The following is a 115343-nucleotide window of genomic DNA, read 5'->3' on the forward strand; positions in this document are numbered from 1 at the left end:
CCGCGCTTGCTTTTATTAAAGAAGTGCAAAGACGTCATCCTAATGTAGAATTTTTATATATCGGAACAGAAAACGGGCTGGAGAAAAAAATTGTTGAGCGGGAGAATATACCGTTTCGATCAATTGAAATTACAGGATTTAAAAGAAAGCTGTCATTTGAAAACGTCAAGACTGTGATGCGTTTTCTAAAGGGCGTCAAAAAGAGCAAATCGTATTTAGCGGAATTTAAGCCCGATGCTGTGATTGGAACGGGCGGTTATGTATGCGGGCCGGTGGTCTATGCCGCTGCGAAAATGGGAATTCCGACTATTGTCCATGAGCAAAACAGCCTGCCGGGCATCACAAATAAGTTTCTTTCAAAATATGTTAATAAGGTAGCGATTTGTTTTGAAGAAGCAAAATCACATTTTCCTAACGAGAAAGTTGTATTTACGGGAAACCCGAGAGCTTCTGAAGTCGTCTCAATAAAGACGGGCCGATCAATGGCTGAATTTGGGCTTTCTGAAGAGAAAAAAACCGTTTTAATCTTTGGCGGAAGCAGGGGCGCAGCACCGATTAACCGCGCTGTCATTGAGATGCAGGATGAGTTGAAAACAAGAGACTACCAAGTGCTGTATATCACCGGTGAAGTTCACTATGAAAAAGTAATGAATGAGCTGAAAAGCAAGGGTGCAGCTGATAATATGGTCACAAAGCCGTTTCTTCATCAAATGCCGGAGTATTTAAAGGCCATTGATGTCATTGTGGCCAGAGCCGGTGCGACTACGATTGCCGAAATTACTGCTCTTGGAATTCCAAGTGTTCTGATCCCGAGTCCATACGTGACAGCGAACCACCAGGAGGTCAATGCGAGATCTCTCGGCCAGCATGATGCGGCGATTGTACTGAAAGAAACAGAGCTCAGCGGGGAGAAGCTGATTGAAGCGCTAGACCGGATTGTACTGAATGAGCAAACGTTAAAGGAAATGAGCGAACGAACAAAGTCACTCGGTGTTCCTGACGCGGCTGCCCGTCTATACAGCGTACTCGAGGAATTGAAAAAATAATAGAAAAGCAAATGGAATGCGGAGGTTTACGATGGAGAAAGTGATACAGGAATTAAAAGAACGCGAAGTCGGCAAGGTTCTTGCAAATGAACCGCTCGCGAATCATACAACAATGAAAATCGGCGGACCTGCGGATGTATTGGTCATTCCAAGCAGTGTAGATGCTGTTAAAGACATCATGGACGTGATTAAAAAATATGATGTGAAGTGGACAGTCATCGGACGCGGATCAAATCTTCTTGTTTTAGACGAAGGAATAAGAGGCGTAGTGATTAAGCTGGGTGCGGGTCTTGATCACTTGGAGCTTGAAGGGGAACAAGTAACCGTCGGAGGCGGTTATTCAGTGGTCCGCCTTGCTACATCATTGAGCAAAAAAGGCCTGTCCGGTTTGGAATTTGCTGCCGGTATTCCAGGATCAGTCGGCGGCGCGGTTTATATGAATGCCGGCGCTCACGGTTCTGATATGAGCGAGATCCTCGTCAAAGCGCACATATTATTTGAAGACGGTACGATTGAGTGGCTGACAAATGAACAGATGGATTTCAGCTACAGGACATCTGTATTGCAAAAGAAACGCCCGGGCGTTTGCCTTGAAGCTGTTTTGAAGCTGGAGCAGAAAGATAAGGAATCAATCGTTCAGCAAATGCAAAGCAATAAAGACTATAGAAAAAATACACAGCCGTATTCAAGCCCATGTGCGGGAAGCATCTTTAGAAATCCGCTTCCGAATCATGCCGGGAACCTTGTTGAAAAAGCAGGCTTGAAAGGATATCAAATCGGCGGTGCAAAGATATCGGAGATGCACGGAAACTTTATCGTCAATGCGGGGGGAGCATCAGCAAAAGATGTACTTGATCTTATTGACCATGTGAAAAAGACAATCCGTGAAAAATACGAGATTGATATGCACACAGAGGTTGAAATCATCGGCGGAAATCGCTGATTCAAGTTCTGACTGAAGCTGTTCATATGATATACTGTAAGCAAACGACAAACGGCATCATAGTATGCCGTTTGTTTTGGAATAGACAGACTTTTAACAGCTGTTTCATTTGAATGAGGTGAACAGGCAATGAACCCGGGTCAAGACCGAGAAAAAATCGTTAACATTGAAGAGCGTATCCCTAAAATTAAAGAGCAGAGGAAACAGAAGGCAAACCGCCGTCTCATTTCATTTATTATGCTCTTTTTTATTATGGTGCTGGTCATTGTGTACCTGCAAACGCCAATCAGTAAAGTATCAACAATCTCTGTTACTGGGAATGAAAATGTATCTAAAAAGGAAATTATCGACCTTTCCGATATTAACAGCGGAGATACTGAGTTCTGGAGTTTGGACAAGCAAAAAACAGAAAAGAAGATTCAGCAAAATAAATTAGTGAAAAAAGCGGAGATCAGCAAATCGCTTCCTAATAAAATCAACATTGCAATCGAAGAATATAAAGCCATTGCTTATTTAGAAAAAGACGATGTGTACTATGAAGTGCTTGAAAACGGCTCAGTTCTGCCAAATGAAGTAACACCGGATGATGCCGGGCCGATTTTGGTGAATTGGACAAACGCGAAGAAACGCTCTCAAATGGCCAAGCAGCTTGATGAGCTGTCAAATTCGCTAAAACAGTCGATTTCAGAAATTTATTATACGCCTGTAAAAATGGATGAAAACCGTATTAAGTTGTACATGAACGACGGTTATGTTGTCACCGCGTCTATTAAAACCTTTGCAGACCGAATGAAGACGTATCCTTCTATCATTTCACAGCTTAGCAGCAATAAAAAAGGAATTATTCATTTAGAAGTTGCCACCTATTTTGAAGAGTTCGGAAAAAACGATAAAGCTGCCAAAAAGGAAGATGAAAATTGAGGGGCAAATCAGCAGTCCTTCTTTCCTTGATTATGCTTATTGCAGGCTTTTTGATTTCATTTTCTTTTCAAATGACAAAAGAAAACAACAAAAGCGCGGCTGAGACGGAAGAGTGGAAAAAAGAATATGCACTGAGAGATGAACTTCTGAAACAAGAGAAAGAAAATAGGAAGCTTGAAAAAGAATTATATCAAAAGCAAAACAAAGTCCGCCAGGCGGAAAATAAGCTGAAGAAAGAGAAGACGGAATACTATAACGTCCTCGAAGATACAGAAAAATACAGGATGTATATTGGGGAAGTCGGTGTGCAGGGAGAGGGCGTTGAGGTGACATTGGAAGATGCGTCATACATACCGGAAGGGGAGAATGTGAACAGTTATATCGTTCACGAAAGCCATATCTTCCAAGTGGTAAACGAACTGTATATCTCGGGAGCAGCTGCCGTCGCCGTAAATGGACAGCGGTTGACGCATGATTCTTATATCAAGTGCAATGGTCCTGTTGTAACGGTAGACGGGGTGCAGCATCCCGCTCCGTTTACGATATCTGCTATTGGAGATCCGGATGTCCTGCTGCCTTCGTTAAATATCGCAGGAGGCCTGATCGATCAGCTGTCACTGGATCATATTTCTGTTTCGGCAGAAAAAGAGAAAAACGTACAAATGAAACCGATTCTGAAAACGAAGGAATGACTGAAAAAGCGGGTGAAACAGATTGAAAATAAAGCGTTCCTTCATAAGCATCAGTGTGCTTATGGTCATCTTCGGCCTGATGATTTCTGTTCAGTTTAATTCATTAAAACACCCTCAAGTCCGGGATACAAGAGATATGTGGGACATTAGGGAAGAGCTGACATCAGAGCAGAAGAAGCAGGAAAAGCTGCTGGCTGAAATAAACAAATATGATAAACTGCTGAATAGCTATTCGCAAACGAAAGAAATGACAAAAGAAACCGCGCTCAATAATACCTTGCAAACCTTAAAAAAAACAGCCGGCATGACCGATATAACAGGTAGCGGAATTGTCATCACTATTTCCCCGCTTTTTTCTGAAAGCTTAACAGGAGAGGCGATCGAAAATCCGCCTCCGGATTTGCTGAAAAAGCTGATGAATGAACTCAACTTCTTCGGTGCAGAGCATATCTCAATTAACGAGCGAAGAGTTGTGAATCATACAGTCATCAGAGATATCAACGGCACAACAAAAATAGACGGGTACGCTCTTGACGATTATCCTTTAACAGTAAAAGTGCTTGCCAAAGATCCGGACATGTTGTACAGCAGAGTGAAGGGGTCAGGCCTTGAGGATCTTTTTGCATCTGAAAATTTAGCATTAAAAGCCGGTAAATCTGAAAGCAAACTAACATTAAAAGCATATGACAGACCATTGGACGTACAACAGCTGAAACTGCTTAAAGACTGAAAAGGAGGAGAATTGTCATGTGGCTGCCCGTGTTGGGACTGGTGCTCGGAATAGCGATTGGACTGATGACAAACTTAACGATACCGAGTGAATACTCAAACTATTTATCGCTTGCGGTGCTTGCCGCACTTGATACATTAATCGGCGGAATCAGGGCGCATTTACAAGGTACATATGATGAAATGGTATTTGTTTCCGGTTTCTTTTTTAATATTATATTGGCAATAAGTTTAGCTTTTCTGGGAGTCCATCTTGGTGTAGACTTGTATTTAGCAGGTATATTCGCTTTTGGAGTCAGATTATTTCAGAATATAGCCGTTATCAGAAGAAATCTACTAACAAAGTGGACTCTTTCTAAAAAAAATAAAAAAAATGTGATATAAAAGAGGATATACATAGGATATAACGAATATTTTCAATAAACATAAAATGTGAATAGCACATAAAAATATTCTGTTGTTATTTTTTGTTACACACTTGTAAAGCCACATTCATTGTATTGTTGTTCCGCAAATAATAGAATAGAAATGATCGAAATGTGAGGAGGTGCCATAGAATGAACAACAATGAACTTTACGTCAGTCTTGACATCGGTACGTCCAATACAAAAGTGATCGTCGGAGAAATGACAGATGATTCCCTTAATATTATCGGTGTGGGAAATGTACCGTCTGAAGGGTTGAAAAAAGGCTCAATCGTTGATATAGATGAGACCGTTCATTCTATAAGAAAAGCGTTTGACCAAGCTGAAAGAATGGTAGGTTTTCCGCTTAGAAAAGCTATTGTCGGCGTTAATGGAAATTATATCAATATTCAAGATACAAACGGCGTTGTAGCAGTTTCCAGTGAAAATAAAGAAATTCAGGTTGAAGATGTACGCCGTGTCATGGAGGCGGCACAGGTTGTTTCAGTACCGCACGAACAGCTGATTGTCGACGTCATTCCTAAACAGTTTATCGTAGATGGAAGAGATGAAATCACCGACCCGAAAAAAATGTTGGGTGTGCGTTTAGAAGTAGAGGGCACCTTGATCACCGGTTCAAAAACAATCTTACATAATTTACTCCGCTGTGTTGAAAGAGCTGGTATTGAAATAACTGATATTTGTCTTCAGCCGCTGGCAGCCGGTTCTGCTGCATTATCAAAGGACGAGAAAAACCTTGGTGTGGCTCTCATTGATATAGGGGGAGGGTCAACAACCATTGCCGTATTCCAGAACGGACATCTCACTTCTACCCGTGTCATTCCTCTCGGAGGCGAAAATATCACCAAAGATATCTCCATCGGATTGAGAACGTCAACAGAAGAAGCAGAACGCGTGAAAAAACAATTTGGACATGCCTACTATGACGAAGCCTCGGAGGATGAAGTATTTGAGGTAACCGTTATAGGCACCAATCAAAAACAAACATTTACACAGCAAGAAGCAGCGAATATCATTGAAGCGAGAGTAGAAGAAATTCTTGAAATTGTTTCAGAAGAGCTTCGCAGTATGGGAATTACCGATCTGCCGGGAGGCTTCGTGCTGACAGGAGGACAAGCGGCAATGCCGGGTGTCATGTCTTTGGCACAGGATGTGCTGCAAAATAACGTCAGGGTGGCAAGCCCGAATTATATCGGTGTAAGAGATCCTCAATACATGACGGGAGTGGGCCTGATCCAATTCGCCTGCCGGAATGCAAGAATCCAAGGCAGAAAAATAGGCTTTAAGATGCCTGAAGAAGCGATACAGGAAATCGCAGTCTCATCATCTGAGGAACAAGAGCAGCATCATCATCAAAATGAGGTGCAGCAGCGGCCAAAAGGAAAACAAAAAACACAAGCCGAACATAATAAACAGAGCAAAATGAAAAAACTATTAAGCATGTTTTGGGAATAGATAGATAGTCATTCGGCAGATTAGGAGGATTTAGCATGTTGGAGTTCGAAACAAACATAGACGGCTTAGCATCAATTAAAGTAATCGGAGTAGGAGGCGGCGGTAACAACGCCGTTAACCGAATGATTGAAAATGAAGTGCAAGGAGTAGAGTACATCGCGGTAAATACGGACGCTCAAGCTCTTAACCTGTCAAAAGCAGAAGTGAAAATGCAAATCGGCGCAAAGCTGACTAGAGGATTGGGAGCAGGTGCGAATCCGGAAGTCGGAAAAAAAGCCGCTGAAGAAAGCAAAGAGCAGATTGAAGAAGCGTTAAAAGGAGCTGACATGGTATTCGTGACAGCTGGTATGGGCGGCGGAACAGGAACAGGTGCCGCACCGGTTATCGCACAAATCGCGAAAGACTTAGGCGCATTAACAGTCGGAGTTGTAACAAGACCGTTTACCTTCGAAGGACGCAAAAGACAGCTTCAGGCTGCAGGCGGAATCTCGGCAATGAAAGAAGCGGTGGATACACTGATTGTGATCCCGAACGACCGTATCCTTGAAATTGTTGATAAGAACACACCGATGCTTGAAGCATTCCGTGAAGCGGATAACGTACTCCGCCAAGGGGTCCAAGGTATTTCTGACTTGATTGCTACACCTGGTCTTATCAACCTTGACTTTGCTGATGTGAAAACGATCATGTCAAACAAAGGATCTGCTTTGATGGGTATCGGTATTGCTACCGGGGAAAACCGTGCGGCAGAGGCAGCGAAAAAAGCCATTTCCAGCCCGCTTCTTGAAGCGGCCATTGACGGTGCGCAAGGCGTTCTCATGAACATCACTGGGGGAACAAACCTCAGCCTATATGAAGTTCAGGAAGCAGCAGACATTGTCGCTTCGGCGTCTGATCAAGACGTAAACATGATTTTCGGTTCTGTTATTAATGAAAATCTAAAAGATGAGATTGTGGTGACAGTGATTGCAACGGGCTTTATTGAACAAGAAAAGGACGTGACGAAGCCTCAGCGCCCAGGCTTAAATCAAAGCATTAAAACACACAATCAAAGTGTTCCAAAGCGTGAGCCAAAACGTGAGGAGCCTCAGCAGCAGAACACAGTAAGCCGTCATACTTCACAGCCGGCTGATGATACGCTTGACATCCCGACATTCTTAAGAAACCGTAATAAACGCGGCTAATGTAAAGGACAAAATCGTTTTCGATTTTGTCCTTTTTGTTTTTCTCATCAAACTTTCTTCTTATATAGCCTTTTTCCCTATTACCTCCTTCGTTTAGTAATGAAATAGATGAATAGACCCATTTATTTTCGTGACAATTTTATCGTTTTCATATATATGGAAATTAACTGACATGAAACGACAATATCTGTAATTTAGATTGTCTACAGTTAACATACAGCGATGTTCTGACAAACCATTCATTTTTAAAAGGAGGGACGACATATTTTTTACAAAGCATGTTGAAAAAGGGGGATGAAAATGAGGAAAAAAACGAAAAACAGACTCATCAGCTCTGTTTTAAGTACGGTTGTCATTAGTTCACTGCTGTTTCCGGGAGCAGCCGGGGCAAGCAGCAAAGTCACCTCAGCTTCTGTTAAAAAGGAGCTTCAATCTGCGGAATCCATTCAAAACAAGATCTCGAGTTCATTAAAGAAAAGCTTTAAAAAGAAAGACAAAACGACCTTTCTGATTAAATTTAAAGATCAGGCCGACACAGAAAAAGCGGCAAAAGCGGCTGTTAAAAAAGCGAAATCGAAGAAGCTGTCTGCCGCTAAAACGGAATATCAAAAGCGTTCTGCCGTTGTGTCATCTTTAAAAGTCACAGCCGATGAATCCCAGCAAGACGTCCTAACATACTTGAACACCCAGAAAGATAAAGGAAATGCAGACCAGATTCATTCTTATTATGTGGTGAATGGGATTGCTGTTCATGCCTCAAAAGAGGTTATGGAAAAAGTGGCGCAGTTTCCTGAAGTGGAAAAAGTGCTTCCTAATGAGAAACGGCAGCTTTTTAAGTCATCCTCCCCATTTAATATGAAAAAAGCGCAAAAAGCAGTTAAAGCAACTGACGGTGTGGAATGGAATGTCGACCAAATCGATGCTCCAAAAGCATGGGCGCTTGGATACGATGGAACTGGTACAGTTGTTGCCTCTATTGATACCGGTGTGGAATGGAACCATCCGGCATTAAAAGAGAAATATCGCGGATATAACCCTGAAAATCCCGATGAGCCTGAAAATGAAATGAACTGGTATGATGCTGTAGGAGGCGGGGCAAGCCCTTATGATGATTTGGCTCACGGAACCCATGTGACAGGTACGATGGTGGGATCTGAACCTGATGGAACAAATCAAATTGGTGTAGCGCCTGGCGCAAAATGGATCGCTGTTAAAGCGTTCTCGGAAGATGGCGGCACTGATGCTGACATTTTGGATGCTGGTGAATGGGTTTTAGCACCAAAGGACGCAGAGGGCAACCCTCACCCGGAAATGGCTCCTGATGTTGTCAATAACTCATGGGGCGGAGGCTCAGGACTTGATGAATGGTATAGAGACATGGTCAATGCCTGGCGTGCGGCCGATATTTTCCCTGAGTTTTCTGCGGGGAATACAGACCTCTTTATTCCTGGCGGGCCTGGATCTATCGCAAACCCTGCAAACTATCCGGAATCGTTTGCAACTGGAGCGACTGATATCAATAAAAAGCTCGCTGACTTTTCTCTTCAAGGGCCATCTCCATATGATGAAATAAAGCCGGAAATATCTGCACCGGGCGTAAATATTCGTTCATCCGTTCCCGGTCAGACATATGAGGACGGATGGGACGGCACATCAATGGCAGGGCCGCATGTATCGGCTGTTGCTGCACTGTTGAAACAGGCGGATGCCTCACTTTCTGTCGATGAGATGGAGGATATATTAACCAGCACGGCTGAACCGCTGACAGATTCAACATTCCCTGATTCTCCGAATAACGGATATGGCCATGGTTTGGTGAACGCTTTTGATGCTGTATCCGCTGTCACAGATGGGTTAGGCAAAGCAGAAGGCCAAGTCTCTGTAGAGGGGGATGATCAAGAGCCTCCTGTCTTCCAGCATGAGAAAGTGACAGAAGCGTATGAAGGTGGCAGCCTGCCGCTGACTATAACAGCTGAAGACAATGTGAGTGTGACATCTGTAAAACTGTCCTACAAGCTTGATCAAGGTGAATGGACAGAAGTAACGGCTAAACGAATCAGTGGTGATCATCTAAAAGGAACGTATCAGGCAGAGATTCCAGACATCAAAGGAACTAAGCTAAGCTATAAGTGGATCATTCAGGATTTTGGCGGACATATGGTTTCGTCTGATATATATGATATAACAGTGAAACCAAGTATTACGGTGGGATATAAGCAGGATTTTGAAACTGCAGCCGGCGGCTGGCTTGCAAGCGGAACAAATAATAACTGGGAATGGGGCGTTCCGTCAACTGGCCCAAATACAGCAGCATCCGGAGAAAAAGTATATGGAACAAATCTGGCGGGGAATTATGCCAACTCGGCAAACATGAACCTTGTTATGCCTCCTGTTAAAGTGCCTGATTCAGGAAATCTGTTTCTTCAATTTAAAAGCTGGCACAATTTAGAGGATGACTTTGATTACGGCTACGTTTTTGTTCTGCCTGAGGGAGAAAAGAATTGGGAGCAGGCCGGTGTTTATAATGGAAAGACATCAAGCTGGACGGATGAAGAAATTGATTTATCGGCTTATAAAGGCCAAAACATTCAAGTGATGTTTAACCTACAATCAGATGAAAGTATTAACAAAGAGGGCTGGTACATTGATGATGTAGCGCTTTCTGACAAATCAGCCGGAAAAACAGCCAAAAAGAATAAGCTGGGCGTCGAAAAGCCGTCTGGAAAACAAAAGAAAAAGGTAGTAAATCCGAAAAAAGCAAAGCCATCTCAAAATACAGCTTTAAAAACCGAGAGTAAAGCTATACAGCCTCAAGTTTTGCCGCTCAGGGCACAAGTCAGTGTAGCAGAAACAGGAAAATCAACATATTCCGATCAATCCACAGGGCGGTACACGCTGACGCACAAAGCGGGAGACTATACGCTTATCGCAGAAGCATACGGTTATCAATCGAAAACACAAAAAGTGTCTTTGCAGGCGGACCAGACGACACAAGCTAATTTTACGTTAGAAGAAATGAAGAAGGGCACATTAAAAGGTACGGTTATCAATAAAACGACAAAAGAGCCGGTAAAAGGCGCTTCCATTTATGTTGTAGAGGATGCTGCGGTTGAACCGGCTACGACGAACGACAAAGGTGAATATACGCTCGAGGCCTATGAAGGCGCTTATACGATTAAAGTCGCTGCACCGGGTTATTACAGCGATGAATTTTCCGTTGAGTTAAAAGGTAATGTTACAAAAGAAACTGCATTGAAGCCTTTCGTTGGTTATCCAGGTGAAATTGCATATGATGACGGGACAGCCGAGAATGCCAATTCTTATTTTGCTGCCGGGAACGGATGGGCGGTAAAAATGACGCTGGCTGACGGCAAGGACAAAGGCATGCTTACAGGAGGGCTGTTTAGATTTTGGGATACAGAGTTCCCAGATCCAGGCGGTACAGAGTTTAAGGTTGAGGTATACGATGCTACAGGAAAAGACGGAGCACCGGGCAAGAAAATTGCCGGGCCATTTAACGCTGAAGCTCTTCGCAATGGCGAGTGGACTAAGGTAGATCTCAGTTCAAAAGGGATTATGGTCGATAAAGACTTTTATCTCGTATATATCCAGTCGAAACCTGACCCGTATTCACCTGGACTGGCAATGGATGAAACCGGCAAGAATTCCGGCCGCAACTGGCAGTATATAGGTGGAAAATGGGAGCCGGGTGACGAAGCAGACGGCAACTATATGATTCGCGCATTAGTTGATTACGAAGCTGCTGTGCCTGAGATTACTTCACCGACAGACAAGTCATACACAAATAAGGAGAACGTCACTGTAAAAGGAAAAGCTTCACCTGGTACAACGGTACACATTTATAATGAAGAGAAAGAAGCAGGAGAAACAAAAACTGCTGCGGACGGCACGTTCCAGACAGGCATCACACTCAGCAAGGGCGAAAATAAGCTGACAGCAACTGCATCAACAGATAACGGAGCAACGGATGCCTCCAGCCCAATCACGGTCACGCTTGATCAAGAAAAGCCTGAATTAACACTGGACAATCCAAAGGATGGCGAGAAAACAAATAAAGAAACGCTGACTGTCAAAGGGGCTGTATCCGATGACAATCTGAAAGACGTCAAGGTGAATGGCAAAAAAGCAACAGTAGCTGATGGTTCATACTCAGCCCGTATTCTTTTGGATAATGGAAGAAATGAAATCAAGGTGATTGCTACAGACCTTGCAGGCAACAAAACGACGAAAAAGACAGTCATTGATGTCAACTTTGACAAGCCTGTCATTTCTGGCTTGATTCCGGGAGAGGATAAAAACTTAAAAGCCGGTGAATCTGTGAAAATCGCTTTCTCAAGCGCTGAGGATTTGGATGCAACGTTTATCATTCGTATGCCGCTGACAAATGCAAGAGCGAGTGTGCAAAACGCCACCGAGCTCCCGTTAAGAGAAATTTCTCCGGGGAGATATGAAGGCTATTGGACAGCCACTTCTTCTATTAAAGCAACCGGAGCAAAAGTAGAAGTGATCGTACGAGATGATTATGGAAATGAAACGAGAAAAACTGCGAATGGAAAACTTAATATCAACACAGAAAATTAAGTAGAAAAAAGCTGCCGTCACTGGCAGCTTTTTTTATATCCTCTCATTACACTTCCTCGACAAATTAAGCAGATTTCCCTGAAAAATTGTATTTTCCTCTCAACATTAATTGACAGACTTTCCCACAGAGCTTGCTTTATACTTATGGAGCAAGAAGAGGAACAGCGTGAGGCAAGAAAGAAAGGAGTCAGATGTGAAAATCTATTTAGATGTCATTTGGCTGTTAAACTTTTGTTTTGATGCACTTTTGCTTTTGCTCACGGCATTTATTTTAAAACGGCATGTGAAAAAAAGAAGACTGATAGGCGGGGCGTTCATCGGTTCGAGTATTGTCCTTTTGATGTTTACTCCTTTTTCGCCGATTGTTGACCATCCGGCTGGGAAGCTAGCTTTTTCAGTTGTGATTGTACTGGTGACATTTGGCTTTAAAAGATTTCGCTTTTTCTTTCAAAATTTGTTTTCCTTTTATTTTGCCACTTTTTTAATGGGGGGAGGAATTATCGGAGCTCATTCTTTGCTGCAGTCAAATTCTATTGTTCGAAACGGTGTCATGATTACCAATCAAACAGGGTTTGGAGACCCGATCAGCTGGTTGTTTATTGTTGCTGGCTTTCCAGCATTATGGTTTTTTTCTAAAAGAAGAATCGAAGATATTGAAACAAAAAACATTCAATATGAGGAACGAGTCAGCGTGCAGGCCGATTTGGGCAACCAAACACTTCATGTCAGAGGCCTGATTGATTCGGGCAATCAGCTGTACGATCCTCTTACAAAAACACCGGTTATGATCATTTACGTTGATAAATTGGAGTCGATTTTCGGAGCAGCCGAAACGATGATCATTCGAAACACAGACCCGCTGGAAGCCATCGAACAGCTTGATGATTCATTTCGCTTTTTAGATAAAATGAGGTTGATTCCATACAGGGGAGTTGGTCAGCAAAATCAATTTTTATTATGCGTTAAACCAGATCACGTAACGATTATGACAAAAGAAGAAATGATTTGTGCAGATAAATGCTTAATCGGTATCAGCACAACAAAGCTGTCGGCAGATGGCGAGTTTGATGCTATTATTCATCCGAAAATGCTTTCGGGCAAGGCTGTCAAACACGTTTCATAAAGTTCGCAAATGTCCGTTACTTATCATACTCAAACGGCGGTACATTTAGAAGGGAGAGGAAGATGAAAAAACTAAAATTACGGTTGACGCACCTCTGGTATAAGCTGCTGATGAAACTTGGGCTGAAAAGTGATGAAGTCTACTACATAGGTGGGAGTGAAGCCCTGCCGCCTCCATTGTCTAAAGATGAGGAGCAGGTGTTGTTAATGAAGCTCCCAAACGGCGATCAGGCGGCACGTGCCATTTTAATTGAACGCAATTTGCGCCTGGTCGTTTATATCGCCCGTAAATTTGAAAATACGGGAATTAACATAGAGGATTTAATCAGCATCGGTACCATCGGATTGATCAAAGCTGTGAATACATTCAATCCAGAAAAGAAAATTAAGCTGGCGACCTATGCTTCCCGCTGTATAGAAAATGAAATTCTGATGTATCTGAGGAGAAACAACAAAATCCGTTCAGAGGTTTCCTTTGATGAACCGCTTAATATTGATTGGGACGGCAATGAGCTTTTGCTTTCTGATGTGCTCGGCACAGACGATGACATCATCACTAAAGACATAGAAGCTAACGTAGATAAAAAGCTTTTGAAAAAAGCGCTTGAACAGCTTAATGAGAGGGAAAAGCAAATTATGGAGCTGCGGTTTGGGCTTGTCGGTGAAGAAGAAAAAACCCAAAAGGATGTAGCGGATATGATGGGGATTTCACAGTCCTATATTTCACGGCTTGAGAAACGAATTATAAAAAGATTGAGAAAAGAGTTCAACAAAATGGTGTAAAAAATTTTATGGATAGAACCCCTTGATTTTACAGGGGTTTCCTGATTCCGACAGTTTTTCGGCCTGATTGCAGTGCATATTTTTCCCACCCAAGGAGATACTTAACGGTGTACAGCAGCTCCTGTAGGGAGGGAAAAAAGTGTCGAGAAATAAAGTCGAAATCTGCGGGGTGGATACCTCCAAATTACCAGTACTCAAGAATGAAGAGATGAGAAAGCTGTTTAGGCAGCTGCAGGATGAAGGCGATGATTCAGCAAGAGAAAAGCTTGTAAATGGGAACTTGCGTCTTGTCTTAAGTGTCATTCAACGATTTAATAACAGAGGGGAGTATGTTGATGACTTATTTCAAGTCGGCTGCATCGGACTAATGAAATCCATTGATAATTTTGACCTAAGCCACAATGTTAAGTTTTCAACATACGCTGTACCTATGATTATCGGAGAGATCCGCAGGTATTTACGCGATAATAACCCGATCCGTGTCTCAAGATCACTCCGGGACATCGCTTACAAGGCGCTTCAGGTAAGAGAGCGGTTAATCAGTGAGACAAGCAAGGAGCCGACTGCAGAAGACATCGCAAAAGTTCTTGAAGTACCGCATGAGGAAATTGTATTTGCGCTTGATGCCATTCAGGATCCGGTTTCTCTATTTGAACCGATCTATAACGACGGCGGAGACCCGATTTATGTGATGGACCAAATCAGTGATGAGCGCAATACAGATACACAATGGATTGAAGAGCTGGCTTTAAAAGAGGGCATGAGAAGGCTGAACGATAGGGAAAAAATGATTTTGAGAAAACGATTCTTCCAAGGAAAAACCCAAATGGAAGTCGCCGAGGAAATCGGAATATCCCAAGCACAGGTGTCCAGACTTGAAAAAGCGGCTATCAAACAAATGAATAAAAATATTCATCAATAATGAAAAGCCTTTAAAACGATTTTGTTTTAAAGGCTTTTCTATTGTTTGCCGACGGTTTACGTTTTGGAAAAAATAAGGTATCCTAGTTTGTACGAAGTTTTAAGAAAATTAAAACAATTACAAAAGGCAATCAAGAGGAGGACCACGATGATTTTGCAGCTTGACAATGTCTCATTAAAACGGAATGGGAAATGGATATTGAGGGATATTCATTGGAAGGTGGAAGAAAAGGAAAATTGGGTGCTTTACGGCCTAAATGGCGCCGGGAAGACAGCACTGTTAAATATGCTTTGCTCTTATTATTTTCCAACATCAGGCGAGATGCAGGTGCTTGGCCATGAATTTGGCAAAACAGAGCTTGGGGAAAAACTCAGACGTAAAATTGGCCTCGTCTCAGCAGCTCTTCAGCAAAAATTGTACCCGGCAGATTCAGCCTTTGAAATTGCTTTGAGCGGAGCTTACGCTTCAATTGGGTTATATGAAACGCCAAGTAAGGAAACCAGGGAAAAAGCGATTGGTTTGTTAGAGGACTTGGGAGCAATTGAATATGCCGACCGTCGCTATGAAACCCTTTCTCAAGGGGAAAAACAAAGAGCATTGATTGCAAGAGCACTAATGGCCGATCCGGAGCTGCTGATACTGGATGAACCAGTCACAGGGCTGGATTTTATTGCCCGGGAAAAGCTGTTAGATACGATTACATACATTGCAAACAAAGAAAATGCACCATCTATCCTTTATGTGACTCATCATGCTGAGGAAATTTTGCCTGTCTTTGATAAAGCTCTTTTATTAAAGCAGGGAGAGGTCTTTGGAGCCGGAGAAATAAAGGAAATGCTTACTGATCAAATACTTTCCGCTTTTTTTGATACGCCAATCCATGTATTATGGAATCAAGATCGGCCGTTTTTAACAAGAGCTGAGCCGATAACGAATGCCTGACAAACACATAGATTCATCCTAGGGGTGCTTTGCGAAGCTGAGAGAGACTTTGTCTCAACCCTTTTGACCTGATCTGGATCATGCCAGCGGAGGGAAGCGGTGAATAAACAGAGTGCATAGGACTCTGTTTGTTTTTATTGAGCCGTTTCATAACTTGAAGCGGCTTTTTATTTTTGAAGAATAGGAGCGGATTAGATTGGATCAACAAATAGACTCTTTGCTCAAAAAAGTGGAAGAACAAAAGGAGGAGCTTATTCAGCTGGCAAAAGCGCTGATTTCTTATCAAACACCTGCTCCGCCTGCAAGAAATACAGAGGGGATTCAGTCATGGATTTCGGGATTTTTAAATGAATTAGGATTTTCGATCGACAAATGGGATGTGTACCCTGGAGACCCCAATGTTGTAGGCCAGCTAAAGGGAACAGGTTCAGCAGATTATCATAGCCTGATCATCAATGGCCATGTAGATGTGGCAGAGGTAAAAGAGGATGAGGAATGGGAGCACGATCCATTTCATCCAATTGAAAAAAACGGTCTCTTAATCGGGCGAGGCGCTTCCGATATGAAGGGCGGAATGGCATGTGTGCTGTTTGCTGTCAAATTAATTCGTGAAGCAGGCATTGAACTTCCCGGTGATCTGATTCTGCAATCGGTTATCGGGGAGGAAGTTGGAGAAGCCGGCACGCTTGAATGCTGCAAGAGGGGCTACCACGCTGATTTTGCAATTGTCGCGGATACGAGCGATATGCATATTCAAGGCCAAGGCGGTGTCATTACAGGCTGGATCGAAATCAAAAGCAGTCAAACATTTCATGATGGAACGAGACGAAATATGATTCACGCAGGCGGAGGAACATTCGGAGCAAGCGCAATTGAAAAAATGGCGAAAATCATTGCGGGGCTCGGTGAGCTTGAGCGCCACTGGTCCATTATGAAACGTTATCCCGGCTTTAAACCTGGAACAAATACAATTAACCCGGCTGTTATAGAAGGCGGCAGACATGCGGCTTTTATAGCGGACGAATGCCGGCTGTGGATCACAGTCCATTTTTATCCGAATGAAACCCATGACCAAGTGGCAGCGGAAATAGAAGATTACGTCAATCGGCTGAGTGACAGTGATATTTGGCTTAGGGAAAACCGCCCCGTATTTAAGTGGGGAGGCTCATCGATGATTGAAGACAGAGGAGAAATTTTTCCGGCATTGGAAGTTGACCCTGGCCACCCAGGCGTCTTAGCGCTTACTGCCTCTCATGAGAAAGTGAAGCGGGAGAGTCCAATTATTGACGTTTCTCAATCGGTTACAGATGGTGGGTGGCTGTATGATGCCGGTATTCCATGCGTGATATACGGTCCTGGCGATCTGCACAATGCACACTCCGTGAATGAGAAGGTATCGATTGAGCAGCTAGTAGAGTATACAAAAATTATCCTCGATTTTATTATCAGCTGGTGCAGCCGGAAAAAAGAACAGTGACATGAAAATTTCTTCTTGCTGACAAGGTTCAGCCTGCCCGTTCATATACTTGAACAAAAGGATGGAAAAAGGACGTGATGGAATGATCAGCATTTCAGAATTTCAGGTGAAGGATGTCGTCAATGTCTCAAACGGAAAAAAGCTGGGGAGTATTGGTGATATTGATATCAATGTGACCACTGGTAAAATTCAGGCGATCATACTAGGAGGAAATGGGAAAGTGCTCGGATTTTTCGGAAAAGAAGAGGAATTGGTCATTCCATGGCGAAATATAGTAAAAATCGGGGAAGATGTAATCTTGGTCCGATTAAGTGAACCGCATGCATAAACCTGCTTTTCTGCCGCGGATTGGCAAATGCCGGAAGTCTCGTTTCTTCCGGCACATTTCATTTAGAAATATGCAAATCGGCGCTCAACGAATGCAGAAAGATGTGGTAAAATAAGTGGGAAATTCCGCTTTTTTAAATGTTTGTCGAAAGGTTGGATCATCATGAATACATATCACCCATTTAGTCTTACCACACCCTCGACACTCATGATACAAGACTGGGCTCAAACGAATCAAAACAACAAAAAAGTCATTGCCGGATTTACGACGAAAAACGGCGGTGTCAGCCAAAAGCCTTTTGAATCGTTAAATACAGGATTGCACGTTCATGACAAAGATGCAGATGTAGTTAAAAATCGTGAATATATTGCCGATATGTTTAATACTGATTTGCAGTCTTGGGTATTCGCTGATCAGACACATGATAATCGCGTTCAGAAAGTGACGCAGAGGGATAGGGGAAAAGGCGCCCGTGAGTATCACACAGCGCTAAAAGCAACGGACGGGCTCTATACCAACGAAAAGAATGTATTTTTAGCATTATGCTTTGCTGATTGTGTGCCTCTTTTCTTTTATGATCCGGTTAAATCACTTGTCGGAGTTGCCCATGCCGGGTGGAAAGGCACTGTCAAACAGATTGGCAGAGAAATGGTGAAGCAATGGACTGAGAAGGAAGGTTCAAATCCTTCAGATATTCAGGCTGTTATTGGCCCATCTATCAGCGGAGCATGCTATACGGTAGATGACCGTGTCATGGATGCTGTCCGCGCATTGCCGGTTTCAGCAGACCGTGCCGTTAATCAGACGGCAATGGCACAATATCAGCTTGATTTGAAAGAGCTGAACCGCCTCATACTGATAGACAGCGGTTTGGCAAATGAACAGATTTCTGTCAGCGGTTTATGCACGGAAAGCGAGCCGTCTCTTTTCTATTCTCACCGCCGCGATCAGGGGAAAACTGGACGGATGATGTCCTTTATCGGAATGAAGGAGGCATAAAGATCTTGCGTGTTGTTGATAATTTACGACATATAAACGAACGAATAAACGAAGCATGTAACAGATCGGGCCGCAGCTCCGATGAAGTTACGGTTATTGCAGTCACAAAATATGTATCACCTGAAAGAGCACAGGAGGCAGTAGATGCTGGCATCACCTGCCTCGGAGAGAATCGGGATGCGGAACTGCTCCGCAAACAGGAATTGATGAAAGGGAATCCGGAATGGCATTTTATCGGCAGTCTGCAATCAAGAAAAGCAAAATCTGTCGTCAATGCGGTTTCTTATATCCATTCCCTAGACCGGCTCTCATTAGCGAAAGAAATTGAAAAACGGGCTGAAGGTACTGTCCGATGCTTTGTGCAGGTCAATACCTCTCTTGAGCCTTCTAAACACGGCATGAAAAAAGAAGAAGTCATTCCATTCATACAGGAGCTTTCCGGTTTCGAACATATCCAAGTGGCCGGACTGATGACAATGGCTCCGCTGACTGATGATCAAGATCAGATCAGAAGCTGTTTCAGGTCGCTGAGAGAACTCCGTGACCAGGTTCAGAAACTGAAGCAGCCGAACGCTCCGTGTACTGAACTGTCGATGGGCATGTCAAATGATTTTGAAATTGCAATTGAAGAAGGGGCTACTTATATTAGAATCGGCTCATCGTTAGTCGGAAATGAAACAGGGGGTGTACAGCAATGAGTATGAAAAATAAACTGAAAAACTTTTTCTCGATGGAAGATGAAGAATATGAATATGAATATATTGAGACAGAGCGGGAATCGCATGAGGAGCATGAGCAAAAAGAAAAGCCGGCTTATACCGGGAATAAACCTGCGGGCAAACAGAATGTAGTGAGCTTGCAAAGTGTTCAGAAATCCTCTAAAGTGGTGTTGAGTGAGCCGCGCGTTTATGCGGAGGCGCAGGAAATAGCCGACCATTTGAAGAACCGGCGGGCAGTTGTCGTCAATCTTCAGCGGATACAGCATGACCAGGCGAAGCGGATTGTTGACTTTTTAAGCGGAACCGTCTATGCCATCGGCGGAGATATTCAAAGAATCGGCTCAGATATCTTTCTCTGCACGCCTGATAACGTAGATGTATCAGGCACAATTTCTGAGCTCATATCTGAAGACGAACATCAGAGGTGGTAAAGCGAGATGATCCTTTATCAAGTTTTTTCGGTTTTAAGCTTATTAATCACAATATACTCATTTGCCCTGATCATATACATTTTTATGTCATGGGTGCCGAGTACGAGGGAAACAGCAGTCGGGCGTTTTTTAGCATCGATTTGTGAACCATATCTCGAACCATTCAGAAAAATCATCCCTCCGATTGCAATGCTGGATATTTCACCAATCGTAGCAATCCTTGTGCTTCGATTTGCGACTACTGGCTTGTGGGGACTTTACCGCATGATTGCGTTTTAATGTGACAGTTTGATAGGGGCTTGGCAGCAGCCAAGCCTCTTTACATAGAAGGGAAAGACGATGAGCGATATCTATCAGCACTTCAGAAAAGACGAGCGGGCCTTTATTGATCAGGCGCTCGAATGGAAAAGAATTGTCCAGGAGCAGTACAGAATGAAGCTGACCGACTTTTTAGACCCTCGAGAGCAGGTCATCCTCACTGCTGTTACGGGACAGACAGACGTCGGGCTTGCTTTTTCCGGCGGCTATGACAGAGCGGAGCGGAAACGGGCGATTCTGTATCCAGAATACATTACTCCAGAAGAATCGGATTTTGAACTGCAGGCGTTTCATGTCCGTTATGCTGACAAGTTTGTCTCAGTAGATCACCGTTCTCTGCTTGGTGCATTAATGGGCATAGGATTAAAGCGGCAAAAATTCGGTGACATCGTGTTTTCTGAATCAGCTGTGCAATTGATTGTATCAGCCGATACCGCTGATTTTGTGGCCGCACAGCTGACTCAAGCAGGCAAAGCGACGGTCAGCCTTGAGAAAATTGGCTTGTCAGACCTTAACATTCCGGCTATTGATGTCGAAATAAGAGATGACACGGTTTCTTCTTTAAGGCTTGACGCTGTCTGTGCCTCTATGAGCAGGCAATCCCGCCAGAAATCACAGACACTTGTGAAAAACGGGCTCGTAAAAGTGAACTGGAAGGTAGTTGAAGATCCTTCCTACATAGTGGCAGAAGGGGACATGCTGTCTATCAGAGGCTTTGGCCGCTGCAGTTTATCCAAAATCGAAGGAAAAACCAAAAAAGACAAATGGAGAGTTACGTTTGAACGACAAAAATAGTCGGTTTTTCAGTTTTTTTCTCCATCTGTGCGAAATTTGTTTTATAATGTGAACTAGATAACCGTACTGAAATGTAAAAATGGAGGTGGCATCATGCCATTAACGCCAAATGATATTCACAACAAGACGTTTACAAAAAGTTTTCGCGGATATGATGAAGATGAAGTAAATGAATTTCTAGCGCAAGTCAGAAAAGATTACGAAATTGTTCTCCGGAAGAAAACGGAACTAGAAGCGAAAGTCAATGAGCTAGATGAAAGAATCGGACACTTTGCCAATATTGAAGAAACATTGAATAAATCGATTTTAGTTGCCCAAGAAGCAGCTGAAGACGTAAAACGCAATTCTCAAAAAGAGGCAAAGCTGATCGTACGGGAAGCGGAGAAAAATGCTGATCGCATTATCAACGAATCGTTATCAAAATCAAGAAAAATCGCCATGGAAATCGAAGAGCTGAAAAAACAGTCTAAAGTGTTCAGAACACGTTTCCAAATGCTGATTGAGGCTCAGCTCGATCTTCTGAAAAATGACGATTGGGATCATCTCCTTGAGTATGAAGTCGACGCTGTATTTGAGGAAAAGGAATAAATTCTCTGATTGTCTTGACATTTTCTTAGCTTGTCGAATATAATACGTTCATAAATTCAGATGAAAAAACGGTTGAAAGGGACAGTCATGTTTCCTTCAGGCCTTCATAGCGACCCGGAGATGGTGAGAGTCCGGGATGGCCGGAATCATGTAGATCAGCCCTTAAGTTTCCTTTCTGAACTCACAGTAGGTTAGGACGTTCATCACGTTACGATGCTCAAGAGGAAAAAGCGTATGCTGGCTTTTTCTAAAAGGGTGGTACCGCGAGATAAGCTTTCTCGTCCCTTATGGGATGAGAGGGCTTTTTTTATTTTCTGAAAAAATGCAGTGGAGGAATGAAAATGGATTTTAAAGACACGCTCTTAATGCCAAAAACAGATTTCCCGATGCGTGGAAATTTGCCAAACCGTGAGCCTGACATTCAAAAGAAATGGGAGGAAGAGGATATCTATCGTCTTGTGCAGGAACGGACGAAAGACCGCCCGAAATTTGTTTTACATGACGGACCTCCGTATGCTAACGGCGACATTCATATGGGCCACGCGCTTAACAAGATTTTGAAGGATTTCATTGTCCGCTTTAAATCAATGAGCGGCTACAACGCACCGTATGTACCAGGCTGGGATACACACGGATTGCCAATTGAAACAGCTCTGACAAAAAACAAAAAAGTCAACCGCAAAGAAATGTCAGTAGCTGAATTCCGCAAACTGTGCGAAGAGTACGCTTGGAAGCAAATCGAGGGACAGCGTGAGCAATTTAAACGTCTTGGTGTCCGCGGCGATTGGGAAAACCCATATGTGACATTAAAACCGGAATACGAAGCGCAGCAAATCCGCGTATTTGGTGAAATGGCAAAACGAGGCTACATTTACAAAGGTCTTAAACCGGTTAACTGGTCACCTTCAAGTGAGTCTGCTTTGGCTGAAGCCGAGATCGAATATCAAGACAAACGTTCAGCATCTATTTATGTCGCTTTTGGTGTAAAAGACGGAAAAGGCGTTCTTGAAAATGGTGAACGTATCATCATCTGGACAACAACACCTTGGACAATTCCGGCGAACCTCGGAATCTCAGTGCATCCTGATCTTGAGTACAGCGTGATTGCAGTAGGCGAAGACCGCTTTGTCGTAGCAAGTGCTTTAGTCGAAAATGTTGCGTCTGCATGCGGATTTGATCAGTATGAAGTAACAAGAACGGTCAAAGGGAAGGACCTTGAGAACATTATCGCTGAACACCCGCTATATGGCAGGGATTCTCTCGTTATGCTAGGTGAACACGTAACAACTGATGCCGGAACGGGCTGTGTTCATACAGCGCCAGGGCATGGGGAAGATGACTTTATCATCGGCCAAAAATACGGCTTAGACGTGCTTTGCCCAGTTGATGCAAAAGGTGTCATGACAAGCGAAGCTCCTGGCTTTGAAGGCATGTTCTATGATGATGCAAACAAAGCGATCACACAGCAGCTTGATGAAAAAGGCGCACTTGTGAAGCTTGAATTCATTACTCATTCTTATCCGCACGATTGGAGAACAAAAAAACCAACCATTTTCAGAGCGACAGCGCAATGGTTTGCTTCAATTAAAGATTTCAGATCAGACCTGCTGGACGCCATCAAAGAAACCAAGTGGGTTCCTGAATGGGGCGAGCAGCGTTTGCACAACATGGTTCGTGACCGCGGAGACTGGTGTATTTCCAGACAGCGTGCGTGGGGTGTGCCGATTCCGGTATTTTATGCCGAAAATGGAGAACCGATTATTACGGATGAAACCATTGAACATGTTTCTGAATTATTCAGACAGCACGGATCAAACATTTGGTTTGAAAAAGAAGCAAAGGACCTTCTTCCGGAAGGCTTTACACATCCTGGAAGCCCGAACGGCACATTTACAAAAGAACAGGATATCATGGATGTTTGGTTTGATTCAGGCTCTTCACATCAAGCAGTACTTGAAGAACGTGATGACCTCGTTCGTCCGGCTGATTTATACCTAGAGGGATCTGACCAATATCGCGGCTGGTTTAACTCTTCTCTTTCTACAGCAGTAGCCGTAACAGGTAAAGCGCCGTATAAAGGTGTGCTCAGCCATGGGTTCGCACTGGATGGAGAAGGACGCAAGATGAGTAAATCAATCGGTAACGTTGTTGTTCCGGCTAAAGTTATGAAACAGCTTGGTGCGGACATCTTAAGATTATGGGTATCTTCAGTGGATTATCAGGCGGATGTTCGCGTGTCTGACGCCATTCTGAAGCAGGTTGCGGAAGTATATCGTAAAATCCGTAACACGTTCCGTTTCCTTCACGGCAACCTTTTCGATTTTGATCCAAAAACAAATGCGGTGGCTGTTGAAGAACTTCGTGAAGTGGATCAGTATATGCTGATTAAGCTGAACAAACTGATTGATAAAGTGAAAAAAGCGTATGATGAGTACGAATTTGCGGTTGTGTATCACAGCATCCATAATTTCTGCACAATCGAATTAAGCTCATTCTATCTCGATTTTGCAAAGGATATTGTTTACATCGAGCATGCGGATCATCCGGATAGACGCAGCATGCAGACAGTATTCTACGAAACGCTTCTTGCATTAGTGAAGCTTTCAGCGCCTATCCTTCCGCATACGGCTGACGAATTATGGTCTCATTTAACATTTGTTGAAGAGCAGAGCGTTCAGCTGACAGATATGCCGGAAACAATCGCAGTTCCAAACAGTGAAGCGACTGAAGAAAAATTTGACCGCTTTATGGCTCTTCGTGATGACGTGCTAAAAGCATTAGAAACTGCGCGGAATGAAAAAATTATCGGTAAATCATTGGAAGCTAACCTGAAATTGTATCCAAATAAAGAAAACAAAGAGCTCTTGGCTTCCATTAAAGAAAATCTTTCTCAGCTGTTTATTGTGTCAGAACTGACAATCAGTGAAGAACAGGAAGCGCCGAACGATGCGCAAAGCTTTCCGACGGGTAAAATCGCTGTCGAGAAAGCGGAAGGCGAAATGTGTGAGAGATCACGTGTGATTTCAAAAGATGTAGGGGCAAATCCGAAATATCCTACACTTTCATTACGCAACGCTGAAATCGTTGAAAAATATTATGAAAAATAATGCAAAAGGGGCCCGGCGTAAAAGCCGGGCTTTTTTTGTGCCAAGAGTGACATCCTTTAGAACGGCAGGAAAAATCTTATGGGCTTTAGATCATCATTCATAGGCAACAATAAAGGTACTACGTTAAGAGCAGGAGTTGTGAAGAATGAATGATCAACTGACCGCAATTTACACGGAACTTCTTCTGATGAAAGAAGAATTACAGTCGAGATTATTTGAGTATTCTTGCTTTCAGGTTTCTACAAGCCCGCAAGCAGCAATCAATCATAAACAAAAAGCAACTCTGATCTATCACATTAAAGAAGAGCTTCAAGACGTTCTCCTTGCATTGTCGAAAATCGAAAACGGCACATTCGGATACTGTGAAGAAACCGGGGCCCCCATTCCTCTTTCAAAGCTGGCGGTGCTGCCGACGGCCCGAACAGCAAACGATTTTCTTTATTCTGTCCAATTCGAAAAAAAAACGCTTCCGATATGGAAATCAACGGATATCGAATATGGTCAGGCACTGTATGAATAAACAGTGTCTGACCAGTTAATATGCCTGATATTTCTTTACTCCAGTGCTTTTTATTGATAAAATGCATAATGGATTAAAGTAACCGTAAACTGGAGGAACGTTTGTGCTGTATTATATAATTGCACTACTTATTATTGCAGCCGATCAATTGACAAAATGGCTAGTCGTTAAGAACATGGAACTTGGCCAAAGCATTCCGATCATTGATCAGGTATTCTATATCACCTCCCATCGCAATACGGGTGCTGCATGGGGGATATTAGCGGGTCAGATGTGGTTTTTCTACCTCATAACAACCGCTGTTATTATTGGTATTGTTTATTACATACAGCGTTACACAAAAGGACAAAGGCTTCTTGGCGTTGCCCTCGGGCTTATGCTTGGCGGTGCCATCGGCAACTTTATCGATCGGGCTGTCAGACAAGAAGTTGTGGATTTTATCCATGTTATAATTGTGAATTACAATTACCCGATTTTTAACATCGCGGACTCTTCACTATGTGTCGGCGTCATGCTTTTATTTATACAAATGCTGTTGGACAGCGGGAAAAAGAAAAAGGAGCAATAGCATGAATCAAATTGATATAACCGCTTCAGAAGAACAAAAAAGTGAGCGGATTGATAAATTTTTGGCATCAACTGAGAATGATTGGTCAAGAACCCAGGTTCAGCAATGGGTAAAAGACGGACAGGTTGTCGTGAACGGGAGTGCGGTGAAAGCGAATTATAAAATTCAGCCGGGTGATCAGGTGACCGTCACTGTACCCGAACCGGAAGCGCTCGACGTCCTGGCAGAACCTATGGATCTTGATATTTATTATGAAGATCAGGATGTGCTGGTTGTCAATAAGCCTCGCGGAATGGTTGTACACCCAGCACCCGGTCATCTTACGGGCACACTTGTAAACGGCCTTATGGCTCATTGTACAGACCTTTCCGGAATAAATGGTGTGATGCGTCCGGGGATTGTTCACAGAATCGATAAGGACACGTCCGGCTTATTAATGGTGGCGAAAAATGATATGGCACACGAGTCACTTGTAAACCAATTGGTCAACAAAACGGTCACGCGAAAGTATACGGCTGTTGTCCACGGGCTTATTTCTCATGATGACGGCACAATTGACGCGCCGATCGGGCGGGATAAAAAAGACCGTCAAAGCATGACTGTGACACGTGATGGCAAAAACGCTGTCACTCATTTTCATGTGCTTGAGCGTTTTCAGGACTTTACGTTAGTGGAATGCCAGCTTGAAACAGGGAGAACCCATCAAATTCGTGTTCATATGAAATATATCGGATTCCCATTAGCGGGCGACCCGAAATATGGTCCGAGAAAAACAATCGACTTTAACGGCCAGGCGCTTCACGCGGGCGTTTTAGGTTTTGACCACCCGCGAACAGGAGAATATGTCGAATTTGAAGCGCCGCTTCCTGATGATATGGCAGAATTAATCGAAACCCTCAGAAAAAACGGTTGACAGAGTGTTTCTTTTCTGAAATAATAAACGAAGCTGAATAGATTCTTTAAAACAGTCCAGAGAGGCTGAGAAGGATAACGGATAGACGGGATGCGTGTATAGTGCGCACCTTGTCCTAAAACCCCTCTATGCTCTGGCAGGAGGGGTTTTTTCTTCTATATAAACTGTGAGGTGTCACACATTGAATCAAAAAGCTGTCATTCTCGACGAACAGGCAATCAGACGGGCCTTGACCAGGATTGCGCACGAAATGATCGAACGCAATAAAGGGATGAATAACTGCATTCTTGTCGGCATTAAGACAAGAGGGATTTACCTGGCAAAACGCCTTGCGGAACGAATTGAACAGATTGAAGGAAATCCTGTTACAGTTGGTGAAATTGATATTACCCTTTACAGAGACGATCTTTCTAAAAAAACGAGCAACGAAGAACCGCTTGTGAAAGGTGCAGATATTCCGGTAGATATCACAGATCAAAAAGTCATTCTCGTTGATGATGTCCTTTATACCGGAAGAACAGTCAGAGCAGGTATGGATGCGCTTGTTGATGTAGGCAGACCTTCCTCCATTCAGCTGGCTGTGCTTGTTGACAGGGGACACCGGGAGCTGCCGATACGAGCGGATTATATCGGGAAAAACATCCCGACATCAAAGGCTGAAAAGGTTATGGTTCAGCTTGATGAGGTAGATCAAAACGATCTCGTCGCCATTTATGAAAATGAATAATAGATCACCTTTTTAAGGGCAATCCAGAGAGGTTGCAAAGAGGTGCACAACAAAGACCCGAAAAGTATTCGGCAGGTCTTTGTATGCCTCTTTGCGTAAAAATAGCAAAGAGGTTTTTTTATACAGCCATTGAGTCATCCTAAAATGAAAGTCAACAATCAGGGGGAAATCATCATGAGTAAGAAAAAAGTAAATTTAGGGGTCAGGGATGTCCCGACACCTTTCTCTTGGGTTTCATTCAGCCTTCAGCATTTGTTTGCCATGTTCGGCTCAACCATTTTGGTTCCGAAGCTCGTCGGAATGAGTCCTGCTGTGGCGTTGGTGACAAGCGGCATCGGAACACTGGCGTACCTTCTTATTACGAAAGGGCAAATTCCGGCGTATCTCGGTTCATCCTTCGCCTTTATTTCTCCGATCATACTGGTAAAAGCGACCGGCGGGCCGGGAGCGGCAATGGTCGGGGCGTTTCTTGCAGGGCTGGTATACGGGCTGATTGCCTTATTGATCAGGCAGCTTGGCACAGGGTGGCTGATGAAGATTCTCCCGCCTGTAGTCGTAGGACCTGTTATTATCGTCATCGGGCTGGGACTTGCAAGCACTGCGGTAAACATGGCGATGTATGCTGATCCAAATGCGAGTGAATTGGTTTACAGCTTAAAGCACTTCAGTGTCGCAGGCGTTACGCTGGCCATCACGATTATTTGCGCGATTTTCTTGCGAGGATTCTTAAGCCTGATTCCGGTTTTGATCGGAATCATCGGCGGATACCTGTTCGCCCTTACTCAAGGGATTGTCAACTTCCAGCCGGTGCTTGACGCGAAATGGTTCGCAGTGCCTGAATTTATCATCCCGTTCAAAGACTATTCGCCGTCAGTAACACTCGGCATCGCGGCCGCAATGGTACCGGTCGCGTTTGTGACAATGTCGGAGCATATCGGCCACCAAATGGTGCTGAGTAAGGTTGTTGGACAAGATTTTATTAAAAAGCCGGGACTGCATCGCTCCATTATGGGTGACAGCGTGGCGACAATTCTTGCTTCCCTGATCGGCGGCCCGCCGACGACGACTTACGGAGAAAACATTGGCGTGCTGGCCATCACAAGAGTATTCAGCGTCTTTGTCATCGGAGGCGCGGCAGTGATTGCCCTTTGCTTCGGCTTTATCGGCAAAATTTCAGCGCTGATCAGTTCAGTGCCGTCAGCGGTCATGGGAGGCGTCTCCTTCCTGCTGTTCGGAATCATTGCTTCAAGCGGCCTGAGAATGCTGATTGACAACAAAATTGATTATGAAAATAACCGAAACCTCATTATCACATCGGTGATCCTTGTGATCGGTGTAGGAGGCGCATTTATCCAAGTGTCTCAAGGCGGATTCCAAGTGTCAGGGATGGCGCTTGCCGCAATTGTCGGTGTCATCTTAAACCTGATTCTTCCGGAAGCGAAGGAAGAGCACGCAGACACATCCGAACAACATCATATTTAAAACCTTTTAATGAAAGTCCAGAGAGGCTTGGAAGGGTTATGAAGAGAAGGAAGCTTCAATGCTGCCCTCTATTTAACCATACCCCGAGTCTATCTTAGACCCGGGGTTTTTTTCAGCCTTAAGTTGAAATGAGAGGGGAAAGAACATGAAGCATATAACGACGATGAGTGAACTCAGCACTGAGGAAATCAAAGATTTGCTTCAAACAGCACAAGACCTCAAAAACGGAAAAACAGACAATCAGCTTACAGGAAAGTTTGCAGCAAACCTGTTTTTCGAACCGAGCACGAGAACGCGGTTCAGCTTCGAGGTCGCAGAAAAAAAGCTGGGCATGAATGTGCTGAACCTTGATGGAACAAGCACAAGCGTACAAAAAGGCGAAACCTTGTATGACACGATTCGGACGCTTGAATCAATCGGTGTGGACGTGTGCGTCATCAGGCACAGTGAAGATGAGTATTATCAAGAGCTTGTCAGCCAGGTGAGCATTCCGATTCTGAATGCGGGAGACGGATGCGGCCAGCATCCGACACAATCACTGCTTGATTTAATGACGATTTATGAAGAGTTCAATACGTTCAAAGGGCTTACCGTCTCCATTCACGGTGACATCAAGCATAGCAGAGTGGCAAGGTCAAATGCGGAAGTGTTGACAAGATTGGGTGCCCGGGTCCTGTTTTCCGGTCCTGCGGAATGGCAGGATGAAGAAAATACATTCGGTACGTATGTCTCAATGGATGAAGCAGTTGAGTCTTCCGATGTCGTCATGCTGCTGCGCATTCAAAATGAACGGCATCAGTCCGCTGTCAGCCAGGAAGGCTATTTAAACAAATACGGCTTGACCGTAGAACGGGCTGAGCGTATGAAGCAGCATGCGATCATCATGCATCCTGCTCCGGTAAACAGAGGAGTGGAGATTGATGACAGCTTAGTAGAAAGCGAAAAATCAAGAATCTTCAAGCAAATGCAAAATGGCGTATTTATCAGAATGGCAGTGATACAGCGTGCCTTACAAACCAATGTGAAAAGAGGAGAAGCAGCGTATGTCATATCTCATTAAAAACGGCTGGATACTTAACGAAAATGGTGAAAAAACAGAAGCGGATATCCGAGTGACAGGAGAAACCATTACTGCAATCGGCAAGCTTGATGCAACGGATAATGAAACTGTAATTGATGCAAGAGGTTTGCTTGTTTCACCTGGGTTTGTTGATCTCCACGTTCATTTCAGAGAGCCGGGCGGAGAGAAAAAAGAAACAATTGAAACCGGGGCGAAAGCAGCGGCACGCGGCGGCTATACAACAGTAGCAGCAATGCCGAATACGCGGCCGGTTCCCGATACAAAGGAGCAGATGGAATGGGTGCAAAACAGAATTAAAGAAACATCATGTGTCAGAGTTCTTCCATATGCATCCATTACGATCAGGCAAATCGGCGATGAAATGACAAACTTTGAAGCGTTAAAAGAAGCCGGGGCATTTGCCTTTACAGATGACGGCGTTGGGATACAGACAGCAGGCATGATGTATGAAGCGATGAAACGGGCAGCCGCAATTGACAAAGCGATTGTTGCACATTGCGAGGACAACTCCTTAATTTACGGAGGAAGCGTACATGAGGGGACATTCTCCAAAGCGAACGGGCTAAACGGCATTCCTTCTGTGTGTGAATCGGTTCATATTGCCCGCGATGTGCTGCTGGCTGAGGCGGCAAACTGCCATTATCATGTATGTCATATCAGCACGAAAGAATCTGTCAGAGTTGTACGCGATGCGAAAAAAGCGGGAATCAGAGTGACAGCAGAAGTGTCGCCGCATCATTTGCTGCTTTGTGATGAGGACATCCCGGGGCTGGACACAAACTTTAAAATGAATCCTCCGCTCCGCAGCGCAGAAGACAGGGCTGCTTTAATTGAAGGTCTTTTAGACGGAACGATTGATTTTATCGCAACAGACCATGCACCGCATACGGAAGAAGAGAAAAACACGGAAATGAAGCTGGCGCCATTCGGAATTGTCGGCTTAGAAACAGCATTCCCGCTTCTTTACACACACTTTGTCAAAAATGGCAGCTGGTCATTGAAGCAGCTCATTGACTACATGACAATCAAGCCATGCGAAGCGTTCGGTCTCCCATATGGAACATTACAAACGGGGCAAGTTGCTGACATGACATTAATTGATTTAGAAAAAGAAGCAGTTATAGACAAAGAGACATTTTTATCAAAAGGAAAAAATACACCATTCAATGGCATCAGCTGCACCGGCTGGCCGGTCGCTACAATTGCGGCAGGGAAGCTTGCTTATGAAGAAGGGAGACTTGTCAAATGAAGAGACGATTAGTACTGGAAAACGGAGCGGTATTCGAAGGAGAAGCCTTCGGGAGCTTAGAACACAACATGGGAGAAGTCGTTTTTAATACTGGGATGACAGGCTATCAGGAAATTTTATCTGACCCTTCTTACTGCGGGCAGATCGTAACATTGACATACCCGCTTATCGGAAATTATGGCATTAACCGTGATGATTTTGAATCCATTACCCCTTTTGTCAAAGGGCTGATCATCAAGGAATTATGTGAATTGCCTTCCAACTGGCGTTCAGCATACACATTAGACGAGTATTTAAAAATGAAAAACATTCCCGGACTCCAGGGGATTGATACAAGGAAGCTGACAAGAATGATCCGCACGGCAGGCGCGCTAAAAGGAACATTCGCTTCATCTGATGAAGACATCGAAGCTGTGCTGAAAAGACTGAACGAAACGGAATTGCCAAGAAATCAAGTATCACAAGTATCAGCCAAAACAGCATATCCGAGCCCGGGAAGAGGCAAACGCATTGTCTTGGTTGACTTCGGCATGAAGCACGGGATTCTAAGGGAGCTGAACAAACGGAAATGTGACGTCATCGTTGTGCCTTACAACATTACAGCAGAAGAAGTGCTTCAGCTGAAACCGGACGGCATCATGCTTTCTAACGGACCTGGAGACCCGAAGGATGTGCCCGAAGCGATTGAAATGATTAAAGGTGTTCTCGGAAAAGTGCCTTTATTCGGAATATGTCTCGGCCACCAATTATTCGCGCTGGCGTGCGGGGCGAATACTGAAAAAATGAAATTCGGCCACAGAGGTTCAAACCACCCGGTAAAAGAGCTGGCTACAGGGAAAGTTGCCTTAACATCTCAAAACCATGGTTATACAGTTTCATCTATCAGTGAAACAGAACTTGAAGTGACGCATATCGCAATCAACGACGATACGATTGAAGGGCTGAAGCATAAAACATTGCCGGCATTTACGGTTCAATATCATCCCGAAGCCTCACCTGGTCCTGAGGATGCTAACCATCTATTTGACAGATTCATCGAAATGATCGAAACAACAGAGAAAGAAGGGGAAGCGGTATGCCAAAACGCGTAGACATTAACAAAATTTTAGTAATCGGATCTGGGCCGATCATCATCGGCCAAGCAGCAGAATTTGATTATGCGGGAACGCAAGCCTGTCTTGCTTTGAAAGAAGAAGGCTATGAAGTCATCCTTGTCAACTCAAACCCTGCCACGATCATGACAGATACAGAAATGGCTGATCGGGTTTACATCGAACCGCTCACACCTGAATTCCTGACACGAATCATCAGAAAAGAGCGCCCAGATGCCATTCTTCCTACGCTCGGAGGCCAAACCGGTTTGAATCTTGCGGTTGAGCTTTCTGAAAGAGGCGTTTTGGCAGAATGCGGCGTCGAAGTGCTTGGCACGAAACTGTCTGCGATTCAGCAAGCTGAAGACCGTGACTTGTTCAGAACATTAATGAATGAACTGAATGAACCGGTGCCTGAAAGTGAGATTATCCATTCCCTCGAAGAAGCGGAAAAATTCGTCAGCCAAATTGGATTCCCTGTCATTGTCCGCCCGGCATATACATTAGGCGGAACAGGCGGAGGCATCTGCTCGAATGAAACAGAGCTAAAAGAAATTGTTGAGAACGGCTTGAAATTAAGCCCGGTACACCAATGTCTGCTTGAAAAGAGCATTGCCGGCTATAAAGAAATCGAGTATGAAGTCATGAGAGACAGCCAGGATCACGCCATTGTTGTTTGTAACATGGAAAACATTGATCCGGTTGGAATCCATACTGGAGACAGTATTGTTGTCGCGCCGAGCCAAACGCTCAGCGATCGCGAATATCAGCTCCTGCGGAATGTATCGTTAAAACTGATTCGCGCGCTTGGAATCGAAGGCGGATGTAACGTCCAGCTCGCCTTAGATCCAGACAGCTTCCAATATTACATCATTGAAGTAAATCCGCGTGTCAGCCGTTCATCTGCCCTTGCATCAAAAGCAACGGGATACCCGATAGCAAAGCTCGCTGCTAAAATTGCAGTCGGCCTTTCATTAGATGAAATGATGAACCCGGTAACAGGAAAAACATATGCAGCATTTGAACCTGCTCTTGACTATGTCGTATCCAAAATTCCGCGCTGGCCGTTTGATAAATTTGAATCAGCAAACAGAAAGCTCGGCACGCAAATGAAAGCGACTGGTGAGGTCATGGCGATCGGCCGCACGCTTGAAGAGTCATTGCTGAAGGCTGTGCGTTCACTGGAAGCTGATGTGTATCATCTTGAATTGAAGGACGCCGCTGACATTTCAGATGAACTTCTTGAAAAGCGAATTAAAAAGGCCGGTGATGAACGCTTATTCTACTTAGCTGAAGCGTACAGAAGAGGTTACACGGTAGAAGACCTCCATGAATTTTCCGCTATCGATGTCTTCTTCTTGCATAAGCTGTTCGGAATCGTACAGTTTGAAAAAGAATTGAAGGCGAATGTGGGCGATACAGATGTGCTGAGACGGGCAAAAGAACTCGGCTTCTCTGATCAGTACATCAGCCGCGAGTGGAAAATGAAAGAATCCGAGCTTTACAGCTTGAGAAAACAAGCGGGGATTGCGCCGGTATTCAAAATGGTAGATACGTGCGCGGCGGAATTTGAGTCAGAAACGCCATACTTCTATAGCACATATGAAGAAGAAAATGAATCTGTCGTTACAGATAAGAAAAGTGTGATGGTGCTTGGTTCGGGTCCGATTCGAATCGGTCAGGGTGTCGAGTTCGACTATGCGACTGTTCACTCTGTATGGGCAATTAAACAAGCAGGCTATGAAGCCATTATTGTCAATAACAACCCGGAAACCGTTTCAACAGACTTCAGCATCTCAGACAAGCTGTATTTTGAACCGCTTACGATTGAAGATGTTATGCACATCATTGACCTCGAACAGCCGATAGGCGTTGTCGTACAATTTGGCGGACAAACTGCGATTAACCTTGCTGACGAGCTTTCTGCGCGCGGAGTGAAAATCCTTGGAACTTCATTAGAAGATTTAGACCGTGCAGAAGATCGGGATAAATTTGAACAAGCGCTTGGAGAACTTGGTGTTCCGCAGCCGCTTGGCAAAACAGCGACATCGGTTGATCAGGCAGTAAGCATCGCAAGTGATATCGGATACCCGGTATTGGTGCGCCCTTCCTATGTACTTGGCGGCCGGGCGATGGAGATTGTGTATCATGAAGAAGAGCTGCTTCATTACATGAAAAACGCAGTCAAAATCAATCCGCAGCACCCTGTATTAATTGACAGATATTTGACTGGGAAAGAAATTGAAGTTGATGCAGTATCTGACGGTGAAACAGTCGTCATTCCGGGAATTATGGAGCACATTGAACGTGCGGGCGTTCACTCCGGAGACTCGATCGCTGTTTATCCGCCTCAATCGCTCACTGAGGACATTAAGAAAAAAATTGAACAATACACGATCGCACTTGCTAAAGGGCTGAACATTGTCGGTTTGCTCAATATTCAATTCGTCTTATCACAAGGCGAGGTGTACGTGCTCGAAGTGAACCCGAGATCAAGCAGAACCGTACCGTTCTTAAGCAAAATTACGGGTATCCCAATGGCGAATCTCGCAACAAAAATCATTCTCGGTCAAAAGCTGGCTGCGTTTGGCTATACAGAGGGCCTTCAGCCTGAGCAGCAAGGTGTATTTGTAAAAGCGCCGGTCTTCTCCTTCGCCAAGCTGAGAAGAGTGGACATTACGTTAGGGCCTGAAATGAAATCAACAGGTGAAGTCATGGGGAAAGATTCGACCCTTGAAAAGGCGCTCTATAAAGCCTTGATTGCTTCAGGTATTCAAATCCCGAACTACGGTTCCGTGCTTTTAACAGTAGCTGATAAGGACAAAGAAGAAGGGCTTGCCATTGCTAAGCGGTTCCACGCGATTGGCTACAACATTTTAGCGACGGAAGGAACGGCAGGCTACCTGAAAGAAGCTTCTATTCCAGCGAAGGTTGTCGGAAAAATCGGCCAGGATGGTCCGAACCTGCTTGATGTCATCAGAAACGGTGAAGCACAGTTTGTCATCAATACGCTGACAAAAGGAAAGCAGCCGGCAAGAGACGGATTTAGAATCAGACGTGAATCAGTAGAAAATGGTGTTGCCTGCTTAACATCATTAGATACGGCAGAGGCGATATTGCGAGTGCTGGAAAGCATGACATTCCGCGCTGATCAAATGCCGGCAGTCAATACAAATCAGGAGGCGGCAGTCACTATATGAAAAAAGCGTATTTGACAGTATGTTCTAACCAGCAAATTGCAGACCGGGTGTATCAAATGGTTCTGAAAGGGGAGCTTGTCCAAGGGTTTACAACCCCGGGGCAGTTCCTTCATCTTAAAGTGTGCGAAGCGGTTACGCCTCTTTTGAGGAGGCCAATCAGCATCGCCGACGTCAATTTTGAAAAAAGTGAAGTCACCATCATTTATCGAGTAGATGGGGAAGGTACAAGGCTATTGTCTCTGAAACAGCAGGGAGAGCTTGTGGATGTCCTCGGGCCTTTGGGAAATGGCTTTCCTGTCAATGAAGTCCAACCCGGAAAGACGGCTTTGCTGGTAGGAGGCGGTGTAGGTGTGCCGCCTCTCCAAGAGCTGTCGAAACGCTTGATTGAAAAAGGGGTAAATGTCATCCACGTTTTAGGATTCCAATCGGCAAAGGATGTTTTTTACGAGAAAGAATGTCGGCAGTATGGAGACACGTTTGTGGCAACAGCTGACGGAAGCTACGGGGAAACCGGATTTGTCACAGATGTGATTAAACGGAAACATCTAGAGTTTGATATCCTTCTCAGCTGCGGGCCGACACCGATGCTCAAGGCGCTAAAACAGGAATATGCCCATAAAGAAGTATATCTGTCCATGGAGGAACGAATGGGCTGCGGAATCGGCGCATGCTTCGCGTGTGTGTGCCATACAAACGAAAGTGAGACATCCTATGTAAAAGTATGTCTCGACGGGCCTGTATTTAAAGCTCAGGAGGTGGCGCTGTAATGCTAGAGGTGAAATTGCCGGGACTTGATTTGAAAAATCCAATCATTCCTGCATCAGGCTGCTTCGGGTTTGGAAAAGAGTTTTCACGTTTTTATGATTTGTCTTGTCTTGGAGCTATCATGATTAAGGCTACGACAAAGGAGCCGCGCTTCGGGAATCCGACGCCGCGGGTAGCTGAGACTGGTGCTGGAATGCTCAATGCGATCGGTCTCCAAAATCCGGGGCTGGATAGCGTGTTGCATCATGAGCTGCCATGGCTTGAGCAGTTTGATACGCCGATCATTGCTAATGTCGCAGGTTCTCAAGTCGAGGATTATGTTGAAGTCGCAGAGCATATCAGCAAAGCGCCTAATGTTCATGCACTTGAATTGAATATTTCCTGCCCAAATGTGAAAACAGGCGGAATCGCTTTTGGCACGAACCCTGAAATGGCTGCCGATTTGACAAAAGCGGTGAAAGAGGTTTCAAATGTACCCGTTTATGTGAAGCTTTCCCCGAACGTGACTAATATCACAGAGATTGCATTAGCGATCGAGGAAGCGGGAGCGGATGGCCTTACGATGATCAACACACTAATCGGCATGAGACTCGATTTAAAAACCGGCAAACCGATATTAGCGAATAAAACAGGAGGACTTTCTGGCCCTGTTGTGAAGCCGGTTGCCATTCGCATGGTGTATGAAGTCAGCCAGGCGGTCAACATCCCGATTATCGGAATGGGAGGCGTGCAGACGGCCGAAGATGCCCTGGAATTTCTTCTTGCTGGAGCAAGCGCGGTCGCTGTCGGAACAGCAAATTTTGTGAATCCTTTTGCATGTCCAGAGATTATTGAACAGCTTCCATCTGTTTTGCGCCAATACGGCTATCAATCAATTGAAGAATGCATCGGAAGGAGCTGGAATCATGAAAAACAACCTGCCCATCATCGCGCTTGATTTTGCATCAGCTGAAGAAACACTTGCGTTCTTAACGCCTTTTCAGCAAGAACCGTTATTTGTAAAGGTTGGAATGGAGCTTTTTTACCAAGAAGGGCCATCTATCGTGAAACAGCTAAAAGAAAGAAACTGCGAGCTGTTTTTGGATCTAAAGCTTCATGACATTCCGACCACTGTAAACAAGGCGATGAAGCGTCTTGCCAGTCTCGGCGTAGACCTCGTCAATGTTCATGCGGCCGGGGGCAAAAAAATGATGCAAGCAGCTCTTGAAGGCTTAGAAGAAGGTACGCCGGCGGGGAAAAAACGCCCGTCACTTATTGCGGTAACCCAGCTGACAAGCACATCTGAACAAATCATGAAGGATGAACTGCTGATCGAAAAGCCTCTGATCGATACGGTTGTGCACTACAGCAAACAGGCGGAAGAAAGCGGACTGGATGGAGTGGTCTGCTCTGTTCATGAAGCAAACGCCATTTACCAAGCAGTGTCGCCTTCATTTCTGACTGTCACTCCAGGGATCAGAATGTCAGATGACGCTGCGAATGACCAAGTCCGCGTGGCGACACCTGCAATTGCAAGAGAAAAAGGTTCATCAGCGATTGTAGTAGGACGCTCGATTACAAAAGCGGAAGATCCGGTAAAAGCCTATAAGGCTGTCAGACTTGAATGGGAGGGAATCAAATCTTGAAACAAATCATCGCAAAACATCTATTAGACATCCAAGCTGTATTTTTACGTCCGAACGAGCCGTTCACATGGGCAAGCGGTATTTTATCACCAATCTACTGTGACAACCGTCTTACGCTATCTTTCCCAGAGGTCAGAAATGATGTCGCCTCAGGCATCAGCAAGCTTGTCAAAGAGCATTTTCCCGAAGCTGAAATGATAGCAGGAACAGCAACTGCGGGTATTCCTCATGCTGCTCTGGCGGCTGACCGTTTGAATCTTCCGATGTGTTATGTGAGGAGCAAGCCGAAAGCGCACGGAAAAGGCAATCAGATTGAGGGAGCTGTGCAGAAAGGGCAAAAAACGGTCGTTATTGAAGACTTAATCTCCACAGGAGGCAGCGTGCTTGAAGCTTGTGCAGCTTTACAAGCGGCCGGCTGTGAGGTGCTTGGTGTCGTCTCAATCTTTACGTACGGACTTCCCAAAGCAGAAGAAGCCTTCGCAAAGACAGAACTGCCATACTACTCATTAACTGATTACGATACGCTCACAGAGGTCGCACTTGAGAACGGAAATATTCATTCAGATGATCTAAAAAAGCTGAAAACATGGAAACAAAATCCCGAGTCAAAAGATTGGTTTAAAAAATAAAAAATAAATTCCAACAATGTAAAGAGGCTTCAAAGCCTTGCTGTACTTAAAAACAGGCCATGAGGCCTGTTTTTTTATTAATCCTATAAAAAAAGTCGGGTTGACTTATGTTAGAATTGTGCTAAAATTTACTACAAATCTGAAAAACTTATCAAGAGCGGCTGAGGGACTGGACCTATGAAGCCCGGCAACCTGCATAGTTTGTAAGGTGCTACTTCCAGCAAAATGAATTCCATTTTGAAAGATAAGGGCTACATGCTGTTCCTGTCTTTCTTTCCGCCGGATTGAAAGTTTTTTATTTTAAGAGGCAAAAAGGCTGTTTGAAATCACCAGCCAAGAATCACATTACAATTGGGAAAAGACAACCGGCAGGAAGCTACTGTTTGTTTGTCTCCGAAAGGAGGAAAGAAGAAATGTTAACGTATGATAATTGGGAAGAACCAACGATTACATTTCCGGAAGACGATCCTTATAAAGGAGCGCTGTCAGTTTTAAAGTGGGCATACGGCCATTACGGCAACCAGCTTATTTATGCCTGCAGTTTCGGAATTGAGGGAATCGTTTTGATTGACTTAATTTATAAAGTGAAAAAAGACGCAGAGATTGTGTTTCTTGATACAGGACTTCATTTTAAAGAGACCTATGAAACAATTGAACGAGTGAAAGAGCGTTATCCAGGTCTTAATATCATCCTGAAAAAACCAGACCTCACCCTTGAGGAACAAGCCGAGGAATATGGCGACAAGCTGTGGGAAAGAGAGCCGAATCAGTGCTGCTACCTTAGAAAGGTCGTTCCTTTAAGAGAGGCGCTTTCAGGACATCCCGCCTGGCTTTCCGGTCTGCGCCGTGATCAAGGGCCAAGCCGTGCCAATACGAATTTCTTAAACAAAGATGAAAAATTCAAGTCAGTAAAAGTTTGCCCGCTTATCCATTGGACTTGGAAAGACATTTGGAGATACACATCACGGAATGAACTGGACTACAATCCGCTTCATGACCAAGGATACCCAAGTATTGGCTGTGCGCCTTGCACTGCTCCCGCTTTTACCGCAGAGGATCTGCGTTCAGGCAGATGGAATGGTATGGCGAAAACAGAATGCGGACTGCATGAATAAGGAGCTGCAAAATGGAACTAGCCGCTATTTTATTTAGCTTGTTTTTTGCGATGAATATTGGTGCAAGCGGCGCTGCAGCTTCGATGGGAGTTGCTTACGGCTCTGGAGCCATCAAAAAGAAAACCTACGCTTTGATCCTATGCGCAGTCGGTGTCTTGGCCGGGGCGGTCATTGGCGGAGGCGAGGTCGTAAAAACAATCAGCTCTGGCATTATCCCCGAACAGACGATTACACTGACGATTGTTTGCATCATTATTGGAGCTGCTGCGCTGTCGCTCTTTACGGCAAATCTGCTCGGCATTCCTTTATCGACAAGTGAAGTGACGGTCGGCGCGGTTGTCGGCGTGGGAGTGGCTTATAAAGTATTGTTTGTGAACAATCTTCTGATCATTGTGACATTTTGGGTTTTTGTCCCGCTGTTCGCTTTTGGCTTCACCTATTTCGTATCTAAGCTTTTTCGTTATTTTAAGATTGAAGTGAAATCTTCTAAACAGCAAAAAATCCTCAGCATTGTTTTGTTAGTTGCCGGATTTTTCGAAGCATTCTCTGCCGGCATGAATAATGTGGCGAATGCCGTTGGCCCGTTAGTGGCTGCCGGTGTGCTTGATGTCGTAAAAGGAACCTTGTACGGAGGAGCTTTTGTTGCGCTTGGCGCACTGTTATTAGGCCGGCGTGTGTTAGAAACAAACGGGAAGAAAATTACGAGATTTTCAAAAGGAGAAGGCATTCTCTTATCCGGCACAGGAGCGGGACTGGTAATTATCAGTTCTGTATTTGGGATGCCGGTGCCTTTGGCGCAAGTCACGTCATCGTCTATTATCGGCATAGGCATGGCAAAAAACGGTCCGAACGTGTTCCATAAACAAGTTGTTCAAACGATGCTGAAGGTATGGATCGTATCGCCGTTTTTATCTTTATCGATTTCTTATCTGCTTGTATCCTTGTTTTTAAAAGCGGATTATTATTCGATCTTTATCATGGTAAGTGTGCTTTTAGCGGCGGGCGGTGCCGTCAGCCTGACAAAGGCCATTCGTAAAGAGAGACGCTCAGTCCACGAACAAGGCGGGGGAATCTGAACATTAATCTGAGTAATTTTATAAGTTAACTAGGAGGAGATGGATGTTATGAGCTTAGCACCACATGGAGGAACATTAGTAAACAGAGTAGATGAATCATATGATGTGAGCAGCATTCAAAAAGAAATTGAACTTGATTTAATTTCTTTCGCGGATTTGGAATTGATCGGTATCGGTGCATACAGCCCGATTGAAGGTTTCTTTAATGAAAAAGATTACGAATCTGTTGTCGAAAACATGCGTCTTTCTTCCGGCGTTGTCTGGTCTCTTCCAATCACACTTCCGGTCGATGCGCAAAAAGCAGCGGAACTGTCAGTTGGCGAAACGGTAAAGTTAACGTATGAAGGAGACGCATACGGCGTTATCCAAATCGAAGACCTGTATGTGCCTGACAAACAAAAAGAAGCTATCAATGTGTACAAAACGGATGAGCAGGAGCATCCGGGTGTTAAAAAACTGTTCAGCCGCGGCAATACATATGTCGGCGGACCGATCACGTTGATTAAAAAAGCTTCAAAACAGTTCCCTGAGTTTACTTTTGAACCGGCAGAAACAAGACGCCAGTTTGCTGAAAAAGGCTGGGAAACGATTGTCGGCTTCCAAACAAGAAACCCTGTTCACAGAGCGCATGAATACATTCAAAAAACGGCTCTTGAAACAGTAGACGGCTTGTTCTTGAATCCGTTAGTAGGTGAAACAAAATCCGATGACATCCCAGCTGATGTACGGATGGAAAGCTACCAAGTTCTTCTTGATCATTATTACCCGAAAGATCGCGTGTTCCTTGGTGTCTTCTTGGCGGCGATGCGTTATGCAGGCCCGAGAGAAGCAATTTTCCACGCGCTTGTCAGAAAGAACTACGGATGCACACATTTCATCGTTGGCCGTGATCATGCAGGTGTAGGTGACTATTACGGAACATACGAAGCACAGGAGCTGTTTGACACATTCAAACCTGAAGAACTCGGGATTACACCGCTGAAATTCGAGCACAGCTTCTTCTGTAAAAAATGCGGAAATATGGGGACAGCGAAAACATGCCCTCATGGCAGAGAGCACCACGTCATTTTATCAGGCACTAAGGTAAGAGGTATGCTGAGAGACGGCGTGCTGCCTCCTGCTGAATTCAGCCGAAAAGAAGTCGTAGAAGTGTTAATCAAAGGGATGAAGAAAAAAGAAGAAGTAGGCGTATCTTAAGGAGGATTGGCAGTGACAAATCGCGATATTGTATGGCATGAAGCCTCTATCACAAAAGAAGAGTACCAGCAAAAAAACAAGCATAAAAGCTCCATTCTCTGGCTGACAGGGTTAAGCGGCTCAGGCAAATCAACCATTGCCAACGCCGCTGCGAGAGAATTATTTGAGCAAGGCTACCAAGTCATTGTGCTGGACGGGGATAATATCCGTCACGGCTTAAATAAGGATCTTGGTTTTTCTGATGAAGACCGAAAAGAAAACATCCGCCGAATCGGAGAGGTGGCAAAACTTTTTGTTCAGCAGGGAACCATTGTCATTACTGCTTTTATCTCTCCTTTCCGCGAGGACAGACAACAGGTTCGCGAGCTTGTGGAAGTTGGCGAATTCAATGAAGTATACATTAAATGTGATCTTGATATTTGTGAACAAAGGGATCCGAAAGGACTCTATAAAAAAGCAAGAAACGGAGAGATCCCGTTTTTTACAGGAATTGATTCTCCTTATGAAGAACCGGAAGCGCCAGAGCTCGTTCTTGATTCAGGACAGCATGACCGTGAAGCGTGTAAAAATCAGCTGATCGAGTTTGTCAAGCAAAAATTGAGCTGAATATGATCTGCTGCGTTCTTCTCAGATACCGGAATGCAAGCGAGAACAACATCACAGCGAATGTTCTGGAAGAACTCGAATAGATCGGGGGAAATACGATGGGAAAAGTATATATTGTAGGAGCGGGTCCCGGTGATCCTGATCTGCTGACGATTAAAGCGCTGAAAGCCATTGAAAAAGCTGATGTTATCTTATATGACAGATTAGTAAATAAAGAGATTTTACAATATGCCAAAGAGCAAGCAGACCTGATCTACTGCGGGAAGCTTCCAGATTTTCATACGATGAAGCAGGAAACCATCAATCGATTTCTTGTGAAGTATGCGCAAAAAGGGAAAATAGTTGTCAGACTGAAAGGCGGGGACCCTTTTGTGTTCGGCAGGGGAGGGGAAGAAGCGGAATGCCTCTCTGAAAATGGCATACCGTTTGAAATCATCCCCGGCATTACGTCAGGAATCGCGGCAGCTGCTTATGCCGGGATTCCTGTTACTCATCGGGATGCGGGCTCTAACGTCGCATTTGTAACGGGTCATTATAAAAGTGATGAAGATTTTGAGGAAAAGTGGAAAGCGCTGGCTACAGGAATTGATACACTTGTCATCTATATGGGTATCAAAAACGTGCAGCAGATTGAAAGAAAACTCCTTGAAAACGGCCGGGACGGTTCTACGCCGGCAGCCTTTATTCATTGGGGAACAACGGACAAGCAAAAATCTGTTTTTTGTACAGTTGACACCCTTTCAGAAACGGTGATAAAAGAAAACATTACAAATCCGAGTTTAATTGTCATTGGAAATGTTGTAAATTATCACTATAAGCTGGAATGGTTTGAATCTGAACTGAAAAAACAAGATTTAAGCGAGGCGTTGTAAAATGAAACAAGCGATTTTATATGTCGGCCACGGCAGCCGGGTCAAAAAAGCTCAGCAAGAAGCCGCAGCCTTTTTGGAAGGGTGTAAGGCACACATCTCTGTGCCAGTACAAGAAATCAGCTTTTTAGAGCTTCAGGAGCCGACAATTGAGACAGGTTTTGAAGCATGTGTGAAGCAAGGCGCCACTCATATCGCAGTGGTGCCTCTGCTTCTTTTAACAGCTGCGCATGCAAAACATGATATTCCGGAAGAAATTGCGAGTGCTGCATCCCGATATCCGTCAGTCCATATTTCATACGGAAAGCCGATCGGGATTGACGAAGAAGTAGTCAAGGCCGTATATCATCGAATGAAAGACATTGGTGTTCCGTATGAAAATGCCAGAGTGGTGCTCATTGGAAGGGGAAGTTCAGATCCAGATGTCAAAAGAGACGTGACTGGCATTGCTCATCTTCTTCAGGAAATGGTTCCAGTCAAGGAAGTCATTCCGTGCTTTTTGACAGCATGCGGCCCGAATTACAAAGAGGTTTTTTCAGAACTTGAAAAAGATGACGGCACAACAACCTTTATCGTTCCGTATTTGCTCTTTACGGGTATGCTGATGAATGAAATCGAACGAGAGGTTCAGACATTAAAAGCTCATAATCCGAATGTCTACCTCTCTTCTTATATCGGTTTTCACCCTCATGTGAAGAACGCATTTTTAAACCGTGTGAGAGAAGCTGCGGCAAATCCTGAGGGACAATTTGATTTTGATGGAGGTTCATATGCTTCCGCTGCACATTAGCCTGGAAAAGAAGAAGGTTGTCATTGCGGGGGGCGGCAGCATCGCTCTCAGAAGACTGAAAACGGTGATTTCTGAAGGAGCAGATATAACGCTTGTCAGTCCGGATGTTGAACCGGAAATCAAGCAAATGGCAGAAGATCAACGCATCAAATGGAAAAAACGGACGATCGAAAAAGAAGATTATCTCAATGCTTTTTTCATTATTGCCGCGACGGATGATGCGGCAGTGAACAAAGAAATTGCCCAATCCGCTTCGCCTTTTCAGCTTGTCAATTGTGTCAGTGACGCTGAGCTTGGCAATGTATATATGCCGAAAATCGTAAAAAGAGGGTATGTCACGGTGTCCGTTTCTACAAGCGGAGCCAGTCCAAAGCACACAAAAGAGCTTGCTGAAAACATGGATAAGCTGATTGACGGCGAATTTGTTGCTGAAGTGGATAGGCTTTATCAAGTGAGAAGAAAGAAATAAGCCAGAGCATAATAATGCTCTGGCTTTTCTTTATGCGGCTCAGCTTTTTTTCAGCTTGATGACAGTATCAGCATCTGGCGTGACAAAGACGGTATGCTGGCTGTCATAGGTGACGAAACCGGGTTTCGCGCCGTTCGGTTTTTTGACATGCCTGATTTTTGTATAATCTACAGGCACGGAGCTTGAATCTTTAGCTTTTGAAAAATAAGCTGCAATTGTCGCGGCTTCAATGATTGTTTGCTCATCCGGTTCGCTACTTCTGATCACAACGTGGGAGCCAGGAATGTCCTTCGTGTGAAGCCAAATATCATCTCTGGCAGCCGCTCTTGTCGTTAAATATTCATTTTGGCGATTATTCTTCCCCACTAAAATTGTCAGTCCTGAGGAGGATTCGTATGTTTCTAACACCGGGTTGTGCGTTTTTTGCTTTTTCTGGCCTTTTTGCTGCTTAGGGCGTAAATATTTGCCCTCCACAAGCTCTTCCCTGATTTCACTGATATCCCGGGGAGAAGCGGAGGAAAGCTGCTGAATCAGCTGATCGAAGTATTCGATCTCTTCCTGTGCCAGCCTGATTTGCTCCTCTACAACCGCGACCGAATTTTTCGCTTTCTGATACTTCGTGAAGTAGGCTTGGGCGTTTTCGGAAGGTGTTTTGTTCGGGTTTAAAGGAATCGTGATCGTCGGGCTTTCTTCATCATAATAGTTGATGACCTCAGCCTGTTTATCACCTTTTTTCAGCATATATAAATTAGCAGTTAAAAGCTCCCCGTAAAGCTGGAATTCCTTCGCATTTTCCGAATACTCCAATGTTTTCTCTAATTTTTTGATTTTGTTGGCATTTTTCTTCCGTTCGTTGACAACAAACCGCTCAAGATCTTGAGCCTGCTGTTTGACCCGGTCTCGTTCAGCTTTTCCGAAATAAAAACGGTCGAGCAGGTCGCTTAATGAATCAAAACGGCGCGCTTCGCCTTTTAGATGAGTCAGCTCCAGCAGATAAAAATATTCCTTTCCGTTTACAGTCGTAATGTTGGGAATGAAACGGTGCTCTTTTACTTCGGCAAACAGTGCCAGCAACGCTTTTGGCAGTGTGACTTTGTTGGCGAGGCCAGCTCTGTGAACCGCTTCTTTGGCGAAAAGCGGAGACACCCCTGAAAAGTGGTCGACAATTTGTTTATCAAGCCGTCCTTCTTGAAAACTGAGGTGACGCAAAATATCATCTTCTGACGCCTCAAGCGGTGATATTTTGTCCTGGGCAGGCGGAAGCTTATAATCTTGGCCGGGCAGTACTGTACGGTAGCTGTTCATTGACGGCGATAAATGCTTAAGTCCGTCGATGATCACATTTTCTGCAGCGTCGGTCAAAATAATATTGCTGTGGCGGCCCATAATTTCTACATAAAGCTTTCGCACGGTTTCATCGCCAATTTCGTTTCGGCTTTTGATATGAAAAATCATAATGCGGTCTAAGCCCGCTTGTTCGATTTTCTCAATGAATCCGCCTTCGATATGCTTTCTCAGCAGCATGCAAAACATTGGTGGTTCGCTTGGATTTTCATAAGTTTGTGTCGTGATATGCACCCGTGAATAGCTCGGATGTGCCGATAATAATAGTTTTTGGTTTTTTCCCTTGGCACGGATGTGGAAAATCACATCGTGCTTATATGGCTGATGGACTTTTGTAATTCGTCCGCCCATTATTTTCTCGTTAAGTTCGTGTGTCATTCCGTATGTAAACATGCCATCAAACGACATATGCAATACACCCTCTCATTCTTCCTGCATTCGATAATTATAGCATGAAATGGGACGAGTCAGAATAAGCATGCTTATAGAGTGATATCTCTATAAGAGAGCAGGGGAGTGGACGAGCGGAATGAAGTTTCATGAAATGGGACAAACAGATTTACTAGAGGCAACCAATACGTCCATGAAACAAGGATTAACAGAAAAAGAAGTGAAAAAACGCCTTGACAAGCATGGGCCAAACGAGCTGCAAGAAGGGAAAAAAACGTCAGCGCTTCTCTTGTTTTTCGCGCAGTTCAAAGATTTTATGGTGCTTGTGCTTCTGGCGGCAACGTTAATCTCAGGATTTCTTGGTGAATATGTAGATGCGGTTGCGATTATTGCGATTGTGTTTGTGAATGGCATACTCGGTTTCTTTCAAGAAAGGCGAGCTGAGCAATCTCTTCAAGCTTTAAAAGAGCTTTCAACACCGCATGTCATGGCACTCAGGGAAGGAAGCTGGACAAAGATTCCTTCTAAGGAACTTGTGCCGGGGGATATTGTGAAATTTACAAGCGGGGACAGGATTGGCGCGGACGTTCGAATTGTTGAAGCGAGAAGCCTTGAAATAGAAGAATCAGCGCTGACCGGGGAATCAATTCCGGTTGTGAAGCACGCTGATAAACTGAAAAAACCGGATGTTTCACTCGGTGATATTACCAATATGGCATTTATGGGAACGATTGTGACCCGCGGCAGCGGTGTCGGGGTTGTCGTCGGGACAGGGATGAATACGGCAATGGGGAAAATTGCTGACATGCTTGAATCGGCTGGGACATTGTCAACCCCGCTGCAAAGAAGACTGGAGCAGCTCGGGAAGATTTTGATTGTTGTTGCATTGCTTCTGACCGTTCTTGTTGTTGCTGTCGGTGTTATTCAGGGTCATGATCTGTACAGCATGTTTTTAGCGGGTGTCTCATTAGCGGTAGCCGCCATTCCAGAGGGGCTGCCGGCGATTGTCACCGTGGCGCTGTCGCTTGGTGTACAGCGGATGATTAAACAAAAATCCATTGTTAGAAAGCTTCCTGCTGTTGAAACGCTTGGGTGTGCGTCTATCATTTGTTCAGATAAAACAGGGACAATGACCCAAAACAAAATGACGGTGACACATGTGTGGTCCGGAGGGAAAACATGGAGAGTGACAGGGGCCGGGTATGAACCGAAAGGAAGCTTCACACTGAACGAAAAAGAGGTCAGTATCAATGAACATAAGCCGCTTCAGCAGATGCTTCTGTTCGGGGCGCTCTGTAACAACTCCAATATTGAGAAAAGAGACGGAGAATATGTGCTTGACGGAGATCCGACAGAGGGGGCGCTGCTCACCGCGGCAAGAAAAGGCGGTTTTTCAAAGGAGTTTGTTGAAGCAAACTACAGGGTGATTGAAGAATTTCCTTTTGATTCTGCACGGAAAATGATGACTGTCATCGTAGAGGATCAGGACAGAAAGCGCTATATCATTACAAAAGGTGCACCGGATGTACTGATGCAGCGATCTTCCCGTATTTATTATGACGGCTCAGCCGCTCTTTTTTCAAATGAAAGAAGAGCAGAAACAGAGGCGGTATTAAGACATTTGGCATCTCAGGCGCTCAGAACGATAGCGGTCGCCTACAGGCCGATAAGAGCAGGCGAAACACCGTCAATGGAGCAGGCGGAAAAAGATCTGACGATGCTCGGCCTTTCAGGTATCATTGACCCGCCGCGGCCGGAAGTCAGACAGGCGATTAAAGAATGCCGTGAAGCGGGAATTAAGACCGTCATGATTACAGGTGATCATGTGGAGACCGCTAAAGCGATAGCGAAAGATCTGCGCCTCCTTCCGAAAAGCGGAAAAATTATGGATGGGAAAATGCTGAATGAACTTTCTCAAGAAGAGCTTTCTAATGTAGTGGAGGATGTGTATGTATTTGCCCGCGTTTCTCCTGAGCATAAGCTGAAAATCGTAAAAGCCTATCAGGAGAACGGGCATATCGTGGCGATGACGGGAGACGGCGTCAATGATGCCCCTGCCATTAAACAAGCTGATATCGGCGTCTCTATGGGCATTACCGGGACAGATGTGGCTAAAGAAGCGTCATCTCTTGTGCTCGTGGATGATAATTTTGCGACGATTAAATCAGCGATAAAAGAAGGCAGGAACATCTACGAAAATATCAGAAAGTTTATTAGATACCTGTTAGCTTCTAATGTCGGGGAAATCCTTGTCATGCTGTTTGCGATGCTGCTCGCTCTTCCTTTGCCGCTCGTTCCGATTCAGATTTTGTGGGTCAACTTGGTGACGGACGGATTGCCGGCAATGGCGCTCGGCATGGATCAGCCGGAAGGAGACGTAATGAAGCGCAAGCCCCGTCATCCGAAAGAAGGGGTATTTGCCCGCAAGCTAGGGTGGAAGGTCGTCTCCAGAGGATTTTTAATCGGAGCTGCCACTATTTTAGCGTTTATCATTGTGTACCACCGCAATCCAGAAAATTTGGCTTATGCCCAGACGATCGCATTTGCAACATTGGTGCTGGCTCAGCTTATTCACGTTTTTGACTGCCGAAGCGAGACTTCTGTTTTCTCCAGAAATCCGTTTCAAAACCTGTATTTAATCGGTGCGGTATTGTCATCCATTTTGCTGATGCTTGTCGTGATCTACTATCCGCCGCTTCAGCCGATTTTTCATACCGTAGCCATCACCCCGGGAGACTGGATGCTCGTCATCGGTATGTCCGCCATCCCTACTTTTTTGCTGGCGGGGTCACTTTTAACAAGAAAAAAATAAATCCATATGATATAATCTTAGGGGTAATAGCATGTCTATTGCCCTTTTATTATGAGAACAGGGAAGAATTGGGTGTTTTAAAATGATACGAAGTATGACAGGCTTCGGCAGTGCAAGCAAAACACAAGATGATCTCTCTGTAAGCGTAGAACTTAAATCTGTGAACTACAGATTTAAAGAAGTGAACGCTCGTTTGCCAAGGCCTTTGCTATATTTTGAAGATAAGCTGAAACAGACCATTCTGCAGCATATCCAGCGCGGAAGAATTGAGCTTTTCGTATCTGTTGACAGTGATATGCTTGTTGAGAAAAAGCTTGAGATTGATTGGCAGCTGCTCGATGAGTTTGTCGCAGCTGCGAGAGATATGAAGAAGCGGTATCAATTGTCTGCAGAGCCCGATGTAATGGAATTCTTTAAGCTTGATCACGTCGTCCAGGTTCATGAAGAACAGACGCAAAATGACAAGCTGGAGGCGTTGATCACCGATGCCGCAGAGGAAGCGGTAAAAGGCCTCTGTGAAATGCGTGAAAAAGAGGGGCTGCTCTTAGCGAAAGACTGCCTGATGCATATTGATCAGCTTGAAGAGCTGGTGAGAGAAACTGAATTGCTTGCTGCAGATGTCGTATCTCGTTACCGAGAACGGCTGTACGCCAGAATCAAAGAATGGACTGAAGATGTATTAGACGAGAGCCGGCTTGTAACAGAATGCGCTATTTTTGCAGACCGCTCTGATATTACTGAAGAGATTACCAGGCTGAAGAGCCACTTCGCCCAGTTTCGTGATATATTAGCTAGTGGCGGAGCTGTCGGGCGCAAACTCGACTTTCTCGTTCAGGAGCTCAATCGGGAAGCAAATACGATCGGCTCAAAAGCAAATGATCATCAGATCACAAAGCTTGTCGTTGAAATGAAAAGTTCTATTGAAAAAATAAAAGAACAAGTGCAAAATATAGAATAGTGACTGTGCGTATTGTTTACAGACGGTCTTACTAGGCTAAACTAGAGACGTCTATTTTACAGGGGGAACGTAGAAGATGACGATTAAACTGATTAATATCGGATTTGGCAATATAATCTCCGCCAATCGGATGATTTCGATTGTCAGCCCGGAGTCTGCGCCAATCAAACGGATGATCCAGGATGCAAGAGACCGCGGAATGCTAATTGACGCTACATACGGACGAAGAACCCGTGCAGTTGTCGTCATGGATAGTGATCACATTATCTTATCTGCCGTCCAGCCTGAGACAGTTGCACACAGACTTTCTGTTAAAGAAGAAATTATGGATGAAGGGCAGGGGTAATTGCCGCATGAAAGAAAGAGGGTTATTAATCGTTCTCTCAGGTCCCTCAGGAGTTGGTAAAGGAACGGTTCGGCAAGCGATTTTTTCGCAGGAAGACACAAAATTTGAATATTCGATTTCAGTAACCACTAGAAGTCCAAGAGAGGGCGAAGTGAACGGAGTCGATTATTTTTTCAAAACAAGAGACGAATTCGAGCAAATGATTGCGGACAACAAGCTGCTTGAATGGGCAGAGTATGTCGGCAATTATTACGGCACGCCTGTCGATTATGTTGAACAGACGCTTCAAGATGGAAAAGACGTCTTTTTAGAAATTGAAGTCCAAGGGGCTCTTCAAGTGAGAAATGCTTTCCCGGAAGGCCTGTTTATTTTCCTTGCGCCTCCAAGCCTTTCTGAACTGAAGAACAGAATCGTGACACGAGGCACAGAAACAGACGCTCTGATTGAAAATCGAATGAAAGCCGCAAAAGCTGAGATTGAAATGATGGATGCTTATGATTATGTCGTTGAAAACGATAATGTCGAAACGGCTTGCGATAAAATCAAAGCAATCGTTCTTGCTGAACATTTGAAGCGTGAACGTGTTGCACCAAGATATAAGAAAATGCTGGAGGTTGAATAATCAATGTTAGATCCGTCAATTGATTCTTTAATGAATAAATTAGATTCCAAATACACGCTCGTAACTGTTTCTGCGAGACGTGCCCGTGAAATGCAAATCAAAAAAGACCAAATGATTGAACATACGATTTCACACAAATATGTAGGCAAAGCTTTAGAAGAAATTGATGCAGGCCTGCTTTCGTTTGAAAAGGAAGACCGCGAATAGTAGCACAAGTAGCAACCTATATCATGTAGGTTGTTATTTTTTTCCGTGCGGTTTTGTAAAGTGCAGAGGGGGAGAATTCATTGCTTAACAATCGAAATGTGTTACTTTGCGTGAGCGGAGGCATCGCTGTTTATAAAGCCTGTGCGTTAACGAGCAAGCTGGTTCAGGCAGGAGCAAATGTGAAAGTGATTATGACTGAATCAGCTTGCCGATTCGTTTCACCGCTGACATTTCAGGCATTGAGCCGCCACGAAGTCTATACAGATACATTTAAAGAACAAAATCCAAGTGTCATTTCCCATATTGACGCCGCAGACTGGGCCGACTTGATTATCGTTGCGCCGGCTACGGCTAATGTGATCGGAAAACTGGCTAACGGCATCGCTGATGATATGCTGACAACAACATTGTTGGCAGCGACGGCTCCCGTTTGGATCGCGCCGGCGATGAACGTTCATATGTATGACCACCCGGCAGTCAAACGAAATATTTCAGTGCTGTTTCAGGACGGTTATCGTTTTATTGAGCCGAGTGAGGGCTATTTAGCATGCGGTTACGTCGGAAAAGGCAGATTGGAAGAGCCGGAAAACATCGTAAAACTGGCCGAAAAACATTTTGCTGATGAAACATCCGCCCCTTTAGAAGGCAAACGTGTGGTCATTACAGCCGGCCCAACACGGGAAGCGGTTGATCCTGTCCGGTTTTTCACCAATAAATCGACGGGCAAAATGGGCTACGCATTAGCGGAGGCTGCAGTCCGGCTTGGTGCACGGGTAACTTTAATTTCTGGGCCTGTTTCACTTGATCAGCCCAAAGGACTTGCTCAGTTTATCCCTGTTCAATCGGCTGCGGATATGCACGAAGCTGTGCTCTCCGTGTATGAAACAAGCGATATTGTCATCAAAACAGCTGCGGTAGCCGATTTTACGCCAAAAACAGTATTTGACCATAAAATGAAAAAACAAGACGGCGGTATGACCTTAGAACTGAAAAGAACGGTCGATATTTTGAAAGAATTGGGCGAGAAAAAGAAAGAGCAGATTTTAGTCGGATTTGCCGCTGAAACACAAGACATTGAACACTATGCACGTAAAAAGCTCGCCGTTAAAAACCTTGATATGATTGTGGCAAATGATGTGAAAGCAAATGGGGCCGGTTTTGGTGCTGATACGAATATTGTGACAATCTTTTTCAAAGACGGGCATAAACGCGAACTTCCGATCATGTCTAAGCTCGATGTTTCGTTTGAAATTCTTCAGGAGATCGCAGCCCTCTCAAAACAAACCGGAGAAAGAACATGAATTTTGCAGAGGTCATCGTGGATGTCAGCACCAAAAATATAGACAGGCCTTTTGATTACAAAATCCCAGACCATCTCAAGGGTATGATCAAAACGGGGATGCGGGTCATTGTTCCGTTTGGCCCCCGTAAGATTCAGGGGTTTGTAACAGCAGTCAAAGAAGCATCTGACCTATCGGGGAAATCTGTCAAGGAAGTAGAGGATTTATTAGATCTTACACCTGTTCTGACAGAGGAGCTTATGGATCTGTCATCATGGCTGTCCGACAAAACGCTGTCTTTTAAAATAACGGCACTTCAAGCAATGCTGCCTGCCGCATTAAAGGCAAAATATGAAAAAGAATTAAAAATTGCAAACGGAGCTGAGCTTCCGCCGCAAGTGGAGCGGCTGTTTTCTGAAACAAAGACGGTGCTGTATTCAGATATACCCGATCATAATACGTTGAAACTGATTCAAAAGCATGTTCAAAAAGGGAGCATAGACGTAACCTATAAAGTCGCGCAAAAAACAAATAAAAAAATGGTGAGGCATATTCAGGCAAATGTGAGTAAAGAAGAGCTTGCTAAGCAGGCTGAGGGATTGTCCCGTCAAGCAGCCAAGCAGCAGGCGATTCTTCACTTTTTCATCTCTGAGCCAGAAGGTGTGAAAATCCCTGCGGCGGACTTGTGCAAAAGAACGGACGCGAGCTCTGCGACCATCAAAACCCTTATCCAAAAAGAGCTTTTGAGGGAAAGCTATGAAGAGGTCTACAGAGATCCCTATCAGGATAAAATGTTCAAAAAAACAGAGCCGCTGCCACTGACAGACGAACAGAGAGCTGCCTTTGAGCCCATACGCGAGACATTGGACAAGGATGAGCATAAAGTGTTCCTCCTTCACGGCGTGACAGGCAGCGGAAAAACGGAAATTTATCTGCAATCAATTGAAAAAGTACTGGCGAAAGGAAAAGAAGCCATCGTCCTCGTACCGGAAATATCGCTGACGCCGCAAATGGTCAATCGCTTTAAGGGCCGCTTCGGCTCCAAGGTGGCAGTCATGCACAGCGGTTTATCCACAGGGGAAAAATATGACGAGTGGCGTAAAATCCACCGGAAGGAAGTACGGCTTGTCGTCGGTGCCAGATCCGCAATTTTTGCTCCGTTTGAAAATCTCGGAATGATTATCATCGATGAAGAGCACGAGTCTTCTTATAAACAGGAAGAAATGCCGCGCTATCACGCGAAAGAGGTGGCAATCAAGCGGGCTGAGCATCACAGCTGCCCGGTTGTATTAGGCAGTGCTACGCCGACATTAGAGTCATATGCACGGGCGCAAAAGGGCGTGTACGAGCTTCTCTCACTGAAGCACCGCGTTAACCATCAAGTGATGCCTGAGGTTTCGCTTGTCGATATGAGAGAGGAGCTTCGAAGCGGCAATCGCTCGATGTTTTCTGTTGAATTGATGGAAAAGCTTGAAGAAACGATTGCCAAGGGTGAGCAGGCGGTGCTGTTTTTAAATAAAAGAGGCTATTCTTCCTTTGTGATGTGCAGGGATTGCGGCTATGTCCCGCAATGTCCGCACTGCGACATTTCCATGACGTATCATCGTTATGGCCAAAGGCTGAAATGTCATTATTGCGGACATGAAGAGCCTGTTCCGCATACTTGTCCTGAATGCGCAAGCGAGCATATCCGCTTTTTCGGAACGGGAACACAGCGAGTGGAGGAAGAGCTGACAAAAGTGCTGCCAAATGCGAGAGTGATTCGGATGGATGTTGACACGACATCAAGGAAAGGCGCCCATGAAAAACTACTGTCAGCTTTCGGAGAAGGAAAAGCGGATATTCTTCTCGGAACGCAAATGATCGCGAAAGGGCTTGATTTTCCGAATGTCACGCTTGTCGGAGTGTTAAGTGCCGATACAACACTTCATATTCCTGATTTCAGATCGGCTGAAAAAACATTTCAGCTGTTAACCCAAGTCAGCGGCCGGGCAGGCAGGCATGAAAAGCCCGGCCATGTCACCATTCAAACGTATACACCGTCTCACTACAGTATCCAGCTGACGAAAACGCATGATTATGAAACGTTCTATCAGCATGAAATGGCGCACAGAAGAGAGCAATCCTATCCGCCCTACTACTTTTTGGCTCTTGTGACGGTTTCTCATGAGGAAGTGGCGAAAGCAGCGGTTACAGCTGAAAAAATTGCTCATTTTTTGAAAGCAAACTGCGGAGCTGACACGAAAATCCTCGGGCCAAGCGCGTCGCCGATAGCCAGGATCAAAGATAGATATCGCTATCAATGCGTGATAAAATACAAACAGGAAACCCAGTTATCCGCTTTATTGAAGAAGATACTGGAACATTATAAACGCGAAATTGAACAAAAGCATGTAATGATTTCAATTGATATGAATCCTTATATGATGATGTAAGATCTCACGTCTTGGAGGGTAACAAATTGGCAGTAAAAAAGGTCGTCACACATCCGGCGGAGGTTTTGGAAACACCGACGGAAAGCGTGACTGTTTTTGATAAAAAGCTAAGAAAACTGCTTGATGATATGTACGACACCATGCTTGAAATGGATGGAGTCGGACTGGCAGCGCCGCAAATCGGCATCTTAAAAAGAGTGGCTGTCGTAGATATCGGGGATGACAGAGGCAGAATTGATCTCGTTAATCCTGAAATTTTAGAGAAAAGCGGTGAGCAAACCGGAATTGAAGGATGCCTGAGCTTTCCTGGCGTCTATGGTAATGTCACACGTGCTGATTATGTCAAAGTGCGTGCGTTTAACCGTCAGGGAAAACCGTTCATTCTGGAAGCGCGAGGCTTTTTGGCGAGAGCTGTGCAGCACGAGATGGACCACTTAGACGGTGTGCTGTTTACATCTAAAATCAGTAAATACTATACAGAAGATGAACTAGCGGATATGGAAGGATGATTTGATGACGAGAATCGTATTTATGGGGACGCCGGATTTTTCAGTTCCTGTTTTAAAAACCTTGATTGAGGACGGATATGAAGTAGTGGGGGTCGTCACACAGCCGGACCGTCCGAAAGGCAGAAAAAAAGTGATGACACCTCCTCCGGTCAAGGAAGAGGCATTGCGTCACGGCATCCCGGTTCTTCAGCCGGAAAAAGTCAGATTGAAAGAAGAAATTGAAAAAGTGCTGGCATTAAAGCCTGACCTTATTGTAACGGCGGCATTCGGACAAATTTTGCCTAAGGAGCTTCTCGACAGCCCGAAATACGGCTGCATTAACGTTCACGCGTCTCTTTTGCCGGAACTGCGCGGCGGGGCTCCGATCCATTACTCTATTTTGCAGGGAAAGAAGAAAACCGGGGTTACCATTATGTATATGGTAGAAAAATTGGATGCCGGGGACATGATCTCAAAAGTGGAAGTGGACATTGAAGAAACCGATAATGTCGGAACGCTGCACGATAAATTAAGCGTTGCTGGGGCGAAGCTCTTGTCTGAGACAGTTCCAAACGTCATTGCCGGCAGCATATCACCCGAAAAGCAGGATGAAGAGAAAGCGACGTACGCGCCTAATATCAAAAGAGAGCAAGAACTGCTCGACTGGTCCAGAACGGGCGAAGAGCTTTACAACCAGATCCGCGGATTAAATCCATGGCCTGTTGCTTATACAACTCTAAACGGACAAAACTTGAAAGTGTGGGCGTCGAAAAAAACACCAGCACCAACAACAGCTGAGCCCGGCACAGTCGTTGCAGTTGAAAAGGAAGGGATTATCGTTGCCACCGGTAATGATACAGCCCTGTTATTAACTGAACTTCAGCCGGCCGGCAAAAAACGCATGAAAGGCGAGGACTTTGTGCGGGGCGCTCATGTTGAAGCCGGAGATGTGTTAGGAGTAAATAATGAAAAAAACTAGTGTTCGTGACATCGCCCTTGAAGCGCTCATCAAATTAGAACAAAACCAGGCATACAGCAACCTGCTGCTGAAATCGGTCATTAAATCAAATGAACTGAGTGATCAGGACAGAGGGCTTTTGACTGAACTTGTCTATGGGACATTACAAAACAAAATCGCGCTTGATTATATGCTTAAACCATTTATCAATAAGCCTCAAAAGGTAAAGCCGTGGGTGATTCAGCTTCTTCGCCTATCCTTATATCAAATGGAATATTTGGAGAAGATTCCAGATAGGGCAGCCATCCATGAAGCGGTTGAGATTGCTAAAATCCGCGGACACAAAGGCATTGCTTCTTTTGTCAATGGCGTGCTTCGTTCTATCCAGCGCGAAGGTGTTCCATCCTTTGACGCCATCGAAGATCCTGTACGTCGGCTGGCGACAGAAACAAGCCATCCGGAATGGCTTGTGAAAGAGTGGGCGGATGCGTATGGGTTTGACGCGGCCGAAAAGATTTGCCGTATCCACCTCATACCGCCGAAGCAAACGCTGCGTGTCAATCAAATGAAAGCAGACAGAGCTGAACTGCTTGATCAAATGGCTGCTGAGGGAATCGAAGTTGAAAAAGGCGATCTCGCTGAGGATGCTGTGAAGCTCTTAAAGGGATCAATTGCCGGAACTCATTTCTTCCAAAACGGCGAAGTATCCATCCAGGATGAGAGCTCCATGCTCGTCGCCCGCGCCCTTGATCCTAAGCCTGATGAAACAGTGCTTGACGCGTGTGCGGCGCCTGGCGGCAAATCGGCTCATATCGCAGAATTAATGAAAAACAAGGGGAGCGTTACGTCGCTTGATCTTCACAAACATAAAGTGAAGCTGATCAAAGAAGCGGCAGACCGTCTTGGCCTGACAATCATTCATGCGGAGACAATGGATGCAAGAAAAGCAGGGGAAACGTTTGAAAACGAAAAGTTTGACCGGATATTGGTTGATGCCCCGTGCTCTGGTTTCGGCGTTATCAGAAGAAAGCCGGACATGAAATACACAAAAAAGCCTGATGACAGCGCGCGTCTAGCTGAAATCCAGCTGTCGATCCTGAGGGAAATCGCACCATTAGTAAAAAAAGGTGGCACTCTTGTCTACAGTACGTGTACAATGGACCGGACAGAAAATGATGAAGTAATACATGCGTTTATACAAGAACATCCTGATTTTGAACCCGATTTGTCTCTTGAAAAGCGGCTGCCCGAAAAGGCGAGACCCTTTGTTCGGGATGGAAGGCTGCAAATCCTTCCTCATTATTTCGGAACAGATGGTTTCTTTATTTGCAGCATGAGAAAGAAGGGATAAGCAATGGCAGAACTTAATAAAACAAAAGTAAGAAAAGAGTTGCGGACAGAGCGTCCGTCTATTTATTCTTTTGAATTAGATGAAATCAAACAATGGCTGACAGACAACGGGGAGAAACCGTTCCGGGCAGCTCAGATCTTTGAATGGCTATATGAAAAACGCGTATCTTCTTTTGAAGAAATGACAAACCTGTCAAAGGATTTGCGTGAGAAATTAAACACTCACTTTGTGTTAACAACGCTGAAAACGGCTGTTAAACAAACCTCTCAAGACGGTACGATGAAGTTTTTGTTTGAGCTTCATGACGGTTATACCATCGAAACCGTTTTAATGAGACACGAGTATGGCAATTCTGTATGTGTAACGACACAAGTCGGCTGCCGTATTGGCTGCACATTCTGCGCGTCAACGCTTGGAGGCTTAAAACGAAACCTTGAAGCAGGTGAAATTGTCGCTCAAGTAGTTAAAGTGCAAAAAGCTCTTGATGAAACGGATGAACGCGTCAGCTCTGTCGTGATCATGGGAATCGGTGAACCTTTTGATAACTTTAACGAAATGCTCGCTTTCTTGAAAATCATTAACCATGACAAGGGCCTGAATATCGGTGCTCGCCATATTACGGTCTCTACGAGCGGAATCATCCCGAAAATTTACGAATTTGCTGATCAGAAAATGCAGATTAACTTTGCAATTTCTCTACACGCGCCGAACACAGAAATCAGAAGCCGTTTGATGCCGATTAACAGAGCCTATAAACTGCCTGATCTCATGGAAGCCGTTAAATATTATATTAATAAAACGGGACGTCGCATCAGCTTTGAATACGGTCTGTTTGGAGGCGTAAACGACCAGGTGGAACACGCCGAAGAGCTTGCCGACTTGCTGGAAGGAGTCAAATGCCACGTGAACTTGATTCCGGTAAACTACGTGCCTGAACGGGACTATGTGCGCACACCGCGTGATCAGATTTTCGCTTTTGAAAAAACATTGAAATCCCGTGGAGTAAATGTCACAATCCGAAGAGAGCAAGGACATGATATTGACGCAGCCTGCGGTCAGCTTCGCGCGAAGGAGCGTCAAGACGAGACGAGGTGATGAGGGTTGTTAACAGCCTTAAAAACAGATACAGGAAAAATCCGCCAGCATAATGAAGATGATGCGGGGATATTCAAGGGGAAAGATGAATTTGTATTAGCGGTTGTCGCTGATGGCATGGGCGGCCATCTTGCTGGAGATGTTGCGAGCAAGATGGCTGTGAAAGCCATGGGGGAGAAATGGAATGAAGCAGAGACAATTCCACAAGCGCCCTCGGAATGTGAAAAATGGCTTATTGAACAGATTCTTTCAGTAAACAGCAAAATATACGATCACGCTCAAGCCCACGAAGAATGCCAAGGCATGGGGACGACAATTGTATGTGCGCTATTTACGGGGAAAACGGTTTCTGTTGCCCATATCGGTGACAGCAGATGCTATTTGCTTCAGGACGATGATTTCATTCAAGTGACAGAAGACCATTCGCTTGTAAATGAACTGGTTCGTACTGGAGAGATTTCCAGAGAAGATGCTGAACATCATCCGCGAAAAAATGTGTTGACGAAGGCGCTTGGAACAGACCAGTCAGTCAGCATCGACACACGTTCCTTTGACATCGAACCCGGAGACAAACTGCTTTTGTGTTCTGACGGACTGACGAATAAAGTGGAAGGCACTGAGTTAAAAGACATCCTGCAAAGCGATTCAGCTCCTCAGGAAAAAGTAAACCTGCTTGTGGACAAAGCCAATCAGAATGGCGGAGAAGACAACATTACAGCAGTTTTGCTTGAGCTTGCTTTACATGTTGAAGAGGGTGAAGATCAGTGCTAATCGGCAAGCGGATCAGCGGGCGTTACCAAATTCTCCGCGTCATAGGCGGCGGGGGAATGGCCAACGTGTATTTAGCTGAGGATATTATTCTAGACCGTGAAGTCGCGATCAAAATCCTGCGGTTTGACTATGCAAATGACAATGAATTTATTAGGCGTTTCCGCAGAGAAGCCCAATCCGCATCAAGCCTCGATCACCCGAATATTGTCAGCATTTACGACTTGGGCGAGGAAGATGATATTTATTATATTGTCATGGAATACGTCGAAGGCATGACGCTTAAAGAATACATAACAGCAAATGGGCCGCTTCACCCTAAAGAAGCGCTGAACATCATGGAGCAAATTGTCTCAGCCATCGCTCATGCCCATCAAAACCAGATTGTTCACAGAGATATCAAGCCGCATAACATTTTGATTGACCACATGGGGAATATCAAAGTAACGGATTTTGGAATTGCGACGGCATTAAGTTCGACCACAATCACCCATACCAATTCTGTCCTGGGCTCAGTCCACTACTTATCACCTGAACAGGCCCGGGGCGGCTTAGCGACAAAAAAATCGGATATTTATGCCCTTGGAATCGTTCTATTTGAGCTTTTAACGGGCCGTATTCCGTTTGACGGAGAGTCAGCAGTCAGCATCGCCTTGAAGCATCTTCAAGCGGAAACTCCTTCGACTAGAAGGTGGAACCCGTCAGTCCCCCAAAGCGTTGAAAACATCATACTAAAGGCAACGGCCAAAGACCCTTTTCATCGCTACGAAACGGCTGAAGACATGGAAGCTGACATAAAAACCGCTTTTGATGCTGACAGACTCAATGAAAAGAGATTTACGATTCAAGAAGATGAAGAGATGACAAAAGCGATACCGATCATTAAAGATGAAGAACTCGCTAAAGCTGCTGGCGAAAAAGAAGCTGATTTGACAACCGCACAAGAAAACAAAACAAAGAAAAACGGCAAAAGAAAAAAGTGGCCGTGGGTTTTGCTCACGATATGCCTCGTTTTTATCACGGCTGGAATTCTTGCTGTCACCGTTTTTCCGTCGCTTTTTATGCCTAAGGATGTCAAAATACCTGATGTCTCCGGAATGGAATACGAAAAAGCAGCAGGCCTCTTGGAAAAAGAAGGTTTACAAGTTGATTCCGAGGTGTTGGAAATCTCAGACGAAAAAATTGAAGAGGGCCTGATGGTAAAAACGGATCCCAAAGCGGAAACCACAGTCAAAGAAGGCGCCACGGTCACCATTTATAAGAGCACCGGAAAAGCAAAGACGGAGATCGGTAATGTGACAGGCCAAACGGTCGACCAGGCAAAAAAAGCGCTGAAGGACCAAGGGTTTAAACATGTAACGGTAAATGAAGTGAATGACGAGAAAAACGCGGGCACTGTCATTGACCAAAATCCTTCAGCAGGGACTGAGCTTGTCCCGAGTGAAGATCAAGTTAAACTCACAGTCAGTATCGGCCCCGAAGACATTACGCTTAGAGACTTGAAAACCTACAGTAAAGAAGCGGCGTCTGGATATCTGGAAGACAACGGATTGAAGCTTGTAGAAAAAGAAGCATACTCAGATGATGTTCCAGAAGGACAGGTTGTCAAACAAAAACCAGCAGCAGGTACGGCAGTAAAGCCGGGAAATGAAGTGGAAGTGACATTCTCTCTAGGACCCGAGAAAAAACCTGCGAAAACAGTGAAAGAAAAGGTCGAGATCCCTTATGAACCAGAAAATGAAGGGGACGAACTTCAAGTGCAAATCGCAGTTGACGATGCGGATCACAGCATCTCTGACACTTACGAAGAATTTAAGATAAAAGAGCCGACTGAACGAACGATCGAACTAAAGATTGAACCCGGCCAAAAAGGGTACTATCAAGTAATGGTAAACAATAAAGTTGTCAGCTACAAAACCATTGAGTATCCAAAAGATGAATAACAAGGAGGGAAAATATGCCTGAGGGCAAAATTATTAAGGCGCTAAGCGGCTTTTACTATGTACTGGATGAATCAGAGGATTCAGATAAAGTAATACAATGCAGAGGGAGAGGCATTTTCAGAAAGAACAAAATTACTCCTCTCGTCGGTGATTACGTTGTGTATCAGGCTGAAAATGACAAAGAAGGATATCTGATGGAAATCAAAGAAAGAACCAATGAGCTTATCAGGCCGCCAATTTGCAATGTTGATCAAGCGGTCCTTGTTTTCTCAGCGGTTCAGCCTTCTTTCAGCACGGCGTTGCTCGACCGCTTCCTGGTTCTCGTCGAAGCCAATGATATTCAGCCGATCATATGCATTACTAAAATGGATCTGATTGATGATCAAGATACAGAAGATACGATACAAGCCTACGCAGAAGACTATCGGAATATTGGTTATAACGTGTATCTTACCTCCTCTAAGGACCAAGACAGTTTAGCGGACATCATCCCGCATTTTCAGGATAAAACAACGGTATTTGCCGGTCAATCCGGTGTTGGAAAATCCTCTCTTCTCAACGCGATCAGCCCCGAGCTCGGATTGAGAACAAACGAGATTTCCGAGCATTTGGGCCGCGGGAAACACACAACCCGCCACGTGGAGCTGATACACACGTCCGGAGGCTTGGTTGCGGATACGCCAGGATTCAGCTCGCTTGAATTTACAGACATTGAGGAAGAAGAACTGGGCTATACCTTCCCAGATATAAGAGAAAAAAGCTCTTCCTGCAAATTTAGAGGCTGTTTACATCTAAAAGAGCCGAAATGTGCGGTGAAACAAGCTGTTGAAGACGGGGAAATAAAGCAGTACCGCTATGACCATTATGTTGAATTTATGACGGAGATTAAAGACAGAAAGCCGAGGTATTAGCATAATGATAAAGGTTGCACCATCTATTCTTTCCGCTGATTTTGCTTCTTTAGGCAATGAGATTAAAGATGTAGAAAAAGGCGGAGCTGATTATATTCATATTGATGTTATGGACGGCCATTTTGTCCCGAATATCACAATCGGTCCGCTGATTGTAGAAGCAGTCCGGCCGGTAACGGATCTGCCGCTCGATGTTCATTTAATGATAGAAGCGCCCGATCGCTATATCCCGGCTTTTGCGAAAGCCGGCGCAGATATCCTGTCTGTGCATGCTGAGGCATGTCCGCACCTGCACCGTACCATCCAGCTTATTAAAGAGCAAGGAGTGAAGGCCGGTGTTGTTCTAAACCCGCATACTCCTGTACAAGTCATCGAGCATGTTTTCGATGATCTCGACCTTGTTCTATTAATGACGGTGAACCCAGGGTTCGGCGGACAGAAATTTATTCATTCAGTCCTTCCTAAAATAAAAGAGGTTAAGCGAATGGCGGATGAAAAAGGAAAAAAAGATCTCTTAATTGAAGTAGACGGCGGCGTCAACAAAGAAACCGCTCCGCTAGTCATTGAAGCGGGCGCGAATTTACTCGTAGCCGGTTCAGCTGTTTATGGCCAGTCTGACCGCAAAAAAGCAATTTCTGAAATCAGAGGAAAATAAATAAACAGCTTTAGAAAAGAGCTGGGCATACAATAGCCTAAGCTCTTTTTCCTGTATGCAGAGAAAGGAATCAGAGATGAAAACAATTAATATCGTTGCGGGAGGCCCGAATAATCTCATTCCCGATCTAACCGGCTACTCGGATGAACACGCGCTTTGGATCGGTGTTGACAAAGGCACCGTCACTCTTCTAGATGCCGGGATCATTCCTGTTGAAGCCTTCGGAGATTTTGACAGCATAACAGAGCAAGAACGCCGGCGGATAGAACAAGCCGCTCCCGCCCTTCATGTGTATCAAGCAGAAAAAGATCAAACAGATTTAGACCTCGCCCTTGATTGGGCGCTGGAAAAGCATCCGGATATCATTCAGATTTTCGGCATTACAGGCGGCAGAGCTGATCATTTTTTAGGAAACATTCAGCTTCTGTTTAGAGGTGTAAAAACGAACATAAAAATTAGGCTGATAGACAAACAAAATCATATTCAAATGTTCCCTCCTGGTGAATATGATATTGAGAAGGATGAAAATAAGCGATATATCTCCTTCATACCGTTTTCCGAAGAAATACATGAGCTGACTCTGACTGGTTTTAAATATCCTCTAAATAATTGTCATATTACGCTCGGTTCAACACTATGTATTAGTAACGAACTCATTCATTCACGAGGTACTTTTTCGTTTGCAAAAGGCATATTAATAATGATAAGAAGCACGGATTAAGCATGTGCTTTCATTCATTTGCTGAAAACAATGAACAAGGTGGTTACGGGACGTTATAGGAGGGGACAAAAAATGAAATTTTACACCATTAAATTGCCGAAGTTTTTAGGAGGAATTGTCCGGGCGATGCTGGGCTCATTTAGAAAAGATTAATGCCCAGGGGTTCAAAGCCCTCTTTCACCACATAAAAACGCCTGCCACATATTGAGGCAGGCGTTCATTTTGTTATACACGCTCAACTTTACCGGATTTCAAAGCTCGAGCAGATACATATACTTTTTTAGGTTTTCCGTTCACAAGGATACGAACCTTTTGAAGATTCGCGCCCCAAGTGCGCTTAGAAGCGTTCATTGCGTGAGAACGGTTATTCCCAGCTGTTGTTTTTTTACCTGTGATAACGCATTTACGTGCCATTTGTTTCCCTCCTCACTTGCACAAAACATCTACTTTTTAACATTCATATGATCTTAGATGCTTTCGATATGGATACTTTAAATAATTTACCACAGCTAAAAAACGTTTGCAACTATTGTTTCATCATCTTTCAAGAAAATTCACTTGACATCTTGCGGAAACAGCAGCGCTATAGTATATGTAGAGGTACGGCCAGCAATTATTGCCTGGTCTTTTCATAATGGAAACCATATAGTAGAATAGCTGTAACTCTATGCATTCGAAGGAGGAAATAGTGTGTCCATTGAATTAAGAACGAAGTACGGGCAGATTGATATATCTAATGAAGTCATCGCAATGGTTGCAGGAGGCGCGGCTGTTGATTGCTACGGCATTGTCGGCATGGCTTCTAAAAACCAGATTAAAGACGGACTGACTGAAATCCTTCGGAAAGAGAATTTCAGCAGGGGTGTCCAAGTTCGCCAAGTAGGAGAACAGATACATATCGACATGTATATCATAGTCAGCTACGGCACGAAAATTTCTGAAGTGGCACATAATGTCCAAACAAAAGTAAAGTACACAGTAAATCAAACCATCGGACTCGCAGTGGACTCGGTCAATATTTATGTCCAAGGCGTACGAGTGACGAACCCGTAGTTAGGAGGAGTAGGATTGTCTATTAGAACATTAGACGGCAGAACCTTTGCCGAGATGATTCTTGCGGGAGCGCAGAATCTGTCTCAAAACGCCAGTGCAGTTGATGCGCTGAACGTGTTCCCTGTGCCGGACGGTGATACGGGAACAAATATGAACCTGTCGATGACTTCCGGAGCAAGAGAAGTTGAACAAATGGATACGGATGATATCGGGAAGGTGGGCTCCGCGTTATCTAAAGGACTGCTCATGGGAGCGCGTGGAAATTCAGGAGTCATCCTGTCCCAATTGTTCCGCGGATTCAGCAAAAGCATTGAATCGAAAAAAGAAATTAATTCGCTGGAATTTGCAGCTGCACTGCAAGCAGGTGTAGACATGGCGTATAAAGCTGTCATGAAACCTGTAGAGGGCACCATTTTAACAGTTGCAAAAGACGCTGCGAAAAAAGCGATGGCCTTAGCAGAAAAAGAAACCGATATCACTGCGCTGATGACTGCAGTGACAGAAGAAGCGGAGGCGTCTTTAAACCGCACCCCTGAATTGCTTCCTGTTCTAAAGGAAGTAGGAGTTGTCGACAGCGGGGGCAAAGGCCTGCTTTGTGTGTATGAAGGTTTCCTTGCTTCATTAAAAGGTGAAGCTGTACCTCAGAAAGCAGTTCTTCCGTCACTTGACGACATGGTCAACGCGGAGCATCACAAGAGCGCCCAAAGCATGATGAATACCGAAGATATTGAATTTGGATTCTGTACCGAAGTGATGGTGAGGCTTGATCAGGCAAAAAGAGAATTCGACGAAGGTACGTTCAGACAAGACCTCAGCCAGTTCGGTGATTCACTGCTCGTGATTGCGGATGAATCGCTGGCGAAGGTTCATATTCATGCTGAAGAGCCTGGGAACGTGTTAAACTACGCCCAGCATTACGGTGAATTGATCAAAATAAAAATAGAAAATATGAGAGAACAGCATACCTCTATCATCAGTCAAGAAAGCAAGCCCGCTGGCAACGAAAAAACGCCGGCAAAACAGCCGTATGGCATTGTAACTGTGGCGATGGGGGAAGGAATTTCAGACCTATTCAAAAGCATCGGCGCTTCTGTTGTGATTGAAGGCGGTCAGACGATGAACCCGAGTACTGAGGATATCGTCGAAGCCGTGAAGTCTGTAAATGCAGAAACGGTGTTTATCCTGCCGAACAACTCTAACATTATTATGGCTGCTAACCAAGCGGCCAGCGTAATGAATGAACAGGTTTTAGTCATTCCGGCCAAAACGGTTCCACAAGGGATGTCAGCACTGCTGGCCTTTAACCCGGATCAAGAAGCTGAAGCGAACGAGACCAATATGCTCAGCGCCATTCAGCAAGTAAAAAGCGGACAGGTGACGTATTCAGTCAGAGATACTCATATTGACGGTAAAGATATTAAAAAAGGCGACTTTATGGGCATTCTGAATGGAACGATTATCGGCACTTCTGAAAATCAACTGTCAGCCGCGAAAATGCTGCTGTCAGAAATGATCGGAGAAGACGATGAAATCGTGACCATTCTATATGGTGAGGATGCGTCTCGGGAAGAAGCCGAGCAGCTTGAAGCATTTCTCAGTGATAAGTACGAGGAGATTGAGGTTGAGATCCACAATGGGAAACAGCCGCTGTATTCGTATATCGTTTCTGCAGAATAGAAGGGCAATTTGCCCTTCTATTCTTATGTCTGCTTTTAAATGCGGCAGCGCTGTAACGCGTCCGCTTGCCATTTTATATCTGATCAATTAGTCTAGAAGCAAAGCGCTAATAAGCTCTGGTTCATAAGGAGGAATAGCATGAAATACAGAAGCGTTTTTGATATTATCGGTCCGGTTATGATCGGTCCGTCCAGCTCTCATACAGCGGGAGCTGCCAGAATCGGGAGAGTGGCCAGAAGTTTATTTGGCAGAGAGCCTGAGCGCATCATCGTATCTTTTTACGGGTCTTTTGCGGAAACGTATAAGGGCCACGGCACAGATGTCGCTATTATCGGCGGATTGCTTGATTTTGATACATTCGACGAACGGATTAAAACCGCTATACAAATTGCAGAAGATAAAGGAATTCATATAGAGTTTCGGGTTGAAGACGCAGTTCCGGTCCATCCGAACACAGCAAAAATCACCATTTCTGATGAAAAGGGAGAGCTTGAGCTGACAGGTATTTCGATTGGCGGAGGAAAGATCGAAATCACAGAATTGAATGGTTTTGAACTCCGGCTGTCAGGAAATCATCCGGCCATATTAGTTGTTCATAATGACAAATTTGGCACCATCGCCGGTGTTGCCAATGTTCTGGCGAAATTTTCAATCAACGTAGGACATATGGAAGTAGCCCGGAAAGATATCGGCCAGCTTGCGCTGATGACAATAGAGGTCGATCAAAATATAGACGACCATATTCTCGACGAGCTGTCAAAGCTGCCGAATATTATTCAAGTGACAAAGATTGCTGACTAGCGAAAGGGTCAGGAGGAGCCAGTTATGTTTCGTAATGTAAAGGAATTAATTGAGATTACTAAAGAAAAACAAATATTGATCTCTGATGTGATGATCGCTCAAGAGATGGAAGTAACAGAAAAAACAAAAGAGGACATTTTTCAGCAGATGGATCATAACCTGTCTGTTATGGAAGCGGCGGTTCAGAAAGGACTCGAGGGAGTGACGAGTCAAACGGGTTTAACGGGCGGAGACGCCGTTAAATTACAGGCTTATATTCGATCAGGAAAAAGCCTGTCTGGCCCGCTGATTTTAGATGCTGTATCGAAAGCCGTGGCAACAAATGAAGTAAATGCAGCTATGGGAACCATCTGTGCGACACCGACTGCAGGTTCTGCCGGTGTTGTGCCCGGCACGTTATTTGCTGTAAAAGAAAAGCTGAATCCAACGAGAGAACAAATGATCCGCTTTTTGTTTACGGCTGGAGCTTTCGGATTTGTCGTCGCCAATAACGCAAGTATTTCCGGTGCTGCCGGAGGATGTCAGGCAGAGGTTGGATCAGCTTCAGGCATGGCGGCTGCGGCCATTGTTGAAATGGCAGGAGGAACACCTGAACAAAGCGCGGAGGCCATGGCCATTACATTAAAAAATATGCTAGGCCTCGTGTGCGACCCTGTAGCGGGGCTTGTTGAGGTGCCCTGCGTGAAACGGAATGCGATGGGCGCGTCAAATGCGATGATCGCCGCTGATATGGCATTGGCGGGCATTACTAGCCGTATTCCATGTGATGAGGTTATCGATGCCATGTATAAAATAGGCCAAACGATGCCCACTGCACTTAGGGAAACAGGCCAGGGCGGTTTAGCGGCCACACCGACTGGAAGAGAGTTAGAGAAAAAAATTTTCGGAGGAGCGCTAGGTTCACGTGAAACAACATCAGCAAACTAGTATAGCTAACATTAAGGGTATTGGGCCGGAAACAGAAAAAACATTACACGAACTCGGAATTTATGACATTTCTGATCTTCTGAATTATTTCCCTTATCGCTATGATGACTATGAGCTGAGGGATTTAGAAGAAGTAGCGCATGATGAAAGAGTGACAGTCGAAGGGAAGGTTCATTCAGAGCCTTCTCTTACCTATTACGGAAAAAAACGAAACAGGCTGACATTTCGGGTTCTTGTCGGCAACTATTTAATCACAGCCGTATGTTTTAACAGGCCTTATTTGAAGAAAAAGCTTTCGCTGGGCTCTGTCGTGACGGTCTCAGGTAAATGGGACAAGCACCGCCAAACTATCTCTGTTCAGGAGTTGAAAAACGGGCCGCATCAAGAGGATAAAAGCATTGAACCAGTGTATTCTGTGAAAGAAAATGTTACCGTCAAAATGATGAGGCGCTTTATTCAGCAGGCGCTGACCCAATATGCAGAATCACTTCCTGATCCTCTTCCGGAAAAGCTAAGAAAAAGCTATAAACTGCCTGACTATTATCAGGCGTTAAAAGCAATGCACCAGCCGGAAACAAGGGAAGCATTAAAGCTTGCCAGACGACGGTTTGTTTACGAAGAATTTTTGCTGTTTCAGTTGAAAATGCAGGCGTTCCGAAAGGCGGAAAGAGAGCAGACACAAGGGATACGGCAGGTTTTTTCAAACGAAGAACTCATGAGATTTATCAAAAGCCTCCCGTTTCCCCTCACAAATGCCCAGTCACGCGTTCTTCGCGAAATAACAGCAGACATGTCTTCTCCATACAGAATGAACCGTCTTCTTCAAGGGGACGTTGGATCAGGAAAAACAGCAGTCGCTGCGATTGCGCTGTATGCCGCGATCTTATCCGGATACCAAGGAGCGCTCATGGTGCCGACAGAAATTCTGGCCGAACAGCATGCTGATTCGCTTGTTTCACTATTTGAAAAATGGGATGTCAGCGTGGCTCTTTTGACAAGCTCCGTTAAAGGGAAGCGGCGAAAAGAATTGCTTGAGCGTCTTGCGGCGGGAGAGATTGATATTCTTGTAGGAACCCACGCTTTAATCCAAGATGAGGTGGAGTTTAAGGCGCTGAGTCTTGTTATTACAGATGAACAGCATCGTTTTGGGGTTGAGCAGCGCAAAAAGCTTCGGAACAAAGGGCAGGATCCCGATGTTCTCTTTATGACAGCCACTCCGATTCCAAGAACATTAGCGATCACAGTGTTCGGTGAAATGGACGTATCAGTTATTGATGAGATGCCGGCTGGACGAAAGCAAATCGAAACCTATTGGGTAAAACATGACATGCTGGATCGCATTTTGGCATTTGTCGAAAAAGAATTAAAGCAAGGCAGACAGGCTTATATCATCTGTCCGCTGATTGAAGAATCAGACAAGCTTGATGTGCAAAACGCCATTGACGTGTACAATATGCTTTCTGATATTTTTCGGGGGAAATGGAACGTCGGCCTTATGCACGGAAAGCTGCATTCAGATGAAAAAGACCAGGTCATGAGAGAATTCAGCGCAAATCACTGTCAAATTCTCGTATCCACCACTGTCGTTGAGGTCGGCGTGAATGTTCCGAATGCAACGATTATGGTGATTTATGACGCCGACCGTTTCGGTCTGTCACAGCTTCACCAGCTGCGCGGCCGAGTCGGACGGGGGAAACATCAATCTTTCTGTATTCTGATGGCTGATCCAAAATCAGAAACAGGGAAAGAACGGATGAGGATCATGTCGGAGACCAATGACGGGTTCGAGCTGTCTGAAAAGGATCTGGAACTGAGGGGTCCCGGTGATTTCTTTGGGAAAAAACAAAGCGGAATGCCGGAATTCAAGGTGGCGGACATGGTTCATGATTACAGAGCGCTTGAAACGGCAAGGCAGGATGCTGCGAATCTTGTGGCTTCCGACGCGTTCTGGAAGGAGCCGGAATACGCTGTGTTAAGAGAGCATTTGCTGAAGAGCGGAGTAATGGACGGGGAAAAATTAAGCTGAGCATCAGAAGTTTTTGGTGTTCAGCCAGAAACAATCGTTGCATTCCAATCTATGAAATTATATACTACTATTAGTACCTAGTCTTAATTGTCCGGATGGTGTTTAGATATGAGAAGAAATAAGAGAGAACGCCAGGAATTACTTCAGCAGACGATTCAAGCAACCCCTTTTATTACAGATGAAGAATTAGCTGGTAAATTCGGGGTGAGCATCCAGACGATACGTTTGGACCGCTTAGAGCTTTCCATACCGGAGCTGAGAGAAAGAATTAAGAACGTGGCAGAGAAAACACTTGAGGACGAAGTAAAGTCCCTGTCACTTGATGAAGTTATCGGAGAAATTATTGACCTTGAGCTGGATGATCAGGCGATATCCATTTTAGAAATAAAACAGGAGCATGTGTTCAGCCGGAATCAGATTGCGAGAGGACACCATTTATTTGCACAGGCGAATTCTTTGGCCGTTGCAGTCATTGATGACGAGCTGGCGCTGACTGCAAGTGCAGACATCCGCTTTACAAGACAGGTAAAGCAGGGAGAACGCGTCGTAGCGAAAGCGAAAGTAACGGCTGTCGAAAAAGAAAAAGGAAGAACGGTTGTCGAAGTGAACAGCTACGTTGGCGAAGAAATTGTTTTTTCTGGACGCTTTGACATGTATCGTTCAAAACATTCATAAAGGTGGAGCATGCATGAGAATAGCTGTAGATGCAATGGGAGGAGACCACGCTCCCAAAGCTGTTATTGACGGAGTTATAAAAGGTATAGAAGCATTTGATGATCTCCATATCACACTTGTCGGTGACAAAGCAACGATAGAATCACATTTAACAACAACATCAGATCGCATCACGGTGCTGCACGCAGATGAAGTGATTGAGCCTACGGATGAACCGGTCCGCGCCGTGCGAAGAAAAAAGAACTCATCAATGGTTCTTATGGCGCTGGAGGTTGCGGAAAACAGAGCTGACGCCTGCATTTCAGCAGGGAATACCGGTGCGTTAATGACAGCCGGTCTCTTTATCGTCGGAAGAATTAAAGGAATTGACCGTCCGGCGCTTGCCCCGACACTTCCGACCGTTTCGGGAGGCGGATTTCTTCTGCTTGATGTCGGCGCCAATGTCGATGCCAAACCGGAGCACCTCGTTCAATACGCCATCATGGGCTCTGTTTATTCTCAGCAAGTGCGCGGTGTCTCTTCACCGAGAGTCGGGCTTTTAAATGTCGGAACAGAAGATAAAAAAGGAAACGAACTGACGAAACAAACGTTTCAAATGTTAAAAGAAACAGAGAACATCAATTTTATCGGAAACGTGGAAGCGCGAGACCTATTAGATGATGTGGCGGATGTTGTAGTAACAGACGGCTTTACCGGGAATGTTACACTCAAAACGCTGGAAGGCTCTGCATTGTCTATTTTTAAAATGATGAGAGAAGTAATGACTTCTACTTTCACATCCAAGCTTGCAGCAGCTGTGCTGAAGCCAAAGTTGAAAGAAATGAAAATGAAAATGGAGTACTCGAATTATGGTGGAGCAAGCCTTTTTGGCTTAAAAGCCCCTGTGATCAAGGCGCACGGCTCATCAGATTCTCATGCAGTATTTCATGCGATTCGGCAAGCAAGAGAGATGGTCAGCCAAAATGTGGCTGAACTCATTCAGGAAGAAGTAAAAGAAGAAAAAACAGATGAGTAGTCTGGAGGTTTTTACATCATGAGTAAGATTGCATTTTTATTCCCGGGTCAGGGTTCACAATTTATCGGCATGGGAAAAGAGCTTTATGAGCAGGTGCCTGCTGCAAAGCGTCTGTTTGATGAAGCCGATGAAACATTAGAAACAAAACTCAGCTCGCTTATTTTTGAGGGTGCTGCTGAAGAATTAACACTTACATACAATGCGCAGCCTGCTTTGCTTACGACAAGCATTGCTGTTCTTGAGAAATTTAAAGAATCTGGCATTACACCTGATTTCACAGCAGGGCACAGCCTTGGTGAATATTCTGCACTGGTTGCGGCTGGCGCCCTGTCCTTCAAAGATGCTGTTTACACCGTCAGAAAACGCGGAGAGTTTATGAATGAAGCGGTACCGGCTGGCGAAGGAGCAATGGCTGCGATTCTCGGCATGGATGCTGAAGCGTTAAAGCAAGTAACTGATAAAGTCACGAAGGAAGGCAACCTTGTGCAGCTTGCGAATCTCAACTGTCCTGGACAAATCGTTATTTCCGGAACAGCTAAAGGGGTTGAGCTTGCATCTGAACTGGCAAAAGAGAATGGTGCAAAACGCGCGATTCCGCTTGAAGTAAGCGGTCCGTTCCATTCCGAACTGATGAAACCGGCAGCTGAAAAGCTGAAAGAGGTATTGGATGCCTGTGACATAAAAGACGCTGACGTTCCGGTCATCTCAAATGTTTCTGCTGACCTGATGACTGAAAAAGCTGAAATCAAACAAAAACTCATTGAGCAGCTTTACTCTCCTGTTCGTTTTGAGGAGAGCATTAACAAGCTGATTGCAGAGGGCGTTACGACTTTTGTTGAAATCGGTCCCGGAAAAGTGCTTTCAGGCCTAGTGAAAAAAGTAAACAGACGATTAAAAACAATTGCTGTATCAGATCCGGAAACGATCGAGCTGGCAATTCAAACGCTTAAGGAGGAGAATGATAATGCTTAATGATAAAACGGCTATTGTCACTGGCGCATCCCGCGGAATTGGCCGCTCAATCGCCCTTGACCTGGCAAAAAGCGGCGCGAATGTTGTCGTGAACTACTCCGGCAATGAAGCGAAAGCAAATGAAGTGGTTGATGAAATCAAATCAATGGGCAGAAAAGCAATTGCTGTCAAAGCGGATGTATCAAATCCCGAAGATGTACAAAACATGATAAAAGAAACGCTTTCTGTTTTTTCTACGATTGATATTCTGGTTAATAATGCGGGAATTACAAGAGACAATCTCATCATGAGAATGAAGGAAGACGAATGGGATGATGTCATTAACATTAACCTGAAGGGTGTTTTCAACTGCACAAAAGCTGTGACAAGACAAATGATGAAACAGCGTTCAGGACGTATTATTAACGTATCGTCTATCGTAGGCGTCAGCGGAAACCCTGGACAAGCCAACTACGTGGCTGCAAAAGCCGGCGTCATCGGTTTAACCAAATCTTCCGCTAAAGAGCTGGCCAGCCGAAATATTACGGTAAATGCGATAGCGCCAGGATTTATCTCAACCGATATGACAGATAAACTTGCAAAAGACGTTCAAGATGAAATGCTGAAACAAATTCCGCTCGCGCGCTTTGGCGAACCCGGCGATGTCAGCAGTGTTGTCACGTTCCTTGCTTCAGAGGGAGCACGTTACATGACAGGCCAAACACTTCATATTGACGGCGGAATGGTGATGTAAGTTTTTTCTCGAAAATTTCATCATAGTTTCTCTAGTTTTTTAAAAACGAATCCACTATAATACTTGAGGGGAGGTGAATTGCTATGGCAGATACATTAGAGCGTGTAACGAAAATCATCGTAGATCGCCTTGGCGTTGATGAAGCAGACGTCAAACTTGAAGCTTCTTTCAAGGAAGACTTAGGTGCTGATTCCCTAGATGTAGTTGAGCTTGTTATGGAACTTGAAGACGAGTTTGATATGGAAATTTCTGACGAAGATGCTGAAAAGATTGCAACAGTCGGCGACGCTGTGAACTACATACAAAACCAGCAATAAGCTGATGCTAAAAGTCCCGCCGAAACGCGGGGCTTTAGCCCTTTATTCGTGCAGTTATTACAGCATGCCGCTTTTACGCGCGCTGTATCCGGTTTAGTCAGGGAAGCGCGGTGAACCTGATGTGCCTATGGAGGTTACTATGTCAAAACACTCACATTATAAAGATAAAAAAAAGTTCTATAAAAAAGTAGAACAATTTAAAGAGTTTCAAGAACGGATTTCGGTTCACTTTCAAAATGAAAAGCTTTTGTATCAAGCATTTACACATTCATCTTATGTGAATGAGCATCGGAAAAAGCCGTATGAAGATAATGAAAGGCTTGAATTTTTAGGTGACGCTGTTTTGGAACTGACGATCTCCAGATTCTTATTTGCCAAATACCCGGCTATGAGTGAAGGAGATTTGACGAAATTGAGAGCCGCAATTGTTTGCGAACCGTCTCTCGTTTCATTGGCTCACGAACTGTCATTCGGCGACCTTGTCCTGTTGGGAAAAGGTGAGGAAATGACAGGCGGAAGAAAGCGTCCTGCTCTATTGGCAGATGTTTTTGAGGCATTTATCGGAGCCTTGTATCTTGACCAAGGATTAGAGCCGGTCGAAAGTTTCTTAAAAGTTTATGTGTTCCCTAAAATTAACGATGGTGCTTTTTCTCATGTGATGGATTTCAAAAGCCAGCTGCAGGAATACGTGCAGCGGGACGGCAAAGGCTCTCTGGAGTATAAAATCTCCAACGAAAAAGGACCTGCGCACAACCGTGAATTTGAAGCCATCGTATCTCTAAAAGGTGAACCACTCGGAGTCGGAAACGGCCGTTCAAAGAAAGAAGCCGAACAGCACGCTGCTCAGGAAGCTTTAGCTAAATTGCAAAAACACCATACGAAACAATAAAATCCCCCTTATAATTCAGGGGGATTTCAGTATGTATGCCGTCTTATTTCACCAATGTTTATGATAGAATTGAAATACTTATTACATAAGGAGGATCGCTATGTTCCTCAAACGTTTAGACGTTATAGGATTTAAATCATTTGCAGAACGGATTTCCGTAGACTTCGTGAAAGGCGTGACAGCGGTTGTCGGCCCGAACGGAAGCGGAAAAAGCAACATCACGGATGCCATTCGCTGGGTTCTCGGCGAACAATCGGCACGCTCTCTTCGCGGCGGAAAAATGGAAGATATTATTTTTGCCGGCAGTGATTCAAGAAAGCGATTAAATCTAGCTGAAGTTACGCTTACTCTTGATAATGACGATCATTTCTTGCCAATTGACTTCCACGAGGTTAGTGTCACAAGACGTGTGTACAGATCAGGCGAAAGTGAGTTTCTGATTAACAATCAGCCATGCCGCTTAAAAGATATTATTGATTTATTTATGGACTCCGGCCTTGGTAAAGAAGCATTTTCTATTATCAGCCAAGGGAAAGTGGAAGAGATTTTAAGCAGCAAAGCAGAGGATCGCCGCAGTATCTTTGAAGAAGCGGCCGGGGTGCTTAAATATAAAACGAGAAAGAAAAAAGCAGAAAATAAACTGTTTGAAACACAGGACAACCTAAATCGGGTAGAAGATATATTACATGAGCTTGAAGGACAGGTTGAACCTCTTAAAATTCAAGCTTCAATCGCGAAAGATTACCTTGAGAAAAAGAAAGAGCTGGAGCATGTTGAAATTGCGCTGACTGCCTATGATATCGAAGAGCTGCATGGCAAATGGTCAACGCTTAAAGAGAAAGTGCAGCTTGCAAAGGAAGAAGAGCTCGCTGAATCGTCTGCGATTTCTGCGAAAGAAGCGAAAATCGAAGATGCGCGGGATAAAATTCAAGCGCTTGATGAATCAGTAGATGAACTCCAGCAAGTTTTACTGGTAACAAGTGAAGAGCTGGAAAAGCTTGAAGGCCGTAAAGAAGTCCTGAAAGAACGAAAGAAAAACGCTGTGCAAAACCAAGAACAGCTTGAAGAAGCCATTGTTCAGTTCCAGCAAAAAGAAACGGTGCTGAAAGAAGAGCTTGCGAAGCAGGAAGCTGTCTTCGAAACACTTCAAGCAGAGGTGAAACAGCTAAGGGCTCAAGTAAAAGAAAAACAACAGGCTCTAAGTCTTCACAACGAAAATGTCGAAGAGAAAATCGAGCAGCTGAAAAGTGATTACTTTGAGCTGTTAAACAGCCAGGCTTCGATTCGCAACGAGCTCCAGCTCCTAGATGATCAGATGTCCCAATCTGCTGTCACATTGCAGAGACTCGCGGACAACAATGAAAAGCATATACAGGAACGGCGTGATATTTCTGCGCGAAAAGCAGCATGTGAAACGGAATTTGCTCGAATTGAGCAGGAGATTCACAGCCAAGTTGGTGCATATCGTGATATGCAGACAAAATATGAGCAGAAAAAGCGCCAATACGAAAAAAATGAATCCGCTCTGTATCAGGCATACCAATATGTTCAGCAAGCGAGAGCAAAAAAGGACATGCTTGAGACGATGCAGGGGGATTTCTCCGGCTTTTATCAAGGTGTTAAAGAAGTGCTGAAAGCGAAAGAGCGCCTTGGCGGAATTCGCGGAGCGGTCCTTGAGCTGATCTCGACAGAACGGAAGTATGAAACGGCCATTGAAATAGCGCTCGGCGCTTCTGCTCAACACGTCGTGACCGACGATGAACAGTCTGCCCGCAAAGCGATTCAATATTTAAAGCAGAATTCCTTCGGCCGGGCGACGTTTTTGCCTCTTTCTGTTATTAGAGACCGCCAGCTTCAAAGCCGTGACGCGGAAACAGCCGCTCGGCACTCATCATTTCTCGGGGTTGCCAGTGAACTTGTCACATTTGATCCTGCATATCGAAGCGTCATACAGAATCTTCTTGGGACCGTGCTGATCACAGAGGATTTAAAGGGTGCAAACGAGCTTGCGAAGCTTCTCGGGCACCGGTACCGCATCGTAACCCTTGAGGGAGATGTTGTGAACCCTGGTGGCTCAATGACGGGCGGCGCGGTTAAAAAGAAAAATAACTCCCTTCTCGGAAGAAGCCGGGAGCTAGAAGATGTGACGAAACGGCTCGCTGAAATGGAAGAGAAAACTGCTCTGCTTGAACAAGAGGTCAAAACCCTTAAGCACTCCATTCAGGATATGGAGAAAAAACTGGCTGACTTAAGAGAAACCGGAGAAAGCTTAAGGTCAAAGCAGCAGGATGTGAAGGGCCAGCTGTACGAACTTCAAGTTGCCGAGAAAAATATCAATACCCATTTAGAGCTCTATGATCAAGAAAAATCTGCTCTGTCAGAAAGCGATGAAGAGAAAAAAGCGCGCAAACGCAAGCTTGAAGAAGAGCTCTCAGCCGTATCTGAAAAGATGAAGCTTCTTGAAGAGGACATAGACAGACTGACAAAACAAAAACAATCGCAATCCTCAACGAAAGAGTCTCTCTCCAACGAGCTGACTGAGCTGAAGATCACAGCGGCCAAAAAAGAGCAGGCATGCAAGGGGGAAGAGGACAACCTTGCCAGATTGAAGAAAGAGCTCACAGAAACTGAGTTTGCGTTAAAAGAAGCAAGAGAAGACTTGAGCTTCTTAACGTCAGAGATGTCATCAAGCACCAGCGGTGAAGAAAAGCTGGAAGAAGCCGCAAAACACAAATTGAATGACAAAACGAAAACGATCGAACTGATTGCGTTAAGGCGCGATCAGCGCATCAAGCTTCAGCATGGGCTTGATACGTATGAGCGTGAGCTAAAAGAAATGAAACGCCTGTATAAACAAAAAACAACACTCTTAAAAGACGAGGAAGTCAAACTTGGGCGAATGGAAGTAGAGCTCGATAATTTACTCCAGTACTTGCGGGAGGAATACAGCTTGTCCTTTGAGGGGGCAAAAGAGAAATATCAGCTTGAAACTGATCCAGAGGAAGCCAGAAAGCGCGTGAAGCTGATTAAACTCGCAATTGAAGAGCTTGGTACCGTGAACCTCGGAAGCATAGATGAGTTTGAGAGGGTCAACGAACGGTACAAGTTTCTGTCGGAACAAAAAGAAGATTTAACAGAAGCGAAAAATACCCTGTTCCAAGTGATTGAAGAAATGGATGAAGAAATGACGAAACGCTTTAACGACACATTCGTCCAAATCCGCTCACACTTTGATCAAGTCTTCCGCTCCTTATTCGGAGGGGGGCGAGCTGAATTGAGGCTCACCGATCCTAACGATCTGCTTCACTCAGGAGTTGAGATTATCGCACAGCCGCCGGGGAAAAAGCTGCAAAACTTAAATCTCCTGTCAGGCGGAGAGCGTGCGCTTACGGCTATAGCGCTCTTATTCTCAATTTTAAAAGTTCGCCCAGTGCCGTTTTGCGTCCTTGACGAAGTAGAGGCTGCGCTTGACGAAGCGAATGTGTTCCGGTTTGCGCAGTATTTAAAAAGATACAGCAGAGATACCCAGTTTATTGTGATTACCCACAGAAAAGGGACGATGGAGGAAGCGGATGTCCTATACGGCGTAACCATGCAGGAGTCCGGTGTGTCCAAGGTAATCTCAGTTAAGCTGGAAGAAACAAAAGAATTCGTTTAGTAACGAGGAAAGAGGTTAAAAGATGAGCTTTTTTAAAAAATTAAAAGAGAAAATCACAAAACAGACAGATTCCGTATCTGAAAAGTTTAAGGATGGCCTTGAAAAAACAAGAAACTCCTTTCAAAACAAAGTGAATGATCTTGTATCCCGTTACCGTAAAGTGGATGAGGATTTCTTCGAAGAACTTGAAGAGGTTCTTATCAGCGCGGATGTCGGTTTTACAACCGTTATGGAATTGATAGATGAACTAAAAAAAGAAGTCAAACGCAGAAATATCCAAGATCCGAAGGAAGTCCAGTCAGTCATTTCTGAGAAACTGGTCGAGATTTATAACAGCGGAGATGAGCAAATTTCAGAGCTGAATATCCAGGATGGGCGTTTAAACGTAATCCTTCTGGTAGGTGTAAACGGCGTTGGGAAAACGACAACGATCGGAAAGCTTGCTCATAAAATGAAACAAGAAGGAAAATCTGTCGTGCTTGCTGCCGGAGACACTTTTAGAGCGGGAGCCATTGAACAACTGGAAGTATGGGGAGAACGTACAGGAGTGCCTGTCATTAAGCAGACGGCCGGAAGCGATCCGGCGGCTGTCATCTACGATGCTGTTCATGCTGCAAAAGCAAGAAATGCCGATGTATTAATTTGTGATACGGCAGGTCGTCTCCAAAACAAAGTCAATCTCATGAAAGAGCTTGAAAAAGTGAAACGTGTTATCGAAAGAGAGGTTCCTGAAGCGCCGCATGAGGTGCTGCTTGCCCTTGATGCCACAACTGGCCAAAATGCAATGGCCCAGGCAAAAGAGTTCTCTAAAGCGACAAATGTTACCGGCATTGCTTTAACGAAGCTTGATGGTACGGCAAAAGGCGGTATCGTCCTTGCGATTCGCAACGAGCTTCACATCCCGGTTAAACTAGTCGGGTTAGGTGAAAAAGTTGATGACCTCCAGGAATTTGATCCAGAATCGTATGTGTACGGGCTCTTTTCAGATTTAGTGGAAAAAGCCGAGGATTAATGAATAAAAAGCGAGTATAAAATGGACAGTTTTATACTCGTTTTTTTATACGCATTGATATATCGGAATGGAGGGTGCAGATTGTTGGACAAATGGCTGAAAGCTGAATTGGAAAAAAAGATCGGCGCAATACAACACATGTCGCTGTTGGATGAACAGGGAGGCACTTCAACCGTTCGAAAAATAGTGACAAGCCAAGGCGCATTTCTGTTGAAAAGTTCTTCTCGCCAGAGGTATCGGGAATGGTTAAGGAGAGAAGCCCTTGTTTTACAAAAGCTTACCGAAACTCATCGTCTGCCTGTCCCTGTTTATTATGGGTTTATCCAGCAACAGCATTCCAGCCATATCGTCATGTCGTTTGAAGATGGAATTACACTGACTTCTGCTTTAAGAAAAGCAAAGGGAGATACTGAAAAGAAAAAGCTGATCAAAAGCTTCGGCCAGTTTCTCAATCGTCTGCATGAAACCGAACTTGTCCCTGATTTACAGCCGGAAATAGATTGGCTCGATTTGCAAATCAAACGAGCCGGTGAATATGTCGAAAAAGGACAAGCTGAAGGCAGCGCAGGGCTTTTGAAGGAATTGGACCAGCACAGGCCTGTTCCTGTTCAGCAGACAATGATTCATGGTGACTGCACAACTGATAATGTGCTGGTGAAAGACGGAGAGGTCTGTCTGTTTATTGATGCTGCGGGAATATCAGCGGGAGATCCGCGATATGATGAATCATTAGCGATCAGAAATTTTGCCACAAATGAAGCATTTCTCAATGCTTTTTACGAAGGCTATTGCCGCTATCGAGTATCTAAACAAGAATTCGAGTATTTTAACGGCGGTCTATATGAATTTTTCTGAATGAATTTATTATGCAAAAAGAGCAGCATGCTTTGACAAGATAAAAACTTGACAGTGTCAATAAAACCGTGTAAACTAAGTTATCGTAAAGGGATTTGACTTAACAAAGGGGAGAGCTCAAATGTCACTCGAAAAGACAACGAGAATGAATTATCTGTTTGATTTTTATCAGTCGTTGTTGACGTCAAAACAGAAGAGCTATATGTCGCTTTATTATTTGGACGATTTCTCCCTAGGCGAAATAGCCGAAGAATATGAGGTTTCAAGACAAGCTGTTTATGATAACATCAAACGAACAGAAGCGATGCTTGAACAATATGAAGAAAAGCTGCTCCTTTTGAAAAAGTTTCAGGAGCGTAAAGAGATGTTTAATAAGCTGAAGGAGCTTGCTTCCGGTTCAAAAGAAGAGGAAGAAATTACAGCTCTGATTGAAGCGCTTGAGAAATTAGATTAGGAGGCGGCAAACTATGGCATTTGAAGGATTAGCCGACCGACTGCAGCAGACGATTTCTAAAATCCGCGGAAAAGGGAAAGTCAGCGAACAAGATGTTAAAGATATGATGCGTGAGGTTCGTCTTGCGCTGCTTGAGGCTGACGTTAACTTTAAAGTAGTCAAGGATTTTGTCAAAAAAGTAAGTGAACGCGCTGTAGGCCAAGACGTCATGAAAAGTCTGACGCCCGGCCAGCAGGTCATTAAAGTTGTTCAAGAGGAACTGACTGAGCTGATGGGCGGCGAAGAGAGCAAAATCGCCGTCGCAAAAAGGCCGCCGACTGTTATTATGATGGTCGGTCTCCAAGGTGCCGGTAAAACGACAACAAGCGGTAAGCTTGCGAATCTGCTGCGCAAAAAGCATAATCGCAAACCGATGCTGGTTGCTGCCGATATTTACCGCCCAGCCGCAATTAAGCAGCTGGAAACGCTCGGCAAACAGCTAGATATGCCTGTTTTCTCTCTTGGTGATCAGGTCAGTCCTGTTGAAATAGCGAAACAAGCGATTGAGAAAGCCAAGGAAGAACATTATGACTATGTCATTTTGGATACGGCAGGCCGCTTGCATATTGACCATGAACTGATGGATGAACTGACCAACGTCAAAGAAATCGCGAATCCGGAAGAAATCTTCCTTGTTGTCGATTCAATGACCGGTCAGGACGCTGTTAATGTTGCCAAAAGCTTTAATGAACAGCTCGGTTTAACCGGTGTTGTGTTAACGAAGCTGGATGGAGACACACGCGGCGGGGCTGCGCTTTCTATTCGCGCGGTCACAAACACGCCGATTAAATTCGCGGGTATGGGCGAAAAGCTTGATGCGTTAGAGCCGTTCCATCCTGAACGCATGGCATCAAGGATTCTCGGCATGGGCGACGTGCTGACATTGATTGAAAAAGCACAGGCCAGTGTTGATGAAGACAAAGCCAAAGAGCTTGAACAAAAAATGAGAACGATGAGCTTCACATTGGACGATTTTCTGGAGCAGCTCGGGCAAGTCAGAAACATGGGACCGCTTGATGAACTTCTGCAAATGATGCCGGGTGCAGGCAAAATGAAAGGCCTGAAAAACATCCAAGTTGACGAAAAACAGCTGAATCATGTGGAAGCCATCATCAAATCAATGACTGTTCTTGAAAAAGAACAGCCGGATATCATCAATGCCAGCCGGCGAAAGCGGATTGCAAAAGGAAGCGGGACATCCGTACAGGAAGTCAACCGTCTGCTTAAGCAGTTTGACGAAATGAAAAAAATGATGAAGCAGATGACAAATATGTCAAAAGGCAAGAAGAAAGGGTTTAAGCTACCTTTTATGTAATCGGTTATACATGATAAAACCATTGTTAAGAAAAAACACTTTACAAACACTTTTATCATTGTTAATATACTATCTTGTTGAAATATTTTCGGAGGTGCTAGTAAAATGGCAGTAAAAATTCGTTTAAAACGTATGGGAGCAAAAAAATCTCCTTTCTATCGTATTGTTGTAGCAGATTCTCGTTCACCACGTGACGGCCGTTTCATTGAAACAGTCGGAACTTACAACCCGGTTGCAAAACCAGCGGAAGTAAAAATTGACGAAGAGCTTGCTCTTAAATGGCTTCAAACTGGAGCGAAACCATCTGATACAGTTCGCAACTTGTTCTCTAGCCAAGGAATCATGGAAAAATTCCACAACGCTAAACAAGGCAAGTAATGACTGATCAACACTTGGAAGATTTGATTGTCCGAATTGTGACCCCGCTTGTTGATCATCCAGATGACATTCGCGTCACAAGAGAAGAAACCGATCAAAAGATTGCGCTGCGCTTATCTGTCCATAAGTCAGATACCGGTAAAGTTATCGGAAAGCAAGGCCGGACTGCAAAAGCGATTCGAACAGCTGTATTTGCAGCTGGCGCACAGTCTTCTAAGAAAGTTCAATTTGAGATATTTGACTAAAAGGGAGAGGGCCGGCACCTCCCCTTTTTTTACACGCAAAAAAAGGGTAAACTGATAGAAGCTTAGGCAAAATAGAAAAGCCTGAGCGAGAAAAAGTTTTAAAAGCGGGGAGCTTGGTGCGATGCAAATTATTCACCGTGTAGCCGTTATGCAAGTCTTAACCGAGCGCAGCAAAGAACAGCTTTTAGCTTCTTTTGCCGAAAAGAAACAAATGCTTGAACGAGAATGCAGCCAGCTCTATTTTCAGCTTAGAAAACACGAGAAAGAACAACAAAACCCTGATATGATTGAACAATTTAAAAAGGCAATAGAAAAGCGAAAAGATGATATAAAGATCATCGATTTTCAAATTGCTCAAGTACATACATTGCCGCTTGGCAGTGAGTTGAGAGAAAAGGAAGTCGATGCCCTGCTGACGATTGAAGCCGGGGATGACTGGCATGAAAAAACAGCAGCGAACACCATCGTCATAAAAGACGGAAAAGTAATTGAAATTCGCCAGAGGTGATCATATGACAAAGCGATGGTTTAATGTAGGCAAAATCGTGAATACCCACGGAATCAAAGGCGAAGTGCGTGTGATTTCGAAAACAGATTTTGCCGAAGAACGATACAAGCCGGGTAACACGCTGTATTTGTTTATGGACGGCCGTAACGAACCAGTGGAAGTAACGGTAAACACGCATAGACTGCATAAGCAATTTCATCTGCTGCAGTTTAAAGAAAGACAAAGCCTAAATGAAGTAGAAGAGCTGAAAAACGCAATCATTAAAGTGCCTGAAGAAGATTTAGGAGAGCTGAATGAGGGTGAATTTTATTTTCACGAAATCATTGGGTGTGAAGTATTTACTGAGGAAGGCGAACTCATTGGAAAGGTCAAAGAAATTTTGACGCCTGGTGCTAATGACGTTTGGGTCATCGAACGAAAAGGAAAAAAAGACGCACTCATTCCTTACATTGAATCAGTGGTCAAACATATTGATGTCAGCGAAAAGAAAATTGAGATTGATCTCATGGAAGGGTTAATAGACGAATGAAAATCGACTTTTTGACGCTGTTTCCAGAAATGTTTGAAGGTGTGCTCGGCTCATCGATTCTTCAAAAAGCCCAGGAAAAAAATGCGGTGCAGTTTCAAGTCGTCAATTTCCGGGAGTACTCTGATAACAAGCACAATACTGTTGATGATTATCCTTATGGCGGCGGTGCAGGTATGGTTCTCAAGCCTCAGCCTGTTTTTGACGCAGTCGAGGACCTGACATCAAAGGCAGCAGCTGCTCCGCGTATTATCCTCGTATGCCCGCAAGGTGAGCGTTTTACCCAAAAAAAAGCCGAACAATTAGCAAAGGAAGAGCATTTGCTGTTCATTTGCGGCCACTATGAAGGCTATGATGAACGCATCCGCGAGCATCTGGTAACGGATGAAATATCAATTGGCGACTTTGTACTGACGGGCGGTGAGCTCCCTGCAATGATGATCGCAGACAGCGTGGTCAGACTGCTTCCAGGTGTACTGGGTAAAGAGGCTTCCCATATTGAGGATTCATTCAGCACCGGACTCTTAGAGCACCCGCATTATACAAGACCGGCAGATTACAAAGGTTTAAAAGTGCCTGAAACACTCTTGTCAGGAAACCATGCAAAAATTGAAGAATGGCGGAATAAAGAATCGATCAGAAGGACCTACCTAAGACGTCCGGATCTGTTGAAAGACTACCCGCTTACAGAGCAGCAAAGAAAGTGGATTTCTGAATGGGAAAAAGAATAGATTTTATTGCATAGGCTATGAAATTGTGATAAGATACTACTTGTGGCTTAAGCGGGCTTATCCGCTCCAAGCTTGAAAACGATGTTCCGCTGTGCCGTGTTTTGTGGCCAAGAGCATCTGTTGGAAGGAGTTGAAAACGATGCAAAAACTAATTGAAGATATCACAAAAGAACAACTTCGTACTGATCTTCCTGCGTTCCGTCCTGGTGACACTTTACGTGTACACGTTAAAGTTGTTGAGGGTAACCGTGAGCGTATCCAGATCTTTGAAGGTGTTGTGATTAAGCGTCGTGGTGGTGGAATCAGCGAAACGTTCACAGTTCGTAAGATTTCTTACGGTGTTGGCGTTGAACGTACTTTCCCTGTACACACACCAAAAATCGCGAAAATCGAAGTTGTACGTTACGGTAAAGTACGCCGTGCTAAACTTTACTACCTGCGTGAACTTCGCGGAAAAGCGGCTCGTATTAAAGAGATCAGACGATAATGATAACGAACGAAAAGAGCTTGTTACCTGTAACAAGCTCTTTTTTTATACAGAATTTGAAAATGCCGGACAGGCATCGTAAAATACATAAAGGACAACAATGAATCATGCATACTGAAGAGATAAAGGCGGTGTTCGTGTCACATGACAATTCAATGGTTCCCGGGCCATATGGCAAAGGCAAGAAGGGAAGTAACCGAAAAATTAAAATTAATCGATATCGTATATGAATTGGTAGATGCCAGAATTCCAATGTCATCAAGAAACCCAATGATTGAAGATATTCTAAAAAATAAGCCGCGAATTATGCTGTTAAACAAGGCTGACAAAGCAGATGCGGCAGTTACACAGCAATGGAAAGAGCACTTTGAGAACCAGGGGATCCGCTCTCTGTCCATTAATTCTGTAAATGGACAAGGATTAAATCAAATTGTGCCTGCATCAAAAGAGATCCTCCAAGAAAAATTTGACCGAATGCGGGCGAAAGGTGTGAAGCCGAGAGCGATTCGCGCCTTGATTATCGGTATTCCAAATGTCGGGAAATCGACGCTCATTAACCGCCTTGCAAAGAAAAACATAGCAAAAACGGGAGACAGACCTGGTATTACGACATCTCAACAGTGGGTCAAAGTTGGGAAAGAATTAGAGTTATTAGATACACCGGGGATTTTGTGGCCTAAATTTGAGGATGAGCTTGTCGGCTTGAGACTGGCAGTCACCGGCGCTATTAAAGACTCGATTATCAATTTGCAGGATGTAGCCGTGTTCGGTCTTCGTTTTCTTGAAGAACATTATCCAGAACGACTTAAAGAGCGCTACGGCCTTGATGAGATCCCGGAGGACATTGCCGAGCTGTTTGATGCAATAGGTGAAAAACGCGGCTGTCTCATGAGCGGTGGGCTTATTAACTACGATAAGACGACTGAAGTCATCATTCGCGATATCCGCACTGAAAAGTTCGGCAGACTGTCATTTGAACAGCCGACGATGTAAAGGCGCGCAGAAATGCGGGTCTTTATTTTTTCTTGGCCGAACCGATACATACAGTAAGGGAGAAGAGAAAGTGAATACATTAACCGTAAAGGACATTAAAGACCGTTTGCAGGAAGTGAAGGATGCACAAGACCCATTTATTGCCCAGTGCGAAAACGACCCGAGAAAAAGCGTTCAAACGCTTGTAGAGCAATGGCTTAAAAAGCAAGCGAAAGAAAAAGCGCTGAAAGAACAATGGGTGAATATGACTTCCTATGAAAGGCTGGCAAGAAACAAAGGATTCCGTTTGATTGCAGGTGTTGACGAGGTCGGACGGGGGCCATTGGCAGGGCCAGTTGTCGCCAGTGCAGTCATCCTGCCAGAGGAATGTGAAATACTTGGGCTGACAGACTCCAAAAAGCTTTCAGAGAAAAAACGTGAGGAATTTTACGAGCTTATTATGAAAGAAGCAATGGCGGTCGGGATAGGAATTGTAGAAGCTGCAGTCATTGACGAAATCAATATATATGAAGCTTCTAAAATGGCAATGGTGAAAGCGATACAGGATTTGTCGGATACACCTGATTATTTGCTTGTTGACGCAATGACACTGCCGCTCGACATGGCTCAGTCGTCAATTATAAAAGGAGATGCCAAAAGTGTGTCTATTGCGGCAGGTGCGTGTATCGCAAAAGTGACGAGAGACCGAATGATGAGCGCTTATTCCGACACGTACCCTATGTACGGGTTTGAAAAAAATAAAGGCTATGGAACAAAAGAACATTTGGAAGCTCTCGCTGCATACGGCCCAACTGAATTGCACCGCAAAACTTTCGCTCCTGTTCAATCTTTCAGCTAAATCAATGGACAAGGAGGCACCTTTTTCAAATGAACATACGAAATGATGTGCAAAAGGCGCTGCAGCACCTTTTTGGGCGTACAGCAGTCCCGCAGGAAACATCAAATGTAAACGAAGCGCTAAACGGGGAGAAACGTCTCCTCTTGGGAAAAGTGCTTCGTTTACTAGGAGATCAGCATGCCCTGATCCAAGTCGGCAATCAAACTGTTCAGGGAAAACTAGAAACCCAGCTTCGTCCTCAGGCATACTATTGGTTTTCCTACGAAAAAACGGCAGAACAGACAGGACGTCTTCAGGTCGTTCAAAGCTTTGAGCAAAATCCTAAAACCATTCAGGATGCAGCTGGCAAGCTTTTAAATGCCATTTCAGTGAAGCCGTCAAACGCAGCTCTCATGATGACAGGAGCGATGCTGAAGAGCAAAACACCCGTAACAGAAAATGATATTAAAACAGCTGTCCGCTGGATGGACACGCTGCCGTCGCAAGACGCCAAAAAAGCGATTGAAACGGTTCTTTTCGCTTTAAAGCGCGATCTTCCCATTCACTCCGAGGTTTTGAATGGTGTTCATGCTGTGAAATCGCCTGTTCCATTGCATCAGCATATATCCCAGCTGGTTCAGGCAATCGAACAAAACCCTCAGCAGAGCCAAATGATGTCAAAGCTAAAGGAGGCAGTTGCAGCGCTTTTAAATAGTGAAATTGATGTTCATGCAGAACGTCTGATCGCTAAGCTTATTTCTTTAACGGAGACTGCGAAAACACCCTCTTCCGCCAATACAGCTGGAAACAGGGAACTTAGCACACCGGCAGGCTCCCCCGAAAAGGCCAGACTGCCGGTTGCAAATCATCTAGCAGAAAAGAGAAACATACAAGGAGAGCCTGTTAAAACAGCCTCAGACATTCCAATCAAAGAAGCCCGCCAGCTGCTGGCAAAGCTGACGGAATCTGCTGAAAAAAACAGTCTCCAAATTGTGAAAGAAGCAGCAAATTGGATTAAAGCGGCTGGTTCAACGGGTGATAGTAAGTCACTTGCAGCTTCAGCTCATTTACAGGCGGCACAAATCACTGACCAGGAAGCCGAAGTTTTTTTAAAGGCTGTTCAGCAGACAGCACCTCATTTTGCGGATAAGGCAGATGTTCTTTCCTTCTTATCCAAAGTGAAAACGGCAATTGGCGCAAGGGACGAGCTTGCGTTCATTAAAGCGTTTGAACAAGGAAGCGCAGACACATCTGACGAAATGCAGTCCATCAAGCTGGCTCTTCATGCCATAAGAGCATCGCATGAGGTAGCCGAACCAATCAAGCAAGAAGCCGATCAGCTTTTTCATAAATTAAATGGCCAGCTTTTCATGCAGCAGGACCATCCGTCATACAGTCAAATTGTACTGTCATTTCCGATGTTTTCGAAGTCAGGAATTCAGGACATGACCGTTCTGTTTAAAGGAAAGAAAGAAGTGGATGGCAAGCTTGATCCTTCCCATTGCCGCCTTTTATTTTTGCTGCAGCTTGATACATTAAAAGAAACCGTCGTTGATTGCTTGATACAGCAAAAAGTCATGACCATTACAATAGAGACTGATTTTGAGCTGCAGGCTGCGATAGATCCGATGGTTCCCGCGCTTAAACAGGGGTTAAAAGAAATGGGATACAGCCTTTCAGGGGTAAACGCGAAAAAAAGGGTTCACACCGAAGAAAAGGCTTCAATCGATCAATATATAACAAGTATCAGTGATCAAGAAGTGGATGTGAAAATATGAAAGAGCAGACACCGATCAGAAAAGCTGTGGCTCTTCATTATGACGAACAAAAAGACAAGGCGCCGAGAGTGCTTGCCACAGGAAAGGGCCATGTAGCCGACAACATTATTAAAGAAGCGAAAAAGGCAGGGGTCCCGATTCAAGAAGATCGGACCCTTGTCGAATTAATGCGCCATTTGACGGTAGATGATCAAATCCCTGAGGCTCTTTATGAAACGGTAGCCGAGATTTTTTCATTCATTTACAGATTGGACGAAAGCGTAAAAAACAAAAAATAGCTAAAATATTCCCCATCCTCTGTTTGAAAATTTATGTTTTTAATAAAGTAAAAGTTTGAATGTTTAGAAGGATTAAAAGATTTTGCACCGAAGTGTAGACAATTCTTCCAGTATTATTATAGAATGAAAGCGCAGTCTATTTTAGTTTTGTTACATAAGTTAGGAGGATGGGAAATGAATATCCATGAGTACCAGGGAAAAGAAGTCCTCAGAAAATATGGGGTATCTGTTCCTGAAGGTAAAGTGGCTTTTACAGCAGAAGAAGCAGTTGAGAGTGCAAAGAGCTTATCCAGCTCGGTTTATGTCGTAAAGGCTCAAATTCATGCTGGCGGTCGAGGCAAAGCTGGTGGGGTAAAAATAGCAAAATCATTAGACGAAGTAAAAGCGTATGCCGAAGAACTATTAGGGAAGACCCTAGTTACACATCAGACGGGTCCGGACGGCCAAGTAATAAAACGCTTACTTATTGAAGAAGGCTGCGATATTAAAAAAGAATATTACGTGGGTCTTGTGCTTGACCGCGCTACTTCCAGAATCGTTCTGATGGCTTCTGAAGAAGGCGGAACGGAAATTGAAGAAGTTGCGGAGAAAACACCGGAAAAAATCAAAAAAGCTGTCATTGATCCGGCTGTCGGCCTTCAAGGCTATCAAGCCAGAGAAATTGCATTCGCTATTAATATTCCAAAAGAGCTTGTGGGGAAAGCTGCTAAATTTATGCTTGGACTATATAAAGCGTTTGTTGAAAAAGACTGCTCAATCGCCGAAATCAACCCGCTTGTTGTTACCGGGGACGGAAATGTGATGGCGCTTGATGCAAAATTGAATTTTGACAGCAATGCGTTGTACAGACAAAAGGACATTATGGAATACAGAGATTTGGATGAAGAAGATCCGAAAGAAATCGAAGCGTCCAAATATGACCTAAGCTACATTTCCCTTGATGGAAATATCGGCTGTATGGTAAACGGCGCGGGACTTGCAATGTCCACAATGGATATTATCAAGCATTACGGTGGAGAACCGGCCAACTTCCTTGATGTGGGCGGCGGTGCAACCGCGGAAAAAGTCACGGAAGCATTTAAAATCATTCTTTCTGATCAAAACGTTAAAGGGATTTTTGTCAACATTTTCGGCGGCATTATGAAATGTGATGTCATCGCAGAAGGGGTTGTTGAAGCGACTAGACAAGTTGGTTTGACATTGCCGCTTGTCGTCCGTCTTGAAGGCACAAACGTGGATCTAGGGAAGAAAATCCTTAGTGAATCAGGATTAAACATTACATCTGCGGAATCAATGGCTGACGGCGCGCAGAAAATCGTATCCTTAGTTTAAGAAAGAATGAAAGGCAGGGGACCATATAATGAGTGTTTTTATTAATAAAGATACAAGAGTTATTGTACAAGGGATTACAGGTTCTACCGCTTTATTTCATACGAAGCAGATGCTCGAATACGGCACAAATATCGTAGGCGGTGTAACACCTGGAAAAGGCGGAACTGAAGCGGAAGGTGTTCCTGTATTTAATACAGTGGCTGAAGCAGTTCAAACGACCGGCGCTAACGCGTCTGTTATATATGTGCCTGCACCGTTTGCAGCTGATGCGATTATGGAAGCGGTAGATGCGGAGCTTGATCTCGTGATTTGTATCACAGAACACATTCCGGTTTTGGATATGGTGAAGGTCAAACGTTTCATGGAAGGCAAGAAAACGAGACTGATAGGGCCGAACTGCCCTGGTGTCATTACGCCTGAAGAATGTAAAATCGGCATTATGCCCGGATACATCCATAAAAAGGGTCATGTAGGTGTTGTATCACGTTCAGGAACATTAACATACGAAGCGGTGCACCAGCTCTCAGAAGCGGGCGTAGGACAGTCTACAGCTGTTGGAATCGGCGGAGACCCTGTAAATGGAACAAACTTTATTGACGTTTTAAAAGCGTTTAACGAAGATCCTGACACACACGCTGTCATCATGATTGGCGAAATCGGCGGTACTGCCGAAGAGGAAGCGGCAGAGTGGGTAAAAGCCAACATGACAAAACCGGTAGTCGGTTTTATCGGCGGTAAGACAGCACCTCCTGGGAAGCGCATGGGGCATGCAGGCGCCATTATTTCCGGCGGAAAAGGGACAGCTGATGAAAAAATCAAAACCCTTAATGCATGCGGAATTGAAGTTGCAGAGACACCTTCTGTTATGGGTGAAACCTTAATTAAGGTGCTGAAAGAGAAGAACCTGTTCGAAACTTGTAAAACGCATTAATAAAAAAGGGACAGCCGTTAAGGCTGTTCCTGCTTTTTCTGTCAAAAGGAGGTCAATCTATTGGATCAGGCCGCTGCCTGCTTAACGACTTGCAGAATCAATCAATTATTATCTCCATCCCTTCTATTAAAATGGTGGAAAGCCGATCCGTCTATGTCGCTGACATCATCGGTGTTACAAACGGTTACTCGTGATAAAATGAAAGCAGCTGCATTAAAAAAGAAAATAGAAGAATTTTACCCAAAGCTCCAACGCGTACTTGCTGCTTATCGTGAGCAAGGCATTAACACCATTCCTATCTCTTCAAAGCAATATCCTTTCTGGCTTAAAACCATTTATGATCCCCCCGCCGTTCTGTTTGCAAAGGGTGATATGACTCTTCTTTCGAAAGGAAGAAAAATTGGAATTGTAGGGACAAGAAATCCAACAGCTTACGGGAAACAAGTTGTCAATCATCTTACAGAAGAGCTATGTCGTAAAGATTGGGTGATTGTCAGCGGACTGGCGTCTGGGATAGACGGAATGTCCCATGCTGCAAGTATTAAGGCGAAGGGGCGGACAATTGGCGTCATTGCAGGCGGATTTCAACACATTTATCCTCGGGAAAACCTTCAATTAGCAGATCACATGGCTAAACACCATATCCTTCTGTCAGAGCACCCACCTGAAACTAAACCCCAAAAATGGCATTTCCCTATGAGAAACCGTATCATCAGCGGACTGAGTGAAGGCGTTATTGTCGTACAGGGCAAGGAAAAAAGCGGTTCGCTGATAACTGCCTATCAAGCATTGGAGCAAGGTAGAGAAGTGTTTGCCGTACCCGGTTCATTATTTGACCCTTACGCCGGAGGTCCTATAAAACTGATCCAGCAGGGGGCTAAAGCCATAAGGTCAGCAGAGGATATTTTCGAGGAGCTTCCCGAGAGAAACGTTCAATATACGGAACCCTTTTGAATTATCGTTTGACAAACGGCATTGTAATATTTAATAATAGTGAGGATTTAAAGTTGCATATTGTTTTCTATTTAATGAATGACGTTCATGATAAAGAATGAAATGTTGAAAGCCAAATAAAGACAGCTGCAAAAATAAAATTGAAATATCTTGAAAAGAGAGAGAACACCTCTTGAGGGGGATGAAAATGTCTGATTATCTAGTCATCGTGGAATCGCCCGCTAAGGCGAAAACGATTGAACGTTACTTAGGTAAAAAATATAAAGTAAAAGCATCAATGGGACATGTCCGGGATCTTCCAAAAAGTCAAATGGGAGTTGACATAGAACAGAATTTCGAACCGAAATATATTACCATTCGAGGTAAAGGTCCGGTATTAAAAGAACTGAAAACGGCTGCCAAAAAAGCCAAAAAAGTGTATCTCGCGGCCGACCCCGACAGAGAAGGGGAAGCGATTGCATGGCACTTGGCACACAGCCTTGATTTAGATCTCAATTCAGACTGCCGTGTAGTGTTTAACGAAATTACAAAAGACGCTATTAAGGAATCGTTTAAGCATCCACGCATGATTAATATGGATTTAGTGGATGCACAGCAAGCGAGACGTATTTTAGACAGGCTTGTCGGATATAAAATCAGTCCGATCTTATGGAAAAAAGTCAAAAAAGGGCTTAGCGCAGGACGCGTGCAATCTGTTGCCCTCCGTTTGATTATTGACCGTGAAAAAGAGATTAACGACTTTAAGCCTGAGGAATATTGGACAATTGACGGTACGTTCTTAAAAGGCCAGGAAACCTTTGAAGCAAGCTTTTTCGGGAAAAACGGCAAAAAACTTCCTTTAAATAGTGAAGCTGATGTAAAAGAGATTCTTTCTCAGCTCAAAGGGAATAAATATACAGTCGAAAAAGTAACCAAAAAAGAACGCAAACGTAATCCTGCTTTGCCTTTTACCACCTCAACCCTGCAGCAGGAAGCGGCTCGCAAGCTCAATTTCAGAGCGAAGAAAACGATGATGATTGCACAGCAATTATATGAAGGAATTGATCTAGGAAGAGAAGGAACTGTTGGTCTGATCACGTATATGAGAACGGATTCAACCCGTATTTCAAATACGGCTGTTGATGAAGCTGCTGCTTTTATCGATCAGACATATGGAAAAGAGTTCCTAGGCGGAAAACGGAAGCCTGCGAAAAAGAATGAAAATGCTCAGGATGCCCACGAAGCAATTCGGCCGACATCAGTTCTCAGAAAACCAAGTGAATTAAAAGCAGTTCTCGGCAGAGACCAAATGAGACTGTATAAATTAATTTGGGAGCGTTTTGTTGCCAGCCAAATGGCGCCGGCTGTTCTAGATACAATGAGTGTCGACCTGACAAACAATGGTTTGACATTTCGTGCAAATGGAAGTAAAGTCAAGTTTTCCGGGTTTATGAAGGTGTATGTTGAAGGAAAAGACGACCAAATGGAAGAAAAAGACCGGATGCTGCCTGACTTAAAAGAAGGCGATACGGTATTATCAAAAGATATAGAACCGGAGCAGCATTTTACCCAGCCGCCTCCGAGGTATACTGAGGCACGGCTTGTGAAAACGCTTGAAGAACTCGGCATAGGCCGTCCATCCACATATGCTCCGACGCTTGATACTATTCAACGGCGCGGCTACGTGGGTTTGGATAATAAACGCTTTGTTCCGACTGAATTAGGTCAGATCGTTCTTGACCTGATCATGGAGTTTTTCCCGGAGATCATTAACGTTGAGTTTACAGCTAAAATGGAGAGAGATCTTGATCATGTTGAAGAAGGAAATACCGAATGGGTCAAGATTATTGATAATTTCTACACCGATTTTGAAAAACGCGTCAAAAAAGCCGAATCAGAAATGAAGGAAGTTGAAATCGAACCAGAATATGCTGGAGAGGATTGTGAATTGTGCAGTTCTCCGATGGTATATAAAATGGGACGGTACGGTAAATTCTTAGCTTGCTCCAACTTCCCTGACTGCCGGAACACGAAACCGATTGTGAAACAAATCGGCGTGAAGTGTCCGAGCTGCGGAGAAGGAAACATTGTTGAGCGAAAATCGAAAAAGAAACGGGTGTTTTACGGCTGTGACCGTTATCCGGACTGTGAATTCGTATCCTGGGACAAACCAATTGAACGAAAATGCCCGAAATGCGGAAAAATGCTCGTCGAGAAAAAACTCAAAAAAGGCATACAAGTCCAATGCGTGGAATGCGATTATAAGGAAGAACCACAGAAGTAGCGGTGAGCAGGGTCTTGCTCACCTTCTTTGTGTGTTAAAAGAAGGCCTTGAATAATAAACTAGGAGATGTGAAAGATGAACCAACAAACAGTGAATGTAATCGGAGCCGGACTCGCAGGAAGTGAAGCAGCATGGCAGCTTGCCAAACGCGGGATTCAAGTTAAATTGTATGAAATGCGGCCTGTGAAACAAACGCCTGCGCACCATACTGATAAATTTGCCGAGCTAGTCTGCAGCAACTCTCTTCGCTCTAATACACTTGCTAACGCGGTCGGTGTATTAAAGGAAGAGATGCGTGCGCTTGATTCAGCCATCATCGCGGCTGCTGACGAATGTTCGGTGCCTGCCGGAGGGGCTCTTGCAGTAGACCGTCATGAATTTGCCGCAAGTGTGACAAATCGGGTAAAAAATCATCCAAACGTAACCGTTATTAATGAAGAAGTGACTGAGATTCCTGAAGGTCCTACCATTATCGCAACGGGACCGTTAACATCTGAATCGCTGTCTGCCCAGCTGAAGGAGCTGACTGGAGAGGACTATTTATATTTTTATGACGCAGCGGCGCCAATTGTAGAAAAAGACAGCCTTGATATGGATAAGGTGTACTTGAAATCCCGCTATGATAAAGGTGAAGCAGCATATTTGAACTGCCCTATGACAGAAGAAGAATTTGACCGTTTCCATGAAGCTTTAACATCAGCAGAAACAGTCCCGTTAAAAGAATTTGAAAAAGAGATTTTCTTTGAAGGCTGCATGCCGATTGAAGTCATGGCAAAACGCGGTAAGAAAACAATGCTTTTCGGTCCGATGAAACCGGTTGGGCTAGAGCATCCTGTTACAGGAAAACGTCCTTATGCCGTCGTTCAGCTCAGACAGGATGATGCTGCGGGCACACTTTATAATATTGTAGGATTCCAGACACATTTAAAATGGGGAGATCAAAAGGAAGTCCTCAAATTGATTCCAGGGCTTGAAAATGTAGAAATCGTCAGATATGGCGTGATGCACAGAAATACATTTATTAACTCTCCTAGCTTGTTAAAGCCGACTTATCAATTTCAAAACCGCAGTGACCTGTTCTTTGCAGGCCAAATGACGGGAGTAGAAGGATATGTGGAATCAGCTGCTTCAGGACTGGTAGCAGGTATTAATGCGGCGAAGCTTGTATTGGGAGAAGAGCTTGTTATTTTCCCGCAGGAAACGGCAATTGGCAGTATGGCTCATTATATTACAACAACAAACCAGAAGAACTTCCAGCCGATGAATGCAAACTTTGGGCTTTTAAAAGAACTGCCTGTTAAAATTAAAAATAAAAAAGAACGAAATGAACAATACGCGAATCGTGCAATTGAAACAATTCAAACAATTTCGAAAACAATATAGGTATTGATTGCAACCTGAACGCGATTTGTGATACCATTTAAAAGCCCTTCCTGGGGAGGTATTAGGCATGGAGAATGTTAAGAATTTCGTAAAGTTATTCGTTGAATATTTACAAATTGAAAAAAATTATTCACAATATACTATTGTGAATTATGTGGATTCAATTGAAGAATTCGAGACTTTCCTGCGCGTTCAAGGTATAAATGGATTTGAAGAAGCTGCATATCAAGATACTAGGATTTTTTTGACAGAAGCCTATGAAAAAGGTTTATCGAGAAGAACAATAAGCAAAAAGATATCTGCATTAAGAAGCTTTTATAAGTTTCTAATGCGGGAAAAGCTTGTTGAAGAAAATCCGTTTCAGCTTGTTCATCTGCCGAAACAAGAGAAACGGATACCGAAGTTTCTATATCAAAAAGAGCTTGAGGAGCTGTTTGAAGTTTCAGATATAAGCCAGCCGGCCGGAATGAGGGATCAAGCGCTGTTAGAGCTGCTCTATGCTACCGGAATGAGGGTCAGTGAATGCTGTTCCATAACTGTTAATGATGTTGATTTATTTATGGACACTGTGCTTGTTCACGGTAAAGGCAAGAAGCAGCGTTATATCCCCTTTGGGTCTTATGCCCGCGAAGCGTTGAAGGTATACATGAATAGCGGAAGACAGTGCTTGCTGATGAAGGCAAAAGAACCTCATGATCTATTATTCGTAAATCAAAGAGGCGGACCGCTTACAGCCCGTGGCATCAGACATATTTTAAGCGGGCTTGTTCAAAAAGCGTCCGGCACTTTACATATCCATCCGCATATGCTTCGACACACGTTCGCCACCCATCTGTTAAATGAAGGAGCGGATTTGAGAAGCGTTCAAGAACTGCTCGGGCATTCCAATCTGTCTTCGACACAGATATACACGCACGTTTCGAAGGAAATGTTGAGAAACACATATATGTCCCACCACCCAAGAGCATTTAAGAAAAATTAAAGGAGGCCCTTTATGTCATCTTTTCATGCGACCACAATATTTGCCGTACAGCATAAAGGACGAAGCGCTATGTCTGGAGACGGCCAAGTAACGTTTGGTCAGGCTGTTGTCATGAAACACACGGCACGAAAAGTGAGAAAACTGTTTAACGGCAAGGTTCTTGCTGGCTTTGCGGGATCTGTTGCAGACGCTTTCACTTTATTCGAAAAGTTTGAAGCCAAGCTTGAAGAATATAACGGCAACTTAAAACGGGCGGCTGTTGAGCTTGCGAAGGAATGGCGCAGCGATAAAGTGCTTAGAAAGCTTGAAGCCATGCTGATTGTGATGAATCAGGATACTTTGCTTCTCGTATCGGGAACAGGCGAGGTGATCGAACCAGATGACGGTATCCTTGCAATTGGATCAGGAGGCAATTACGCTTTGGCAGCCGGAAGAGCCTTGAAAAAGCATGCCGGTGAAAGTATGACCGCAAGTGAGATTGCAAGAGCCGCATTAGAAACAGCAGGCGAAATTTGTGTTTACACGAACGATCAAATCATACTGGAAGAGCTTGAATAGAAAGGACTTGAGGCGCATGGAAAAAAAACCGTTAACTCCTAGACAGATTGTAGATCGGTTAGACCAATATATTGTCGGTCAGCAAAACGCGAAAAAAGCTGTCGCCGTGGCATTAAGAAACCGCTATAGAAGAAGTCTTCTGGATGAAAAGCTGAAGGACGAGGTCGTTCCGAAAAACATTTTAATGATGGGGCCTACCGGCGTTGGGAAAACTGAAATTGCCAGACGAATCGCTAAGCTTTCAGGTGCGCCATTTATCAAAATTGAAGCAACTAAATTTACTGAAGTCGGCTATGTAGGCAGAGATGTCGAATCAATGGTCAGAGATCTTGTGGAGACTTCTGTTCGGCTTATAAAAGAAGAGAAAATGAACGAAGTAAAGGAACAGGCAGAAGAAAATGCAAATAAACGCATTGTTCGTCTGTTAGTTCCTGGGAAGAAAAAACAATCAGGCGTTAAAAATCCGTTTGAAATGTTTTTTGGCGGCAGCCAGCCGAATGGTGAAGATGAGGCGGAGAGCCAGGAAGAAGCAAATATTGAAGAAAAAAGAAAACGAATGGCGCATCAGCTGGCTTTAGGAGAGCTCGAAGACTACTATGTAACAGTAGAAGTCGAAGAACAACAGCCTTCTATGTTTGACATGCTGCAGGGCTCGGGTATGGAGCAGATGGGCATGAACATGCAGGATGCGCTGAGCGGATTAATGCCAAAGAAAAAGAAACGACGCAAAATGACAGTCAGAGAAGCCAGAAAAGTCCTGACGAATGAAGAAGCTAGCAAACTCATCGATATGGATGAAGTCAGCCAGGAAGCTGTTCAGAGAGCAGAAGAGAGCGGGATTATCTTTATCGATGAGATTGATAAAATCGCAAAAAACGGTGGTGCATCTTCTTCTGCCGATGTTTCAAGAGAAGGCGTTCAGCGGGATATCCTGCCGATTGTTGAGGGTTCTACCGTTGTCACAAAATATGGTTCTGTAAAAACAGATCATGTATTATTTATTGCAGCAGGAGCGTTTCATATGGCCAAACCATCTGATTTGATTCCTGAACTGCAGGGGCGTTTCCCGATTCGTGTAGAACTGAACAAACTCACGGTGGATGACTTCGTGAGAATTTTGGTTGAGCCGGATAATGCGCTCTTGAAACAATATCAAGCATTATTGCAGACTGAAGGTATATCTCTTGAATTTTCTGACGAAGCTATTCATAAGATTGCTGAAGTTGCTTATCATGTGAACCAGGACACAGATAATATCGGTGCGAGACGCCTTCATACAATACTTGAACGCCTATTAGAAGATTTGTCGTTCGAAGCTCCTGATGTAACGATGGAGAAAATAACGATTACACCACAGTATGTCGAAGAAAAACTCGGAACGATAGCCAAAAACAAAGATTTAAGTCAATTTATATTGTGAAAAATTTAATATGAGGAATGTTTAGGAGGATTATTTATCATGGCTTTATTACAAAAAACAAGAATTATTAACTCCATGCTGCAAGCTGCGGCAGGGAAACCGGTAAACTTCAAGGAAATGGCGGAGACGCTGCGGGATGTCATTGATTCCAATATTTTCGTTGTAAGCCGCAGAGGGAAACTCCTTGGGTATTCTATTAACCAGCAAATTGAAAATGATCGTATGAAAAAAATGCTTGAGGATCGTCAATTCCCTGAAGAATATACGAAAAATCTGTTTAATGTCCCTGAAACATCTTCTAACTTGGATATTAATAGTGAATACACTGCTTTCCCTGTTGAGAACAGAGACTTATTCCAAGCTGGTTTAACGACAATTGTGCCGATCATCGGAGGAGGGGAAAGATTAGGAACACTCATTCTTTCACGTTTACAGGATCAATTCAATGATGATGACTTAATTCTAGCTGAATACGGCGCAACAGTTGTCGGAATGGAAATCCTAAGAGAAAAAGCAGAAGAAATTGAAGAGGAAGCAAGAAGTAAAGCTGTCGTACAAATGGCTATCAGCTCGCTTTCTTACAGTGAGCTTGAAGCAATTGAGCACATTTTTGAGGAGCTTGACGGAAACGAAGGCCTTCTCGTTGCTAGTAAAATCGCTGACCGCGTCGGCATTACCCGTTCGGTTATTGTGAACGCACTGAGAAAGCTGGAGAGTGCCGGCGTCATTGAGTCAAGATCATTAGGAATGAAAGGTACTTATATCAAAGTGCTAAACAACAAATTCCTAATCGAATTAGAAAATCTAAAATCTCATTAATCAAAAAAAGAACCCCCTTTAAGGGGTTCTTTTTTTATTTCAAATAAAGGAAATCAATAAGCTTTATTTCCTGGGTTGAAAGTCTTTCTGTGTAATGATTTTAATAAATCTTGCATATTTCTTCAAAAAGTTTCAAAAATGACGAAAAGAAAGGAGAAAAAACAGAAATTCTGCTATTTTCAGGCTTATATCAAGGCGGGAAATGTAGTTCTAACAATCTAGGACTTTATGCCTAGTTATAAAATAGATAATTGTGAGGACATTTTTTTACACGAACTTCATAGACTTTATGCCTGTTATTTCTTACAATAAGCATATAGTTTTACAATTCTCGACAAGGATATTGAGGGTGAAAAAAACTGAAATGGAGGTAAGTGGATTTGAGCTTATTTTCTGGAACGATACAAAATCTTGAAAATGCCTTGAGCAGAGCGGATATTAAGCAAAAAGTCATAACTAATAATATCGCCAATATAGATACACCGAACTATAAGGCGAAAAAAGTCTCTTTCCAAAATTTATTAGATCAAGAATCCTCACGTCTTGATGCGATAAAAACAGACTATCGTCATGTTGATTTTTCTGATACTGATTCGAATTATTCAATTGTTGCGAGCGGAGATACATCGTATCAGCAAAATGGAAACAATGTCGATGTTGACAAAGAGATGACAGAATTGGCGCAAAATCAAATCAACTATCAAGCTTTAGTTGAAAGAATGAACGGTAAATTTAATTCACTGAAGACCGTATTAACAGGAGGAAAATGATGACAGCTTTTCAGAGCTTAAATGTTTCAGCATCTGCTTTAACAGCTCAGCGGGTCAGAATGGATGTTGTATCATCTAACTTAGCAAATATGGATACGACAAGAGCTAAGCAGGTGAATGGAGAGTGGGTGCCTTACAGAAGAAAAATGGTCTCCCTTCAGTCAAAAGGTGAATCGTTCTCTTCCATTCTTAATTCTCAAATGAGCGGAAGCGGTCATGCTGGAAACGGTGTGAAGGTTTCAAAAATTACGGAGGATAAATCGGATTTTAATCTTGTCTATGATCCGACAGATCCTGATGCAAACGCTGAAGGATATGTACAAAAACCTAATGTAGATCCATTAAAGGAAATGGTTGACCTTGTCAGCAGCACCAGATCATATGAGGCGAATGTCACTGCGATGAATGCCACAAAGGGAATGCTGATGAAGGCATTAGAAATCGGAAAGTAGGTGAATGAATGTGATTAATGCAATTTCTCCTTTTCAGGTTCAAAATACTCAAAACACTCAAAATGCAACAAATCAAGTAAACAATAGCCAAAAAACAGATTCTTCAAATCAAACAAGCTTTTCGGAGCTTTTAAAAAACTCTATTAGTTCGTTAAATGAGTCCCAAGTAGCTTCTGACAACATGACTAATGCCTTGGCTGCAGGAAAAGATGTAAATCTTGATGAGGTCATGATCGCCGCTCAAAAAGCTAGCATCTCTCTAACTGCAGCAACAGAGTTCCGCAATAAAGCTGTGGAAGCTTATCAGGAGATTATGAGAATGCAAATGTAGGGGGTCTGACGATTTAGAGAAAGAGTGGAATGACCGGGGGTTAACATGAATCGTACTCTAATGCAAATGAAAAACAAAACGAGTGAGTTTTGGAAAAATAGATCTAAATTACAAAAGATTTTAATGGTTAGTGTGTTAGCGGCAATTATTATTATTGGAATTATTATTAGTGTTTTTGCTTCCAGTACAAAGATGGCTCCGCTTTACAAAGATTTATCTGCCGAAGAAGCAGGAAAAATCAAAGAAGAATTGGATGCGAAAAAAGTACCAAACGAACTTTCGAGTGGAGGTACAGTGATTAGCGTTCCGGAGGATCAGGTTGATTCTTTGAAAGTGCAGCTGGCTGCAGAAGGACTTCCTAAAACAGGATCAATTGATTACTCGTTTTTTGGGCAGAATGCCGGCTTTGGTTTGACAGACAATGAGTTTGATATGGTAAAAGTGAAAGCGACACAGACAGAACTGTCAAACTTGATCAATGAAATGGACGGTATTAAAAACTCAAAAGTAATGATTAATCTCCCGAAAGACGCTGTGTTTGTCGGTGAAGAGCAATCTGCAGCTTCTGCTTCAATCGTTCTGCAGATTCAACCGGGTTACACACTTGACCAAAGCCAGATCAACGGATTGTATCATCTGGTATCTAAAAGCGTGCCGAACCTAAAAGAAGATAATATCGTCATCATGGACCAAAATTCTACATACTACGACAAATCAGACAGCAATGCAGGGTCCTACGCGGATAGTTATTCTTCGCAGCAAGGAATTAAGTCTCAAGTTGAAAAAGACATTCAAAAACATGTTCAGTCACTGCTAGGTACGATGATGGGTCAAGATAAAGTCGTTGTCTCCGTTACAGCAGACATCGATTTCACAAAAGAAAATCGTACAGAAGACATTGTCGAACCTGTGGATAAAGAGAACATGGAAGGCATTGCAGTCAGCGCGGAAAAGGTATCTGAAACATACCAGGGCGACGGTGCAGCCAACGGCGGAACTGCCGGAACCGGCGAGGATGATGTCACAAATTATAAGGCTGATGGTGAAAATGCCGAAAGCGGGAACTACGAAAAAAATAGCAACAAAATCAATTACGAGGTTAACCGAATCCATAAAGAAATCGCTGAAAGTCCTTATAAGGTCAGAGATTTAGGGATTCAAGTCATGGTAGAGCCGCCTGATGCCAAAAACACAGCGTCACTATCAACTGAAAGACAGGATGATATACAAAAAATCCTTTCAACTGTAGTCAGAACATCTTTAGATAAAGATGAAACGCAAAACCAGAATTTATCTGATGCTGATATCAATAATAAAATTGTTGTCTCCGTTCAGCCATTTGACGGAAAAGTCAATTTGGATACAAACACGGAGAAATCCTCAGGTATCCCGCTGTGGGCATATATTACAGGCGGTGTTTTAATCGCTGCGATTATTGTTCTGATCATTATGCTTATCAGAAAGAAACGGGCGCAAGAGGATGAATTCGAGGAGTATGAGTATGAGGTTCCTCAAGAACCAATCAATTTACCTGATATCAACGAAGAGGAAAATGAAACAGCGGAAACAGTCAGACGAAAACAGCTTGAAAAGATGGCGAAAGACAAGCCGGAAGATTTTGCAAAACTGCTGAGAAGCTGGCTGGCCGAGGATTAGGAGGAATAAGAAATGGCGAGACGTGATCAAGATAAGCTTACAGGAAAACAAAAAGCAGCCATTCTCATGATTTCCTTGGGGTTAGATGTGTCAGCTTCTGTTTATAAGCACTTAACCGATGAAGAAATTGAAAGGCTTACGCTGGAAATATCAGGTGTTCGAAGCGTCGATCATCAAAAAAAGGATGAAATCATAGAAGAATTTCACAATATAGCCATTGCACAAGATTATATTTCTCAAGGCGGTTTAAGCTATGCAAGACAAGTTCTAGAAAAGGCGCTTGGAGAGGATAAAGCGGAAAACATTCTAAACAGGCTGACGTCTTCTTTGCAGGTGAAACCATTTGATTTCGCCAGAAAAGCGGAGCCTGAACAAATTTTGAATTTTATCCAGCAAGAGCATCCTCAGACAATGGCTTTAATCTTGTCTTATTTAGATCCTGTGCAGGCCGGGCAAATTTTATCGGAGCTGAATCCTGAAGTTCAGGCTGAGGTTGCGAGAAGAATTGCGGTCATGGATAGAACGTCACCAGAAATTATTAATGAGGTAGAACGGATTCTGGAACAAAAATTATCTTCTGCATTTACTCAGGATTATACACAAACAGGCGGAATTGAAGCTGTTGTGGAAGTGTTAAACGGAGTAGACAGAGGGACAGAGAAGACGATCTTGGATTCATTGGAAATTCAGGATCCCGATCTTGCTGAAGAGATTAAAAAGCGGATGTTTGTCTTCGAAGATATTGTCACACTTGATAACCGTGCTATTCAGAGAGTCATTCGCGATGTTGAGAACGACGATTTGCTCCTTTCATTAAAGGTTGCAAGCGAGGAAGTCAAAGAAATTGTATTCAGCAATATGTCACAGCGTATGGTTGAAACCTTCAAAGAAGAAATGGAATTTATGGGCCCTGTACGCTTGAAAGACGTAGAAGAAGCTCAATCGAGAATTGTAAGCATCGTCAGAAAGCTTGAAGAAGCCGGTGAAATTGTGATAGCAAGAGGCGGAGGGGATGATATTATTGTCTAATATCATTAAACAAGAATCATCTTTTTCTCCACAAAAGGAAAAAAGAAAACTTTCTATACAAGAGGTGCGTATTGATCATTCCCACCTTTTGCAGGCTGAAGAGAACCCGGAGGCTCTTATGGCCCGAGTGAAAGAGGAAGCTGACCGGATTTCTGAGCAGGCGAACAGTCATATAGAAAATACTCGCCGTCAAATTGAGCAGGAGAAAAATGATTGGGCGGCTGAAAAACAGAAGCTGATTGAGGAAGCAAAAGCCGAGGGCTTTGAAGAAGGAGTAGCATTGGGCAAAGCTGAGGCAATGCAACAGTATGCCGAACTGATCGGCCAAGCGAACAGAATTACTGAAATGTCCAGAAAAGCTGTTGAGGACAAGCTTGAAGACGCTAATGAAGAAATCGTTGAACTTGCCGTTGCATTAGCAAAAAAAGTTTGGCAGCAAAAATCTGATGATAAAGAAGCTTTCCTCCTGCTTGTACAACAGGTTGTAAACGAAGTGAAGGAATATGACGATATATCAATTTATGTTGATCCTTATTACTATGAGACAATCTTTCAGCAAAAAGATGAAATCCAGCAGCTTCTTTATAAAGAATGCCGTCTTGGTATATATGCTGATGAAAAAGCTCAAAAAGGAACCTGTTATATTGAAACTCCTTTTGGCAGGGTAGATGCAAGTGTTGACACACAATTGATGCAATTGAAAGATAAACTTCTGACAGCGCTGGAAGCGGGTGCAGCTGAATGAAGACACAGAGTCTGATAGATTGTATAGAAATGACAGACTCGTATAAACGGTACGGAAAAGTCAAGCGGGTCATCGGCCTGATGATTGAATCAAAAGGTCCTGCAAGCTCAATTGGCGACGTGTGCCTGATTTATGCAAAAGGACAATCTGGGAAAGTCATTAAAGCTGAGGTAGTCGGCTTCCAAGAAGAAAATATTTTGCTTATGCCGTATTTAGAGGCTGCGAGTATTGCACCAGGCAGCATTGTAGAAGCTACTGGGGAATCTCTTCGGGTTAAAGTTGGATCTGGACTGATCGGGCAAGTCATCGATGCTTTTGGAGAACCGCTTGACGGAAAACTTCTGCCGAAAGGACTTTCGCCTGTATCGACGGAGCAATCACCGCCCAACCCGATGAAACGGCCGCCTATCCGTGAAAAAATGGGTGTTGGCGTCAGATCCATTGACAGCTTGCTGACAGTCGGTAAAGGTCAGCGGATTGGAATTTTTGCCGGAAGCGGTGTCGGAAAGAGCACATTAATGGGGATGATTGCCAAGCAGACAGAAGCTGACTTAAACGTCATTGCACTTGTCGGAGAACGTGGACGAGAGGTCCGGGAGTTTATTGAAAAAGATCTTGGGAAAGAGGGGCTGAAACGATCGATTGTAGTTGTTGCCACCTCAGACCAGCCAGCATTAATGAGATTGAAAGCGGCATATACAGCGACTGCAATTGCCGAGTATTTTCGAGATAAAGGCCAAAATGTCATGTTTATGATGGATTCTGTTACAAGGGTGGCGATGGCGCAGCGGGAGATTGGTTTAGCTGCTGGAGAACCACCGACGACAAAAGGCTATACACCCTCTGTGTTCGCTATTTTACCTCGTTTATTAGAGCGAACAGGTGCAAACGAGCACGGAACCATTACGGCGTTTTATACAGTGCTGGTAGACGGCGATGACATGAATGAGCCGATTGCCGATACCGTACGCGGAATTTTAGACGGACATATTGTGTTGGACAGGGCGCTTGCCAATAAAGGCCAGTTTCCGGCAGTTAATGTCCTAAAAAGCATCAGCAGGGTGATGTCAAACATATCGACAAGACAGCACCTTGATGCGGCAAATAAATTCCGCGAACTTTTATCGACATATCAAAATTCGGAAGATCTCATTAATATCGGAGCTTACAAAAGAGGCTCCTCAAGAGAAATTGATGAAGCGATACAATTTTATCCGCAGCTTATTCAATTTTTAAAGCAGGGAACAGATGAACCGGCATCATTGGAAGAAAGCATTGCTGCATTAACTAGTTTGACAGGAAATGAGGAATAAAACGTGGCTTATCAATTTAGATTCCAAAAGCTGCTGGAACTAAAAGAAAATGAGAAAGACCAATCCTTATCCGATTATCAGCAATCAGTTTCTGAATTTGAAAACGTTGCTGAAAAATTATATGAAAGTATGAGCAAAAAAGAATTACTAGAACAAAATAAAGAAAAGAAATTAAAAAGCGGCATGAGTGTACAGGAAATGAGGCACTACCAACAATTTGTCTCAAATCTTGATAATACGATTTATCACTATCAAAAGCTTGTCATTATGAAAAGAAATCAAATGAATCAAAAACAAGAAATTTTGACAGAGAAAAATATTGAAGTGAAAAAGTTTGAAAAAATGCGTGAAAAACAGTTTAAAATGTTTGCTCTTGAAGACAAAGCTGCAGAAATGAAAGAAATGGACGATATTTCGATTAAGCAGTTTATGATTCAAGGCCATTAGGAGCGAATGTAATGTCCGGCAAAAAGAAAGAATCAGGTAAGTTCCGTTCGGTTTTGCTTATCATTATCCTCCCGCTGATGTTTCTTCTAATCGTAGGGGGGATTGTTCTTTGGGCTGCTGGTGTCAATGTGTTAAAGCCGATCCAGGATGCTGCGGCAAAGACGCCGGTTCTTAAGGAATTGGTTCCTGAAACCGAAAATAAAAAAGACACAGCATCAAGTAAGGATAGCAGTAATACGGCAGCTCTGGAAAAGACCATTAAAGATCAAAAAAGTGAAATCAGTATATTGAATAAAGATTTAGAAACAAGCAAATCGGAAATCGATAGGCTCAATCAAAAGATCCGTTCACTTGAAAAGACGGCGGAGGACCAAAAAAAGTCATCTGAAGATCATACTGAGGGAACATCAGACTCGAAAGCTTCTTCTAAAAATGACAAAGTGATCAGTGTGTACAAAAGCATGGACAGCGGAAAGGCTGCGAAAATTATTGCCCAATTAAAGGAGCAAGAAGCACTGAAAATATTGAATGGCCTAAGCAAAAAGCAGCTTGCTGACATATTGGCAAAAATGACTCCTGAGCAAGCAGCAACCTATACAGAAAAAATTGCTGCCAGCCAAGAATAGGGGGAATTAAAGGTGAAGCTGCTTGAATTATCGGGACCTTTGCTACAAACGACAACGGGTTCTGCCGCTAAAAGCATGAAAAGTAGCCCGGGTGTTTTTCAAAACTGGCTTATATCTGAGGCAGGTTTAAAGGAACTCTCAGAACAAGAAAAGGGTACTCCGAATTCCGGAGGCCAGCTTTTAGAAGATGCGCTTAAAAAGATCGGTGAATGGCTAAAAGCAAGTCCTGAAGATCAAGACAAACAAAATGCGGGTCTTCTGCAAACATTAAGCAAACTGACAGGGAAGCAATTGGATGCGAATGCTCTGCAAATGTTGCAAAATCTTTTGCAAGCAGTTGAATCAAGATTGTCAGGCGGGATGGATCAATTGCTCACAGAAACAGAGAAAATCTTTTCAGAAGCTAAAACGGCTCTGAGTGCCAATGATTCTGCTCTTGACATTAATGGACAACTGAAGTCCGATACAGAGCAATCAAATCAGGAAAATGAAGTATCCGAGGCTGCTAAAGAATTGATCTATATCCAGATGTTCATTAGCCAGCTTGTAGAAGGGAATAAGCTGACTGATCGAGGGAACGGCAATGAAGCTCATGCCATTTACCAAAATGGGGATCAATTTCTTTCTGCATTAGAAAAAAAAGGTGTATCTCAACAGCTAATTCAGGATCTTAAACAGCAAATGTTCACCAAAGATGAGTCGAGTTCAAAACTTTATTCGATGACAGCGTCAGAGCTGAAAAGTTTTCAAAGCTTAATGGATCAAATGTCTATGCTCCCTCAAAAAGGGACCAAAGAATGGAGTTTAGCTGAAAGCCAGCTGAAAGCTTTCTTGTTATCGAAATCATCCGAATCATCACAAGACTTTGGGAAGAGTGTTTTCACACCGCTTTCGCAGAGTTCATCCAGCAAAAGTGCATCGGATGTTTCTGGAAGTATTCAGCCTGTAGATAGTAAATCAGGACTCCAAATGATGTTTTCAGGGTATCGGGGCATAGGAGGAGTTCAAACACTTGATCTGCAGCAGATGTCATCTGATATACCAAATGCTGAAACAAAAACGGTGGCTGATCAAGTGATCAATGCGTGGAAGCAGATGAAATATACGCCTTTCGGCAGATCAACGGGAAGCTTCACCATTCGGTTGAACCCTGAACATTTAGGATTTGTCACAATCAAGCTGACAAATGAAAATGGAATGTTTCAGAGTAAAATCATTGCATCTAGCCAATCAGCAAAAGAATTGCTTGAACAGCATCTTCCGCAGCTGAAGCAATCATTGCCGAATATGGCCGTCCAAATAGACCGTTTTACTCTTCCGGTCCAAAGCGGGGATCAGCCGATATACGGCCAGCTTGCTGATGAACAGAAACAGCAGCAAGAGGGGCAGAGACAGCAAAGACAGAAAAAGCAATCAAATGATTTTGGCGATCTGCTCGATGAAGTGTCGATGGTTGAAATGGAGGAGGAAGAATGACTTCTATAAGTTCAGAATATAAACTGCCTGAAAAAACGAATACCGTGTCGACGAACAACAGCAGCTTGGGGAAAGATGAGTTTTTAAAAATTTTAATGACTCAAGTTCAAAACCAAGATCCGCTCAACCCGGTTGACGATAAAGAATTTATCAGCCAGATGGCGACTTTTTCAAGCTTGGAACAGATAATGAATCTGAATACAACGATGACTAAATTCGTCGAAAACCAAGATCCGTTTACAACGTATGTTGATTGGATGGGAAAAGAAGTATCTTGGACTGATGGTAAAAGTGCAACAGATAAAACAGGCACAGTAAGCTCTGTTAAACATTCTAAAGGAAATTATTATCTCGTTCTTGATGATGGGACCGAGATCAGTCCTGCGAATGTCATGTCTGTGGGACAATCATCAAAATAAAAAAATCTGGGGGAATACATTATGTTACGTTCACTTTATTCTGGAATCAGCGGTATGAAAAACTTTCAAACAAAGCTTGACGTAATCGGTAACAACATTGCAAACGTGAACACAGTAGGATTCAAAAAGAGCCGTGTGACTTTTAAAGATATGGTAAGCCAAACGATTGCCGGCGGTTCTGCGGCCGGTGCAACAATCGGCGGAACAAACTCTAAGCAAATCGGTTTAGGTTCATCATCTGGCACAATTGATACAATTCATTCAACAAGCGCGACACAAAGCACAGGAAGAACACTTGATTTAGCAATCGATGGCGATGGCTATTTTCAAATTGATACAGGCGCCGGAACAGCTTATACAAGAGCTGGAAACTTCTATTTAGATAACACCGGAACATTGGTTACAGGTGATGGCTACCATGTACTAAATATGAATGGCGGAACAATTAAAATTCCTACTGATGCACAGAGCTTCACTATCGGTTCTGATGGTAAGGTATCGATCGTTGATGCCAACGGTCAACCACAAGACGGCGGACAAATCGGGATTGTGACTTTTGCCAACAGTGACGGCTTAGATAAAATCGGGAGCAACTTATACCGTGAATCTTTAAACTCGGGTACGGCCAGTGCAGCGAACCAGCCTGGTGATGGTGGTACAGGTTCTCTTAAATCAGGATTTCTCGAAATGTCTAACGTTGATTTAACTGACGAATTTACTGAAATGATCGTAGCCCAGCGCGGATTCCAATCAAACTCAAAAATTATTACAACATCTGATGAAATCCTTCAAGAACTGGTTAACCTTAAACGTTAAGGAGGGAGGGGAGGCGAGTAATCGCTTCTCCGCTGTTTTATGATTAAAGTAACCCGTTTGAACGGGCAGCCCTTTACACTGAATGCGCTATTTATTGAACAGATTGAATGCTTTCCGGATACTACAATCACTCTGTCAAACGGTAAGAAGTTTGTAGTGAAAGAAGATGAAGAAACTGTTCTGGAAAAGATCGCATCTTTCTACCGAAACATACAAATATTTTCAATGGATCAAGGAATAGAGGAACCGGAATGAAGAAAAAGTTAATGATCATCTTACTAATTATTCTTATCGTAATTGGTGCTCTCGGGGCAACGGCTTATTTTGTGTTAGGCGGAAAGTCCGAAAAAAGTGAAGCGAAAAAAAGTATTGATGAAATTGTTTCATCTTCTGTTGATGTAGAAGAAATCACAACAAATTTAAAGTCTGATAACATTATCCGTCTTGCTATTAAACTTGAAACTGATTCTGATAAATCAAAAGAAGAACTTGAGAAACGTGATTTTCAAGTGAAAGACGCTGTTATATCACTGCTGGCTGATACGAATGCTGATCAGATTGAGGGAGACAAGGGAAAAGAAACCTTTAAGAAGGAACTAAAAGATAAAATAAATAGCTACCTCCAAGAAGGAAAAGTAGAAAAAGTGTATATTACCTCCTTTAATCTGCAATAAAACATAATTTGACAGAATACGGAGGTGAGGAAAATGTCAGGAGAAGTTCTCTCCCAAAATGAAATAGATGCACTGCTTTCTGCAATATCAACTGGTGAAATGGACGCTGAAGAGCTGAAAAAAGAAGAAAAAGAGAAGAAAGTCAAGGTTTATGATTTCAAACGTGCGCTGCGGTTTTCTAAGGATCAGATCCGCAGTTTAACGAGAATTCATGACAATTTTGCAAGACTTCTTACCACTCATTTTTCGGCTCAGCTCAGAACCTATATTCATATATCTGTCAGTTCTGTTGACCAGGTCCCTTATGAGGAATTTATCAGATCGATCCCGAACATGACGATTCTGAATCTATTTGATGTCCATCCGATGGAAGGCAGAATTATGATGGAGGTTAACCCCACGATAGCTTATACGATGATGGACCGAGTCATGGGTGGGATTGGAATCAGTCATAACAAGGTTGACAGCTTGACAGAAATTGAAACAAAAATCATTTCTAATTTATTTGAAAATGCACTGGGTAATTATAAAGAAGCTTGGCAGTCAATTGCTGATATTGAACCGGAAATGACTGAGTTTGAAGTGAATCCGCAATTCGTTCAGATGGTGTCTCCTAATGAAACAGTCGTGGTGATCTCACTTAATACTCAAATCGGTGAAATCAGCGGTGTCATTAATCTCTGTATCCCGCATATCGTCCTCGAGCCGCTCATACCGAAGCTTTCAGTCCACTATTGGATGCAATCAGACCGAAATGAGCCAAAGCCTGAGGAAACAAAGTCGCTTGAAAAACGTATCATGACAGCACAAATACCTGTCGTGGCCGAGCTCGGCACATCTGAACTGACAATAGAAGAGTTTTTAAGTTTAGAAGTCGGAGACTGCATAACTTTGGACAAATCAGTCACGGATCCTCTTACTGTATTGGTCGGAGATAAGCCGAAATTTTTAGGACAAGCCGGCCGGGTGAATCGAAAACAGGCAGTGCAAATTTTAGATCACGACATAAGAGGTGAACAAGATGGAGAATAATAGATTATCTCAAGATGAGATTGACGCGCTTCTTAACGGTACTGGCAGCACGCTTGATGAGCCAGAGGTTCCGGAAGTAGATGACTTATCGGAAATGGAGCGTGATGCGATCGGTGAAATCGGTAATATTTCATTCGGCAGTTCTGCGACAGCACTGTCAACACTTTTAAATCAAAAGGTCGATATTACGACTCCGAGCGTAACGGTTATCCCCAAAAGTAAAATCAGCGATGCGTTTCCTGAACCGTATGTAGCGATTGAAGTAAATTATACGGAGGGCTTCAGCGGCAGCAACCTGTTAGTCGTGGAACAAAGTGACGCGGCGATCATTGCTGATTTAATGATCGGGGGAGACGGAAAAGGTGCGGATCCTTCACTGGGGGAAATCCATTTAAGTGCGGTTCAAGAAGCAATGAACCAAATGATGGGATCGGCAGCCACATCAATGTCTACTGTATTCAGTAAAAAAATTGATATTTCACCGCCTCGGGTTGAATTGCTCGATGTAACTGAAGAAAAGGGCACAGACCGTATTCCTGATGACGAAATGCTGGTGAAAGTTTCTTTCAACTTAAAGGTGGGAGAATTAATAGACTCCAGTATTATGCAGCTTTACCCATTAACATTTGCGAAAGATTTAATTTCAAGCCTTATGAATTCAGGAAATGCAGAGGAAGCAACAACGGCGCAGCCTGATGCTACATACGAGCAGCCGAAAGAGCCTGTGACGCCAGAGCCTCGTATTGAACCGAAGCAACAGCAGCCGCAGCCGCCAAAAAGGCAGGGAACAGCAAAAAAAGCAGCGCCAGTTCAGGTTTCACCGGTGGAATTTTCTGCGTTTGATCCAAATGAGGCGACACAAGCCCCTATTAATAATCTGGATATGCTTTTAGATATCCCGCTTTCAATTACTGTTGAGCTCGGCAGAACAAAGAGAAGTGTAAAAGAAATTTTAGAGCTTTCTGCAGGTAGTATTATTGAGCTTGATAAATTAGCTGGTGAGCCGGTAGATATTTTAGTTAATCAGCGTATCGTTGCCAAAGGCGAGGTTGTTGTCATTGAAGAAAACTTCGGCGTAAGAGTCACTGACATTTTAAGCCAGGCAGAGCGCATTAATAATTTAAAATAACGAAACACAAGGAGAGAGATAAATTATGGCACATAGAATTTTAATTGTAGATGACGCAGCATTTATGCGAATGATGATTAAAGATATTTTGGTTAAAAACGGTTTTGAAGTAGTAGCGGAAGCTGAAAATGGAGCACAAGCAGTAGAGAAATATAAAGAGCATTCTCCTGACCTTGTTACGATGGATATCACGATGCCTGAAATGGATGGGATTACAGCATTAAAAGAAATTAAACAAATTGATGCTCAGGCAAGAATCATTATGTGTTCTGCTATGGGACAGCAATCAATGGTTATTGATGCCATTCAGGCCGGCGCTAAGGATTTCATTGTGAAACCTTTCCAAGCTGACCGTGTGCTTGAAGCAATCAACAAAACATTAAGTTAAAGGGTGTACGATTGTTGAAAAAGAGTCAATATTTCATCGCTTTTATTTGTTTTTTCGTTTTATTCACTGTACATCCAATTGCTGCTGTTGCGGCAGACTCTGAGAATTCAACTGTAAACGAATGGTTTCAAAAGAAAGATGAGAAAACTGCAGATAAGTCAGGGCAAAAGGAAGAAAAAACAACAAAAACTGCTGATGAGACGGAGGGAGCGGCTGCTCCTTCTGTCTCAGCTTTTGATTTTGTAAAGATGATTTTCGCTTTACTGTTTGTTATCGTGCTGATTTACGGGCTGGTTAAGCTCATGAACAAAAGAAATCGGCTCCTCAAGCCTTTTCAATATGTTGAAAATATTGGCGGCACATCGGTCGGCCAGAACAGATCCATACAATTGATCAAGGTCGGAAAAAGTGTGCTCGTCGTCGGTGTAGGAGAGACGATCCAGCTGCTGAAAGAAATTGAGGATGAAAAAGAGATTGAAGTCATTCTCAGTCAGCATGAAGAGGCAATGTCAAGCAAAATAGAGTGGCAAAAGTTTGTGAAGCCGCTTAAGAGTTCTGAGCATCAGCCGCAGCAAAAACTGCCTTCATTTTCAAAAGCATTAAAAGAGCAACTTGAAGAGTTAAAACAAAACCGTTCTGAAGGAAAGAAGAAAGGCCCACGTCATCATGAATGAGTTTATAAATATTTTCAGTTCAAGCGATCCGGAAAACGTAAGTTCAACTGTTAAATTACTATTATTGTTAACTGTATTTTCAGTGGCGCCTGGAATATTGATTCTTATGACTTGCTTTACTCGCATCGTCATCGTTCTGTCATTTGTCAGAACTTCACTTGCGACGCAATCTATGCCCCCAAACCAGGTTCTTATCGGGCTTGCGCTGTTTTTAACATTTTTTATTATGGCTCCTACTTTTTCAGAAATTAATAAAGAAGCGCTGACCCCATTGATGGACAACAAAATCAGCTTGGATGAAGCGTATACGAAAGCTGAGGAACCGATTAAAGAATTTATGAGTAAACACACAAGGCAGAAGGATTTGGCGCTGTTCATGAATTACGCAAAAATGGATAAACCTGAATCATTAAAGGATATTCCGCTAACAACAATGGTTCCGGCTTTTGCTATATCAGAGCTTAAAACTGCATTTCAAATAGGGTTTATGATTTTTATCCCGTTTTTAATTATAGATATGGTAGTGGCGAGCGTCTTGATGTCAATGGGAATGATGATGCTCCCTCCAGTTATGATTTCTCTGCCCTTTAAAATATTACTTTTTGTTTTGGTGGACGGCTGGTATTTAATTGTGAAATCTTTGCTTCAGAGCTTTTAGGGTAGGTGCTAAACGTGAGTTCAGAATTTGTAATTTCTATGGCGGAAAAAGCCGTATACGTAACACTGATGATCAGCGGGCCGTTATTGGCCATTGCTTTACTGGTCGGTTTAATTGTCAGCATATTTCAGGCGACAACTCAAATCCAGGAACAGACTTTGGCGTTTATTCCGAAAATCGTGGCGGTTCTTCTGGCCCTCATTTTTTTTGGTCCGTGGATGCTGTCGACGATTCTTTCATTTACAACAGAGCTGTTTTCTAATCTAAATCGTTTTGCAGGGTAATGCAGAGATGAATTCAATTATTGACTTATTTCCTGCTTTTTTATTGGTTTTTATTAGAATCTCTGCTTTTTTTGTAACGATTCCGCTATTCGGACATCGAAATGTCCCAGCTGTTCACCGCATAGGATTTGCTTTTTTTCTGGCGGTTATTTGTTTCAGCACCATTGATAAACCGCCCTCTTTGGAGATAGATGAGCAATATATGCTCTTGGCTTTTAAGGAAGCCTTGGTTGGCCTATGTCTCGGCTTAATCGCTTATATGATGATTGCCGCAGTACAGATTGCCGGCTCGTTTATTGATTTTCAAATGGGATTTTCAATAGCAAACGTTATTGATCCGCAAACCGGAGCGCAAAGTCCGTTGATTGGCCAGTTTATTTATACGATGGCACTTTTGTTTATGCTGAGTGTCAATGCCCACCATTTGCTGCTGGACGGTATTTACTACAGCTTTCAGTATATTTCAGTTGATCAGGCATTTCCGAATTTCGGCGATGAAAAGTTTGCTTATTTTATCGCGAAAAGCTTTAATGCGATGTTTATTATCGCTTTTCAAATGTCAGCGCCTGTTGTGGCCAGTTTGTTTCTAGTTGATTTAGCATTAGGTATCGTGGCTCGAACTGTTCCGCAATTAAATGTATTTGTGGTCGGTCTGCCTTTAAAGATCGCTGTCAGTTTCATCATGCTCATTGTATGTATGTCCGTTATCTTCGTCGTTGTGCGGAATGTTTTCAGTTTAACGATTGAAACGATGCGGAATCTTTTAGCATTGGTCGGTGTTTCTTAATGAAGCTTAGAATTGACCTGCAGTTTTTTGCCGGGGAGAAGACTGAAAAAGC

General features: G+C 43.8%; 118 protein-coding genes, 2 riboswitches and 1 other annotated feature (2 of these 121 cut by a window edge). Of the genes, 116 read left to right on the forward strand and 2 right to left on the reverse strand.

What is annotated here, in order from left to right:
• The 42 genes from murG to sirC form a co-directional block, all read left to right on the forward strand.
• Positions 1 to 1046 carry the 3' portion of an undecaprenyldiphospho-muramoylpentapeptide beta-N-acetylglucosaminyltransferase gene (gene murG, locus MY9_RS08395; RefSeq protein ID WP_014663888.1) on the forward strand. The gene continues 46 nt to the left of window position 1, outside the view, so only the last 1046 of its 1092 coding nucleotides appear in the window; its start codon lies off the left edge, out of view; it ends in the stop codon at positions 1044 to 1046.
• A 31-nt stretch (positions 1047 to 1077) separates the two neighbouring features.
• Positions 1078 to 1989, forward strand: a complete 912-nt coding sequence (murB, locus tag MY9_RS08400; protein WP_014663889.1) for a UDP-N-acetylmuramate dehydrogenase — start codon at positions 1078 to 1080, stop codon at positions 1987 to 1989.
• Positions 1990 to 2118: 129 nt separating this feature from the next.
• A complete protein-coding gene (gene divIB / locus MY9_RS08405; RefSeq protein ID WP_014663890.1) occupies positions 2119 to 2910 on the forward strand; it encodes a cell division protein DivIB in 792 nt (263 codons plus the stop codon).
• Positions 2907 to 3602, forward strand: coding sequence for a DUF881 domain-containing protein (locus MY9_RS08410; protein WP_014663891.1), 696 nt, complete (start codon positions 2907 to 2909; stop codon positions 3600 to 3602). Before divIB ends, MY9_RS08410 begins: the two co-directional genes overlap by 4 nt.
• A 22-nt stretch (positions 3603 to 3624) precedes the next feature.
• A complete protein-coding gene (locus tag MY9_RS08415) occupies positions 3625 to 4332 on the forward strand; it encodes a DUF881 domain-containing protein (protein WP_041521328.1) in 708 nt (235 codons plus the stop codon).
• A gap of 17 nt (positions 4333 to 4349) precedes the next feature.
• Entirely contained in the window at positions 4350 to 4715 is a 366-nt protein-coding gene (locus MY9_RS08420; RefSeq protein WP_003238683.1) for a small basic family protein, read from the forward strand.
• Between the two features lie 173 nt (positions 4716 to 4888).
• Complete coding sequence (ftsA, locus tag MY9_RS08425) at positions 4889 to 6211, forward strand: cell division protein FtsA (RefSeq protein ID WP_003238682.1); 1323 nt, start codon at positions 4889 to 4891, stop codon at positions 6209 to 6211.
• A 35-nt stretch (positions 6212 to 6246) separates the two neighbouring features.
• A complete protein-coding gene (ftsZ, locus tag MY9_RS08430; protein WP_014663893.1) occupies positions 6247 to 7395 on the forward strand; it encodes a cell division protein FtsZ in 1149 nt (382 codons plus the stop codon).
• Positions 7396 to 7695: 300 nt separating this feature from the next.
• Entirely contained in the window at positions 7696 to 11997 is a 4302-nt protein-coding gene (locus MY9_RS08435; RefSeq protein WP_014663894.1) for a bacillopeptidase F, read from the forward strand.
• A gap of 193 nt (positions 11998 to 12190) precedes the next feature.
• Positions 12191 to 13120, forward strand: coding sequence for a sigma-E processing peptidase SpoIIGA (gene spoIIGA / locus MY9_RS08440; protein WP_014663895.1), 930 nt, complete (start codon positions 12191 to 12193; stop codon positions 13118 to 13120).
• A 62-nt stretch (positions 13121 to 13182) separates the two neighbouring features.
• Positions 13183 to 13902, forward strand: coding sequence for an RNA polymerase sporulation sigma factor SigE (sigE, locus tag MY9_RS08445; protein ID WP_003221446.1), 720 nt, complete (start codon positions 13183 to 13185; stop codon positions 13900 to 13902).
• 139 nt (positions 13903 to 14041) lie between these two features.
• The gene (gene sigG / locus MY9_RS08450) at positions 14042 to 14824 is read left to right on the forward strand and encodes an RNA polymerase sporulation sigma factor SigG (protein ID WP_014663896.1); all 783 of its coding nucleotides are present in this window, start codon (positions 14042 to 14044) and stop codon (positions 14822 to 14824) included.
• A gap of 147 nt (positions 14825 to 14971) precedes the next feature.
• The gene (locus MY9_RS08455) at positions 14972 to 15766 is read left to right on the forward strand and encodes an ABC transporter ATP-binding protein (RefSeq protein ID WP_014663897.1); all 795 of its coding nucleotides are present in this window, start codon (positions 14972 to 14974) and stop codon (positions 15764 to 15766) included.
• Between the two features lie 10 nt (positions 15767 to 15776).
• A riboswitch (TPP riboswitch) is annotated at positions 15777 to 15878 on the forward strand.
• A gap of 84 nt (positions 15879 to 15962) precedes the next feature.
• Positions 15963 to 17243, forward strand: coding sequence for an N-formyl-4-amino-5-aminomethyl-2-methylpyrimidine deformylase (gene ylmB / locus MY9_RS08465; protein WP_014663898.1), 1281 nt, complete (start codon positions 15963 to 15965; stop codon positions 17241 to 17243).
• 82 nt (positions 17244 to 17325) lie between these two features.
• Entirely contained in the window at positions 17326 to 17571 is a 246-nt protein-coding gene (locus MY9_RS08470; RefSeq protein ID WP_003232153.1) for a YlmC/YmxH family sporulation protein, read from the forward strand.
• A 162-nt stretch (positions 17572 to 17733) separates the two neighbouring features.
• On the forward strand, positions 17734 to 18570 hold the full coding sequence (gene pgeF / locus MY9_RS08475; RefSeq protein WP_041521330.1) for a peptidoglycan editing factor PgeF: 837 nt from the start codon (positions 17734 to 17736) through the stop codon (positions 18568 to 18570).
• 5 nt (positions 18571 to 18575) lie between these two features.
• Positions 18576 to 19268, forward strand: coding sequence for a YggS family pyridoxal phosphate-dependent enzyme (locus MY9_RS08480; RefSeq protein ID WP_014663902.1), 693 nt, complete (start codon positions 18576 to 18578; stop codon positions 19266 to 19268).
• A complete protein-coding gene (gene sepF, locus MY9_RS08485; protein WP_014476753.1) occupies positions 19265 to 19720 on the forward strand; it encodes a cell division protein SepF in 456 nt (151 codons plus the stop codon). The genes MY9_RS08480 and sepF overlap by 4 nt, the downstream gene beginning before the upstream one ends.
• 6 nt (positions 19721 to 19726) lie before the next feature.
• A complete protein-coding gene (locus MY9_RS08490) occupies positions 19727 to 19999 on the forward strand; it encodes a YggT family protein (protein WP_003221463.1) in 273 nt (90 codons plus the stop codon).
• Positions 20000 to 20059: 60 nt separating this feature from the next.
• On the forward strand, positions 20060 to 20833 hold the full coding sequence (locus MY9_RS08495) for a YlmH family RNA-binding protein (protein ID WP_014663903.1): 774 nt from the start codon (positions 20060 to 20062) through the stop codon (positions 20831 to 20833).
• Positions 20834 to 20926: 93 nt separating this feature from the next.
• The gene (divIVA, locus tag MY9_RS08500; protein ID WP_003221468.1) at positions 20927 to 21421 is read left to right on the forward strand and encodes a septum site-determining protein DivIVA; all 495 of its coding nucleotides are present in this window, start codon (positions 20927 to 20929) and stop codon (positions 21419 to 21421) included.
• Positions 21422 to 21483: 62 nt separating this feature from the next.
• Positions 21484 to 21710, forward strand: a binding site (T-box leader).
• Between the two features lie 52 nt (positions 21711 to 21762).
• On the forward strand, positions 21763 to 24528 hold the full coding sequence (gene ileS / locus MY9_RS08505) for an isoleucine--tRNA ligase (protein ID WP_014663904.1): 2766 nt from the start codon (positions 21763 to 21765) through the stop codon (positions 24526 to 24528).
• Positions 24529 to 24673: 145 nt separating this feature from the next.
• Positions 24674 to 25048 (forward strand): sporulation-related RNA polymerase-binding protein YlyA, encoded by a 375-nt coding sequence (gene ylyA / locus MY9_RS08510; protein WP_014476755.1) that lies wholly within the window; start codon positions 24674 to 24676, stop codon positions 25046 to 25048.
• 103 nt (positions 25049 to 25151) lie between these two features.
• Positions 25152 to 25616, forward strand: coding sequence for a signal peptidase II (gene lspA / locus MY9_RS08515; RefSeq protein WP_014663906.1), 465 nt, complete (start codon positions 25152 to 25154; stop codon positions 25614 to 25616).
• A gap of 1 nt (position 25617) precedes the next feature.
• A complete protein-coding gene (locus MY9_RS08520) occupies positions 25618 to 26529 on the forward strand; it encodes an RluA family pseudouridine synthase (protein WP_014663907.1) in 912 nt (303 codons plus the stop codon).
• A gap of 181 nt (positions 26530 to 26710) precedes the next feature.
• Positions 26711 to 27256: a bifunctional pyrimidine operon transcriptional regulator/uracil phosphoribosyltransferase gene (pyrR, locus tag MY9_RS08525; RefSeq protein ID WP_003221477.1), complete on the forward strand. Its 546-nt coding sequence runs from the start codon at positions 26711 to 26713 to the stop codon at positions 27254 to 27256.
• A 174-nt stretch (positions 27257 to 27430) separates the two neighbouring features.
• The gene (gene pyrP / locus MY9_RS08530; protein WP_014663908.1) at positions 27431 to 28738 is read left to right on the forward strand and encodes a uracil permease PyrP; all 1308 of its coding nucleotides are present in this window, start codon (positions 27431 to 27433) and stop codon (positions 28736 to 28738) included.
• Between the two features lie 145 nt (positions 28739 to 28883).
• The gene (locus tag MY9_RS08535; protein WP_014663909.1) at positions 28884 to 29798 is read left to right on the forward strand and encodes an aspartate carbamoyltransferase catalytic subunit; all 915 of its coding nucleotides are present in this window, start codon (positions 28884 to 28886) and stop codon (positions 29796 to 29798) included.
• The gene (locus tag MY9_RS08540; RefSeq protein ID WP_014663910.1) at positions 29782 to 31068 is read left to right on the forward strand and encodes a dihydroorotase; all 1287 of its coding nucleotides are present in this window, start codon (positions 29782 to 29784) and stop codon (positions 31066 to 31068) included. The genes MY9_RS08535 and MY9_RS08540 overlap by 17 nt, the downstream gene beginning before the upstream one ends.
• Positions 31065 to 32159 (forward strand): carbamoyl phosphate synthase small subunit, encoded by a 1095-nt coding sequence (locus MY9_RS08545; protein WP_014663911.1) that lies wholly within the window; start codon positions 31065 to 31067, stop codon positions 32157 to 32159. Before MY9_RS08540 ends, MY9_RS08545 begins: the two co-directional genes overlap by 4 nt.
• The gene (carB, locus tag MY9_RS08550; protein ID WP_014663912.1) at positions 32144 to 35359 is read left to right on the forward strand and encodes a carbamoyl-phosphate synthase (glutamine-hydrolyzing) large subunit; all 3216 of its coding nucleotides are present in this window, start codon (positions 32144 to 32146) and stop codon (positions 35357 to 35359) included. Before MY9_RS08545 ends, carB begins: the two co-directional genes overlap by 16 nt.
• Positions 35356 to 36126: a dihydroorotate oxidase B electron transfer subunit gene (gene pyrK / locus MY9_RS08555; protein ID WP_014663913.1), complete on the forward strand. Its 771-nt coding sequence runs from the start codon at positions 35356 to 35358 to the stop codon at positions 36124 to 36126. The genes carB and pyrK overlap by 4 nt, the downstream gene beginning before the upstream one ends.
• Positions 36126 to 37061, forward strand: a complete 936-nt coding sequence (locus MY9_RS08560; RefSeq protein WP_014663914.1) for a dihydroorotate dehydrogenase — start codon at positions 36126 to 36128, stop codon at positions 37059 to 37061. Before pyrK ends, MY9_RS08560 begins: the two co-directional genes overlap by 1 nt.
• Positions 37030 to 37749: an orotidine-5'-phosphate decarboxylase gene (pyrF, locus tag MY9_RS08565; protein WP_014663915.1), complete on the forward strand. Its 720-nt coding sequence runs from the start codon at positions 37030 to 37032 to the stop codon at positions 37747 to 37749. The genes MY9_RS08560 and pyrF overlap by 32 nt, the downstream gene beginning before the upstream one ends.
• Positions 37746 to 38378 (forward strand): orotate phosphoribosyltransferase, encoded by a 633-nt coding sequence (gene pyrE, locus MY9_RS08570; protein WP_041521331.1) that lies wholly within the window; start codon positions 37746 to 37748, stop codon positions 38376 to 38378. The genes pyrF and pyrE overlap by 4 nt, the downstream gene beginning before the upstream one ends.
• A 145-nt stretch (positions 38379 to 38523) precedes the next feature.
• A riboswitch (SAM riboswitch) is annotated at positions 38524 to 38629 on the forward strand.
• A gap of 162 nt (positions 38630 to 38791) precedes the next feature.
• Entirely contained in the window at positions 38792 to 39493 is a 702-nt protein-coding gene (locus MY9_RS08580) for a phosphoadenylyl-sulfate reductase (RefSeq protein ID WP_014663917.1), read from the forward strand.
• Positions 39494 to 39504: 11 nt separating this feature from the next.
• Entirely contained in the window at positions 39505 to 40569 is a 1065-nt protein-coding gene (cysP, locus tag MY9_RS08585) for a sulfate permease (RefSeq protein ID WP_014663918.1), read from the forward strand.
• Between the two features lie 48 nt (positions 40570 to 40617).
• Positions 40618 to 41766, forward strand: coding sequence for a sulfate adenylyltransferase (gene sat / locus MY9_RS08590; RefSeq protein WP_014663919.1), 1149 nt, complete (start codon positions 40618 to 40620; stop codon positions 41764 to 41766).
• A gap of 12 nt (positions 41767 to 41778) precedes the next feature.
• Entirely contained in the window at positions 41779 to 42372 is a 594-nt protein-coding gene (gene cysC / locus MY9_RS08595) for an adenylyl-sulfate kinase (protein WP_014663920.1), read from the forward strand.
• Between the two features lie 98 nt (positions 42373 to 42470).
• Positions 42471 to 43244 (forward strand): uroporphyrinogen-III C-methyltransferase, encoded by a 774-nt coding sequence (cobA, locus tag MY9_RS08600; protein WP_014663921.1) that lies wholly within the window; start codon positions 42471 to 42473, stop codon positions 43242 to 43244.
• A 1-nt stretch (position 43245) separates the two neighbouring features.
• Positions 43246 to 44031: a sirohydrochlorin chelatase gene (gene sirB, locus MY9_RS08605; RefSeq protein ID WP_014663922.1), complete on the forward strand. Its 786-nt coding sequence runs from the start codon at positions 43246 to 43248 to the stop codon at positions 44029 to 44031.
• Positions 44012 to 44500, forward strand: coding sequence for a precorrin-2 dehydrogenase (sirC, locus tag MY9_RS08610; protein WP_014663923.1), 489 nt, complete (start codon positions 44012 to 44014; stop codon positions 44498 to 44500). The genes sirB and sirC overlap by 20 nt, the downstream gene beginning before the upstream one ends.
• Before the next feature lie 39 nt (positions 44501 to 44539).
• On the opposite strand, the gene rqcH is transcribed toward sirC, so the two are convergent.
• Positions 44540 to 46252 (reverse strand): tRNA modification protein RqcH, encoded by a 1713-nt coding sequence (gene rqcH / locus MY9_RS08615; protein ID WP_014663924.1) that lies wholly within the window; start codon positions 46250 to 46252, stop codon positions 44540 to 44542.
• Between the two features lie 121 nt (positions 46253 to 46373).
• On the opposite strand from rqcH, the gene MY9_RS08620 reads away from it, so the two are divergent.
• From MY9_RS08620 to spoVM, 17 genes are all read left to right on the forward strand, one after another.
• Positions 46374 to 49046 carry a calcium-translocating P-type ATPase, SERCA-type gene (locus MY9_RS08620; protein WP_014663925.1) on the forward strand — a complete coding sequence of 891 codons (2673 nt, stop codon included), beginning with the start codon at positions 46374 to 46376 and terminating at the stop codon, positions 49044 to 49046.
• Positions 49047 to 49128: 82 nt separating this feature from the next.
• Positions 49129 to 50004: a YicC/YloC family endoribonuclease gene (locus MY9_RS08625; protein WP_041521332.1), complete on the forward strand. Its 876-nt coding sequence runs from the start codon at positions 49129 to 49131 to the stop codon at positions 50002 to 50004.
• Positions 50005 to 50080: 76 nt separating this feature from the next.
• Positions 50081 to 50350 carry an extracellular matrix/biofilm regulator RemA gene (gene remA, locus MY9_RS08630; protein WP_003154355.1) on the forward strand — a complete coding sequence of 90 codons (270 nt, stop codon included), beginning with the start codon at positions 50081 to 50083 and terminating at the stop codon, positions 50348 to 50350.
• A gap of 7 nt (positions 50351 to 50357) precedes the next feature.
• Positions 50358 to 50972: a guanylate kinase gene (gmk, locus tag MY9_RS08635; protein WP_003232083.1), complete on the forward strand. Its 615-nt coding sequence runs from the start codon at positions 50358 to 50360 to the stop codon at positions 50970 to 50972.
• A gap of 3 nt (positions 50973 to 50975) precedes the next feature.
• Positions 50976 to 51179, forward strand: coding sequence for a DNA-directed RNA polymerase subunit omega (gene rpoZ, locus MY9_RS08640; RefSeq protein ID WP_003221520.1), 204 nt, complete (start codon positions 50976 to 50978; stop codon positions 51177 to 51179).
• An 80-nt stretch (positions 51180 to 51259) separates the two neighbouring features.
• The gene (gene coaBC, locus MY9_RS08645) at positions 51260 to 52480 is read left to right on the forward strand and encodes a bifunctional phosphopantothenoylcysteine decarboxylase/phosphopantothenate--cysteine ligase CoaBC (RefSeq protein WP_014663927.1); all 1221 of its coding nucleotides are present in this window, start codon (positions 51260 to 51262) and stop codon (positions 52478 to 52480) included.
• Complete coding sequence (gene priA / locus MY9_RS08650; RefSeq protein WP_014663928.1) at positions 52477 to 54894, forward strand: primosomal protein N'; 2418 nt, start codon at positions 52477 to 52479, stop codon at positions 54892 to 54894. The genes coaBC and priA overlap by 4 nt, the downstream gene beginning before the upstream one ends.
• Before the next feature lie 26 nt (positions 54895 to 54920).
• The gene (def, locus tag MY9_RS08655) at positions 54921 to 55403 is read left to right on the forward strand and encodes a peptide deformylase (protein WP_014663929.1); all 483 of its coding nucleotides are present in this window, start codon (positions 54921 to 54923) and stop codon (positions 55401 to 55403) included.
• 4 nt (positions 55404 to 55407) lie between these two features.
• Entirely contained in the window at positions 55408 to 56361 is a 954-nt protein-coding gene (gene fmt / locus MY9_RS08660; protein WP_014663930.1) for a methionyl-tRNA formyltransferase, read from the forward strand.
• Positions 56348 to 57691 carry a 16S rRNA (cytosine(967)-C(5))-methyltransferase RsmB gene (gene rsmB, locus MY9_RS08665; protein WP_014663931.1) on the forward strand — a complete coding sequence of 448 codons (1344 nt, stop codon included), beginning with the start codon at positions 56348 to 56350 and terminating at the stop codon, positions 57689 to 57691. The genes fmt and rsmB overlap by 14 nt, the downstream gene beginning before the upstream one ends.
• A gap of 3 nt (positions 57692 to 57694) precedes the next feature.
• On the forward strand, positions 57695 to 58786 hold the full coding sequence (gene rlmN / locus MY9_RS08670; protein ID WP_014663932.1) for a 23S rRNA (adenine(2503)-C(2))-methyltransferase RlmN: 1092 nt from the start codon (positions 57695 to 57697) through the stop codon (positions 58784 to 58786).
• Positions 58787 to 58792: 6 nt separating this feature from the next.
• A complete protein-coding gene (prpC, locus tag MY9_RS08675) occupies positions 58793 to 59557 on the forward strand; it encodes a protein-serine/threonine phosphatase PrpC (protein WP_014663933.1) in 765 nt (254 codons plus the stop codon).
• Positions 59551 to 61497, forward strand: a complete 1947-nt coding sequence (prkC, locus tag MY9_RS08680; RefSeq protein WP_014663934.1) for a serine/threonine protein kinase PrkC — start codon at positions 59551 to 59553, stop codon at positions 61495 to 61497. Before prpC ends, prkC begins: the two co-directional genes overlap by 7 nt.
• A gap of 14 nt (positions 61498 to 61511) precedes the next feature.
• Positions 61512 to 62408 carry a ribosome small subunit-dependent GTPase A gene (rsgA, locus tag MY9_RS08685; RefSeq protein WP_014663935.1) on the forward strand — a complete coding sequence of 299 codons (897 nt, stop codon included), beginning with the start codon at positions 61512 to 61514 and terminating at the stop codon, positions 62406 to 62408.
• A 4-nt stretch (positions 62409 to 62412) separates the two neighbouring features.
• The gene (rpe, locus tag MY9_RS08690) at positions 62413 to 63063 is read left to right on the forward strand and encodes a ribulose-phosphate 3-epimerase (RefSeq protein WP_014663936.1); all 651 of its coding nucleotides are present in this window, start codon (positions 62413 to 62415) and stop codon (positions 63061 to 63063) included.
• Positions 63064 to 63139: 76 nt separating this feature from the next.
• Positions 63140 to 63784 (forward strand): thiamine diphosphokinase, encoded by a 645-nt coding sequence (locus MY9_RS08695; protein WP_041521333.1) that lies wholly within the window; start codon positions 63140 to 63142, stop codon positions 63782 to 63784.
• A 72-nt stretch (positions 63785 to 63856) separates the two neighbouring features.
• Positions 63857 to 63937, forward strand: coding sequence for a stage V sporulation protein SpoVM (spoVM, locus tag MY9_RS08700; protein WP_003221545.1), 81 nt, complete (start codon positions 63857 to 63859; stop codon positions 63935 to 63937).
• Between the two features lie 72 nt (positions 63938 to 64009).
• Here spoVM and rpmB read toward each other — a convergent pair whose 3' ends face one another.
• Positions 64010 to 64198, reverse strand: coding sequence for a 50S ribosomal protein L28 (rpmB, locus tag MY9_RS08705; protein ID WP_003221548.1), 189 nt, complete (start codon positions 64196 to 64198; stop codon positions 64010 to 64012).
• A 276-nt stretch (positions 64199 to 64474) separates the two neighbouring features.
• Here rpmB and MY9_RS08710 point away from each other — a divergent pair, with 276 nt between their 5' ends.
• The 57 genes from MY9_RS08710 to flhB all read left to right on the forward strand — a co-directional run.
• Positions 64475 to 64837 carry an Asp23/Gls24 family envelope stress response protein gene (locus tag MY9_RS08710; protein ID WP_014663939.1) on the forward strand — a complete coding sequence of 121 codons (363 nt, stop codon included), beginning with the start codon at positions 64475 to 64477 and terminating at the stop codon, positions 64835 to 64837.
• 15 nt (positions 64838 to 64852) lie between these two features.
• Positions 64853 to 66514, forward strand: a complete 1662-nt coding sequence (locus MY9_RS08715; RefSeq protein WP_014663940.1) for a DAK2 domain-containing protein — start codon at positions 64853 to 64855, stop codon at positions 66512 to 66514.
• Between the two features lie 138 nt (positions 66515 to 66652).
• Positions 66653 to 67315 carry an L-serine ammonia-lyase, iron-sulfur-dependent subunit beta gene (sdaAB, locus tag MY9_RS08720; protein WP_014663941.1) on the forward strand — a complete coding sequence of 221 codons (663 nt, stop codon included), beginning with the start codon at positions 66653 to 66655 and terminating at the stop codon, positions 67313 to 67315.
• Positions 67316 to 67339: 24 nt separating this feature from the next.
• Positions 67340 to 68242 (forward strand): L-serine ammonia-lyase, iron-sulfur-dependent, subunit alpha, encoded by a 903-nt coding sequence (sdaAA, locus tag MY9_RS08725; protein WP_003232049.1) that lies wholly within the window; start codon positions 67340 to 67342, stop codon positions 68240 to 68242.
• On the forward strand, positions 68220 to 70268 hold the full coding sequence (recG, locus tag MY9_RS08730; RefSeq protein ID WP_014663942.1) for an ATP-dependent DNA helicase RecG: 2049 nt from the start codon (positions 68220 to 68222) through the stop codon (positions 70266 to 70268). Before sdaAA ends, recG begins: the two co-directional genes overlap by 23 nt.
• Before the next feature lie 108 nt (positions 70269 to 70376).
• Positions 70377 to 70943 (forward strand): transcription factor FapR, encoded by a 567-nt coding sequence (gene fapR / locus MY9_RS08735; protein WP_003232044.1) that lies wholly within the window; start codon positions 70377 to 70379, stop codon positions 70941 to 70943.
• A 13-nt stretch (positions 70944 to 70956) separates the two neighbouring features.
• Positions 70957 to 71958 (forward strand): phosphate acyltransferase PlsX, encoded by a 1002-nt coding sequence (plsX, locus tag MY9_RS08740; RefSeq protein WP_014663943.1) that lies wholly within the window; start codon positions 70957 to 70959, stop codon positions 71956 to 71958.
• Positions 71959 to 71976: 18 nt separating this feature from the next.
• Complete coding sequence (gene fabD, locus MY9_RS08745; protein ID WP_014663944.1) at positions 71977 to 72930, forward strand: ACP S-malonyltransferase; 954 nt, start codon at positions 71977 to 71979, stop codon at positions 72928 to 72930.
• Positions 72923 to 73663 (forward strand): 3-oxoacyl-[acyl-carrier-protein] reductase, encoded by a 741-nt coding sequence (fabG, locus tag MY9_RS08750; protein WP_014113766.1) that lies wholly within the window; start codon positions 72923 to 72925, stop codon positions 73661 to 73663. Before fabD ends, fabG begins: the two co-directional genes overlap by 8 nt.
• Before the next feature lie 83 nt (positions 73664 to 73746).
• On the forward strand, positions 73747 to 73980 hold the full coding sequence (gene acpP / locus MY9_RS08755; RefSeq protein ID WP_003154310.1) for an acyl carrier protein: 234 nt from the start codon (positions 73747 to 73749) through the stop codon (positions 73978 to 73980).
• A gap of 139 nt (positions 73981 to 74119) precedes the next feature.
• On the forward strand, positions 74120 to 74869 hold the full coding sequence (rncS, locus tag MY9_RS08760) for a ribonuclease III (protein ID WP_003232030.1): 750 nt from the start codon (positions 74120 to 74122) through the stop codon (positions 74867 to 74869).
• 100 nt (positions 74870 to 74969) lie between these two features.
• Positions 74970 to 78527 (forward strand): chromosome segregation protein SMC, encoded by a 3558-nt coding sequence (gene smc, locus MY9_RS08765; protein WP_014663945.1) that lies wholly within the window; start codon positions 74970 to 74972, stop codon positions 78525 to 78527.
• A gap of 22 nt (positions 78528 to 78549) precedes the next feature.
• Positions 78550 to 79539, forward strand: coding sequence for a signal recognition particle-docking protein FtsY (ftsY, locus tag MY9_RS08770; protein WP_014663946.1), 990 nt, complete (start codon positions 78550 to 78552; stop codon positions 79537 to 79539).
• 84 nt (positions 79540 to 79623) lie between these two features.
• On the forward strand, positions 79624 to 80394 hold the full coding sequence (locus MY9_RS08775) for an aminoglycoside phosphotransferase APH(3') (RefSeq protein WP_041521506.1): 771 nt from the start codon (positions 79624 to 79626) through the stop codon (positions 80392 to 80394).
• A 121-nt stretch (positions 80395 to 80515) separates the two neighbouring features.
• The gene (locus MY9_RS08780) at positions 80516 to 80848 is read left to right on the forward strand and encodes a putative DNA-binding protein (RefSeq protein WP_003238590.1); all 333 of its coding nucleotides are present in this window, start codon (positions 80516 to 80518) and stop codon (positions 80846 to 80848) included.
• A gap of 13 nt (positions 80849 to 80861) precedes the next feature.
• Positions 80862 to 82202 carry a signal recognition particle protein gene (gene ffh / locus MY9_RS08785; protein WP_014663948.1) on the forward strand — a complete coding sequence of 447 codons (1341 nt, stop codon included), beginning with the start codon at positions 80862 to 80864 and terminating at the stop codon, positions 82200 to 82202.
• Positions 82203 to 82307: 105 nt separating this feature from the next.
• Positions 82308 to 82580, forward strand: coding sequence for a 30S ribosomal protein S16 (gene rpsP / locus MY9_RS08790; protein ID WP_003220815.1), 273 nt, complete (start codon positions 82308 to 82310; stop codon positions 82578 to 82580).
• Positions 82580 to 82825 (forward strand): KH domain-containing protein, encoded by a 246-nt coding sequence (locus MY9_RS08795; protein WP_014663949.1) that lies wholly within the window; start codon positions 82580 to 82582, stop codon positions 82823 to 82825. The genes rpsP and MY9_RS08795 overlap by 1 nt, the downstream gene beginning before the upstream one ends.
• 121 nt (positions 82826 to 82946) lie before the next feature.
• Complete coding sequence (locus MY9_RS08800; protein WP_014663950.1) at positions 82947 to 83333, forward strand: YlqD family protein; 387 nt, start codon at positions 82947 to 82949, stop codon at positions 83331 to 83333.
• Between the two features lie 4 nt (positions 83334 to 83337).
• On the forward strand, positions 83338 to 83862 hold the full coding sequence (rimM, locus tag MY9_RS08805) for a ribosome maturation factor RimM (RefSeq protein WP_014663951.1): 525 nt from the start codon (positions 83338 to 83340) through the stop codon (positions 83860 to 83862).
• Positions 83859 to 84590, forward strand: coding sequence for a tRNA (guanosine(37)-N1)-methyltransferase TrmD (trmD, locus tag MY9_RS08810; RefSeq protein WP_014663952.1), 732 nt, complete (start codon positions 83859 to 83861; stop codon positions 84588 to 84590). The genes rimM and trmD overlap by 4 nt, the downstream gene beginning before the upstream one ends.
• Positions 84591 to 84729: 139 nt before the next feature.
• Positions 84730 to 85077 carry a 50S ribosomal protein L19 gene (rplS, locus tag MY9_RS08815; protein ID WP_003220825.1) on the forward strand — a complete coding sequence of 116 codons (348 nt, stop codon included), beginning with the start codon at positions 84730 to 84732 and terminating at the stop codon, positions 85075 to 85077.
• Between the two features lie 144 nt (positions 85078 to 85221).
• Positions 85222 to 86070 carry a ribosome biogenesis GTPase YlqF gene (gene ylqF, locus MY9_RS08820; RefSeq protein ID WP_009967235.1) on the forward strand — a complete coding sequence of 283 codons (849 nt, stop codon included), beginning with the start codon at positions 85222 to 85224 and terminating at the stop codon, positions 86068 to 86070.
• Between the two features lie 70 nt (positions 86071 to 86140).
• Positions 86141 to 86908, forward strand: a complete 768-nt coding sequence (rnhB, locus tag MY9_RS08825) for a ribonuclease HII (RefSeq protein ID WP_014663954.1) — start codon at positions 86141 to 86143, stop codon at positions 86906 to 86908.
• A gap of 29 nt (positions 86909 to 86937) precedes the next feature.
• Positions 86938 to 88665: a hypothetical protein gene (locus MY9_RS08830; RefSeq protein WP_014663955.1), complete on the forward strand. Its 1728-nt coding sequence runs from the start codon at positions 86938 to 86940 to the stop codon at positions 88663 to 88665.
• Entirely contained in the window at positions 88662 to 88943 is a 282-nt protein-coding gene (locus tag MY9_RS08835) for a FlhB-like flagellar biosynthesis protein (RefSeq protein WP_014663956.1), read from the forward strand. Before MY9_RS08830 ends, MY9_RS08835 begins: the two co-directional genes overlap by 4 nt.
• A gap of 174 nt (positions 88944 to 89117) precedes the next feature.
• Complete coding sequence (gene sucC, locus MY9_RS08840) at positions 89118 to 90275, forward strand: ADP-forming succinate--CoA ligase subunit beta (RefSeq protein ID WP_014663957.1); 1158 nt, start codon at positions 89118 to 89120, stop codon at positions 90273 to 90275.
• A gap of 28 nt (positions 90276 to 90303) precedes the next feature.
• Positions 90304 to 91206 carry a succinate--CoA ligase subunit alpha gene (sucD, locus tag MY9_RS08845; RefSeq protein ID WP_003238566.1) on the forward strand — a complete coding sequence of 301 codons (903 nt, stop codon included), beginning with the start codon at positions 90304 to 90306 and terminating at the stop codon, positions 91204 to 91206.
• A gap of 60 nt (positions 91207 to 91266) precedes the next feature.
• Positions 91267 to 92160 (forward strand): DNA-processing protein DprA, encoded by an 894-nt coding sequence (gene dprA / locus MY9_RS08850; RefSeq protein ID WP_014663958.1) that lies wholly within the window; start codon positions 91267 to 91269, stop codon positions 92158 to 92160.
• A gap of 187 nt (positions 92161 to 92347) precedes the next feature.
• Positions 92348 to 94423: a type I DNA topoisomerase gene (topA, locus tag MY9_RS08855; RefSeq protein WP_014663959.1), complete on the forward strand. Its 2076-nt coding sequence runs from the start codon at positions 92348 to 92350 to the stop codon at positions 94421 to 94423.
• A 75-nt stretch (positions 94424 to 94498) separates the two neighbouring features.
• On the forward strand, positions 94499 to 95806 hold the full coding sequence (gene trmFO / locus MY9_RS08860) for an FADH(2)-oxidizing methylenetetrahydrofolate--tRNA-(uracil(54)-C(5))-methyltransferase TrmFO (protein WP_014663960.1): 1308 nt from the start codon (positions 94499 to 94501) through the stop codon (positions 95804 to 95806).
• Positions 95807 to 95873: 67 nt separating this feature from the next.
• The gene (xerC, locus tag MY9_RS08865) at positions 95874 to 96788 is read left to right on the forward strand and encodes a tyrosine recombinase XerC (RefSeq protein WP_014663961.1); all 915 of its coding nucleotides are present in this window, start codon (positions 95874 to 95876) and stop codon (positions 96786 to 96788) included.
• A 12-nt stretch (positions 96789 to 96800) separates the two neighbouring features.
• Positions 96801 to 97346, forward strand: a complete 546-nt coding sequence (clpQ, locus tag MY9_RS08870; RefSeq protein WP_014663962.1) for an ATP-dependent protease subunit ClpQ — start codon at positions 96801 to 96803, stop codon at positions 97344 to 97346.
• 16 nt (positions 97347 to 97362) lie between these two features.
• Positions 97363 to 98766 carry an HslU--HslV peptidase ATPase subunit gene (gene hslU / locus MY9_RS08875; RefSeq protein ID WP_014476801.1) on the forward strand — a complete coding sequence of 468 codons (1404 nt, stop codon included), beginning with the start codon at positions 97363 to 97365 and terminating at the stop codon, positions 98764 to 98766.
• Positions 98767 to 98805: 39 nt separating this feature from the next.
• Positions 98806 to 99585, forward strand: coding sequence for a GTP-sensing pleiotropic transcriptional regulator CodY (gene codY, locus MY9_RS08880; protein ID WP_003220850.1), 780 nt, complete (start codon positions 98806 to 98808; stop codon positions 99583 to 99585).
• 380 nt (positions 99586 to 99965) lie between these two features.
• Positions 99966 to 100355: a flagellar basal body rod protein FlgB gene (flgB, locus tag MY9_RS08885; RefSeq protein ID WP_014663964.1), complete on the forward strand. Its 390-nt coding sequence runs from the start codon at positions 99966 to 99968 to the stop codon at positions 100353 to 100355.
• Positions 100355 to 100807 (forward strand): flagellar basal body rod protein FlgC, encoded by a 453-nt coding sequence (flgC, locus tag MY9_RS08890; RefSeq protein ID WP_014663965.1) that lies wholly within the window; start codon positions 100355 to 100357, stop codon positions 100805 to 100807. Before flgB ends, flgC begins: the two co-directional genes overlap by 1 nt.
• A 10-nt stretch (positions 100808 to 100817) precedes the next feature.
• Positions 100818 to 101138 carry a flagellar hook-basal body complex protein FliE gene (gene fliE / locus MY9_RS08895; protein WP_003238544.1) on the forward strand — a complete coding sequence of 107 codons (321 nt, stop codon included), beginning with the start codon at positions 100818 to 100820 and terminating at the stop codon, positions 101136 to 101138.
• A 45-nt stretch (positions 101139 to 101183) separates the two neighbouring features.
• Entirely contained in the window at positions 101184 to 102794 is a 1611-nt protein-coding gene (gene fliF / locus MY9_RS08900) for a flagellar basal-body MS-ring/collar protein FliF (protein WP_040083177.1), read from the forward strand.
• A gap of 12 nt (positions 102795 to 102806) precedes the next feature.
• Positions 102807 to 103823: a flagellar motor switch protein FliG gene (fliG, locus tag MY9_RS08905; RefSeq protein ID WP_014663967.1), complete on the forward strand. Its 1017-nt coding sequence runs from the start codon at positions 102807 to 102809 to the stop codon at positions 103821 to 103823.
• Positions 103816 to 104568 (forward strand): flagellar assembly protein FliH, encoded by a 753-nt coding sequence (fliH, locus tag MY9_RS08910; protein WP_041521507.1) that lies wholly within the window; start codon positions 103816 to 103818, stop codon positions 104566 to 104568. The genes fliG and fliH overlap by 8 nt, the downstream gene beginning before the upstream one ends.
• Positions 104565 to 105881: a flagellar protein export ATPase FliI gene (gene fliI, locus MY9_RS08915; RefSeq protein ID WP_014663969.1), complete on the forward strand. Its 1317-nt coding sequence runs from the start codon at positions 104565 to 104567 to the stop codon at positions 105879 to 105881. The genes fliH and fliI overlap by 4 nt, the downstream gene beginning before the upstream one ends.
• A gap of 3 nt (positions 105882 to 105884) precedes the next feature.
• A complete protein-coding gene (gene fliJ / locus MY9_RS08920) occupies positions 105885 to 106328 on the forward strand; it encodes a flagellar export protein FliJ (protein WP_014663970.1) in 444 nt (147 codons plus the stop codon).
• Between the two features lie 11 nt (positions 106329 to 106339).
• A complete protein-coding gene (locus tag MY9_RS08925) occupies positions 106340 to 106954 on the forward strand; it encodes a MotE family protein (RefSeq protein WP_014663971.1) in 615 nt (204 codons plus the stop codon).
• Between the two features lie 12 nt (positions 106955 to 106966).
• Positions 106967 to 108430 carry a flagellar hook-length control protein FliK gene (locus tag MY9_RS08930; protein ID WP_014663972.1) on the forward strand — a complete coding sequence of 488 codons (1464 nt, stop codon included), beginning with the start codon at positions 106967 to 106969 and terminating at the stop codon, positions 108428 to 108430.
• Positions 108427 to 108849, forward strand: coding sequence for a flagellar hook assembly protein FlgD (gene flgD, locus MY9_RS08935; RefSeq protein ID WP_014663973.1), 423 nt, complete (start codon positions 108427 to 108429; stop codon positions 108847 to 108849). The genes MY9_RS08930 and flgD overlap by 4 nt, the downstream gene beginning before the upstream one ends.
• Positions 108850 to 108870: 21 nt before the next feature.
• A complete protein-coding gene (flgG, locus tag MY9_RS08940) occupies positions 108871 to 109665 on the forward strand; it encodes a flagellar basal body rod protein FlgG (RefSeq protein ID WP_014663974.1) in 795 nt (264 codons plus the stop codon).
• A 39-nt stretch (positions 109666 to 109704) separates the two neighbouring features.
• A complete protein-coding gene (gene swrD, locus MY9_RS08945) occupies positions 109705 to 109920 on the forward strand; it encodes a swarming motility protein SwrD (RefSeq protein ID WP_014663975.1) in 216 nt (71 codons plus the stop codon).
• The gene (fliL, locus tag MY9_RS08950) at positions 109917 to 110339 is read left to right on the forward strand and encodes a flagellar basal body-associated protein FliL (RefSeq protein WP_014663976.1); all 423 of its coding nucleotides are present in this window, start codon (positions 109917 to 109919) and stop codon (positions 110337 to 110339) included. Before swrD ends, fliL begins: the two co-directional genes overlap by 4 nt.
• Positions 110340 to 110372: 33 nt before the next feature.
• Positions 110373 to 111371: a flagellar motor switch protein FliM gene (gene fliM / locus MY9_RS08955; RefSeq protein WP_003220879.1), complete on the forward strand. Its 999-nt coding sequence runs from the start codon at positions 110373 to 110375 to the stop codon at positions 111369 to 111371.
• On the forward strand, positions 111361 to 112500 hold the full coding sequence (gene fliY / locus MY9_RS08960; protein WP_014663977.1) for a flagellar motor switch phosphatase FliY: 1140 nt from the start codon (positions 111361 to 111363) through the stop codon (positions 112498 to 112500). The genes fliM and fliY overlap by 11 nt, the downstream gene beginning before the upstream one ends.
• Before the next feature lie 25 nt (positions 112501 to 112525).
• Positions 112526 to 112888 carry a chemotaxis protein CheY gene (gene cheY, locus MY9_RS08965; protein WP_014476812.1) on the forward strand — a complete coding sequence of 121 codons (363 nt, stop codon included), beginning with the start codon at positions 112526 to 112528 and terminating at the stop codon, positions 112886 to 112888.
• A gap of 14 nt (positions 112889 to 112902) precedes the next feature.
• Positions 112903 to 113562, forward strand: a complete 660-nt coding sequence (fliZ, locus tag MY9_RS08970) for a flagella biosynthesis regulatory protein FliZ (RefSeq protein WP_041521334.1) — start codon at positions 112903 to 112905, stop codon at positions 113560 to 113562.
• The gene (fliP, locus tag MY9_RS08975; RefSeq protein ID WP_003245692.1) at positions 113555 to 114220 is read left to right on the forward strand and encodes a flagellar type III secretion system pore protein FliP; all 666 of its coding nucleotides are present in this window, start codon (positions 113555 to 113557) and stop codon (positions 114218 to 114220) included. The genes fliZ and fliP overlap by 8 nt, the downstream gene beginning before the upstream one ends.
• Positions 114221 to 114234: 14 nt before the next feature.
• Complete coding sequence (gene fliQ / locus MY9_RS08980; protein WP_003220888.1) at positions 114235 to 114504, forward strand: flagellar biosynthesis protein FliQ; 270 nt, start codon at positions 114235 to 114237, stop codon at positions 114502 to 114504.
• Between the two features lie 7 nt (positions 114505 to 114511).
• The gene (gene fliR, locus MY9_RS08985; protein WP_014663979.1) at positions 114512 to 115291 is read left to right on the forward strand and encodes a flagellar biosynthetic protein FliR; all 780 of its coding nucleotides are present in this window, start codon (positions 114512 to 114514) and stop codon (positions 115289 to 115291) included.
• Positions 115291 to 115343, forward strand: the start of a protein-coding gene (gene flhB, locus MY9_RS08990; protein ID WP_014663980.1) for a flagellar biosynthesis protein FlhB. Its footprint extends 1030 nt past the window's final position; only the first 53 of its 1083 coding nucleotides appear in the window; its start codon is at positions 115291 to 115293; its stop codon lies beyond the right edge, outside the window. The genes fliR and flhB overlap by 1 nt, the downstream gene beginning before the upstream one ends.

It is taken from the genome of Bacillus sp. JS (assembly GCF_000259365.1).
Lineage (GTDB): Bacteria > Bacillota > Bacilli > Bacillales > Bacillaceae > Bacillus > Bacillus stercoris.

Coding starts and splice junctions, on each gene's coding strand:
- xerC (WP_014663961.1), top strand. CDS start 95,874: ATGGAGAATGTTAAGAATTTCGTAAAGTTATTCGTTGAATATTTACAA.
- sirB (WP_014663922.1), top strand. CDS start 43,246: ATGAAACAAGCGATTTTATATGTCGGCCACGGCAGCCGGGTCAAAAAA.
- MY9_RS08520 (WP_014663907.1), top strand. CDS start 25,618: ATGAATCAAATTGATATAACCGCTTCAGAAGAACAAAAAAGTGAGCGG.
- trmFO (WP_014663960.1), top strand. CDS start 94,499: ATGAACCAACAAACAGTGAATGTAATCGGAGCCGGACTCGCAGGAAGT.
- flgC (WP_014663965.1), top strand. CDS start 100,355: ATGACAGCTTTTCAGAGCTTAAATGTTTCAGCATCTGCTTTAACAGCT.
- MY9_RS08695 (WP_041521333.1), top strand. CDS start 63,140: ATGAAAACAATTAATATCGTTGCGGGAGGCCCGAATAATCTCATTCCC.
- pyrP (WP_014663908.1), top strand. CDS start 27,431: ATGAGTAAGAAAAAAGTAAATTTAGGGGTCAGGGATGTCCCGACACCT.
- MY9_RS08780 (WP_003238590.1), top strand. CDS start 80,516: ATGTCACTCGAAAAGACAACGAGAATGAATTATCTGTTTGATTTTTAT.
- rsmB (WP_014663931.1), top strand. CDS start 56,348: ATGAAAAAAACTAGTGTTCGTGACATCGCCCTTGAAGCGCTCATCAAA.
- fabG (WP_014113766.1), top strand. CDS start 72,923: ATGCTTAATGATAAAACGGCTATTGTCACTGGCGCATCCCGCGGAATT.
- plsX (WP_014663943.1), top strand. CDS start 70,957: ATGAGAATAGCTGTAGATGCAATGGGAGGAGACCACGCTCCCAAAGCT.
- rpe (WP_014663936.1), top strand. CDS start 62,413: ATGATAAAGGTTGCACCATCTATTCTTTCCGCTGATTTTGCTTCTTTA.
- MY9_RS08580 (WP_014663917.1), top strand. CDS start 38,792: ATGTTAACGTATGATAATTGGGAAGAACCAACGATTACATTTCCGGAA.
- MY9_RS08800 (WP_014663950.1), top strand. CDS start 82,947: ATGCAAATTATTCACCGTGTAGCCGTTATGCAAGTCTTAACCGAGCGC.
- MY9_RS08455 (WP_014663897.1), top strand. CDS start 14,972: ATGATTTTGCAGCTTGACAATGTCTCATTAAAACGGAATGGGAAATGG.
- ffh (WP_014663948.1), top strand. CDS start 80,862: ATGGCATTTGAAGGATTAGCCGACCGACTGCAGCAGACGATTTCTAAA.
- fliL (WP_014663976.1), top strand. CDS start 109,917: ATGAAGAAAAAGTTAATGATCATCTTACTAATTATTCTTATCGTAATT.
- fliY (WP_014663977.1), top strand. CDS start 111,361: ATGGAGAATAATAGATTATCTCAAGATGAGATTGACGCGCTTCTTAAC.
- MY9_RS08470 (WP_003232153.1), top strand. CDS start 17,326: ATGATCAGCATTTCAGAATTTCAGGTGAAGGATGTCGTCAATGTCTCA.
- ileS (WP_014663904.1), top strand. CDS start 21,763: ATGGATTTTAAAGACACGCTCTTAATGCCAAAAACAGATTTCCCGATG.
- hslU (WP_014476801.1), top strand. CDS start 97,363: ATGGAAAAAAAACCGTTAACTCCTAGACAGATTGTAGATCGGTTAGAC.
- remA (WP_003154355.1), top strand. CDS start 50,081: ATGACGATTAAACTGATTAATATCGGATTTGGCAATATAATCTCCGCC.
- MY9_RS08420 (WP_003238683.1), top strand. CDS start 4,350: ATGTGGCTGCCCGTGTTGGGACTGGTGCTCGGAATAGCGATTGGACTG.
- MY9_RS08490 (WP_003221463.1), top strand. CDS start 19,727: ATGATCCTTTATCAAGTTTTTTCGGTTTTAAGCTTATTAATCACAATA.
- acpP (WP_003154310.1), top strand. CDS start 73,747: ATGGCAGATACATTAGAGCGTGTAACGAAAATCATCGTAGATCGCCTT.
- rpsP (WP_003220815.1), top strand. CDS start 82,308: ATGGCAGTAAAAATTCGTTTAAAACGTATGGGAGCAAAAAAATCTCCT.
- rpmB (WP_003221548.1), bottom strand. CDS start 64,198: ATGGCACGTAAATGCGTTATCACAGGTAAAAAAACAACAGCTGGGAAT.
- sepF (WP_014476753.1), top strand. CDS start 19,265: ATGAGTATGAAAAATAAACTGAAAAACTTTTTCTCGATGGAAGATGAA.
- sucD (WP_003238566.1), top strand. CDS start 90,304: ATGAGTGTTTTTATTAATAAAGATACAAGAGTTATTGTACAAGGGATT.
- fabD (WP_014663944.1), top strand. CDS start 71,977: ATGAGTAAGATTGCATTTTTATTCCCGGGTCAGGGTTCACAATTTATC.
- topA (WP_014663959.1), top strand. CDS start 92,348: ATGTCTGATTATCTAGTCATCGTGGAATCGCCCGCTAAGGCGAAAACG.
- fmt (WP_014663930.1), top strand. CDS start 55,408: ATGACGAGAATCGTATTTATGGGGACGCCGGATTTTTCAGTTCCTGTT.
- fapR (WP_003232044.1), top strand. CDS start 70,377: ATGAGAAGAAATAAGAGAGAACGCCAGGAATTACTTCAGCAGACGATT.
- cysP (WP_014663918.1), top strand. CDS start 39,505: ATGGAACTAGCCGCTATTTTATTTAGCTTGTTTTTTGCGATGAATATT.
- MY9_RS08495 (WP_014663903.1), top strand. CDS start 20,060: ATGAGCGATATCTATCAGCACTTCAGAAAAGACGAGCGGGCCTTTATT.
- trmD (WP_014663952.1), top strand. CDS start 83,859: ATGAAAATCGACTTTTTGACGCTGTTTCCAGAAATGTTTGAAGGTGTG.
- clpQ (WP_014663962.1), top strand. CDS start 96,801: ATGTCATCTTTTCATGCGACCACAATATTTGCCGTACAGCATAAAGGA.
- MY9_RS08795 (WP_014663949.1), top strand. CDS start 82,580: ATGACTGATCAACACTTGGAAGATTTGATTGTCCGAATTGTGACCCCG.
- rplS (WP_003220825.1), top strand. CDS start 84,730: ATGCAAAAACTAATTGAAGATATCACAAAAGAACAACTTCGTACTGAT.
- fliG (WP_014663967.1), top strand. CDS start 102,807: ATGGCGAGACGTGATCAAGATAAGCTTACAGGAAAACAAAAAGCAGCC.
- divIVA (WP_003221468.1), top strand. CDS start 20,927: ATGCCATTAACGCCAAATGATATTCACAACAAGACGTTTACAAAAAGT.
- priA (WP_014663928.1), top strand. CDS start 52,477: ATGAATTTTGCAGAGGTCATCGTGGATGTCAGCACCAAAAATATAGAC.
- ylyA (WP_014476755.1), top strand. CDS start 24,674: ATGAATGATCAACTGACCGCAATTTACACGGAACTTCTTCTGATGAAA.
- pyrK (WP_014663913.1), top strand. CDS start 35,356: ATGAAAAAAGCGTATTTGACAGTATGTTCTAACCAGCAAATTGCAGAC.
- carB (WP_014663912.1), top strand. CDS start 32,144: ATGCCAAAACGCGTAGACATTAACAAAATTTTAGTAATCGGATCTGGG.
- fliF (WP_040083177.1), top strand. CDS start 101,184: ATGAATCGTACTCTAATGCAAATGAAAAACAAAACGAGTGAGTTTTGG.
- rpoZ (WP_003221520.1), top strand. CDS start 50,976: ATGTTAGATCCGTCAATTGATTCTTTAATGAATAAATTAGATTCCAAA.
- fliP (WP_003245692.1), top strand. CDS start 113,555: ATGAATGAGTTTATAAATATTTTCAGTTCAAGCGATCCGGAAAACGTA.
- rsgA (WP_014663935.1), top strand. CDS start 61,512: ATGCCTGAGGGCAAAATTATTAAGGCGCTAAGCGGCTTTTACTATGTA.
- rimM (WP_014663951.1), top strand. CDS start 83,338: ATGACAAAGCGATGGTTTAATGTAGGCAAAATCGTGAATACCCACGGA.
- MY9_RS08540 (WP_014663910.1), top strand. CDS start 29,782: ATGTCATATCTCATTAAAAACGGCTGGATACTTAACGAAAATGGTGAA.
- pyrF (WP_014663915.1), top strand. CDS start 37,030: ATGAAAAACAACCTGCCCATCATCGCGCTTGATTTTGCATCAGCTGAA.
- rlmN (WP_014663932.1), top strand. CDS start 57,695: ATGGCAGAACTTAATAAAACAAAAGTAAGAAAAGAGTTGCGGACAGAG.
- sat (WP_014663919.1), top strand. CDS start 40,618: ATGAGCTTAGCACCACATGGAGGAACATTAGTAAACAGAGTAGATGAA.
- ylqF (WP_009967235.1), top strand. CDS start 85,222: ATGACAATTCAATGGTTCCCGGGCCATATGGCAAAGGCAAGAAGGGAA.
- ftsY (WP_014663946.1), top strand. CDS start 78,550: ATGAGCTTTTTTAAAAAATTAAAAGAGAAAATCACAAAACAGACAGAT.
- cobA (WP_014663921.1), top strand. CDS start 42,471: ATGGGAAAAGTATATATTGTAGGAGCGGGTCCCGGTGATCCTGATCTG.
- MY9_RS08835 (WP_014663956.1), top strand. CDS start 88,662: ATGAAAGAGCAGACACCGATCAGAAAAGCTGTGGCTCTTCATTATGAC.
- MY9_RS08535 (WP_014663909.1), top strand. CDS start 28,884: ATGAAGCATATAACGACGATGAGTGAACTCAGCACTGAGGAAATCAAA.
- MY9_RS08625 (WP_041521332.1), top strand. CDS start 49,129: ATGATACGAAGTATGACAGGCTTCGGCAGTGCAAGCAAAACACAAGAT.
- murB (WP_014663889.1), top strand. CDS start 1,078: ATGGAGAAAGTGATACAGGAATTAAAAGAACGCGAAGTCGGCAAGGTT.
- MY9_RS08545 (WP_014663911.1), top strand. CDS start 31,065: ATGAAGAGACGATTAGTACTGGAAAACGGAGCGGTATTCGAAGGAGAA.
- MY9_RS08435 (WP_014663894.1), top strand. CDS start 7,696: ATGAGGAAAAAAACGAAAAACAGACTCATCAGCTCTGTTTTAAGTACG.
- codY (WP_003220850.1), top strand. CDS start 98,806: ATGGCTTTATTACAAAAAACAAGAATTATTAACTCCATGCTGCAAGCT.
- sigE (WP_003221446.1), top strand. CDS start 13,183: ATGAAAAAACTAAAATTACGGTTGACGCACCTCTGGTATAAGCTGCTG.
- sirC (WP_014663923.1), top strand. CDS start 44,012: ATGCTTCCGCTGCACATTAGCCTGGAAAAGAAGAAGGTTGTCATTGCG.
- sdaAB (WP_014663941.1), top strand. CDS start 66,653: ATGAAATACAGAAGCGTTTTTGATATTATCGGTCCGGTTATGATCGGT.
- ftsZ (WP_014663893.1), top strand. CDS start 6,247: ATGTTGGAGTTCGAAACAAACATAGACGGCTTAGCATCAATTAAAGTA.
- divIB (WP_014663890.1), top strand. CDS start 2,119: ATGAACCCGGGTCAAGACCGAGAAAAAATCGTTAACATTGAAGAGCGT.
- MY9_RS08620 (WP_014663925.1), top strand. CDS start 46,374: ATGAAGTTTCATGAAATGGGACAAACAGATTTACTAGAGGCAACCAAT.
- MY9_RS08925 (WP_014663971.1), top strand. CDS start 106,340: ATGTCCGGCAAAAAGAAAGAATCAGGTAAGTTCCGTTCGGTTTTGCTT.
- swrD (WP_014663975.1), top strand. CDS start 109,705: ATGATTAAAGTAACCCGTTTGAACGGGCAGCCCTTTACACTGAATGCG.
- pgeF (WP_041521330.1), top strand. CDS start 17,734: ATGAATACATATCACCCATTTAGTCTTACCACACCCTCGACACTCATG.
- fliM (WP_003220879.1), top strand. CDS start 110,373: ATGTCAGGAGAAGTTCTCTCCCAAAATGAAATAGATGCACTGCTTTCT.
- ftsA (WP_003238682.1), top strand. CDS start 4,889: ATGAACAACAATGAACTTTACGTCAGTCTTGACATCGGTACGTCCAAT.
- rncS (WP_003232030.1), top strand. CDS start 74,120: ATGTCAAAACACTCACATTATAAAGATAAAAAAAAGTTCTATAAAAAA.
- sucC (WP_014663957.1), top strand. CDS start 89,118: ATGAATATCCATGAGTACCAGGGAAAAGAAGTCCTCAGAAAATATGGG.
- fliR (WP_014663979.1), top strand. CDS start 114,512: ATGAATTCAATTATTGACTTATTTCCTGCTTTTTTATTGGTTTTTATT.
- spoVM (WP_003221545.1), top strand. CDS start 63,857: ATGAAATTTTACACCATTAAATTGCCGAAGTTTTTAGGAGGAATTGTC.
- flgG (WP_014663974.1), top strand. CDS start 108,871: ATGTTACGTTCACTTTATTCTGGAATCAGCGGTATGAAAAACTTTCAA.
- sdaAA (WP_003232049.1), top strand. CDS start 67,340: ATGTTTCGTAATGTAAAGGAATTAATTGAGATTACTAAAGAAAAACAA.
- cheY (WP_014476812.1), top strand. CDS start 112,526: ATGGCACATAGAATTTTAATTGTAGATGACGCAGCATTTATGCGAATG.
- MY9_RS08830 (WP_014663955.1), top strand. CDS start 86,938: ATGAACATACGAAATGATGTGCAAAAGGCGCTGCAGCACCTTTTTGGG.
- fliI (WP_014663969.1), top strand. CDS start 104,565: ATGAAGACACAGAGTCTGATAGATTGTATAGAAATGACAGACTCGTAT.
- smc (WP_014663945.1), top strand. CDS start 74,970: ATGTTCCTCAAACGTTTAGACGTTATAGGATTTAAATCATTTGCAGAA.
- gmk (WP_003232083.1), top strand. CDS start 50,358: ATGAAAGAAAGAGGGTTATTAATCGTTCTCTCAGGTCCCTCAGGAGTT.
- MY9_RS08560 (WP_014663914.1), top strand. CDS start 36,126: ATGCTAGAGGTGAAATTGCCGGGACTTGATTTGAAAAATCCAATCATT.
- flgD (WP_014663973.1), top strand. CDS start 108,427: ATGACTTCTATAAGTTCAGAATATAAACTGCCTGAAAAAACGAATACC.
- rqcH (WP_014663924.1), bottom strand. CDS start 46,252: ATGTCGTTTGATGGCATGTTTACATACGGAATGACACACGAACTTAAC.